Origin of the sequence: Oxyplasma meridianum, assembly GCF_038024865.1 — an archaeon.
Lineage (GTDB): Archaea > Thermoplasmatota > Thermoplasmata > Thermoplasmatales > Thermoplasmataceae > Oxyplasma > Oxyplasma meridianum.
Genome location: NZ_CP133772.1, coordinates 230,686 through 346,028, shown reverse-complemented (window position 1 = coordinate 346,028; position 115,343 = coordinate 230,686). Strand labels below are relative to the sequence as shown.

Here is a 115,343-nt window from a genome sequence, read left to right as displayed (position 1 = left end):
AGATTACATGCAAGGACCTGGAAATGACTAAGATTAATATGAGCGATATAAATACGGGTAAAGAGAAAAAACAATGTCATTGACAGTAGCGATTATCAACGAAATGACAGGAATCATCCAAGCCGTCGGATACCCTGGCATTTTCTTTCTTATGGTACTCGAGGGCATGCTTCTGCCAATTCCATCCGAAGTTGTTATGGTGTTTGGAGGTTATCTCTTATATGAGAATAAACTCCTAGGGATAGGCTTTTTGCCTGGTTTTGGTGTTCTTCTTCTGATTGGTACGATTGGAAATCTGGTAGGGGCACTCTTAGCATATTACCTTGGTGATAAAGGAGGAATACCCCTCATCATGAAATACGGCCGGTATGTAATGCTGGATGAAAAGTCAATAAATAAGACACAAGAATGGTTCAAAAGATATGGAGAAATCTCAGTTTTCGTTACCAGACTCATACCGATTTTTAGAACTTTCATATCAATCCCAGCCGGAATAGCAAAGATGAAATTGAGTTACTTTATCATTTTTACAGTATTGGGAATGGCCATCTGGGACACTATACTCATCTATATTGGAATCAGACTTGGACCAAGCTGGGAAGTAATGCTTTCCTATTCAGACCTTTTTACTTACTTAGCATTAGCCGCTATATTAGCACTTTTTCTATACTGGGTTTATCTGACCCTAAAAAAGAAAAAGGACCCAATGAAGATCAGTTGAAGACCTTTTTATTATCACAGTTGTTCAGCATTTATTTACTGATTTATTTTAAAAACATTTACCGTTTTCAATATTTCGATAAAGAAAGTCTATTTTTGTCTCATTCAGTTTTTAAATTTTAGGAAAGTTTAATTCTCATTGAAGAGAACAATTAGAGATCATTACTCCCTATCTTAAAAATAAATGGATTAAATAAAAGTTCAAAAATCTTAAATATTAAAGTTTACGCCAGGAATGATGAGAGAAAGATTATAAAACCAATTATTGCGAAAATCTCAACTCCATACATGGGTATTTTCAGGAAGTAAAGAAGCAGTCCTCCAAGTTCAATAAGAAATAGCCCAAGGGCAAACAGAGGATACCTGTATCTACTTTTCAATACGTGTTTCAAATCATTTCACCTCACAGCACCATGTGCAGGTTAGGTATTATTCCCGCAGCGACTGCCCTTATGTAGAGATCAACGAAAACGAACATTGCGAGACTGGTCCAGGCCAGTGCCTCGTGATGCCTGTTAAAAATGGATTGGAACCTGAATACCTTTCCACCAGTCTTGTGGCCAGTTGTGCAGCTGAAGCAATCCATTCTTCCTCCAATCAAGTGCCTTATAGAATGACATGAAAATGTGTATATTGTGACAGCAAGGGCGTTAATGAGTATTATAATGCCTCCGATTGAAAGTATTACAGAACCGGGAAGGTAGGTCATTGAAACATAGAAATCATAAAAGAAGAAGGGCAGAATAGCTACAGCTATGTACATGAAATATCTGTGGTAGTTTTCCACCCTGAAAAATCTGGTTTCACCAGTATATGCCCTTCCTAATTTATCCTGCCTTGTATTCAGCGCACATGCAACAGGATGATCAAAAAGATGCCTGTGATAATCTTTCCTGTAAGCATAGCAGGTAAGCCTGAACAGACCAACGAATGGTATTATAAGAACTGTGGGGGAATACCATGGGTCTGTAAGGCCATATTTTGTCACTGCACCGGCAACTGACCCCTGGAAAAGACCAAGAAGGTAAATTCCAAGTACGAGGATTAGGATAAAAGACCAGAACCTCCAGTTCAGTTCAGTAAATTCCACGGGCAGGAATCTGGTTTTGGCTGGGTTAGGGTGCCCATTATTCGTATTGTTTTCCATCAATTTAATTACCTCTCTTTTTACTTTTTCTTCCGATTATTAGCCTTGCTATTGGATCATAAGTGATATCTACTGCTCTCTCTTTTTCTGGGATTATTGCGTCATCTGTTATGGGGATATGCTCTGGGCAGGTTTCCTGGCAACATTTTGTTATATTGCAGTATCCAATACCCGCCTCCTCGTTGAGAAACCTGGATCTGCTAAGGTCATCCAGTGGATGCATATCCAATGACGCAGCCCTTACCATGTGTCTTGGACCAAAGTAATCTGTCTCCTCATAATGTTCACGCATTACGTGGCATACGTCCTGACAGAGGAAGCATTCAATGCAGCGCTTGAATTCTTTAGACCTTTCTATATCCACCTGCTGCATTCTCCATGGATCCTTAAGTCCCTCTTTGGGTTTAAAAGCAGGGACTCTTCTGACACTCTTCCAGTTTGAACCAACATCTGTTACTAGATCTTTTATAAGAGGGTATGCCTTCATTGGACCAACTTTAATTCTGTCCCCCAGTGTTTCAATTCTTGTTTTGCACATGAGTGAGGGCTTATCGTTGATTTCTGCAGAGCAGGATCCACAATGGGCAGCCTTGCAGTTCCATCTAACAGCAAGTGTTGTGTCGATTTTTTCTTCCACGTATCGCACAGCATCTAGTACAACCATTCCTTCAACATATGGAATGGTATATTCTACAAATCTTCCTTCTTTTTCCGTCTCAGGATCTTGCCTGAAGATAGATAATTTTACATCCTTCATGAATACACCTCTGGTTTGTAATACTGGGCTAGTTCAGGAGGGGTTGGCTGAACTGGGATATAGTCAAACTTCATGTTCTCTCCATCTTTGTTTATAATAATATTTTTTAACCATTCTTTGCTCTTTTTTGGATAGTCGGTCCTTGCGTGTGCCCCTCTGCTTTCCTTCCTGAGAAGGGCCGATCGCACAATTGCTTCGGAAACTATCAGCATGCTCTTTAATTCCATGCATGCCAGCAGCCCGTGATTATACCTTCTCCCACCTGGAACTCCAAGAGATGCATACTGCTTTTTGAGTTCCAGAATTTTTTCAAGACCTTTGTTCAGATGATCCTCATCACGCAATATTCCCACATTATCACTCATTGCAGTTGTAAGCTGGTCCATGATTGAATATGGATTGGTCCCTTTCTCCTTCAGGAATGAAAGCACCGAAGAGATCTGATCCTGAACTTCATCTTCAGGTATCTCCACAAGGCTCTCTTTTTTCGCAAATTCTGCTGCACTGTTCCCGGCTCTCCTGCCGAATACCAGTATATCCGCCAGCGAATTACCTCCAAGCCTGTTTGCACCGTGTAATCCGCAAGCCACTTCCCCTGCTGCGAACAGACCATTAACAGAACTCATACAGGTTTCTGGATCAAACCTGATGCCCCCCATCTGATAGTGAATTGTTGGTGCTACCTCCATTTTCTCCTTAGTTATATCAACACCTGCAAATTCAAGGTACTGCATGTACATATGAGGAAGTTTTTCTTTTATATATTGAGGACTCTTATGTGTTATGTCCAAATAAACCCCGCCATGTTCAGTCCCCCTTCCTGCCTGGATTTCTGCGTAGTTTGCCCTTGCAACCACATCCCTGGCATCAAGCTCCTTTTTTTCTGGGGAATACTTTAGCATGTACCTTTCCATTTTATTGTTGAGGAGAATCCCTCCCTCCCCTCTGACGCCCTCCGTCACCAGTAAACCTCTCACACCAGGAGGATAAACCATTCCGGTGGGATGAAACTGGAACATCTCCATGTCCATAAGTGTAGCCCCTATTTCATATGCAAGTTTTATGCCATCTCCGGTGGACTCCCACGAATTGGAAGTGACTTTGTATACTTTTCCTGCACCTCCCGTAGCTATAACTACTGCTTTTGCACTTAAGGCATAAAATTCACCTGTGTTCATCTTTATACCGATGGCTCCAGTAACCCTATCTCCATCCTTCACAAGCTTTGTTATATAGAGTTCGTCTAATATGTCTATATCTCTGTGGAGGGCCTGGTCCTGAAGAGTCCTTATGAGTTCGAGACCCGTCCTGTCTCCCACGTGGCACAACCTTCTATATGTATGCCCGCCAAATGCCCTCTGGAGTATCCTTCCATCAGGTGTTCTATCGAAAAGAGCGCCCCACTTTTCCAGTTCAAAAACCCTTTCAGGAACTTCCTTGGCCAAAATCTCGGCGATCCGCCAGTTTGAGAGATATACCCCCTCCTCCATAATATCTCCAAAATGAACCTGCCAGTTGTCTTTCGGATCCACATTGCCAAGTGATGCTGCAATTCCACCTTCAGCCATAACTGTATGTGCTTTTCCAATAAGTGACTTTGACACCACGGTTGTTTTCAGACCTGCGTCAGCAGCCGAAATTGCAGCCCTTAGCCCAGCACCTCCAGCACCAATGACAAGCACGTCTGTTTTAACTTTATTATAAGGTTCGTTCATGTTAACCACACTATCTTTGAGATTTCAGACTGTTTTGAGTTAATCGCTTACTCAGTTATAAATTTTTTACAATTATGCTCTGTCTATGATAATAAGGACAGCGCGACAATCTGTAAAAATAGAGATTAGCTATCCTAATACTTCTTCTAAGAATAAAAAGATAGGAATTTTTTAATTTTATTTGAATCATGAGACCTGTAAGATAAACAGGATTGTCTTGTAAAACAATTAAAAAAATTTTTATACTAAATTGTACTATACAGTTGTCAACTATTGGTTGATAACTGAGGTGATATATATGGTGAATAGAAGAAGGAGAGACATCGATGAATACAGAGACAGTTGGAGAGATGAATTAGACGATTTCTTTGATGATTTCGGATTCGATTTCGACAGGTTTAATGAGAGAATGATGAGAACATGGAACAGGTTTCTGAAAGATCCTGATGTGAGTTCCTACGGGCCATATGTGTATGGTTTCACTTACAAGATAGGACCAGATGGAAGACCTGTGTTTGAGGAGTTTGGAAATGTTCCTGGAGTTCAGAATCCACTTGGATCGGCAAAACCTATAGATAAGAATGTAAGGGAGCCAATAACAGACATGAATGAAGATCAGAAAAAAGTATACATAACTTACGAGCTTCCAGGGATTTCAAAGGAAAACATAGAGCTAAACGTGTCCCAAAAAAATGTTACCATTAGTGTAAAGGAAGATACAAGGAAATACTACAAGAGCATAGATCTACAATATAGGATCAAACCTGAAACCGCCCAGGCCAAGTTCAAGAACGGTATACTTGACCTCATAATTGAGAAGGCTGCCGATGAAACAACAGGTGGAAGAAAAGTCCAGGTAGAGTAAGCAACTATGTTTGATGATGGCATAGAGGACTTTTTTGAAGCCATTGAAAACAATACCCGGAGGGAAATCCTCCGGAGACTTATTCTTGACAATACTTATGCTTTTGAAATGAGCAGGAAGATAGGGATATCACAGCAGGCAATAAATAAGCAGCTTGAAATGCTTCTTAGGGCTAATCTCGTAACAGTTGTTGGAGTAATTCCCAGCAGTAGTGGGGCCTCTCGTAAAATTTACCGTCCTACAGGCTTTTCAACAATGGTTGTGGACTATTCAAGTAATTTCTTAGAAGTAAGACGTTACCCCATTGAAACGGAAGAGAACGTGGAAGTAGATGCTGAAACAGATAGCGAATTTGACCTCATTACTCATCTTAAAAATATAAACCATAGGATCGAAGAACTTATGTTACAGCGTGCAAGACTAGTAAAGTCAAAAGATGCTATTCTTGGAAAATTAAAACAGAAGGTGGCTGAATTTTCACCTGATCCTTTGACATATGAAATCCTTACAACATTCATAGAAAATCTTAGCGTTAAGGAAACCGCCCAGAAATTTGGGCTCCCTGAAGATTTTGTAAATGAGAAGATAAAGAAATTGCTTAACTAAATAGGGAGTCTTTTACAGAATGTGGACAAAAAACGCACCTCGTCTTCAGTCGGGCTCTCGGGGATAATTAAGCAGTTGATCCTCCCTCCATTATAGGAGATCATACTTCCAAATGATCCGGAAACAATTTTTTCATCCATATGCCCAAGATCTGAAATTGCAATCAATTCTCTGAACTCTGTTAAAAGTCCATTTCCGAAATTTTTTTCCATTTCAAGTAGATATTTCACTGCCTCACTCACCTTCATCCCTCTCCCTGGATTCAGGTCCAGAAGAATGAGGCTGTGCATCCTATTTTCGATATTTTTAGATATTTTGTCATATACGCTTCTTGGAAAGAATTTCTCATGCGGAAATGGAAGGGAAATAGGAGGGGCCATTTTATAGGTAAAAAGACCGGTATAGCCGAAAGCCGCAGTTATTATGGATGCATTTTCGTAGCATTTAACAACCACGCCGTATTTCTCAGCTTCGAATCTCAACTGGTTATGGGTTGTTGCAGTAAGAGGGTCTCCCACGATGATCAGTGATACTGTTTCCTCAAGGCTTTCCTTGATTATTTTTTCCGGATTCTCCACCTCAGATCTTGTCAGAGGTTTAACAGGTTTTGAATATCTGCTTTCCAGATCATTTATTGTATTTTCCGGTGCAATTGAAGTGTATGCCTCGAAGTATATTTTCTGGGACCTCTTCAAAATTTCATCCTCCTGAAGAGTAAGGCTATGTACCCCTCTAATCCCCATACCAATGAGGTTAAGCATTTTAGAGAACCAGGAGATCTTCCTCTATTCTTGCCAGTTCATTAAGTTTAGCCAGCCTCTCCCCTCCTATTGTACCGGATTTTATGAAAGTTGAAGAAAACGCAACTGCAAGATGTGCAATGAAGTTATCTGTTGTTTCACCGCTCCTGTGTGAAATCGTGTTTTTCATTCCGGATCTGGTGGCAACCTTCACCGCTTCATATGTTGCAGTAAGCGTACCGATCTGATTCACCTTAATCAGAATCCCATTTGAGGATTTCATCTCTATCCCCTTTTTTACTCTTTCAACATTTGTTGTGTAAAGATCATCACCAACTACAATGGCCTTATCCCTTATTGCGGCCGTAACCTTTGCGAATCCATCGAAATCAGTATCAACCATAGGGTCCTCCACAAAATAGAATCCATGATCCTTTGCCATGCTGATAGCGTAGTCTATCTGCTCATCCTTGTTAAGTTTCCTGTCCCTGTATACATATTTACCGTTTTCAAAGAAAGATGTTGCAGCAAAATCCAGGCCAAGTTTAATTTCCATTTTCCGTTCTGATGAAACTTCCTTAACTGCGGCCTTCAATAATTCTATGGCATCCTCGTCAGATATGTTGGCTGTCCACGCCCTTTCATCACCAACACCTACACTCTGGTCTTTGAATCTGTCAGATAGCATCTCCCCTATTCTTCTGTGCACCATAGCGTTGGTGTATGCAGAATCCAGGAAGGTTTTACCCTGGCTTGAGACCAGAAACTCCTGTATAGTTGTGCCGTTTCTTGTGTGTTTGCCACCGCCTATAACATTACCCATGGGCCTTGGAATTGAGTTGGCCAGATTCCCTCCTACATATCTGTAAAGAGGTATTTTAAGGGCGTTGGCAACAGCCTTTGCATTGGCCATTGAAATTGCTGTTGCTAAATTACCACCCAGATTCGAGAAGTTGTCTGATCCATCCAGGTCTTTGAGCATAGAATCCAGTTGAACCTGATTAATTGCGTGAAACCCCATAAGTGATGATTTTACATTTCTATTGAAAAATTCAATTCCGGAATCTACCCCTCCTTTTGGGAATGCCAGAACTTCTGTGGCCCCTGTGCTTGCACCGGCCGGTGCTGATGAAACTCCACAGAACCCATCTAGAATTACTGTGGCCTCAACGGTGTAATTTCCCCTTGAGTCAATTACTTTCCTCATCTTTACATCCTGTATTTCAAACATAGCTAATCCCTATGTTAATTATGATATAACTTATATAATGTATTGTTTCGCTTCAAGAGGTTTCAGATTTTCCTTATAGCGGTTTGCGAATGAGTTGTAATTCTCCTTGTATTTTGTCCATAATTCAATGTAATCCTGGTTTATATCTCCAACAACCTTTGCAGGCACGCCCGCTGCTATTTTTCTTTCCGGAATTTCAGACCTGTTCTTTACAACTGCCCCTTCTGCTATTGCTGCCCATTCCCCTATTCTTGCAAAGTCAGAAATTACAGAACCCATCCCGACCACCGCCCAATCGCCTACTGTTCCAGTATGCACCAGTGATAGATGGCCAAGGGTCACATGTTTCCCTATAACTGTTTTCTCTCCTGGCCTTGCATGTATCACGCAGTTGTCCTCCACTGCAGTGTAGTCCCCTATTTCTATTTCACCATAATCTCCTCTAAGGACAGCACCTGGACCGATCCAGACGTTTTTTCCCACTGTAACTTTTCCTATGATTGATGCGCTGGGCGATACATAAGATGTTACATCTATTCTTGGGATTCTTCCCTCAAATGAATATATGTTCATAGACACTAAATTAGTGCAGGATTAATAATGATTGGTGATTGCCCACCTTAATATCTTTCCATATCCCCAGATTAACCCAGCATGCTTTCGCGGTTCTTTTCAAAACAATCCTTGAGTTGATCTGGTGTCATACTGAATTCTGTTATTGGTCTCCTGACAGATTCTGCGGCCACTATATTTCCAAAAATAACGGAATCTGTGAGGTCGTAATGATGATAAAGCCCAAAATAAAGTCCGGCCCTGAAGGCATCTCCGGCTCCCACTGTATCATATATTCCGGACACCTCAAGATTTCGTATTCTGGTTATTTTATTATTGCTGTAGAGTTCCGATCCTTCAGATCCCTTTGTCACAATAAAATTTTCCAGAATATTTTCCGGAGATTCCCCAAAATCTTCCAGTCTTTTTTTCAATATCTGGAATTCATCAGAATTCACTATAAACATACTGCTATGTTTTACCATGAATCTTGTGGTTTCCTTGTCATATCTGTATGATAATTCCTGGCCGGGATCGAATACAATTTTTTTTCTTTCAGTTTTATCCACAATTTTCATGTATTCCTGAACTGGCCCGGTTCCTATATTTATAAATTTATAATTACTTCCTTTGAAACCATAGGCAGCTTTCCAAGTCTCTATAGGACCCTGATGCATAAACGCCCTCTGGTTGCTTCCATCAGTTATAATGTAACATACAGGTCCTGATACTCTATCTTCAGTATCAATATGAGAAGTATCAACCCCTTCCGAACGCAGATAATTCAGGTATCCTTGGTGAGTCTTTGAGGAAACTGAAGAATAGAGATCGAATGGTACCTTTAACTTTGCGGCAACCATGGCAAAATTTCCGGCTGTACCGCCAAATATTTCTTCAACGTTTTCAGCCATCTGGGAACCTGGGAGATTCACATCGGTAACCCTGATTTTGAAATCTATGTTTATGTGTCCGAAAAAGGCAAGGAATTTTTCCATGTGCAGGTATTGGGATAAATGTGATATAATTTTCCGGATATTGATCTTCAGGACTGAAAATCTGACATTGCAATTCTGGGAAAAACAATTCTGTCAAGTTGCCTGACATCATGAGGAATAAAAGGCTGGTTTGATATTTCAGCCTTTTTAAGATCTAGCAGAAAATTTTCAAAAACAGAACTGTTTTCATAAACCAGAATAGCCTTTTTCATACCGTTCCTGAACCCAACCTTATCCTTTGCTTTCTTGATCTGTTTTTCGCCTGCAATGTGAATCATCAGGCGTAAGGATCTGTCCTTAACCCTTTTTGCCATATCATTCTCTCTATCAAGGTGGGAATAAGCGACAAGTATCTGGATCTCTGACACTATGGCATCTGGATTGAGAACGCAAATAAATCCATTAAGTTTGGAAATGATTGAAATAAGTTCTTGACTATCTATTGGTTCTTTAAAAAAAATATAGGAGATTTCAGGCCACATTTTTTCCGGTTATCCCTTGCTGGCTGCTGAATCCTTTTGGTGTTATGAGACTCTTGATCCGTGAGAAGAATTTCTGCCTCTCCGGAGTTTCTACAAGTGCGTTTTCTAGAACATCTTCTATAGTATCCACCGGTATTATCTGTATCCTGTTCTGATGATTTGAATCAAGCACTATATCATCGTAGTTGGACCTCGGTACGATGACTCTCTTAAGCCCGGCCTCTATGGCAGCTTCTACTTTGGCGGTCACACCCCCCACCGGAAGAACTGCTCCCCTTACACTCAGTGATCCTGTCATTGCAAGACTCTGATCAATTGGTATGTTTTCTATTGAGGAAATGACTGCTGTTGCTATTGAAACGCTTGCTGAATCTCCCTCCACACCGTCATACGAACCCACAAACTGTATGTGTATATCCATATCGGAAATTTCTATATCACTGAGTTTTTTGAATACTGCAGAGACATTCTGCACAGCTTCCTTTGCTATTTCACCCAGTTTTCCTGTGGCTACAACTGAACCGTTTCCCTTATGTTGCGATGGGGTGACTTCAGCCACTATTGGCATAACTATACCGGTAAAATCAGCCATACCTGAATTTGCTCCAAGGACAGCCAGACCGTTCACCATTCCAACCTTGGACCCTTCGCTTATGAATGTCTTGTATGATTTCCTTATCTCTATAGATCTGTCTGCTACTTGCTGTTCAAGTGGTTTGCTAAGATTCTTGGCTTTCATAACCTCATCTGCGGTTACTATGTCTGATTTCTCGCTAATAGCTATGTCACCGGCTACTCTTACCAGACCTCCCAGTTCTCTAAGCCTGAGGGTAAGTTTACCCTTTCTCCCTGACCTTTTCTGTGCTTCCTTAACAATTTCCGTAATTGCACCTAAGTCGAAATGTGGTATTTTCTTGTCTTTGATTACTTCCTGTGCGATAAATTGAACTATCTTGTTTCTGTTCTCCTCGTTATCATCCATTGTACTGTTGACGTAAACTTCGTAACCATAACCCCTTATCCTGGATCTTAACGCTGGGTGTATACCCTGTATAGCATCCAGATTCCCCGCAGCTACCAGCACAAAATCGCATGGAATAGGTTCTGTCTGAACCATTGCACCAGCACTTCTTTCACTCTGTCCTGATATTGAAAATTTTTTCTCCTGCATTGCTGTTAGAAGTGCTTGCTGGCTCTCCGGCCTGAGAAGATTCATTTCATCAATGAACAGCACCCCTCTGTGGGCTTTGTGAATGTTTCCAGCTTCAACCCGATCGTGTGCCGGTGTTTCCAGACCGCCTGACTGAAAGGGATCGTGCCTCACATCACCAAGCAGAGCCCCAGAATGTGCACCGGTTGAGTCTACGAAAGGTGGTTTGTCGTTTGGAGAATGCGACACCAGCAATTTAGGAACCATAGCCCTTTCTGCCCTCATAGCAGGGTTTATTGCCATAGCCATATAAACGAATGCAGCTGCCATTATTGCGAAGAAAACGATTATCCAATCTGAAAGAATAAAGGCAAAAACAACCCCAAGGAATACAATTGAAAGTATAATGAAAAGTATGCTTCTTGATCTATCTTTCTTTTCACGTTCCGCCTTTATCTGGTACTGTCTAATGATCTCTTTGCCTTTACCGGCTGGAAGCGTTTTGACCTTGGGTCTGTTGTTGTCCTCAGGATTTGGGAAAACTATGATATCCTCCAGATCTTCCTTAGGCAGGAAATCTACCATAGACTGCGCAAGCATTGATTTACCTGTCCCTGGATCCCCTATGAGGAGGACATGTCTTTTCTGGAGTGCTGCTTTTTTAACAACATCTCCCGCTTCTTCCTGTCCTATGACCTGATCAAAGAGAATTTTGGGAACCTGCACGTCTTTTGTGCTGGAAACGTTTAATTTCTTTACCCATTCTTCTACAGATTCCATTGAATTTTCCACACCTCTTTATTAAAATTTAATAAATAAGCCTTTCCTATTTTAAATAGTTATCAATACTTCGTATCAATCGAGGTTACCGTTCTTAAAACCTTGCGCATTGTTATGCACTAGTTTCATTCCCAGCTTAAGCAGTCTCAGTCCAACCTGCTTCAGGCATGGCGGGTGCATGCCTGAGGTACAGATATTCATTCTTCACAAACTGCCAAGATGCTGACCCACTCACGGGCAACTGGTCTCCGCAAAGATCAAGACCACGCAGGGTTATTGCAAGAAATGCAAGTTTGTTCCTGTCGCAGTCCAGATCACAGTTATCGCATCTGGATATCTTTCATGCAGGGTGCCTTAATTTGCCACTGCATGCATGAAATTGGGATGGAGTTCCTCTCTTTTTCAATTATATTGTTTTTCTTTCCCACTTGTATTCAATTATTTTCTAAAATCCACTATATGGACCTCTGTTCATGTATTCCGGAATTTCTTTCCTCTATTATTGCCTTTTTTATTATTTTCAGATCCTTAAATACAAAATATATATGGAGGTTATTGCTAACCAGTTTTTCCCATGCCATGTGCATTGCATCCTCCATACTGTTTCTCTCCCTTTTTTTTGCCTTTTTGAGTTTTCTGTATCTCTTCTCAGGATTTCTCAGGTGTTTCTGCAATTTCTCTCTCCTGTGAAAGAAGTCTTTCTGTATCCTTGCAACGGATGATCTGCATACAGGATTGACGTGATCCTTTGCATAGTCATGTTAAGAATTTACTGCCTCAAGTATGATCTTCATCTTATGCCATCCTAGGCCGTATAGACTTGCGAAGAGGGATTTGATTATGGATATGAGATGTTTCGTGAGGATCTCATTGGCTGATAATATCTCCTGGTTGTCAATCTCCACAATTTCAGTGATTTCTGACCCGGGTGATGATTGTGCCAGCTTTTCTATTTGCCTTTAAAGGTCTTCCTTCTGCCCATTGGATGAAACTCTTGCATATATACAGCTGATCCTACCCTTCTTAATGCCAAGTATTCTGTTGATCTCACTTTCGGGTATCCTGAGAAAATTGTTCTGCATTCTAACACACCTGATCTTTCCTTCTCTGTCCCATGTTCTCAGTGTTGTAAGATGGATCTGCAATATCATGCATCTCTCATGGTGTAGAGTTTCTCCACAGACAATAATAGGGTATTATGGTATTACTTAACAGTAATATCCTTTAACAATTCAAGCTTCATTCCTTCAGGAATGAAGCTTTGCCATAGCCCATAAAGCCAATTAAATTCCGTACCCGGATTCATTTGCTTGAAACTATTTTTAGATCCCATCAGATTTATTGAATGCGCTGTTCCAGATAAATCAGAGATTTAATATTTATTTAAGAATGGATTAAATTATCCTATCTCCACTGCAAAAACTTTCTTGTGGTTAAACATTGACTTCAGGGACTTCACATCTTCTATATATTCCTGATTCACCTTGAAATATCTGAATCCATTTTTAGTCTGTTCTACTGAAACGAGACCAAGTCCGACAAGTGACTCCTCACCTGTGTACCTAACCCCCAGACCTTCAAGACAACCTTTAACATTGGAAGGGTCAGACTTTATTGCTCTAGATATCTCCGAAAGATAGGATCTGTAAGGATATATTGAAAGCAAATAAAAAAGAACTTTCCTTCTCAATTCGCTTCTATTGAGTGATCTTATAATGTTTCCATCTGCTATTAGTTCCATGGCATAGCATCTCTTATGCTGTATATAAACATTTGCCACCACTATCCGATATGTACGTCTACATACAATGGACTCCACCGAACTACCTACATATGTCATTTTTGTCCTACAAAATACTGACAAATTAATCATCACTGGAATACTCTTATTCCATGACAAGTATTTTTATACAGCAGCATTATCATTTGTATAAATGTCCTTTACAACCGGATCATCACTGAAATTTTCAATATTTGGATCCTCCCATGGTAATGGAATTGGAGGTTCGCTTGAAGGCTTTCCTGCTGGCTTCAGACTTGACAAAGAACGCATAAAATTGTGGGCCGATAGGCGTAAACCAGGGTCCAGCGTGTATACATCACAGAGAAAAGAAGATGATACAATAAGAATTGTTTCCGGTTTTACAGGGGATTATACAGATGGGTCACCAATAACCATCTTTATAGAGAATAAAGACAGCATTTCAAAGCATTACGATTACCTGAGAGATAATCCAAGACCTGGTCATGGAGATATCACTCTTTTTTACAAATATGGAAAATACAGGAATTACCAAGGTGGAGGTTTTCTTTCGGGCCGAATGACTGCACCACTTGTAGCATTAGGTTCAATAGCTCTCGACCTCCTAAAGGAAAAATTCGGAATAGAGATTATATCGTGGATAGACAATATGGGTGGATTGTATTTTGGAGAGAAAATACCAGAAGGTTCAGAAGAACCATATAAGTTTGAAACAAGATGCGAAAATCCTGAATCTGAAAGGCTATCAAAGGATATTCTAAAAGAGGTACTTTCAAGAGGAGATAGCGTTGGAGCAGGCATACGAACAGTTGTTAGGGATGTGCCTAAGGGACTGGGGGAACCGTTTTTCGATTCTGTTGAAAGTTCACTCTCAAAGATGCTTTTCTCTATACCTGGTCTTAAAGGTGTTGAATTCGGATCGGGTTTTCGATTCCAGGGAATGAGAGGATCAGAAGCAAATGACCTGTTCTATATAGATGGGGGGATTATCAAGACCAGAACAAATAACAATGGTGGCGTTCTGGGAGGAATCACCAACGGCATGCCTCTGGATTTTAGAGTGGTCATGAAGCCCACATCCTCCATACACATAGAACAGAAAACAGTCAATATTGAAAAAATGGAGGAAAGCACCTTGAAAGTTACAGGGAGGCATGACCCATGCATAGCCATAAGGTCAGTACCGGTTGTTCAGTGCTCTACTGCAATTACATTGCTGGATCTTATGATTCAGGCACAGAAGGTAGGTAGAGTTTTAAAAAATTGATATCTGTTAACTTTTATTTTAGACAAATGTCACCAAAAATCTGAACATTAACACGGAAAGAGCTACTGATGATGAAATTGTAATTATAATTGAGTACTTTGCAGTCTTAAGTGACGCAAACACACTTCCAATAAGCTTCTGAAAGGCGTTTTCATCACCCATTCTCACTTGGGCTTCTTCAGTAGCCATTCCAACTGATACTTCCTCTGTATTCTGTATTGCCTTGTTGACTGCCGCGTATACGTAATCAGATATTTCACTTAGATTCCCGGCGATTCCCAAAGGATTTATATTCAGAGTGCCTGCATTTACATAATGATTGTCAGTGGTATATATCTCAACAGAAGACACCAATTCCTTCAATTTCTCCTCACATGCCTTTATTGCCTCCCGAGTTATGTTGTTTGAATCGGTTAAAACAATGGTATTCAATTTATCCCCTGTGTCAAATACCAGAGCCTGGATTCCTACAGATGCCAGGTCAGGCATAGAAGGGGCTACATGGCCATATCCTATCTTTGCCGGATATTTGGATGGGAGCTTTGAAAATTCCCTTATAAAAGCATTTGAAAGAGTGGAGCAGTCATGCAGTTCAGGTGCACGTTCGTGAAAATAATTCTGGGCATCAATGGGGGCGAAGTTTTTTAGGGTACTTTTTTCCACTGAATGTATGAGCTTCAACCCTTCCTTCAGTGACACGTCGTCAAAAGAAATCTTTTCCGGAATAATGGACCCAATTCCGAAATCACCGAACTTCAATATTCCTATTGCTATTTTCCCCACACTGAGCTTCTTAAATCTCGACATAGTGGTAACATATTCCATATGATCAAGGGAACGTCTCACTGCATTTGATATAGAATCTATATCAGATTCTCCTGAACAGTTGTTGCTGTTCGTAGTTGTTGTGTGAAATACCATCAAATCTGAACCCAGATCATTAAGTCTGGACTGAAGCCTTGCAGGAAGATCGCTGGAACCCAGAGTACCGAATGGACCTGGGTGTATGTATGGGAAAACCAGAAGCACTTTTCTCGTTCCATTGGATCTTCTTATATCAATAACTTTTACTGGAACGGTCCTCTTGCTACGGTACATCCTCTTAAAGAATCTTTCCCCTATCTTGTTTTCACTTGATTCGTTCTGATAGTTAAGGAAGAATTTAATGAGTTTTGTCGGGCTCTCTCCATATTCACGTGCAAACCCTTTTGTGGTACTCTTAATGAATATAAAACCCGCAATCACATAAACTATAGAAGAAAGAATAAATGGCACAAGAACGTAATAGTCCCTGAATATGACAGTTAAGGCAACAATTGAGGAAAATGTATAATTCAGTGCAGGTATTGTAGATTTAATTATATTGTCAGAATAATAAATAAAGAAGATCAGTATACGGAGCAATGCAGTTGAAGAAATAGAGATCATTATTGCGATCTCGTAGCTCTGAAACACATGAAGGAAGTAGATAACCCAGAAAAATAAATTCCAGATCAGTAGCGATGTAAAATCAAGGAATATTATGCGCCTGAAGGGAAAACTGAAACGTGTTATTACAAAAAAAAGAGAGTCGAGAGCTATTACAAGCAAATACGATCCTAAAATTCCAAAAATGACAACATACAAGCTACCAATGAGAAAATAGTCAACTGTGAGTAGAGCCAGAATTGGAAGAATATAGGCCCACCAGGGGGGCGACTTTCTCACATATTTTGCCAAATCTGAAAACTTTCTATGTTCTCCCCGCTCATCCATTTATGCACACTACCCCTTTGTATGCTCTTCTTTATTTTATATATTTTGGCTTTATTTCGCAATCAGACTTGAATAAATATCAATCAGCGACTGCACATGACTTTTCATGCTAAATTTTTCCACGCTGAATTTTCTTGCGGCCTCTGAAAGTTTATTGAAATATTCAATGTCCTGCTTCAGTTTTCTGATCTCATCGCATGCCTCTCCAATATTGGAGAAATCTGTTGTTAAGATACCGTTTGCCTCATTTCCACTGTAGTTATTAAGAGGAAAATCCTTTGATACCATGGCTGGAAGTCCGGATGAAAGCGCTTCCAAAACAGATATTCCGAAGGTGTCTGACTTGGATGGGTGTATAAAAAGTGTAGAAGTCCCGAGGATCTTTATTTTTTCCTCCTCGTCCACGTATCCCTTGAGTTCAACAATATTTCCCAGGTTTCTTTCTCTGACCATATCGCCAATCAATTTCTCATCCGGCCCGATTCCTGCAATTATGAATTTTATACCGTCTAGATCTCTGAGATTATCTGCTATTTTTATGATGGACCTCACTCCCTTGTCCTCAGCAATCCTGCCGATATAAGTTATTGTGAAGTTTTCATGGTTTTTAGAGCAGACAGTCTGAACAAATCTATCTGTATCGACAAAAAGGGGCAATTCCTTCACGTGATTTAATCCACCATTCTTCAGGGTTGTATAGGCAGACCTGCTGGGGCACAATACCATCCTGCATTTTCTGTAAAGATAAATGTTGTATCTCCATGACAGTTTGAATGCCATTGTACTGAAAGGGAATCTGATGGTATTTTTCATCCTGGAAAAATCTGTGTGAAAAGTTGCCACAATTGGTATTTTGAAATTCACAGATGCACGATAACCTATTGAACCCATAAAAAACGAATCCTGTATATGAATTATATCAAGTTTAAGCTTTTTAATCCTAGTGAAAAGTCTGAAAGGTATGAAATTGATGGGGACCCTATACTGGGGGTACATAACCAAAGGGACTGTCATTGGTAAAAACACATTTTTTTCACTTCTGTCACCGGTAAGAGAAAATATGAAAACTTCATGACCCATGGATTCAAGTTCCATTTTTACATCCCTTAGATAGTGAGAGACACCATCCGGAGTTGGATAGTATGTTTCAGTAAAATACCCGATCCTCATGGTCCTCAGCTTATCACAGGCATGACCTTATAGTTTCCGTATCCTGTGAGCACTTTCATGTACTTTGGCCATTTCCCCCTAAACCCCTCGAGATCAACGAATATCTTTGAAATTCCCTGAATTTTCTCAGGTGCAGATATGATGACAATGTTGTTCAAACCTAATCCATCCATAACATCAGCGGTTATCTGCCTGTTACCCCTTCCTATCAAGAACCCCTGGCCACCTATTGGAGACAGAAACATTACCGCCTTTCCACTTTCTGTTGCCTTAATAATAGAATTGCTGTCGGCATCCTCTACCATCAGTTTTCCCCCCTTTATGATGTCAAACCCCAGATCATTGGTAATAATGGAAAAATGCCTGCATATTGCCTTGCAGGTGCTGCCGGGCCCTATTATATAAGTTGTTTCGGCATCCATCTTTTCAACTATGTAGTCTACTATACCTTCAAGATCGCCCGTAGAATACTCTGCCTTTCCAATTCCTATTATTTCAGGAGATTCAGGTATTAAAACCGTGCCGAATATCTTCAGGTTAAGTTTTCCTCTCCTGTAGTCTGATTCGTCAATATCAACAATTTCACCAGACTTGGTGTTTATAATTCCCTGATGAGATAATTTTCTTAGAAGATCTGATCCATGCTGAACAGACAGAGCAAAAACAGAGCTGTACATCTTCACACCTGCTGGTATGCCCATCAACGGTATTTCATGCTTCAGTACACTGGAAATATCTCTGGCTGTTCCATCTCCCCCTACAAAGACAACCATATCTGGATTCATGGAGTTGATCTTTTCAATAAATTGAACGGTATCTGCCTTCTTACTTATTCCCAAAGGGCCTGGAAGAATTTCTGCATCCCCGATTGAAAGCTTTGAAAAAATGTCGCCACCCATGCAACCACCTGCAGTTATAAAATGGATATCAAAGCCCTTAATCATAGCAACAAATTTTTCAGCCAAGGGTATGGAAACTGAACTCCTGCAATCTGCAAGCCTGAGATGGTCTGAACCTTTTTCATTAGTTCGCGTTCCTAGCCCGGCTAGTGGGTTTAGCATAAAAGCCACTCTAATTGTCATAAGCAAAGCCCAATCCAACATATAGTCAACTTTGCCGTATTAATGTTATCGAGTCCACGCTAATAGCATACCTTATGCCTATGAAATTTATTCTACATAAGAAGCTGTTATTTATGGAAGCAAGTTTCCATGTATAACTGCATAGATCCATTAGAGAGTGTTGCATAGATACTCTGAACAAAAAAAGGACTCCTCTGCAGGGTGAGTTCTGATGTGTATATTGGGTTTTAAAACTTCAGTAAAACAGACGCAAACCAGATCAGGCCTGAAAAACAATTTTGAAAACAAAAGAGGATGTGATAGAAGATAAGGGGTTGTGTCCATGAATTTTAAGACTTATAGGGATAAAAACTTTTAAAAAAATTTGTTAACTTGGTTAATGGATTTTTAGTTTTCACGTCTTACTTTCCCTAAGAACAGCAATTGCAGCCTGAAAGTTATCATTATATCCCACTATTGTCCATGTTGTAAAGTTTGTTCTTGCTTCCAGGTCAAGGCTGTAGGATTCTCCTTCAGGAAGTGTTATCTTTCCAAGTGTCAACTGGTGCGTCCCTCTCATCGTTATATTTGCCTGCATACTATCGGTATATAGGGTATAAGAGAAGTTTTTTTCTCCTATTGACAGTATTGTGAATGTAGAATTGTTTTCTGAGAAACCGGTGTTTGTAAAATCTATTTTAAATATTTTTCCAACAGAAACATTTTTATCGAATGGATTTGAGGTATTGAAATTGAGGGAAGAGGATATATTGACCATGATCATCTCCAGCTCAGCAGTTTGACTGAATGTTCCACTTGTAGCCGAAAGATTGTAATCGTAAATGCCATCCTTCCTTAGGCTGCTTGTATTGAATTCCATGTCATACTTCATTGACATCCCGGGAGATATTGATCTGTTTACGCTTTCAACACTGAAGGATATTGTAGGCAAAACCTTAAATGCAGGAGAAATAACTGATGAACCCAAGTTTGTAAGTGACATATTGAAATTTGCCATGTTTCCAGTTCCATTGACTATTACCACCTGATTCTGTGCCATGTCCATTTGGAACTGCGTATTAGGTGCATGATAGGGCAAAGGCACAAGCCCGATAATGAGAATTGCAAAACCCGCTGCTGCAATTGTTTTTGATTTCTTCCCCAATATTGAGGCATTATTCAATGGTTCAGGACCTCTAAGACCGAACAGGAGGACAAAAACAGCCAGGACAATCCAGGCAGGATAGGCGATCCCAAGCAAGATGATTGCAATTATAGAAATATAAGAAAGAATTATTGCCTTCTTTCCAAACAGTGCTGATGCCAGTATCCCTCCGTCCATGTAACCAAGGGGGAGAGCACTGAATGAGTTTACGATTAACCCAACCCATCCCGCAAATGCAAGTGGATCCAGAATTCCGTTGGACGGAATAAACAGGTATATGAGTATCTGAAAGATGACCGGAGTCCCGGAACCCCCCAATACTGAACTGACGACTGGATTCGCTGGAGGTGAAATGATTGTCTGAAGGCTGCCTGCCATCAGGAATATTGCAGAGATTGCAAAACCAATAAGTAAAGGGATTCCTGAGAACGCAACCATTGACCTTTTAGAGGTGAAATTGTGCCTGTTTGTGTTGATGAGCCCCATGGTCCCCATGCCTATGGGGTCTGGGATAAATATTGGAAAAGAATAGGTCTGCCTGTTCCTGGCAAGTATAATGAATTTTGAGAATTCCTTTGAGATGAGAATTGTCCAAACGGGGAGGACATAGAACATGGCTGAATTTTCAATGGTCCAGAGAAAGCTGGTGTTTCCATAATATGAACTTACATATTCATAACCGAAATAAAATATTGCAATGAAAGTCAGTATAAAAAGTATGAGGCGATAGTGGAACATATCCTTAACTTGCGTCAACTTTGGCAGGATTACTATTTCACTACCATCTCTGTCAGAAGTGAAGGCTACCAGACCCTGACTGGAAATTGCGTTAAGTAGATCATTGAAGGTGCTTTCACTGAATAGTTCATTGTTTTCAACTTTAAAAGTTATTGAATCACTGTCGCTGCTTTCTTCAATAACCTTGTAAAAATGAGTCACTGCATCTCTTGCCGCAGCTTTCTGTTTTTCCTTTAGCATTTCCTCACTGGTTTTTTACAGTAGCCAAAACCTTCCTTATTAATGTTTCATCTATTCTCACAGTTGAGTTGAATCGGGCATATCTCTGTGATCCTGAGGAATAGCTTGCTGCAGGCTGGGAAAGTGCTTTCACGATGGAATCTGATCCCTTAAGGGATGTTGAGATCACAGTAACCTCGATAAAAGAACCTCTGTGATTGTTTATCAGGAACAGTGAATTTTTGCTGGAGTTTGCCATTCTCGTGAATTCCGTTATCTGATCCTGGCTGAATGTCCCGTCCAGCAAATGGACTGAAATTCCATCTACGATGAATCTCATAGATGTATCCATCATATTCTTTACAGTTTCCTTCATGGCTTTATCCCATTTCTTCCTTAGTGAAATATACTCCTCCCATGATGCTTTGAATTTAGAATCCAGATGATCAAGGTCAACGTTCAGTTCATTCCGGATATTCTCCATTCTGGACTGCATTTCCTGAACGAACCCTAGGGCTGAATATCCAGCAGCAAAAATTATTCTCTGGATGCCTTCTTGCAAAGGTTCAGCAGAGATTATCTTTATGAAGCCTATCTGTCCAGTGTAGTCCAGGTGTGTACCCCCGCAACCCTCCGCATCAATGCCTTCTATTTCAACCACTCTCAGTTTGCTGCTTTCTGGTATTCCACCTTCAAAAAGCCTGAAACCATACTTTTCCAGGGCACTGTTCCAGTCGAGAACCGCGGCCTTAATTCTCCGGTTCTCTATAATAACCTGGAGGCATTTTTCCTCTATCTCCCTTATCTCATTTTCGCTTATCTTCCTGTAATGGGTTATGTCAATTCTTGATCTTTCAACCTCTTTCTGCACCCCATTCTGCCAGACATGTTGGCCCAGAGTTTGCCTGGCCACACCTAACAGAAGGTGAGTTGCGGAATGATGGATCATAAGCTGCTTTCTTCTTTTCATGTCAACATGGCCGCTTATTTTTGCCTTCACAGGGATATTTTCAGCCAGATAGTGCACTATGGATTTCCCAACCCGGCGTACATTTATAACTGCTATTTTTTTATTGCCGTATGTAAAGTAACCAAGATCGAAAGGCTGACCTCCGCCTTCCGGGTAGAAAGCTGTCTGGTTTGTAATGATGGTTTTATCGCCGGAGTACATGACAAGTGCATTAAACTCACCAATGTTGGCATCGTCATAGTAAAGAGGGCGTGTTTCTATCTGTGGAAATTCCTCTGTTTTAATCTTCCTGGCCCTGGATTTTTCAAGTTTTTCGTGCCTAAGTATAACCTGACTCTGAAAATCCTCCGGTATATCTACTTTATAGCCGCGATCCTTCAGCAGAACCTCCTCGACGAATGAAGGGACAAGACCGTTTGAATCATACAATGTGACAAGGTCTTCAACATCGATTGATTTTTTTCTGTCAAAAGTTCTTAGTATGAGATTTTTCCCTTTTTCAGACATTTCCTTATATTTTTCGTATTCTGAGTGAATCATCTCGCTTATGAATTTTTCAGGGTATTCTCTCACCACACCACCAAGGAGTTCATAGTGCATTTTTATAAGCGTCTCCACGCTCCCTGTGAATTTTAGATCTTCTATGTACCTGAATGATCTCCTGAGGAGAGTTCTTGCGAGATACCCCACTTTTACATTTGAGGGTATGACATAATCGGAGAAAAGGAGAAGGAGGGTCTTCGTATGATCTGCCAGTGCAAAAACCGATCTGCTGTTCTCAAATGAAACCGCAATATCAGATTGCTTTTCTGTTGTTTCTATGCCCTCTTTCTTGAAAAATTCTTTTAGAACTATAGCCTTTTTGAAAGGGTCAATTTTGGCGGCTATGGATGACATTTCACCTTGGACCTTTTCATCCAGCACTCCTCTGCTGCTGTGCTGAATAATATAATCGATCACAAGCCTGAACGTTGAATCATAGACTGTAGAGGTGCCCTGTGAAAGCCAGGTGAGTCTCTCTAGGCCGTATCCGGTATCAACTACAGAAAGTTCCATTTTGCTGTATTTTGTCCCCTCTATATCCACATCTCCATTATTATCCTCTTTTAGGTCCATGAATACAAGAGTTGCAACCTCAAGCCCCATAACAAAAACTTCGAAAGCATTTCCAGCATTTCCTCCTCCGAACCAAGGTTTCTCCTTGAATGTTATGAGAATTGGATTAATTCTGAGTCTCTCGGTCAGAAAGGCAAAGCAGTACTCGATAGTCTCCTCCTTCCAGTAAACAACCTTATCGCCATAGTTAAAAGCATCATGGCAAAGCATTTCGAAGCTGGTAAGATGCCTTCCTGTTGAACCTACAAGATCAGTATCGGTCATCCTTATGCTTGGCTGCGACATTACTAGAGGATTGCCTGGAGGTTTTACCCTTCCAGAGGTCACGTGGGGCTGAAAATCATAAATTGATGCATTTACTAGCAGGACATCGTCTCTCCATCTGGGAACAACTGGATATGGCATGATCACTTTGTGTGTGTTTTTGAAGAACCCGACGAATTCATCCCTCATTTCATTGAGTGAGAAAGGTTTATAGACAGGCGAATTGCCTATAAATGTATAGGAATCACATGGCGGGTCCCCGCAAGTTGTACGTTCACCATCAAGTGTCCAGAATGCTTTTCCGCATGATGCGCATATCTTTCTTGTAAATCCGGATTTATGAAAATAGTTCAGATCTAGGTCAGGATTATCTATCATGATGAACAAACCCAGAGTTGATTTCAATATTATAGATTTACCGTGGTTTCTGTAATATGGCAATTACCCTTGTTTTTGTGAATGTATTGCCAAATGGATCATAGTTGATGAGTTTAGTCATTTCGGGAGGAGATTGTTCAAGATACTCTCGACAATTTATACCCTCCCTGCTGTTTTCCTCAACGGGATACAGCCATTTAATGAAATGTACTTTTTCTTCCCGTGTCTCCATTGCAATTAATAAAAATCCTTTTTCCTTTGAAAGTCTCTTTATATCCGAAACTTTCAAGGCATACACGTGTGTGTTGTCTCTGATTCTCTCCAGCTTATTGAAAAAGTCAGAATTGTCTTCTTCAGGAGTTGTAAAGTCCACAAACCCAAATTTTCCACCGGGATTCAAGAGAGAATATATCTTTGAAAAAAAACTGGCTATATCGTGAAAATGATGCGCTGCCCTTCTGCAGGTTATTATGTCATACCTTCCATTCTCAGGTTCAAGGTTTTCCCATGAAGAGTTGAGAAATTTTATATTCTTTATACCTGACTCTTCGGCGATTTTCCTGGCCTGATTAAGCATCCCTATAGTAGGGTCTGAGGCCGTTACCCAACTGACCAGGGGTGCCATTCTGACAGCAGTAAACCCAGTGCCTGTGCCTATGTCAAGCAAGATCTCATCTCCTGCCGGTTTTAAAAGATGTTCAAGTATGTCAAGATCCTCTCCTTTCTTGTGTGAATGGCTCGCCGCATACTTTTCGGCATTCTTTTCAAAAAAAGGATTCCCTTCCATAGCCTTTAATGGTATCTGGGAATATAATTGTACTTTCTTATGGCCTTTCAAGATAAACCAGATAGTTCGACTTATCAAATGGTTTGAGATCAATTATCTCAAGCACCTTGAATCCATTGATCCCTTTAATTGAATTCCTGACTATGTCTTTTTCATTCTGCCTTGCATTTATTGCTCTTACTTTAATTATAAGGACTGCTTTCTTCACAGATTTGAATGTTGCTGCAGCAAGATTGAAAATTTGCACCTGATGTCTTTGCGATATGTCCTGGTATATCACTTCAGGGTTGTTTATGAATCCTGCAATATTTTCAATGTTCATGGCATCTTCGAGGAATGGAAAAAGGTTTTTCCTCTCTCCCGATATATTAAGGAGCTTTGTAAATGATTCAAATGAATACTCAACCGCAAATACCTCACCTTCAGGGCAAAGGTCCACTATATGGCTCACTGTTGTGCCTGTGGATGCCCCCAGATAAAGAACCCTGCTGTCCTTCTCAAAGGGTATATATCTCAAGCCTTTTTTAAGTGCTGCAGAAAGCTTGCTTCTTTTAGGATCCCAGTAACGTTTGTAAAAACCGTTCTCTTTCTTTACTTTTTCCCCGTATACGGGTCTTGGATAAGAGGAAATAGTATAGTAGTTTCCGCCCTCCCTTCTTAGCATGGTGTTCCATCCAGAATCCATGCCAGACTAATTGCTTTGGATTATAAACAGTTGTGTTTTGGATCTATCATAGATCTTTTAAATAGAAAGCTTAAACTAACTAATTTGAATTAATAGATTATGAATTATGAGGAAGGAGGGTTGATTTATGGAGTGTGAAATGTGCGGAAAAAAAAGCGAAAGGTTGACCAAGGTGAGAGTTGATGGTGCAATCCTCAATGTTTGTGATTCATGCAGCAAATTTGGTGTTCCTGTAGATAAACTTAGATCATCGGGTTATTCCAATCCAGTAAAATTGCAACCTGAACCTATAAAAATACCTCAGCGTGAATACCGTACTCCAATGCCCCGTAAGATCAAACCTGTCAGAAAAAAAGAGAACATTGAGAATCTTCTTGTTGTACCGGAATATGCTAAGCTTATTCATGACGCCAGATCAAAAATGGAGATGACTCAGGATGATTTGGCTGCAAAGATACTGGAAAGAAAGAATGTTCTTGCGAATATTGAGAGAGGGAGCCTTACCCCAGATATCAGGATTGCCAGGAAGCTGGAAAAAGTTCTGGGAGTTACTTTAATTGAGGAGGAATGATCTTTGACCTTTGCTTCTCGACGAAGAGACAATAAATCACGAGAAAGTTCCGACTTTGATCACGCATCCATTATACTTGACAAAAGTCTGTTAATATAATCAGGATCTTCAGTATCTCCACATCTTTTTACCTTATCTAATGATTTTAAGGCAAAAAATGATCATGATATCTATAAATCAATGCAATATGATTTCCGATGGCATCATACAATTTCTACTACTTTAATAATGTTAGATATCTGTCAAATATTTCATTAAATTTGAGGTAGCCATAGGAAACTGAATATATCTGCTTAGCTGTCAATTACATTTACTAATTCAATGTTATCTTTTTAAAAGACATAGGTTAATATGATTTCGATTATATCACGTAGAGAAAAAGCTTAAATAACTTGGTTTTTTCTATTAGATAAGGTACAAAAATTGAAAATAGAAGTAGGACAAAGGTTTGACTTTGAGGTGGATAGAGAAGATGTGGAGCTGATAGAAGAGGGTTCCATAATTGCCACTTGGTACCATATGGGGAATCCTATATATGTGGAACTCAGCGTGAATAAAACTCTGATGGGTGAAATCAGGAGGGTATTTAGAGACAACAATAAGAAAAATATCCTGGTGTCTATTTTCAGAATTTCGCAAAAGAAATATATCATAACGCCAACTGTTGTTCTTGTGAACAGGCAGATGGGGGGAATAAACCAGATAAAATGATCTTTTTTAATGATAGCTGTAAAAGCCTTCTCCATTTTTAATTCCAAGTTTATTGGAATCAACCATTCTTTTCAATAAGAGTGATGGCCTATATTTCTGGTCTGCGTACTCCTCATAGAGTATTCGTATTACGTCAAATGTGACATCAATTCCAACCATATCTGCAAGTTCGAGTGGTCCCATGGGAAATCCCGCTCCCAGCTTCATTGCAGTGTCTATATCTCCGGCTTCCGCAACTCCCTCATCAAGCATTATTGCCGCTTCATTTAGAACTGGAACGAGTATCCTGTTTACCAGGAACCCCGGGACTTCCTTGACCTTAATGGGCTTCATAAAACCCCGGTGATTCTTAAGTTTTGAATAGAACTCCATCATCTCTCTAACCGTTGCATCTGCAGTCCTCATTCCAGGTACTATCTCCACCAGTGGCAGGGTATATGGAGGATTGAAGAAATGAGTCACAATGGATCTTTCCGGGTTGCTGATAAAGGAAGAGATCTTTGTGATGCTCAGTGAAGAGGTATTAGTGCTGATAATTGCGTTTTCCCGGCAGTGATCTGAAAGGTCTTTCATAACCGCCTTCTTAACATCCATATTCTCAAAAACAGCCTCAACAACATAATCGACGTTCTCGAATTGTGAATAGTCCACCACTGGTTTAATTCTGCCCATAATCTCTTCCACTTTTCTCTCTGTAAGATGGGATTTCAATTTTGTTCTGATTGCCTCTTTCTGTTCTTCAGAAAGCACCACGCCGAGAGTTTCAATCCTTGCTATTTCCTTTGATGATCTGCCTTCTTGAAAAAGAAGCTGTCCCTGAAGAATTTTCTTTATTCTTTTGATTCCGGAATTTACCAGATCAATGTTCTGATCCTTGAGCAGCACCTCAAACCCGTTGAATGCGAAAATTTCTGCAATTGCGGAACCCATGCTTCCTGACCCAACAACTGCGATTTTTTTTATTTCCATAAATGAGTATATTATCCAATTATAAGTTATCTTTTATGAAAAACATTTGAAGGCACCAAATAGGTAAGAAACTTTGCTGAAAAATTGAATTGTCTGGTTTGTTCTTATCGCTCAACATAACGTTTATTCTGGCAGGTTTTCCTTTATTCAGTCTAAATCCCTGAATGTAAGAAATTCCTAGTAAATGTGCTTTAAAATATATATAGTAAAATTGCGTTAATGTTTTGGTCACAGATGTCTAAGAAGAAATTTTCGGTAGACGACCTGGAAGAAGCCAGCTTTGAAGAGCTAGAAAAGACTGTTTTTGGTGAGGAGGAAAAAAGGAAGAATAGTTCAAGGAACAATTCTGGTCCTGTCACGCGGAAATAGTGTGCCTTCCCTTATGTTGGGCAGGTCTAGGAGTATCATCAGAAGTCTCTCAAGGCCCAATCCCCATCCAGCGTGGGGCGGCATTCCGTACTTGAAAGCCTTTATGTAAAATTCAAAGTTTTCGGCCTTAAGGCCCTTTTCAATAAATCTTTTTTTGAGAATATCCGGATTATGTACTCTCTGGGCTCCAGAGGTGATCTCTTTTTCCCTGTATTGCAGGTCGTAGGAATTAGTATATCTGGGGTCTTTCTCATTTGGCATAGTGTAGAAAGGCCTCAAAGAAGATGGCCAGTCTACTATGAAGTAAAAATCATGGAATTTTTCGCCGATGAACTTAAGTGCCTCAACCGAAAGATCTTCTCCGAATGGAATTTCTACACCGTTGGCACTGGCGATATTCCTGCATTCCTCATAACTTATGCGTGGGAATGGGACTTTTGGTATCTCTATTTTTAGACCAAGTGTTTCGAGGTCCTTTGAACTTGCTTTCAGGACACTTTCTATTCCATTTTTCACTGAATTTTCAAGCATTGTCATTGCTCCGTTGTGGTCGGAAAATGCCATTTCAATATCTACTGATGTGAATTCGTTGAGATGCCGTACCGTATTGTGCTCTTCTGCCCTGAATGCCGGACCCACTTCGAAGACTCGGTCGATTCCTGAAGATATTAGAATTTCTTTGTAAAGCTGTGGAGACTGATTCAGATAAGCTTCCTTCTCAAAGTATTTGACTGGAAATAGATCGGATCCACCTTCGGTAGCTGCTGCAACTATTTTTGGTGTCTGTACCTCAACAAAATTCTGCCGGTGGAGATACTCACGTATTCCCCAAATCAATGAGCTCTTAATCCTGAAAATACTTGCCTTTGCTGGCTTCCTCAGGTCCAGGAATCTATTGTTGAGTCTGGTCTCAAAGTCGGCCTCTACGGGGTCGATTATTCCAAGTGGGAGAGGGGATTCGGATACATTCAGCACGGTGAAGCCAGTAGCTTCAATCTCAACTCCCGTTTTACTTTTTGATTTGAGGTTCAATTTACCTTCAACGTTTATGACAGATTCCCTGGAAAGGTTTGAAAGCATATCCATATCTGGAAAGTTATCACGCTTAAAGGTGGCCTGTACCATTCCTGTGCTATCCCTCAATACAACGAAAACAAGATTCTTAAGAGATCTTATCTCCTGTGCCCACCCTTTTACAACAACACTGTTTCCATCCGGCAGACTCTTAAGGTCCCCTACGAGACTTCTTTCCATGTTGGGTAATTACTACAGTATATTAAAAATCAGTTTTTCAGGATTGAACAAATTAGATACTGACGACGGGCCCATGTAACTCTTGAAGAGTTAATCAAAGATGCAATAATATTTGGGCCAGGGTTTTCTTTGCAAAACTGAAGCTATTAGACATTGCAATCAAGTTATACCTTAGAATATTATTTGAATATATTATATGGATAATATGAGAGATGTGGACTCCTGTTGAGACTTGATAAAATATAATAAGTCTAATTCCATATTTGGTTGTTGAACAAATTCAGACTAGTGTCCATAGTTCTTATAATTACAGTTGTATTTTTACTTGTGGGCAGTATGGCAACGCCAGTATCTGCAACATCTCCCCCTTCAGTTGTAGTTATACATCTGGACCAGCGGATAGATGAGGGTTCTCAAAGCATGGTAAATTCGGCGCTGTCCGGTCTTACCCCTGCGAATACAAAAGCAGTGATTATCGAATTGAACACACCGGGAGGAATCCTGCAGAACATGATCCAGATAGTTAATGCCATAAACAATACAGAAGCTACTGGAATTCCAGTTTATACATATATTCCAGCCAATGGATCTGGGTCTTCCGCGGGAAGTTATATTGCAATGGCTACAGATTATATAGGTATGGGAGCGGGTTCATACATAGGATCATCCCTTCCCTCGGTTGAGGGTGGAACCGCCAGCCAGCAGGCTTCTGCAGTAAAGCAAATGGCTAATCTCATGGAATCTATGGCCTTTGATCATGACAGGAACGTTTCAGCAGCAAAATCTATGGTTTTAAATGATACCTTATACACAGAGGCACAGGCAGTATCAATTGGAGTTGCAAACGGATACGCACTTAACCTTACAACATTCATTAAAGATCAGGGTCTACAAAGCTTTCCTGTAAACAATGTTACACCATCTTTTTATGACAGTTTCATATCTTTCCTCAGCGACCAGTTTGTAATAGGTGTCCTGATAATACTTGGGGCCATAGCAATTCTAGTTGACTTTTATCATGGCAGTGTACTTCTCAGCATTGTGGGAGTGATACTCATTGCGTTGGGTCTTATTGGCGCAGAAGTCATTGAAGCTTCAATTATAGGTATTGTTTTCATACTCGTAGGCGTCGTTCTTATATTCCTGGAGATGAAAATAGGCCATGGGTTCGCACTGATTGCAGGGGTTATTATAGCAGTTGTTGGAACATTTCTTCTTGGATCACCCCAATATTCTTCCAATCTGGGCTATTCACCTTCACCTGTGACCTCTGGAAGTGTAGTAAGTGCCATAATAATAGTCATTCTGGCAATAGCAGCAGCCCTTTACCTCAGAAAGATAGCACTCTCTATAAAAACCAAAAAAACAACTGGCAGTGAGGCCATTATAGAAAAGAAAGGTGTTGTAAAAGTTGAAATTAACCCAGTAGGCTGGATTTCAGTGGAAGGGGTTCAGTGGAAGGCCAGATCTGTTGACGGATCAAAAATCGATAGTGGAAAAATAGTGAGAGTAATAGGAAGGGAAGGGCTCACACTGGTAGTAATGCCAGTTACTGGCTGAGTATTTTTGAATCAATTTTCGCATGAAAGGGGATCATTAACCTGTTGGTTTTTTCCAAGAGGAGTGAATAAGAGTTTATAAGATTCCAGAAAATTACATATCATGACAAAGCATATTCTGGGCTTTGACGTTGGCGGTACAAAAATCTCAGCAGTAATAGGGAATGACAGGGGGGAAATACTTTCAAATGTGAGAAAACCAACTGTAAAACATCTGGGGAAAAAAAGGCTCCTGGATGAGTTCTACAGCATGGGAACAAAAGCGATGGAATTAGCTGAATTAGATAATATTGATAGCATTGGAATAGATTTCGCAGGCCTGGTGGACCGGGAGAAGGGAGTTGTAGTTTCATCACCTAATATACTGGGACTGGATAACTTCAAGGTGGTGGAGGAAGTTGAAAAACATTTTGGAGTCCCGACTGTGCTGGAGAATGATGCCACTGCAGCCACAATAGCTGAGAGAATTTTTGGTTCAGGCAGAGGAGTTGATAATTTTGTATACTTAACATTAAGCACTGGAATTGGGGGAGGGGCCTTTCTTAACGGAAAACTTTACAGAGGAGTCCATGGCATGGCGGGAGAATTCGGGCATATGGTGGTAATGTCCAACGGACCTAACTGTGGTTGTGGCAGAAAAGGGTGCCTTGAAGCAATTGCAGGTGGAAAGGGTATTGCCAGGAGAGTATCAGAGAACATAAGTGCTGTTAGGGATTCGGCTCTGTTTTCAAAAATAACTCCAGACAAAATAGATGCTGAAATGGTTTTTAAGTACATGGAGGAAGGGGATATGTTTGCCCAGCTAATAGTTGAGGAGACAATATATTATCTGGCAGTTGGGATAGTTAATGTAATAAACATTCTGGACCCGGAGGTTATGATAATAGGTGGAGGAATATCCAGAGCAGGGAAACTGCTCTTTGATCCTTTGAGGGCAGCAGTTAATGAAGAGTTTAAGAGCATGAAGAGGCCTGTAAAAATACTCCAGGGACTTGACAACGGCCCAGACCTTGCACCGATTTCCATACCCCTTTACAACTTCTAATTTATCTGGACAGAGGATTGGAATAGCAGTGATTTCCTGTTGCGGGATATCAGTTATTTCCCTGCTTCCCCATAAGCCCAAACAGTTTGTCCTGCCACAGGTTGTATTCCTCCTTCACCTCCTGTGCCTTCACCACTTTAAAACTACCTGATTCCATTGCAGTTTTATATTTCTGAGAAAGGTTATTTAGATCCATCCTGGCATATTTGTCGAAAACTGATCTTATTTCCTGTTCTGTTTCCCTGGAAACCTTCTTAGTGCCTTCCAAAGTATACTCAGTACGGTAGAATACATGTTCTCCCAGAGTTACATGGCTTATTTGCCAGTGGACTTTTATCTTCTTCAAAATTTCATTTCCAGCCAGATTGGAAATTGACTCGGCAACTTCATTATTCTCATCACCATTGGTTTGAAATGATATTTTTACAACATTTTTTACCATATTTGCGCCTTGAGTAGCAAGTAAGTATCAAAATTCCATATAAAAACACAATCTTTACCCAGAGTTCTCTTTCCCATGATGGATTTATTATTTTTTCCTCACGCATTTCAGGATTTCAAATATGGTATAAAAATCAATAACCATTAAATAAAATGCTTCTTATGACACTGTGATTGAAAATATGTGATTTCTATGGTTTCCAAAAAAATTAAGATAGATGATATGGAAGAAAACGGGAGAAGATTTGCAGGCAATACAAACAGGTTTCTGAACAATGATGTTCCAAAATATAGATTTCCGCCTATGATGATGGAACCAAGATCAGCGTATCAACTGATACATGATGAGCTGAATCTTGACGGAAATCCTGGACTTAACCTTGCAACGTTCGTTACAACATGGATGGAGCCGGAGGCTGATAAACTGATTATTGAAAATCTGCACAAGAATTTCATCGATCACTTTGAGTACCCCCAGGTGGAGATTATTGAGGAAAGAATAGTGAACATATTGGCCAATCTCTACAATATTCCTGAAAGTGAAGATTTCGCCGGGACTTCAACAATTGGATCTTCAGAAGCAATAATGTTGGGCCTTCTAGCACATAAATGGAACTGGAGGGAGAAGATGGAAAAACAGGGAAAATCTGCTGCCAAACCGAATATTGTTTTCGGGGGTGACACACACATTTCTTGGGACAAATTTGCCAGATACTTCGATGTGGAACCCAGAATTATTCCAATTGCAAGGGACCGATACACAATAACTGCAGAGGATGTAAAGAAAAATATTGACGAAAATACAATAGCAGTTGGAGTTGTACTGGGCACAACTTTCACTGGTGAATTCGATCCGGTTGGAGAGATCAACGATATGCTCCTACAGATGAAAATGGAAAAAGGGCTTGATGTCCCCATACATGTGGATGCTGCAAGTGCAGGGTTTATAACACCATTTCATGAACCAGATTTTCCCTGGGATTTTAGGTTGGAACAGGTTAAATCAATAAACACATCAGGCCACAAATATGGACTGGTTTACCCAGGGCTGGGTTGGCTCATATTAAGGAATGAAAAACTGCTTCCAGAAAATCTGAAGTTTTATGTGAATTATCTTGGAGATGAGATGCCGACATATACCCTTAACTTTTCCGAAGGCAGTTCCATGATTGTTGCACAGTACTACAATATAATGAGGCTGGGGAGGGAGGGGTACCGGTCCATAGTGGAAAAGATGATGAACAATGCCCATTATCTGGCAGGTAAAATAGCCAAGCTTACCTATTTTGACATTCTGAATGATGCCGAACATATTCCAGTTGTTACCTTCAAACTGCATGGTAACCAGGACTTTGACCTCTTTGACTTATCTTACAGGCTTAGAGAGAGAGGGTGGATAGTGCCGGCATACTCACTCCCTAAAAATGCGGAAGATACAACAATTATGAGGGTGGTTGTGAGAGAGAACTTTACTGCTGATATGATTGACCTGTTTGTTAGGGATGTAGAAAATGCTTGCAAAACTTTAATGTTAAAGCGTAAAAAGATCAGTGGAAGGTCTCCCAGGAAGGGGCATTCTATTTCATGACCCTTTTTTCAATATGAAGACTTTTACAAATGATTTTGAGTGGGAGAACCAATAAGCCTTTTATATATAGGAGATTGGAATTAAAGTTAAAATCTGTAATTAATTGAGAGTATATTAAATGCTGGCAGGGAATGGAATACCTAAAATAATGTTTGCAGAAAATGCTACTGGTATACCTGATTTCTTAAGGCATTAGCTATAACGCTACTGTGCAAGATCCTCCAAACCTTGAAATTGAGAGGAATTCAGAATCCTGGATTACCTTAATTACCTGGCAATATTGGAGACTTCAATTACCAGGAAATGGAAAAGAAAGTTTTGCATTAGGCCGATCTGAAATTACCATTGATGATAGGAGAAAGGTGAATCCGCATAAACCTGGGAGTTTGCCAATCTCCCGGGATTCTTGAGATAGCTTTTAACCTCCTCTCTCATCCATGTTTCCATGTCCGTGAAAGAGAAACCTCTTTCAGAAGATTTTCTTGTTGATAGAATAAAGTCCTCGTCTCTATAGCATCTTTATTTAAGCAGATAATTTTCAGATTCAAAGGAATCTGTTTTTCCCATTGATCCTCCCATTAAGCTTAGAAAACTTCTGACATCGTAACACTGTTTTGAAGCGGTATTATATGGTCCATTCTTTTTAGTTATTCCCAACAAGGCAGGAAAACGACCTACGTCATCAACCCGGGTGTAGTTCCTCTAACCTGTTTTTACAGGGACTTAAAACCCTTCACCATCACCTGTTCCTTCGAGATGGTCGTAAAATCTAAGAGTGCTGTCACAATTTCCTGAAATAATTAGAAATCTTGCTGTTTTTAATTTAAATCCGCCACTCTGGAAAACATAAGTTTCGACGTTTCTCTTACCATCTGCATAGCTTTTTTCACTGAGTTTTTCATCAACTTTGAAATCGTATGGGTCAAATGTTTCCTCTTCTAATATCCCATTTTATCTGAATATACTGAAGCGCTGGAGGTGAATATATGCCCATGTGATTTCCCATGTAACATTCTCCCCAGCTAACGCAGTTTGTTTCCCTTATCTATGATTGAAGTTGCCCTTTTTGGCATATCTCCAATCTCCACGAACATATATTCGGAATTGTCTCTACCTATCTTTATCAATCCGGCATCCGTATGTTGATGGCTGCATTGAGATTTCCTGTCCATTAAGATAAAATACACATTGCATTGGCATGTCCAGTCTGAAAGCCTCAGGTCATGTTTTATATTTCCAAAGATTGAAGATTTTTGTTATGTTTATCTGCGATCTCTTTTGCTTTCATCTTTAGGAAATGCACAATGGAATCCTTTGTGAATACTTTCTTTACATCACGGACTATGTAAGCAAGCAGATCATAAACTAAATCAAAGTAACCAAGGTTCCCTATTTTTTCTCTTACAGATAATGGATGGAATCTGTCCTGACTTATGTAACTTATATTTCTATTGAACTCCACTTCTGTTTTCCCAGATGATCCTATTATAACCTCATGACCACCGTCAAGCAGATACTTCACCAAGATTCTACCTGTAAAGTTTGTCCCTCCACTTAACAAGAATTTTCATAATATTTGCATAAGGGTAGGCCTGTTATTAATTATCTAAATCTGGAAAAGAAAAAACATTCATTTTTTAAAGCCGCCGACGGGATTCGATCCCGCGACCTCGTGCTTACCAAGCACGCGCTCTACCATGCTGAGCTACGACGGCGACCAACAGGGATATCCAGGAAACTATTTAATTTTTATTTGATTCTTTTGTCATTATGAATTATCACAAAAAACTGGTGTTACTCAATCATTTTATTTTTCTAATTCAGGATTTTGTGATTTAAGTTTCTAATTTTGCGATATGGTAGTAACGAAAAGAATTTATCTTCTTATCAATAGGTTATAACATGATGTCCATGGCTGATCAGAGTCCAGAGGAAATAAAAGGAATCTGGGAGCAGATATTCTTCAGATATGGCTATATGGACCGGATTAACAAACTCAGCTCAGTTTATCCCGAGGAGAAATCCCTTTATGTATCTTTTAAACACATTCAGGATTATAACAAAGAGTTTGCCACTTCTCTGACAATAGTGTCTGAGTTTTATATAAGACTTGGCGAAGATGTTCTAAGAGACCTTATCCATCCACCCAGAGGAAACGTTAAGAGGGTCAACATTAGACTTACAGATATTCCTGAGAATGAATTCAGAATTGAAATAAGGGATCTGAGGAGCCCAAATGTCGGAACACTGTTAACCATTAATGGAATAATAAGGAAGAACACTGAGGTTTTACCCCGGCTGCAGACTGCTGCGTTCAGATGTGAAGATCCTGCCTGCATGCATGTGAACATGATTCCACAGGAACGTGGTAAAGTTGATGCACCTGCCGCATGTGAACTATGTGGAAAGGAGAGGAACAAGACTAAGTTCAAGCTTTTAACCGAGGAATCTGAATTTGTGGATTTTCAAAAACTAGAGATACAGGAAAATCCTGAAACACTTGACGGAGGTTCACAGCCTCAGAGAATTACAGTAATTGTAGAAGATGATCTGTCTGGGAGGATATTTCCTGGTGACAGGATAATGATAGATGGAATATTAAAAGCAGAACAGAAAAAAGCTGGAAGCATAATGCTCACAGAATTCAATATCTACGTTTACGCACTTAATTTCAGGAGAGTAAACAAAGAGATTGAAGATGTAAAGATTACCGAAGAGGATGAGAGATCTATCCAGGAGCTCTCAAAAGATCCAAACATAATCGAGAAGCTTTCAGCTTCTATTGCCCCAACAATATTCGGAATGGAAATGGTGAAGAAAACCCTGGTTCTCCAGATGTTTGGTGGAATCCGCAAAACAATGAAGGACGGCACAACAATGAGGGGGGATATCCATGTACTGATGGTTGGAGATCCGGGAACTGCAAAATCACAATTGCTGAAATATATGACAGAGCTTTCTCCCAGGGGAGTTTTTGCTTTTGGGCGTGGATCAAGTGCTGCTGGACTTACTGCCGCAGCAATAAGGGATGATTTTGGCGAGGGGAGATGGACTCTTGAAGCCGGAGCACTTGTTCTTGCCGATAATGGATTTGCTGCTATTGATGAACTAGACAAGATGGATGAAAAGGATACCGCTGCTATGCATGAAGCCATGGAACAGCAGACAGTTACCATATCAAAGGCAGGCATTATGGCCACACTGAAATCCAGATGCTCCATTCTTGGAGCTGCAAACCCCAAGTTTGGAAGATATGACCAGACCAGGACCATTGTGGACCAAATAGATTTTCCTCCGCCGCTACTTTCTAGGTTCGATGTAATTTTCAAGATCATTGACAAACCCGATAAGAGCAACGATGACAAACTTGCAATGCATGTCCTGAAAGCCCATCGTGTTGGAGAAATATATAAGAGTCTTGAAAAGAATGATCTAACTGGACTTGATATACCTGAAGAGGGAGAATTCAACCCTCCTATTGATAAGGAGATGGTGAGGAAGTATGTCTCCTATGCAAAGGGCAAAGTTTTCCCAAGACTTTCGGATGAAGCAATTGATCTTCTAAGGAATGAATATGTGAAGACAAGGATGGGAAACCCGGATTCTATTCCAATAACAGCCAGGCAACTTGAATCTACCATAAGACTTGCAGAAGCAGCTGCAAAGGCCAGACTCTCCTCAATAGTAACCGAAGCGGATGCAATGCTTGCCAAACAGATTGTGGATTTCTATCTAAAAGATGTATCAACTCATAATGGTGAGGTGGATATTGATGTTCTTTATACTGGTACAAGCTCCAAGCAAAGAAATGACCTTGAAACTGTATTTGATATAATAAAGGAGCTGAAAAAGGAGAAAAATTCAGCTGAAATTGATGAAGTTATAAGCCTCTCTCAAGCACGTGGGCTTAGTGTTGACAGGGCTGAAGAGGCAATTTCAAACCTGAAGAGAACCGGACAGATATATGAACCATCATACAAGAAATTAGATGTGATCAGATGACCGAAAAAATCAATATGAAGATTTCAAGCATTAATGGTGAAGTGTTGCTTGCTGCAGCTGATTCATCAATTGTTGGGAAAGTTATAAGAGAAGGCAAGCTCCACCTTGACATAAGGGCAGATTTCTACGGTGACATCAGAGTTAATGATGATACTTTTGTTTCATCCCTAGAGATCTGTACAATAGCCAATCTCGTTGGTAAGCACGTTGTTGAGAAGGCAATTGAAGAGGGATATATTGACCCGGATAACGTACTCTCTATCGACAATATACCACATGCTCAGTTCACAAGAATGCTAGAGAGCTGAAGGAGTGGTATATTGGGCGATAAGGAGAAAAATGTAAGGGAGATTTTCAACTCAATCCAGGAAAAATATGATTTTATTGATACTTTAATAAGCATGGGGCAGGATGAAAGATGGCGCAGATTCATGGTAAAGAATCTCAACCTAAAGGATAATCTTGAAATTCTTGACTGTGGGGCTGGCACCGGAAAGCTTACCCGTCAGATCATAGAAGCATGCAGAAAGTGCAGAACTACCTGCCTTGACGTGACAGATACCATGTTCAGACCGGAATTGTTTCCTGACACTAAGTTTATTCTAGCCAGTGCTGAGAAAATTCCCATGCCGGACGAATCTGTGGATCGGGTGGTATCCGCATTTCTAACAAGAAATCTGGAGAACGTTGATAACTATTTCAAAGAGGTACATCGCGTATTGAAAAGAGGCGGCATTTTTATAAACATGGATATTTTCCACCCCAAGATACCTGTTTACCAGCAGTTCTTCTCCATATACTTTTATAAAATCATGCCGATTATTGGCAACCACATGACTAAAAGCAGATCTTACACCTACCTTGCACAATCTGTAAGAAATTTTTACGACCATGAAACACTGGAGGAGAAGATGGTGAAATCTGGAATTTCCCTTAGAAAATCAAAACCTTTCATGCTGAGAACAGTCTATGTGCATATCGGCTTTAAGGCATAATTATGTATAGGCTTATATTCAAAACAACAATGTATTTATATTATGCATTAATGCGTTTATTATGATTTCAACACAGAATACAGACATAATACCCGAAAACTGGTACAATGTTGTTCCGGATCTTCCGGAGCCAATGCCCCCTCCAAGAGATAATGACATGCATAAATCGTCCATTGAGCTCCTTAACAGGATACTGCCAAAAAAGGTGATAGAACAGGAGTTCACCTTCAAAAAATATGAAAGGATACCTGATGAAGTGATAGAGTTATACGAGCAGATAGGTCGTCCCACGCCTCTTGTAAGAGCAAAAAATCTTGAAAGATATCTCAACTACAAGGGAAAAATATATTACAAATTTGAAGGTGCTACAGTAACAGGTTCCCATAAGATCAACACTGCAATTCCACAGGCATATTACGCTGCAAATGAAGGGATAAAAGAGGTTACCACTGAAACAGGTGCAGGACAGTGGGGCACTGCTACAGCACTGGCTTCATCCATGAACGGGATGAAATCAAAGGTATTCATGGTTAATGTAAGCTACCAGCAGAAACCTCTTAGGAAGACCGTAATGAATTTATACGGATCAGAGGTGGTTCCCAGCCCTTCCCCATTAACCCCTACAGGGAGAAAATTCCTCTCTGATTCACCTAATCACCCTGGATCACTTGGAATAGCAATATCTGAAGCCGTGGAATACGCCCTTGAAAATAATATTCGCTATCTGTTAGGTAGCGTGATGAATTCCGTTATTACACATCAGAGCATTATAGGGCTTGAGACTCAGAAGCAGCTGGAGATTGCTGGAGAAGAGGCCGAAGTACTCATAGGATGTGTAGGAGGAGGAAGCAACTTTGGAGGTTTTGTATTTCCCATAATCAGGGACGGAAAGGAGAGAACAATAATTTCATCAACTGCAAGAGAAGTCCCAAAATTCTCAAAAGGGAAGTACAAGTACGACTATGTTGACAATGCAGGGATACTTCCTTCCATAAAGATGTACTCATTGGGATCAGATTTTGTTCCGGAGAGTATTTATGCAGGAGGACTGAGGTATCATGGGGCTTCCCCTTCTCTGTCCCTTCTTGTAAAAAATGGAACAGTTAAGTCTGAAGAAATAGGTGAAAAACAGGTCATAGAGGCACTCAGAGTATTTGCCAATACACAGGGCATAGTTGCAGCACCGGAATCAGGCCATGCTCTTGCATCCGCAATAAATTACGTGAAATCAAACCAGGGTGAAAGGAAGACAATAGTGGTGAATGTAAGTGGGCATGGACTTCTTGACATGTCCATTTTCAACAGGGGATGAAACTTTTTGAAAAACAGAATAATACTCTATTTCACCATCGGCTTCCCGGACAATCAGACTCTCCAAGAGTTTTCTGAGGCTATTCCTGATAACTCTGTGGATTATGTCGAACTGGGTTATCCCTCAAGAAGAGCCTATTATGATGGCCCCAGGATAAGAGAGACCCATGAGGCAGGGCTGAAAAATTTCAACATAAATGACCTGGATCTACTGACACATACCCTTCAGAAAAAGGCAAGGAAGATATATCTTCTGGCTTATCACGATGATTTTACAGAAAATAGAGATGATATTTACAATATTCTAAAAAGATGCAAATTTTCGGGTCTCATAATTCCTGATCTGTTAACAGATTACTACGACGAAAATATTTCTCTCATTAAAGAAATACAGGGGTCAGGGTATGAGTATATCCCTTTCTTCAATCCTTCCACACCTGATAAAGTCATAATCAGCGTATCAGGAATCTCAGATTCATGGATCTATTATGGTCTGATGCCTTCAACAGGAATCAACATACCCTACAACCAGGATGCCGTTGTTTCAAGAATAAATTCCCTTATTGGAGACAGAGAAATAAACTTTGGATTCGGAATAAGGAGCATTGAAGCCGTAAAGAAGCTTCTCTCCAGCGGATCTCATGGTGTAGCGATAGGTACACTTCTCCTGGACATGCTTAATGCACATGATATTAAGGGTTTCAAGGAGTTCGTAAGCCAACTGGCGGTGATGAGAAATGCCTGAGACAGAAGAAAAAATATTCAGCCGCAATTTATCATATTTTGAATCCTTTTCCATAATGAAGAGGCTTGCATCCCCTGATGCGTCGGATCAGGAGAGAATTGCTTTTCTCAAGATGTTGCACGACAAGGGAATCACCTCAACCGAAATGGCTGGTTTTTCCGCAGCCATAAGGTCTTTTGCCAGAATATCTCCAGTTGATGGCGTCTCTGATATCGTTGGGACCGGTGGGGATCTCCTAAACACGATTAATGTCAGCACTGCCGCCGCAATCACTGCTTCAGCAATGGGGATAAAAATTGCAAAACATGGAAACAGGGCTGTAACGGGCAAAGTGGGAAGTGCAGACTTTCTTTCACGAATTGGATACAGATTCGATTTCGATTATGACGGACTGCTGGAAAGAATTAATGAACATGGTTTTGCCTTCCTTCTTGCACCTCAATTCAACGGAACTTTCAGGATATTTTCTGAGGCAAGAAAACAACTTCCTTACAAAACAGTATTCAACTATATGGGACCGGTTACAAATCCAGCGGATCCCCAGACCATAATCATCGGATCTTCTGATCCATCCATGCTTCCAGTTTATGCGGGATTGATCTATGAAACCGGGAAAACTGGGGCAGTCATAACGGCACAAAATGGAATGGATGAGATATCACCTTCCTGCAGGTCCAGGTTATTGTTTGTAAATAATAAAATATCTGAAATAGACATCGAACCTGAAAAAATAACTGGTTCATGTATAGAAAAAAATGATATTGCCAGCAGTGATCCTGACGAAAATTTTAAGATGACACTGGCGGGCATAAGAGGAGAGGATGAGAAAATATCAAAGTTCATAGCCCTTAACACTGCCCCACTTATAATTTCCAGAAAAATTTCAGAAGAGTTTGCCGAAGCATACGAAATCTCTCTTGAAGCCATATTGTCCGGTAAAGCCGGAAAGCAGCTGGAAAAGATCGGAGGCAGATTTAATGCCTAATGAGGAGATTGTAAAGATCTGTGGAATTGCAAATCTTGAAGATGCCTCTGCTGCAATAGATCTGGGATACGACATAATGGGAGTCATTCTGGATACAAAGGTAATCAGGCATGGAACAGTCAAACTTATAGAGGATATTAAAAACATTGGAGGTACAACCGCAGCGGTTTACACCTCATTTGAATCTGTAAAAGAGAATCCATCCAGTGCAGACTATATTCAGCTTCACTTCAGCCATTCCCAGAAACAGATTAGGGATATAAAAGATGAATTTGGGAAGAAAATAATATCTGTGATCACCTACGCTGGGAAAGAAAATCTGGATGCCAGTATAAAGGAAAAGATCAGTGCTGGATCAGATCTGGTACTTATTGAGAGCCGGGAAGGCATTTTCAAGTACCTACCTAATATTGTTTCACTATCTGAAAACAGCAGAGTGGGGGTAGCAGGAAAGATAGACTTATCCAATGTAAGTGAGATAAGGAGAAGAGGGTTCAGATTCATTGATGCTAGCAGATCTCTTGAAATCAGGCCTGGAAAAAAGGACTATTCCGTTATGAAAGAATTCATAAAATCGGTGAGGTGCATCCATGCCACTGTGTGATCTCATACCTTCTCTGCTGGAAGGCCATGACAATTTCGCCTATTTCTGCAAATTCGACGATGTGAACAAGACAGAGGGAAAAGAGACTCTGTTCAGTTCTAATGGAAAACCGGAAATGATGAACTCACAAGAGGAGATAAACAGATTCTTCCAGACTCTCAAAGGATTGGACGATGGAATTGATATTCCGGTAGCCATCACTTTTGACTTTGTAAGTGAAAATTTTCCAGGAGTAAAGTTCCTTAGATCTGAATGGCCATTGATAATGTCATTTATTCCAGAAAAAATTGAGAAAGGCACCTATAAGAGAATTGCAAAAAAGGAGAGAAAAATAGTTGCCAGAGAAAATCTGGAAGACAGAAAGCTTACCGAAATAATTGCCCAACTGCGTGAAAGGATAAGAAATGGCGAATTTCTGCAGGTTGTGATCTCAAGGGATTTCCAGCTTCCTGCCTTCGATCCCATAAGATGCTTGAGAGAATTTCTGGAATTTGATAGATCTGTCTATGTATATTATTACAGATTTGGGAGATTCCAAATAATTGGGAGCTCACCCGAAAATCTGGTTACAATGAAAGACGGTAGAATCACTGTGGACCCAATAGCAGGGACTGTTAGAAGAGGTGTTACCATTCAGGAGGATGAATTGCTGGGAAAAACACTGATTAACGATTCAAAGGAACTCTGTGAGCACAGAATGCTTGTTGACCTGGCGAGGAACGATCTGGCGAGAGTATCTATACCGGGAACAGTAAAAGTTGAGAAAAATATGGAAATAGGCAAGTTTGGAAACGTACAGCACCTGGTGAGTAGAGTCTCCTCAGATTCGGCTACAGATGACCTTTTAGAGGTTATCAGATCAGTATTTCCTGCTGGGACTGTAAGTGGTGCCCCAAAGCGAAGATCTCTGGAGATCATAGGAATGTTTGAGGATACTCCCAGAGGACCTTATTCCGGAAGCATTGGAATCGTAGGTAGAAACAGGATGGATCTGGCCCTACTTATCAGAAGCGTTTATTGTAGCGGTAATGAATATTATACCAGATCGGGTGCAGGGATTGTTTGTAGCTCAGTTCCTGAGAAAGAGGTCCAGGAAATTTTCACAAAGAGTCTTAATGTCATGGAGGTGGCAAGAATTGAAAGTTTTAATGATTGATAATTACGATTCCTTTGTAAATAATCTTGTGGATTATATAAGGCAGGAGGGTGCAGATGTCCATGTTGTTACAAACGACAGATTATCAGATATTGACCCTGAAAAATACCAAGCAGTGGTCATATCACCTGGACCAGGTAACCCATTGAACCCATGTGACAGAGGGGAGATAATGGAGTTTTTCCCATTGCTGAAAGGAAAGAAAGTTCTGGGAATCTGCTTCGGGCACCAGATACTTGCAATGATGCTTGGATCCAAAATAAAGATCTCACAGAAGATTTACCATGGAGAGGTTGACAGGATAAGCAATGATGGATATGGTGTATTCAGAAACTTACCCGGTCAGATTAATGTGGCAAGATACCATTCCCTTGTGGTGGAACCTTCTGAAAATATTATTGTGGATGCAGTTTCAGAGAGTGATGGAAATGTGATGGCATTCCATTCAGCCAGTGGAAACATCACAGGACTTCAGTTCCATCCTGAAAGCTACTACTCGGAGTTTGGTCATGAGATTCTTAGAAATTTTCTGGAGATGTAAATATGGGAATCGTTGATGAAATATACAGAAAAAACAGTAAGCGTGCTCTTGTAAAAAAATATAGACGGACAAGACCAATATTAAGTATGTCTAAAAGCATAATGAGATTGAACTCAAGAAAGAGACTGGCTCTGATAGCAGAGTTTAAAAGGGCTTCACCTTCAGGCTTCAGATCACCAGAAGGACTGAACCTGAGAGAATACTTTTCTGGCATCAATACTGCAGCACTGGCTGGCATAAGTATTCTTTCCGAACCGGAATATTTCTCTGGAAGCTATGCTGACATAGAGAATTCTCAGGACCTTAATTTACCAATTCTTGTGAAAGATTTTATCTCGACAGAGGAGATGGTGGACAGTTCCTTCAACGCCGGTGGAGACTGCATCCTTCTCATAAGTGATTTTCTTGAATTCAGAATACTTACAGAACTCTACGATCATGCTCTAAATCTGGGAATGGATGTTCTCATAGAATTCCATGATGTTAAATCTGCTGTTAATCTCTATTCCTTCAGTGATGCAATTATAGGCTACAACCGAAGAAATTTGAGAACACTTGAAATGGACCCCGATCAAAGGGGAATGGATGAAATATTGGGGATGAAGAACAGAATTAGAATACTTGAAAGCGGCATAAATAGCGGAAATATTGGATCAGGAATGTTGAGGGGATTCAATGGCGCCCTGATTGGATCTTCAATACTTTCCGGTGAAGACGTAACTGATAAAATTGCAAAGATGGAATATGAGGCATATGTTTGAGATAGCTATACGTGATGACCTGAAAATATCACAGGATGAAATGATATTCATAGCAGGGCCATGTGCAGTCGAATCTGAAGAACAGTTGGTTGAAACTGCAAAATTCCTCAGCCGCCTGGGAGTAAAAATACTAAGGGGAGGAGCCTACAAGCCAAGAACCTCTCCTGATAACTTTCAAGGTCTTGGTGAAGCAGGCTTGAAAATTCTTGCCTCTGCAGCAGATCAGACTGGAATGGCGATTGTGACTGAGGTTATGGATACTGAGAATATTGGAATTGTGTCCAGATATTCAGATATACTGCAGGTTGGGTCCAGGAATTCCCAGAATTTTCCTCTTCTTAAAAAACTTGGAAGGCAGAAAAAGCCCGTTCTTCTTAAACGGGGATTTGGAAACACTGTTGATGAATTCATAAATTCATCCAGATACATATCAAGGGGGGGAAACAGAAACATAATAATGGTTGAAAGAGGTATCAGGACGTTTGAAACATCAACAAGGTTCACACTTGATGTCTCTGCCGTCCCGGTAATTAAGGAAATGGTTGATTATCCTGTACTTATTGACCCCAGCCACCCCGCAGGAAAGAGACAACTGGTTCAGCCGCTTGCACTTGCCGGAATTGGATCAGGATCAGATGGACTCATGGTTGAAGTACATCCCTCGCCGGAAAGTGCACTGAGTGACAGGGAACAGCAGCTGGATTTCCAGCAGTTTGAAAAGCTTTACAGAACATCCCAGTCCATGTTCTCTTTTATGCGGGGACAGACATTCCTTGAGATGGAAAAAAGAGAGAGATGAATGTCCACTGAAGTAATAGAGATTTATAGCAATGACGTTATAACTGTTTATGCCTGAAACAAAGATTATAGCCACCATGGGACCGGCCAGTGCAGATGTGGCTGTCCTGGAAAAAATGGCAAAAAGTGGACTTTCTGCAGTCAGAATTAATACTGCTCATTCTGACCCCGGATATATTGGGAAGATAAAGGGCATGATTGACAGTGTAAACAAAAAACTGGGAACTTACGTGGGGGTACTTGTTGATCTAAAAGGACCTGAGCTGAGAACCGGTGAATTTCCTGGAGGAGGTTTTGAAGTTAAAGCCGGGTCACAGTATACTCTTTATGCGGAAGGAAAAAAAGAAGATGTTTTTACAATAAATTATCCGGCCATACTTAATACACTGGCTCCAAATGATCTTATCCTGATGAGTGACGGGAGATTCAGGTTCAGGGTAGTTAAATCCGGAGAGAATCAGGTCACGTTGAAATCGCTTGATTCTGGAACCATGAGGAACCGGTCCAGGATAAATGTTCCTGGCAAATACCTTGATCTCGGGGTACTTACCCACAGGGATATGATATTCCTGAAAGAGGGGATCAAGGAAAATGTAGAATTTTTTGCCCTTTCTTTTGTTCAGAAAAAGGAGAATGTGGAACATCTTCAGAAACAGATAATGAACAATGGCGGAGATCAGCTCATAGTTTCAAAAATAGAGACAAAAAGCGGTCTCCAGAACATAAAGGCAATAAGCAGAGTCTCTGATCTGGTAATGGTGGCCAGGGGAGATCTTGGTGTTGAACTGCCACTTGAAGAGGTTGTGGTAGCCCAGAAAAAAATTATTGAAGAGACCCATAAATACGGTGTTCCAACCATTGTTGCAACACAGATGCTGGAATCCATGGTAAACTCATCATCCCCCACAAGGGCGGAAGTTTCAGATGTTACCAATGCAATAATGGACAACACGGACTGCCTTATGCTTTCAGAAGAGACTGCAATTGGAAAGTTTCCTGCCGAGGCGGTTGAGTATCTTAACAGAATATCGACCTATGTGGAGGATAAAGTGGGGGATTTCCGTGAACCGGATGATTTTCTTGGCAACAGGGTGGCGTATTCCATCTCCAGAGCAGCCAAGGTTGTTGCAGATGAGATAGAAGCTGATGGTATAGTGGCGTTCACTCAGTCAGGCAACACAGCAAAAATGATTTCTGCTGTGAGGCCCCGCATACCCATCTACACAATGGTGACTGATTTTCACCTTGGTAGAAAACTGAATCTCTTCAGGGGTATCCGGCCGGTAAAGATTGAACCTGTAAAAAATGATGGCGGAGACCTTTATGAAACTATACTGAAAGCGGAGAAGAACATAAAAATCAGAAAAGGATCAAGGCTTGTGATCACCTCAGGAGCCCCAAACTTCCTTTTTGGCGGTACCAATGAAGTGATGGTCTCCACGTTCGGGAAATTTCTTGGGAGAGGTTACCCATCCGGCAAATCCTTCAAAGGGATAGTTGCTGGAGAAAAGAATAGTGGAGATATACTCATTGTCAAGGACGATATCAGTGAAGAAAAAAAGGATTTCTTGAAATACAAAGGGATAATTTTTACAGGAAAAGCTTCCCACGAAGTTATGGAAGCCTTAGAATCATCTGGAATTCCTGTACTCTACAATACAAAGATCAGGGAAAAAATATCAGCAGGAGACGAAATTTTCATAGATGGATATACAGGAATAATTAATTCCTGATCCCATTTAGAATATATCATCCCTTATTGTGTTTATTTTCAGATCCTTGCCGGAATAATCCACATACATATTCTTTAATTTCACGTATTCCTCTATTCCATATTTGCTACCTTCTCCGGCCTGTCCTGTCATCCTGAAACCGGTATGGTAGCCCTGTGACGATTCTGGTCCAGGCATATTCACGTACACCTCTCCGAATCTTATCTTTTCAGCAGCCAGGAATATGAAATTTGGATCCTTTGTGAAAAGATATGATGCCAACCCGTATATGGAATCGTTTGATTTCTCTATTGCCTCTTCTATGCTTGAAACAGGCGCAGCCCCAAGAATCGGGCCGAAAATCTCCTCCTGGAACAGTTTCGAATTCTGGGGTACGTTATCCAGAATAGTTGGTTCGAAGAAATAACCACCCTTGAATTTTCCTGATATATCTGCTTTTTTTCCACCTGTAAGTATTTTTATTCCACTTTCCTTGGCATCTTCAGTGAACATTTCTGCAGATTTCAGTGCACCGGCATTAATAAGAGGCCCGACATCGGATATGGTTGGGTCCCCAACTTTCAACTTTTTTGTGATTTCAACAAATTTGTTCATGAAAGATTCGTAGATCTCCTCATGAATGTAAAGTCTCTCAGCTGCAATGCAGGATTGACCCACGTTCAGGAATTTTGCCCATATTAAAGTTTTCAGTGTATTTTTTATATCAGCGTCCTTCCAGACTATGAATGGTGCTTTTCCTCCCAATTCGAGCACAAGTTTTGCCATATTGGATGATGCCTGCTTCATGATTCTCTGCCCGGTTGCTGTAGACCCTGTCATAGTGACAAGCGCAATTTTTTTGTGGGCTACAATGTAATCCCCTATCTCGCTGCCCTTTCCCGTTACAAGATTGAGAACACCTTTTGGGATACCTGCCTCAACAAATTTTTTAACTATCCACTCTGCTGTAAAAGGTGTGTCACTGCTGGGTTTCAATATGACAGTGTTACCGGTCAACAGTGCAGGAGCCAGCTTTCTGACTACCATAGCGCCCGGGAAGTTCCATGGGGTCAGTGCCAGGACTATTCCATATGGAACCTTGTACTGGAAAATCTTTCTTCTTGAGGTATCACCCTCTACCACATCTCCTGTGATCTTTCTTGCAAATTCTGCATAATACTGGATCTGATCCAGTACTCCGTTTACTTCGTCGCGAGCTTCCCTCAATATCTTGCCATTCTCACTAATAAGGAGGTTTTCCAGTTCTTCTCTCTTGGCTGCGATGAGGTCTCTGGCCTTGTAAAGTATCTTCGCCCTTTCAACCGAGGTCATGTCGGACCATGAGTTAAAGCTGTCTTCAGCAGCATCTATTGATCTGTCAACATCTTCCTTTGTGCCTGCGGGAAACATACCCAGTACTTCCCCGGTACTCGGGTTGATTTTTTTAATTTCTTCACCTGATTGCGACGAAACCCATTCGCCGTTTATCAACATCTTCATGTGCATAGTAGAGCTTTAAGAGATAAAAGATTTGTGAAAAATAGTGAATTCACGGAAAAAAGGCTGAAAACTGTGCTCCTGAACAGTGCGATATGATTATATACATTTTTAGACTTCTCGGACTTACCCTAAATTTAGGTGATAATGGATGAACGATGGCGACTTTATCAAGATTGATTTCGAAATGCGCGTAGGGGAAGACAAGAAGTTAGTTGCTACTAATTTGGAAAAACTTGCCAAGGAAAATAACATTTATGATGAGAAGAAGAAGTACAATGATGCAGTATTGATTGTTGGAACTGAAAATCTTTTCAAGGAAATTAATGAGTCCTTCAAGAACGCAGAAATTGGAAAAGAGACTGAAGTGGAAATAAAAGCCGAAGATGCTTATGGATTGAGAGATCCCAACAACATAAAGGTTCACACAGTAAGGGAGCTTCAAAAGTTAGAAATAGACCCGGCAGTTGGAAAAGAGGTTACTATAAACAAGAAGAGAGGAAGGATAATATCCGTAACCCCTGGAAGGGTACTTGTGGATTACAATAACCAGTATGCAGGGAAACCTATTTTTTACAAATACACAATAAAGAGCGTTGTGGAAGACCCGGTGGAGAAGGCCAGATCAATAGTAGAGATGAACTACACAATGGATGCGGATAAATTCGATATTTCCATTGACAACGGAACACTTACCATAAAAATACCTGAAGAGACCAAATTCGACCCTTTCTGGCTGGAAGCAAAATACAATATAGTAAGTGAAATCAGGAAACATCTTCCGGATCTTGATATAAACATAGTGGAATCCTATTCCAAACCAGAAAAGAAGGAAGAAGCCCCTGTTGAGGATAACCCTAAACAGGATGAAGGGAAAAAGGAAGAAGAGATCAAGGAAGAACAGAAATAATACCCATGACTCAGACCGAAACGGGAAGTTCGGAAAACATCTCCCTTATTTTTAAGAATCTCGCTGAAAGAGTAACTGTAATTCTTGTAGAGCCGCATATTGAAGGTAATATAGGTGCTGTGGCCAGGTCAATGAAAAATGCAGGCCTTGTCAACCTTATTTTAATAAATCCAACAGAGATAGGGAACGAGGCTTTTGCCAGGACAATGGGAGGGAGGAATATACTTGAAAATGCAAGAGTATCTGATTCCCTGGCAACCGTAGCAGGAGAGTTTTCCGTGCTGGCGGGAACCTCAAGCACAGCTACCATTAACCATAAAAAATTCAGGAGGATACCGGTAGCACCATGGGAATTTTGGAAAAATAATCTTGGCACAGATTCAAAGATTGCCCTGGTGTTTGGAAGGGAAGGGGATGGGTTAAGGAACAGTGAGCTTGAAATCTGTTCTCAGTTCCTCTTTATACCTGCAAATCCCGAATATCCTGTATATAATCTATCCCATGCAGTCACAATAGTACTTTATGAGATGATACGGCAGGCTATAGAAAAAGAATATTGGGAAAATAACAATGAGGAGCCTATAAAGCCGGAGAATTTCAACCTTTTGCTGAAAGATATTTACCAGATAATGGACATTGTTTCATATCCTTCATACAAAAGAAAAAACACTGATGTCATGATTCGAAGGATACTTGGCAGGTCTGCACTAAGTGATACGGAATTCTACAAAATAATGGGAATACTGAAATTGATAAGAAGAAACCTGACGGATGAACATGATACAAGGTTGGAAAGATAATGCCTCTGTTCAAGAAACGTTTATTAATTGTTTAACATTATGGCACTGCACTAGATGGTAAAAATGTCATTGAAAGTAGAAAGAAAGTCAAACCCTTACCTAAAGGACACAATATTAAATTTAAGCAGAATTTCAAGGGAGGCTGGCTCAGCCTTCTGGCGGGATATAGCCGAAAGACTTTCCGAAGGAAGGGAACGATATGCGTCCATTAACCTGGGAAAGATAGACAGGCTGGTTAAGGATGGTGAAACAGTGGTTGTTCCTGGATCAGTTTTGGGATCAGGTTACTTTGAGAAGAAGAAAGTGACAGTGTCTGCACTGAGTATATCTGAAAAAGCAAAGGAAAAACTGGCTTCATCCGAATCTAAATTTATAACTCTTGAAGATCTGGCAAAGGATAACCCTAAGGGGACAAATTTTAAAATACTGAGGTAAGTAAAATGATGTATATTGATGCTGATAACGCTATTTACGGCAGGCTGTCTACATTTGTTGCAAAGAAGCTTCTGGAAGGAGAGGAAGTTATAATTGTAAATGCCAATCGCGTGGCGATTACCGGAAGCAGGAAATTCCTGTTAAACAGGTTTATTGAGAGAAGGGACATTGGAAGCAACCGTAAGGGACCTTATTATCCCAGAACTTCAAATCAGATATTGAGAAGATCCATAAAGAATATGCTCCCGGTAAGTACTTCCAAAGGAAAAACTGCTCTATCGAGATGCATGGTATATGCTTCTGTTCCAAAAATAATGAAGAACAAAGAATTCAAGAAATTAGAGGAATTTCAAAATAAAAGGGTTAGTGGATACGTTACACTTCAGGAAATATCAAAAACACTTGGCTATAAGGTGAGAGAATGAAAGGTCAGAACGTTATAATAACCTCCGGCAAGAGGAAAACTGCCATTGCGAAAGCAGTAACTACTAAAGGTAAAGGCATCATTACAATTAATGGATATCCTGTTGAACTTTACCCGGTTGATATTCTCAAGGAAAAAATAATGGAACCGATAAAGCTCCTCGGAGAAAGAGTGGATCAGATAAACATCGATGTAAAGGTCAAAGGCGGAGGGACAACGGGACAGGCAGATGCATCAAGAACTGCCATAGCCAATGGAATAGTGAAGTTCTTCAAGGACGACACTGTTGAAGAGGCATACAGGCAATACGACAGGACAATGCTTGTAAACGATATAAGAAGAAAAATGCCCAAGAAACCTATGGGAAGCGGAGCCCGGGCAAAGAGACAGAAATCTTACAGGTGATTTAATGATTATACCGGTTAGATGTTTCAGTTGCGGGAAAGTTGTTGCTTCTGATTACGTGAAGTATATGGATCAAATTAAAGAGATAAGATCTTCAGGGAGAGAAGTTACCCCTGAGGAGACCTCGAATATACTTGACGATTTGCACGTTGAGAGATACTGCTGCAGAAGGATGATACTCTCCCACACTGACCTCATTGACGAGATATTACCCTTCTCGTAAGGGGACCGTGGGGTAGTTTGGTATCCTACCAGCTTGGGGTGTTGGTAACTTGAGTTCAAATCTCAACGGTCCCATATACAAATAGGGGATATAGATAACAACTTCTTATTTTGTGATTTTTACTATCAATATAATAATAGAAAGATATAGTTCATTCTAGGTTATTACTTTTCTTTATATATCTTAAATAATTCTCTATAAGTCCTTGACAATCTTTGTCTATTTTTATTGTCTTGAATTTGTTTTTTAATATTGTATAAGGTTCGTTGAGATATCCCATGTTCTTTAACATCTCGTGGTCTCAAGGATAATATCCATTCCATAAATTTCTCACTATTCTCATATTCCACATATGAATTTTCATCAATCCCGAATATCATGGATTCGGCAAGGTTATTGGATTCCTTGCCAATTTATCGTATAATACCAGTAATGATGTGTTTCCTTATAGGAAAAACAATTCTAACTTTACCTATTTTCACGCTTGGAGTAATCTCCTATTCTTATTTTCTCCTGCCTAATGGATTTCCGCTATTTTTGTTCGAATAAAATTAGGTATTGATCTAGTAGCATAGAAATTATTACTTTTATGGACAATGTCAACTTTTAGTTGATATCTGCTGATTTGTTTCCAGTGTCAGTTTCTTATTATTTATTTCCAATGTGCCACTTTATGGTTCTTTGTCAGCTTCACATATAACTTCGTTTGAAATTCCTACACTTATCAACTATTTTTTGACAATGTCAATTTTCCAAAAATATAATTAAAAGAGTCCATATTCAACAGGATGAGTAAAGTTGCAGAAAATTATAATAACTTTGAACAGGAAAGTGCCATACCAGAAAAGTCAAGTTTTTCAATAAAACATATGGATATGACTGTTGGCCCGTCTGAAGACTTTAACAGATATTCAAATGGAAAATGGATAGATTCCAATCCAGTCCCGCCAGATAAGACAAGTTGGGGGACATTTCAGGAGCTTTATGACAGAAACAATTACTTATTGCGTGAAATTGCCCAGAGATGTTCCGCATCTCAGGGGAAAGAGGTAACAAAGGAAGAGAGGCTTGTCGGTGATTTCTACAATTCCGCAATGGACACAAAAACAATTGAAGAACTGAATTCCAAACCACTCAGCAGGTTCTTGAAGGAAATAGGCGAATTAAGGAAAAATGATGATCTGTCAAAATACATTTATAAACTTCACTCTTCGGGCATTCCAGTTTTTTTCAGGACCTCCTTTCGTGGGGACAAGAAAAACAGTTCAATTTATTCGTTATATTTTATGCAGGGAGGAATCTCACTTCCCAATAGAGATTATTACATAAAAGATTCTTTCAAAGGCATAAAGGAAGAGTATCCAAAACATATTGAGAGGATTCTGAGACTTGCAGGACTGGATGAACATACTTCAGGAAGATACAGTAAAGCTGTCTTACAAATTGAGGAAAAGCTGGCACAGCAAAGCAGGAGTCAGGAGGAACTCAGGGATCAGGAAAAAAACTACAACAGAGTTGAAATATCAAAACTTGAAAAAGATTATCCATCGCTTCATCTCTTGCATTACATGGACAGACTGGGAGTTCCGGAAGTTGGATATGTTATAATAGGCCAGCCAGAGTTCTTCCAATTGCTTGATCACATTTTTTCCGATACTAATATTGATGATCTCAAGGCTTACCTTGTATGGAATGTTGTAAATTTTGCAACCCCTTTTCTAAATTCAGAAATGCAGGAGGAACACTTTGATTTTTTCAACCGAAAGATAATGGGGCAGCAGAAAATGGAGCCAAGATGGAAAAGATCAGTTAACATTGTAAATTTCTGCATAGGGGACGCTCTTGGAAAACTCTACGTACAAGAACACTTTGGTGAGGACTCGAGAAAGAAGATGGAAGTCATGATTAATGATATAAAATCAATTTTCAGGGAAAGATTGGAAAACCTGACCTGGATGGGTGATGAAACAAGGAAAAGAGCGCTTGAAAAATTTGACAGATTCAGATCAAAAATAGGATATCCTGTCAAGTTCAAGGATTACTCATCAATAGATATCAGGAGCAATGATTTTTTTGGCAATGTCTTGAGATCAATTGAATTTGAGGTGAAGAGGCAGGCAGTAAGGGTTGGGAAGCCGGTGGACAGGGACGAATGGTTCATGACTCCTCCAACAGTAAATGCTTACTTCTCGCCCACTGACAATGAGATAGTGTTCCCTGCTGGAATTCTCCAGCCTCCATTTTTTGATGTTACAATGGATGATGCAGTCAATTATGGGGGGATAGGGGCAGTAATTTCCCATGAAATAACACATGGTTATGACGATCAGGGTAGCATGTATGATAAAGAGGGAAATCTAAGGGACTGGTGGACAGAAAAGGATCGATCTGAATTCATGAAAAAAGCCCAGGCAGTTATTGATCTGTATAGTTCATGTGAGATTTTACCAGGAGTCAGGGTACATGGAGATTTGACTGTAGGGGAAAACATTGCCGACTTTGGAGGCGTTAGCATAGCATATGCAGCACTGGAGAGGAGACTGAAATTAAGTCCGGAGTTGAGGAAAGAAATTGATGGTTTCACGCCTGAACAGAGATTTTTCATTTCATGGGCCCAGTTGTGGAAGGAAAATATAAGGGAGGAGGAAGTGAAGAGGAGGGTTATCATAGATCCACATGCCCCAAATAAACTTAGAGCCAGCCTGCCGGTGTGGAATCATCCCAGTTTTGAAGCAACTTTCTCAGTTAAGAAAAGTGATAAAACTGGGAGAAGCATAGAAAAGATAGCAATCTGGTAAATCAGCTTTCTAGTGGCTGATCCTTGCTTTCCTTTCAATTCTTTCTCCCGACAGTTCCTTCATAAAAATAAAAGCTATTCCAACAATGAGAGTTGCAGTTCCTATTATTACGAAAAGTGAATTAATGGATGTCAAATCTATAATGGCCCCACCAATTGTTCCGGAGAGGAATGTGGCAGAGATTCCGAATGTGTTCAATGACCCCTCTATTCTTGCCATCATTTCCATGGGTACTTTCTTTATGAATACTGTTCCTATGACAACATTTATGACTCCAATTGCAAAACCCACGATGAATATCAGCCCGATGAGAATAAAAACGTCACGGGTTGCTATTAGTGAAATGAACGCAATCCCAATAATTGCCAGGAGAGGTGAAACAATAATTCCAAGGGTTCCCCTTATAAAGCCTCCGGGGATTGCTCCCAGGCCTATACCGGCGGATAACGCTATTAAAATTATGCTCAGGTAGAATGCGGGCAGGATGAGAACCTTCTCTATCATGAATGTAAAACCTATTCCTACCATTGCTATGACGAAATTTGCAAATATCATTATTATAATGAACTGGCTAAGGCTGCGATTTCTTCTTATGAAACGGATCCCGTCCAGGATCTCTGAACTAATATTTGTCCCACTTATTGTTTTGCCCGCATCCGTTTTCTCCTGCAAGAAAATAATGGGGATAACTGATATTATAAATATTGCGGCAAGAAGGTACACTGTATCAGAATAACCAAAGTACAAAAGGATTCCGGACAAAGCATAACCTATCCCTTCAGCTACGGAATAAAATCCTGTGGAAAGTGATATTCCCTTCTGGTACTGATCCTCCTCAAGAAATGCCTTTGTCCAGACAGATCTTATTGAATTAATAATATCAGACATCATTCCAGTCACCACAACAGCTGAATAAATAAGGGCAATTACGAGGAAAAATCCGTGAACAAGTATGGCCATCAGAATTAACAGAATTGCACTGGCCCTGACCAGCGTTGAAATTATAGCTAGGTTCTTCTTTTTTCCTAAACGGTCTATTAAAGCTCCAAAGTAGAGACTGAAAATCAGGGGAAGGGTGAAAAGGCCGTCAGCAAGTCCTGCCATAAGCGCCGAATTTGTGAGATCAAGAGTTATCCAAATTATAGATATGGAGAATGCTGTTGTTCCCATACGGGAGGCAAAACCAGATGAAACCATGAGTTTAAAATCATGTGAAAGTCTTCTCTGAGAACTTTTTACGTCATTTAATGAGTTATACATATCAGCATCGCTTATACGTAAACTTTATACTGATATATAAATTTGTCGTCCATGGTTGAGAATAGGGAAGAGATAAGGAAAAAACTGATTAAATCCTTCAAAAATGAGACAAAGCTTTCAATCATCATAATTCTATTCCAGAAAGGCAAACTTACCGCAACCCAGATGTCAAAGATCATAGGCAAATCCAGATCCAACCTCTATCAGAATCTCAAGGAGATGGTGGAGGAAGGAATCCTTGCGGAACCGGAATCAAAGGTAAGAAAAAACTTTGTTGAAAAATATTACTACCCGAATACGGAGATATTTGAGAGTTTCGATCCTGAGGACATGAAAAAGGAGTTGATAAAAGAGACTCCTGAGAATCTGAAAGGATACCTGCTCTCTTCACTCAACAGCCAGATTCTCAGGCTGAGACTAATTGCAGGAGAGATTGAAATGATGTCAGAGAAGGATGCTATTAAACTTCGAGATATATACTTCCAAGGCCATATTCTTTTTTCAAATTCATGGGTTTCAAAAGAAACATATGAAAAGGTGCTGAAGCATCTTAGGGAAGTCGTGAATAAAATGATTGATGAGGAAGATACAAAAAACTCCAGACACATGGAAGATGATACATACAACCTGATTCTGATTGCGATCCCAAGGTTGTGAGGAATTTTATCATAATATTTGAAACGTATTGGCTATTTTCTAAACTGTTTTTAAAGTTCTCGACTTTCAGTCCTTACATGATTCATAAAAATGAATATGGCGGATAAAAAAGGATCAACTACCTCTTTAAATATTAAGTTTAATTTAGGTTTTAATGGCTGATACCAAAAGTGTCGACAACTCTGGCGAGAATGAAAAGATTTTGGAAGAAATGATGGACCAGAATCAGGATGAAATTGTTGCGGATATAGTCAATTTTGTTACATTGAACCTGGATTACATGAGCCCGGATTCATATAATCTTCAGTATTTCTATAAAAAGTACTGGGAGTCAAAGGGAATAAAGGGTACTGTACAACCAGGAACTAAGTGGAGAAAATATATGGACGGAATTGAACAGAAAGCTACACAAAAATTCAGGAGCAGATCCTGAACGCGAATATACCCTTCGTAAACAGGAAAATTTTTCAGTGATTATTAAGTTTCAACTTGACTTTCAGGATTGGATTGATGATCACTTTCAATCAGGTAATTTAAAATAAAGAGAGATTGAGTGATCTATACTCAATTATGTCGGTACGAATTTCAATATTCTCTTTGGATATGGAATCCTTATCTTTTTAGGTAGATCTTTAGCGATAGACATTTTCTAAAACACCCACCCGTTTTCATGGATTCCATAATTAATTCAGAATTCACATGTTTTTAATAATCCATATAACATAGGATAAATTGCATAATTAATGACCTAATTATTCATGGGCAATTTATCACTTCTCATGTACATAATAAATTAAGGTCTCATTGAGAAATACAATCAGTTGAAGAGGTTTAAAGATAGAGTTGCTTATATGAAAAATATAATGGATTGGGATAGGATAAAACCCATATTGAATAATCTTTACAGGAATGATACAGGAAAATATGGAAGACCAAACTTTGATCCCGTATTCATAATAATATTCATGATAATCATGATCCTAAGATCATGATCCTGCAATCCCCGTATGGCCCCGTTAATGAGGCAATGGAAATGGAATCTCTATTCCAATATCATGTTCATCAACATTTGGGAATATCCTGAGACCATATCGGATGCAAGAACAATGTTTCTGTTTAAGGAGAGAATAGCCAACGACCACTTGGATAAGAAGGTGTGGAAAGAGATCTGGAAACAGTTCAATGAGAAGGGCGTAACTCTTAAGAAGATCACCCTACGGAATGCAACATTCATTCACATTCATCCAAACAGATCCAGGTCATGGCAAACACAGGAAGAATGGCGGTACAATCCCAATTGATCCTAAATTCTCGGTGAAGGATTCAAATGAAACAGATCAGCAAAAGGAAAAACAATCTGAGAAAGAACTCAAGGATGCAAGGAAACTTGACCAGAAAGAGAAAAAGAAAGCCATGGAACATGAAAGGAACAATGCAAATACAAGAAGATCAAAGGGGAGATCATGGACAGCGAAGAATAAGAGATTACACTTCCGATACAAGTTACATACAATACAGGATGCCCATAATGACATGATAATCAATTATTCAACCATAAAGGCTTAAGTGCATGATTCACAGATGGATCTATACATGCTTGGGATTGTCAACTACAAAAAAAAGAGATATTTCGGTGTTTCATGCATGGTAATAGATGCAACTATGGATGGTTCTGTAAAAGATCACAAGCTTACAATTGAAAGCATAAGGAGAAATCTCCGGATAACAAGAAAATGATCAAGGGGCGAAAGACCATATTCTGTTATCAAGGGTTAGGGTTAAGAACATGTTCATGTGCCTTGTTCACAATATCATGTGCATGATAAGAATGAAAAAGAGGAAATTGAAAATAAAAAAACAATCATTCATTGAGGATTTGGTAAGGAATTCATAACATCTTACATAAACATGAGAAGAAAGGCAAAATTAATAGGTTGTTGGAAATTGTCTATTGATGAGCCTTAAAGATTCACTGACTTTCAAGGGAACAATTGCCACCCAGCTTCTAAGGGACCAACACATATTAACAGTCGAGCTTTCCGAGGGGTTCCTTAACAACAGCATTGATGCCAAGAAATTCCTTGAGCACGTTGACTACTCTATCTATGTTCACTTTCCACTAGAGGATAATTATCTCATGCCTATTTTCAGACCGTTTCTGAGAAAATATCTTGAGTTTGAAGAGCCGATCAGGGTAATTTCTGGCGAGCATGCCACCATAAAACGTGAAAGGCAGCTGATCTACCGACCTAACATAACAGAATCCGATGAGGAGGTGGAGATTTCACCGGATGAACTTTTTGGGAAAGTTGGGGTTATTGCAAAAACACTCCTGCAACATGTTTACAAGGAGGAAAATGGTCTTTTCGAGCTCGTTGACTCCTACCTCCCAGAAAATGAAAAAAAGGAGCTTTCCATAAAACTTGAGGAGAACATGCCGATTCTTGAAAAGAATTTCCGGAAATAGATTAACTCTATGGCGCCCTGAAGATATAGTTGAATGTACTCTCGTTCAGGCATGTTGCGTTTATGTATTTTTTGACCCCAAATGATTCGATTATAGAGAGTGCATCTTTAACAGATGATTTCACTTCAGCGCTTTGTATCTTGTCCCACCTTGGTAACAGGTCAGTTTCTTCCGATGCATTGTGGTCAACCAGTAACCTGTAAAATAACGGAACTCTCTCCGCGACCAAGGATTCATTTCCCTGTTCATTCCATTTTATCATATTGGCAGCGAGAGTATCAATCAGCTTATGATCTGCTTTGATTCTTTCCACCCTCTGGTTGAATTGTTTCGAATCTGGAAAAGCATAAGCCTCCATGATCGGAAAGCAGACTTTTTCCTCAACCTCTATATGGCACTGCTTCACGTATGAGTAGAAGTTAACGAAAGCCTCATTTTCGTATGGCTTTTCCACAATCCATTTCGATTTCTTGATTGCAAGATGCTCGATCATCAGTATTTCAGCAAGATCCGCCATGTCTAAAACCTTATAGATATAGAATATAAAGCATTAATTTTTCTTACGTTTCGAGACTGCCATTTTTAGTTGATAAGAGATGTGCCATAGTGGTCAAAATAATTAGGAGAGTTTATGCAAGTTCTAAATACGCATAAATCAGAATCATGAGGTTTTCCAAACCCCCTACCGAAATTTTTTTCATGACCTCATGATTAAATGGCATGAATCTGCTACATTGGTATTTCCAAGAATGGTACAAGGAAGTTGAGGCACTTGGCCATCCTTTTTCAGGTATTGGAGATAGAATAGAGATAGAATGGACTACGAGAGGATTAAGCCAATCCTTTTAGGTCTGTATGAAAATGATACAGAAAAAGGAAAAGGGCCAAACTATGATCCGCTAATGATGATAAAGGTTCTGTTGCTTAAGCAGTGGTACAACCCTTCAAATCCACAGGTTGAGAGGGAGATCAGAAATTGCATATCATTCCTCAATTTCATTGGATATCATGATTCATTACTGGACAGGATCACCATCTGGTACTTCATGGAAAGGATTTCCAAAACAGGAGAGGGTTTTCATATCTTTAATGAGATAAGAGATCAGTTCATGGCCAAAAAGATCAGGGTAAAGAAGGGAAGGATGCAGGATGCTTCATTCATCTTGGCAGATATAGGTAATCATGGAAAGCCAATGGTAGATTCAAAGACACCAACATGGAAAGATGATGAATGGGCAACAAAAACAAAGAACCATGATCATCACTTCTGTTACAAGGCCCATGATCTTGTGGATGAGATCAAGATCATGGAGAATATGTCAGCAATGCCTGCAAATGTCCATGATTGGCAGATTGATCTCTCACTTCCAGTGTTATCTGTTATTAAGACAAGGTATAATTAGGACCAGAGGGCAAGGGCATCAATGGTACAATGGATAAAGCTGTTAGGTGTCACAAACTATCCATAAAGATCATCAATCGCAACATGGGCATCACTAGAAAAAGATCAAAATGCAAAAGACCATATTCTGTCATAAAGGCATTATTCCATGGTGGCCATGTATTTGTAATTAGAGTATCAAGGGTGATGGTTAAGAACATGTTCATGTGCTTTGTTCACAATATCATGTGCATGATAAGAATGAAAAAGAGGAAAATAATGGCACGAATCATTTATAGATGATCCGGCAAGGAATTCGTAACATTTTACCTAAACATGAAAAGAAAGGCAAAATTAATAGGTTGTTGGAAATTGCCACTGGTACAATGGCAGTTCATGAAAATCCTCTTGGAGAGGAGGCCAGTCCATCAATAAGTCTTATTGATGAGAGATACCCTCTTGAAGCACTGAAGATTATTGAAGATATCCTCAGGGCCTTCCAAATGACCCTGATTTCATAAATATAAAAGCATTTGCACTGCACGAAGCCGGAAGGAGCAACGAGGCTCTTCATATTATGGAAAAATGCCTGAAAATCAAACCAGATGACTATATGTTTCTCAGAAACAAGGGTCTTATTCTATACGATACCGATGAATACGAGGAGGCATTAAAACCACTGGAAAAGTCATACTCCATAAACAGCACCGATTCAACAAAACTTTACCTCGCGTCATCTAGCTATCTGGAATCAGACAACTATGAAAAAGCTTTGGAGTTTGCAAGGAAGGCACTGGCCATAGATCCAAAAGATGCTGAATTACACTATCTTCTTCATGAAATCTATGAATCACTGGGTGATAACAGCAGATCAGAAAAAGAAATTCAAGCTGCAATAAAGTTTGATCCAGATAATATAGACTACCGCATAGATTATGCTGAATTCCTCTTTGAGGAAGACGGAGGGGATGAAGCTCTAATAGAGCTTGATAAACTCACAATTAAGAACGGTAGTGACCCCTATTCCTATAATGAGAAAATCAGGCTTCTACATGATTATCAAGAGGATTCCCAGGCAATGAAATCATGTGATTATGCCATTAAAAAATGGCCAAATATATCCGAATTTTATTATCAGAAAGGATTAATGCTTATTGATTAGGAAAATTACAAAAAGGCACTTGAATTCATGGACCAGGCCCTGAAGATTCAAAGGGATGACGAGTATGAGCTGAAAAGGCTGATGGTGCTGGGGTTGCTTGAAAAATACATGGATGTCATTGATTCTGTAAATAAAAATTTTAGATTGATTACTGAACACTCTGAAGTTTTTCCTACATATGTAGAAGCCATGATAAATGAGGATTTGGTGGAAAAATCGGTATATATTGTAAAAGAAAATCTTAATAAAATAAAAATGGTAGACAAAATGGATCTAATCGAAGAGTACGCAGAAACAGGGAATATTGATAATGCTCTTGAAATATGCAACTACTGGTATGAAACCGCTGATGTTAAGGAACCACCATTAACAGCCAGAATTGTTGGGCTTTTTGTTGCTGGAAAATGGAATAAAGCTTTTGAGGAATCCAGATCGCTTTATGATAAAATAGGGCCGGAACTTAATGTGAATCTTAGGGGTTATGTTGCCAAAGAACTCTAAGCTATTGGAGAATACGAAAAGGCAATAGATCAAGTCAATTGGCAACTTCCAGAGAATTTTGAACAGTCGTATAAAAATCTTCTCCATATCATAAGAATAATTCTCGATATGAAAATTAATGGTAAAGACCATGGAATGCAGTATCTAAAGGAATTTACCGAAAGGGTGGGAAAGTTAGCTACTTCTAATATGATCTGGAAATTCCTTGCCCAGGGAAAATCTAAAAAAGATAAAATGCTTTATGATCTCCTGAATGAAGTTGCATCTTTTAAAGATGGGGATCAGGAGAAGATAATGATGCGTGATATGGTCATAATCCAAAGATCAGTACCCATCGGGGGAATGAGGGCATGGGCATGACCATGGATTTTGACCGCGGAACAATCCTTCTCAGAAATGTAAAAGATCCGTTAAATTGTATGATTTTTGATCCAAGGGTTAATGCCTATAGAGCCCCTGCCTACATGTACGCCAGGATAGCCAGTCAGTATCCGGATGTGGAAGACAGGGTATTCGAAAAATCCCAGAAAATAAAATTCTCTCACTCCGAAACACTAAGGGCATACCAGAAAAAAGCAATATCAAAATGGAAGGAAAATGGCTTTAGCGGAACCATTGTACTTCCCACAGCAGCAGGAAAAACACATATTGGTATTGAAGCCATCAGACTGCTTAGTAATAGCGTCCTGGTGGTGGCTCCAACTATTGAACTTATCCAGCAGTGGAGAACGAAACTGGAAAAAGTCTTTGGCATAAAGGTGGGGCAGATAGGAGGGGGAGAGAAGACATTTCTTCCTGTGACTGTTTCAACCTATGATTCAGCATTCCTCATGGCTGAAACACTGGGAAACAAATTCAAGCTTGTGATATTCGACGAAGTGCACCATCTGGCATCAGATCAGTACTTGAATATCGCAAAGATGTTCGCATCTCCTTACAGGCTTGGTCTCACAGCCACATATGAAAGGACTGACCTTCTCCATGAAAAACTGGAAGAATACATGGGGGGCAAGATTTTTGAAATGGGTTACGAGGAGCTGGAAGATTATCTTGCGGATTTCAGCATTATAAGGATTCCTGTGGAGCTAAATGATGAAGAAGAAGAGGAATACAGGACTAACAGGGAGATATTCCTGCGATACATCAGGAGGGAAAGAATAAGACTAAAAGGTCCATGGGACTTCGAGAAGTTCATAATGAGATCATGGAATCCTGAAGGCAGAGAAGCACTTCTTGCCTGGAGAAGATCCAGGGAGATAGCATTCAGTGCAAGGGTAAAAATTGATACTGTCAGGTATGTGCTCAGCAGACACAGAGGCGAAAAGACAATAATTTTTACAGAGGATACGGACACAGCATATCTCATTTCCAGGGAATTTCTTGTCCCCGCTCTGACTTACCTCACTCCAGGTCCGGAGAGGAAGGAATATCTTGATATGTTCAGGGAAGGAAAGGTAACCGTACTGGCAACATCAAGGGTGCTTGACGAAGGTGTTGATGTACCTGATGCAACAATAGGGATAGTACTGAGTGGATCAGGGAGTGCACGGCAGTACAGGCAGAGGCTTGGGCGTATACTCAGGCCCGGTTCAGAAAAAAAGGCAGTTCTCTATGAGATTGTTACGAAAAGCACTTCAGAATATGCCACTTCATCAAGGAGGAGAAAAGGTGTTCCCAACAGATCTGATGATAGTTAAAAGAACAAAGAATGGAATTGTTCGTCCAGTATTCCTCTCATCAGATTCGTCAGATCTGGCTCGGAGTGTTATTAGTTTCATGAAATCCTCCGTAAACCATAACATGGATTATATCGATAGAGGCAGAAAGGAGATAGAAGTCAGATCAAGGAATCACAAAGTCATTCGGGGACTCTTTTTGATCACTGAGAGAATGAGCAAATTCAAGCCTCCATCAGATCTTGATGCCTACACTATAAGAAAAAAGATCTTCTCCAGGACTCCGATTCCTGTACTTGACCAAACCCAGCGCATGAAAATTTTCATGGAGATAGCTGCTGAGATTGGAACAGATACATCCAGTGTGGAAAAGGCCATGTATGGCGACAAGGAAAGCGATCAGATTCTTATAGATCCTCCTGAGACTGATCCCGAGGAACTCTGCAGGTTGTTCAATCTGGAACAAGTTGAGACCATCCTGATGCACAGCGTATCCATGGATATTTTTAAAATCAAAGACTGGCACACTGTATTGAAAAGGATAAAATCTCTCGGGCTTCTCTGCACAATCAAGACAGGTGGCAATGAAATACAATCAATATCGGTTTCAGGCCCAATGTCAGTACTTGAAAGATCGGAGAGATACGGTATTAGGATGGCTAGGATCTTCAGGTCAATATGCAGGGAAAGACAGTGGGAGATTGAAGCAACCATCATGCTTAAAGAGAGAGATTCAGGGGGAAAGAAGACTTACAGTTTCAGGGCTGGAGACGAGATTTCAGATTATTTTCCTGAGTTCAGTGAGGATGAGGACAAACCTGATAGCAGATTTCCTGTAGTGTTCAATACAGATCCAGTCGCAGTTCCTGGTGGTGTTTTTGTACCTTACTGTTCATTGAACCTGGGTGAAAGAGAGATCCTCATCAACCTTTCAGTGCCTCAGTCCATTGATGAGGACAGGAAGATCAGGTCTTATCTATCTGGAAATGGCATTTTAATGGAAAACGTGTATCTTTTGTTTGGTTCGGATAAAAAGATAAAGGGTGAGATATGTTTCAGGGATTCCATAGGCTGGGAAGAGTTAATCCATGAGATAAGTGCCAGATACCCGGGATGGTCCACAGGCAATGAAATAAAAAAAGAAAAAAATGAAAATCCTGATAAAATGATTCAGATCAAACAGCATCTGGATATTACTTACCCGGATTCAGAGAAAATGTTGGATATAATCGAGGAAGCCGGATTATCACCTCTTGAGGTCCTAGAAACACTTGGATACACAGTGACCTGGAAGGGACTTTCCATGATTGTTCAAAAGAAAAACAGTAGTGGAGATGGGAAAAGGTAGGGCATTACATTCCCATCTGCAATATCAGGATTCAATAGCCATTTCACAAACAGCTTTTCTAAATCATGTACCATATTCTATTCCACTGGAATAGGTCCACTTCACTGATCTGGCAGAATGGAGAAGTAAGAATATCTGCATGTAAAAATATTAGTATTTTCCGCCCACTTTTTCATTGGCAATTCCTTTAGAAATGTTGCTTTTTCCATTCGATCTCCATTAATGAAAAAAGCTTCTTCAAAGCAATGGCAATTTCCAAAATTATAAGTCCATATAAATAATGTTGAAACCATGAAAGCGTCAGATCTTTTTGTAGAATGCCTGGAAAATGAGAAAGTGGATTATATATTTGGCATACCGGGAGAAGAGAATGTTGATCTTATCGATTCAATAGCCAAAAGTGGCATCAGGTTCATTCTTACAAGGCACGAGCAGGGGGCTGCCTTTATGGCAGATATATACGGCAGGATCACCGGCAGGCCAGGTGTTTGCCTCTCCACGCTTGGACCAGGGGCAACGAACCTTGTCACTGGGGTTGCAAATGCTCATCTGGATAAGATTCCACTGGTTGCAATTACCGCTCAGGCCAATACTGGGAGAATCCATAAAGAGTCACACCAGAACATTGATACAATTGCCCTTTTCTCCGGTATAACAAAATACAACAAAGCAGTTCTGAGGCCGGATACAATTCCGGAGATAGTGAGAAAAGGTTTCAGGATAGCATCACTTGAGGTTCAGGGTGCATCCCACATACAGCTGCCGGAAGATGTGGGTTCTGAACAGACCGATTCAAGACCTTTGAAGATTCTTGAAGCTCCTGTAGAATATGCAATAATAGATAATATAAAGAATGCGGCTGAAGTCATTAATTCTGCCAAAAATCCCATCATAATGGCCGGAAACGGTATAATCAGGTCCAACTCAATCCAGGCTGTATCTGATTTTATTCACAGGACCGGAATACCTGTTGTAAACACTTTTATGTCAAAGGGCATACTTCCATTTGAAGACGGACTGAATATGTTTTCCGTTGGTTACCGCCCTTTTCCTCATCAACTCAGGGTGTTGAACAAATCTGACCTTGTCATTGCGATAGGTTTTGATCTGGTTGAATACGATCCTGCTGTATGGAACAAAAACTCAGAAATCCCAGTTTTAAATATCCACACATACCCAACCGAATCAGATTCCCATTTTCCTGTCACAACCGAGGTTATTGGCGATATCAGCCACAGTGTGATCAACCTTGCTAAATTGGTTACACCAAGGAAAGAAATGGGAATTTTTGAAAGTATAAGGGAGGAGAGGAGGAAGGAATTCACAGATTACAGCAGAAAAGGTGAAGAATTGCCAAGGAAGATAATGAAGGTTCTCACAGATACCCTTCCTCCTGAAGCATGGGTCATTTCAGATGTTGGAATGCACAAGGTCTGGGTCTCGAGGTGGTATCAGCCCAAAATGTGTGGAAGAACCATTATATACAACGGCTTTGCCTCTATGGGTTCTTCTCTGCCGGCTGCAGTAGCCTGCAGCTTGATAAGAAGAAATGATCCGGTTGTGGCTGTATCCGGTGATGGGGGTTTTCTGATGAATATCCAGGAACTTGAGACTGCCAGGCGTCTGGGTGTCAACATAACCATTACTGTGTTCAACGACAGGACACTCACCCTGATAGCAGAGGAGCAAAAGGACAAAGGACTTAAGCCCTCCAACGTCTATTTCAATAATCCAGACTTCGGCATGCTTGCAAAGAGCTTTGGATCTTCATATTATTACTCGGACAGTGACTCTTCATATAGAGAAGCGCTAAAAGAATCTTTGAAAAACTCAGGGGTAAACATAATTGAGATCAGGATGCCATGAATGAATGGCGTTCTGATAACATATTGAATAAATCGTTTTCATGAATCATAATGGTGTCAGGAACTGAGCATTTCAAGATTCTGGCATTATAGAAAATGAAAGAATCATGGCACTGATGGATTTCATAAGAGTTATAAAGTATTTTAGCCTTAATATTTATGTCTATTAAAACAGTGAATCCTTACACCGGAAAGGAAATTCAGGAATATGAAGAGGTTTCAAAAGACAATGTAAGGGAAATGGTCAGCAAAATGAGGTTGGGTCAAAGTACATGGGGATGGAACATGGATTCAAGGGTGGATTATTTCAAAAACGTCCTGAAGCCAAACCTTCTCAAGAGAAGGGAGGAACTTGGGAAACTCATGTCCATGGAGATGGGAAAACCTATTTCACAGAGTCTTGCCGAAATAGACAAGTGCATAAAACTTGTTGATTATGCCCTGGAATCATTTAGGGAGTTTCTTGAACCTGAATTTGTTAAAACCGAGGGAAAGAAGACATATGTCAGGTTTGATCCTCTGGGTGTCATTTTTATAATAATGCCTTGGAACTTTCCATTATGGCAGGTTATGAGGGCTGCAGTGCCTGCAATGTTTGCTGGAAATGCAGTTGTTCTGAAACATGCCTCAATAGTGACAGGAACAGGTATGATGATCGAGGAAATATTTGAAAATGAAATGTTCAGGTCAATACCTGTTAGTGGATGGAAGGCACAGGAACTCATTAAATATTTTGACGGGGTATCTTTTACCGGTTCAACGCAGGCAGGTATATCTATAGCTGAAGAAGCCTCAAAAAACCTAAAAAAGACAGTACTTGAACTTGGGGGTTCTGATCCCTTTATAGTGCTTCAATCGGCCAATGTTTCCGAAGCAGCGGAAAATGCTTTATATGCAAGGCTTCAGAACAATGGTCAGAGCTGCATTGCCTCCAAGCGTTTCATAGTTCACGAAAATGTGTTTGATGAATTCAGGGAAAAACTGGCCGGGCATTTCTCAACTGTGAAAATAGGAGACCCCTTGATCAAAGACACATATCTTGGCCCTCTCTCTTCTTCAAATCAGGCAAATACAGTGAAGGAACAGATATCAGACCTCAGTAAGATGGGAAAAGTGGAGATTTTTGGCAAAGTTCAGGATAACATAATACCACCCACAATAGCAGAGTTGAGCAAGAGTTATCAGGAAGAGGTATTCGGTCCGGTGGCAATACTTATGAAATTCAGGGAAAATCAGGAGGCGTTGAGGCTTGCAAACGACGTCCCGTTTGGGCTTGGTTCCTCCATCTGGGGAAACAGCGAAGAGGCTGAGTTGCTGGCTCCAAAAATCCAAGCTGGAATGGTATTCATAAACAAGATGGTGGCATCAGATCCCAGGGTTCCCTTCGGTGGGGTCAAGAGAAGCGGTATAGGGCGGGAACTTTCAAAATATGGGTTGAAGGAATTTACAAATATAAAAACAGTCTGGGTTGACCACTGAACTAAAGAAATGTGGAATTTAAACCCGATTTAGATAACGCTGCTTCTTCCGCCATTTTTTATTATTGAATCCCTGATTTTGACCCATGCAATAATGAGTATGATTCCAGAGAGGACTCCACCAACAAAAATCTGCAGAATTCCAAGCAGAAGTGCAGGTACCTCTGCCCTGACGGCATTTCCATCGGTAAGGGGTTTATAAATGAAAACATAGTCCATAAACATAAGAATGAAGGGAAGGATTGCCAGAAATACGGTTATAAGCGCAAGAAAAAAGCCCAAAAGATTGAAAAAAAGGGCGATAAGTGCCAGTTTCCTCGCTGTGTCAAGATCAGGATCGTTTCTGTACATTTTATATAGGTGATTTTCCCAAACTAAATAAACTTGCAAGTTTGGTAATGATACATTTCTCATCCAATGATGGAATAACATACACAGGATGGTGCAGAAAAGTATCTTAAACAGGGTGGTATATGTTGACATGTGGCAAAATCACCTCTCTGGTCATTGCTGCCCAAAGGTCTGAAAATATCCGTCCTGATTTTCATATTGGTTCTCATTGCGGGAACAATAGGCTTCCATTTAATCCAGGGAAGGACACTTTTCACCTCCCTATACTGGACAGTTGAGACCGTAACCACAGTGGGCTACGGAGACATCCTTCCAACGGGTATTGCCGGAAGAGGGTTTGCCATCGGCATCATGCTGATGGGGGTCTCACTTGGACTCTATGCACTGTCCAGCATGGTGGGTTTTATGGTAAGCGGTGAATTTTCCAGAGTAAGGAAAGTGGTAAACTTGAACATTCAACTGGAGAACATAAAAGATCATGTTATAATATGTGGATATGGAAGGGTAGGAAGGAAAGCTGCGGAAAAGATGGACAGGCTGGGTTTGAAATACGTTATTGTCGACAAAAATAGAGATGTATACAACACACCAGAAAATGGGCACAGGCTTTTCGTCAGCGGGGACGCGACAATTGGAAGTGTGCTTTCCAGGGCAGGGATCGCCAGGGCATCATTCATAATTTCATGCATACCTGACGACAGTGTGAATCTTTACATAATAATGGAAGCAGTTGAAATGAATCCGAAAATAAAAACCATAGTAAGGGCATCCAGGGAAGAGAGTATAAAAAGATACAGAAAGGTGGGTGTGACTGAAGTTATCCTCCCGGAAGAGGTTGCCGCTGATCAGATGGTGAATTTCATAGTTGATGACTTAAGTTCCTGAATAATTCCTGTTATGATCTCATATTTTCCGCAAGCTGATCCTTTTAACTTCATGTGATGGCCCTTTTTCCATGATAAGGTGGGCATGATATTTTGTCGGGTTGATATTGTTTTTTAAATTGGGGCCATTGATGCTGTTCCAGATCCGGGTTGCTGTCTCCAGAGCCTCATCCTTTGAAAAATATGAATATTTGTGGAAGAAAGACCTGTTATCTTTGAACGCGGTCTCTTTAAGAACCAGAAAACGGTCAAGGTACCATTGCATTATATCTTCTTCCTTTGCGTCAACATAAATTGAGAAATCAAAGAAATCAGAAACAAAAAGTTCAGGAGCATCTCTGTATCCCGTTCCCTTGGAGGTCTGTAGCACATTAAGCCCCTCAAGGATTATTATGTTGGGTCTCTTCAAGATCTGTTCTTCTCCCTTAACAATATCATAAATCAGGTGGGAATATACAGGGGCTTTCACCTCTTCCTTTCCAGATTTTACATCGAAGAGGAATTTTAGGAGGTCACGAATATTATAGCTCTCAGGAAAGCCCTTGCGATCCATTATTCCTTTCTCCTTAAGCACTGAGTTGGGGTAGAGAAAGCCGTCAGTTGCCACTATATCCACCTCAGGTGTTCCAGGCCATCTTCTCAACAGTGCCTGAAGTATTCTTGCGGTTGTGCTCTTGCCCACTGCAACGCTTCCTGCTAGCCCTATAATGTAAGGGACTCCTCCGTCACTGTTGCCTAGGAACGTGTTCCGTGCCTCATAAAGCCTTTTGGACGCATTGAGATACAGATTCAGGAGTCTACTCAGAGGCAGATATACTTCCTCCACCTCCTTAATTGAAAGATTTTCGTTTATTCCCTTAAGTGTATCCAGATCATTCTCTGTCAGTGTCAGGGGCGTATTATCTCTTAGTTTTGTCCATTCCTGCCTGGTAAAGGTTATAAAAGGGGAAATATCATTTCTGTTCAATCAAACTAACCCCTGTAGTTAAAAACAGATAATCAACTTTAGCATTAAGAATTAGCGGCATTAAGCCCATGAATCCATGTTCACTGTTTTTCAATTTTCAACTTCTGCATTCTTTTATTTCTATTTTTAATTTTCCTGGACAGGAACTCAAACTCTTCCTGTGGTTGATAATTTCCATTCTATTCAGCCATTTTGAGATATTTCTCAGAATCTTCCACATCCCCAATTTTGGAAAAGGAACTTGAAAGCCAGATATAAGCCTTAGGAAAAAGGTTAACTGGCAGTCCCAGTTTGCCCGCCTCCAGGTAGCAGGGAATCACATCTCTTTCGTTACCACAGTTGTCAAGAGAGACAGCTTCCCAAAACCATGCCTATGAAGAGGCTGGATTTATAACTGGGACTTCATGGAAAACTTTCGCTGCAGCTTTAAACCTGTGAAGTTCTCTTAGTTCAACCCCCTGATCAAACAGCTCCTCACTTCTCATTAATCTCATCTCAACAAATAATTCATAAAATTGTAGCGCTGGGAGGGAGATTCGAACTCCCGAGCTACGAGAGCACAGGCTTTCCAGACCTGCGCCTTACCAGGCTAGGCTACCCCAGCTTCAACCATAGGATATAACTTCGATATTTAAAATTCCCTCCCCACTATCTGAAAAACAATAAAATTTGCTGGCATCTATTTTTAGAAACTATGTTATTTCATATATTCGAAAACAGGCATGGATATTGTTCTTCTGATGCCGGGCATAGTTCTAAGTTTGACAAGTACAAATTCAGAAAGGTCCTTCATGCTCTTATGAATTGAGAGCATAAGGAAATCCCATTCCCCCGAAACTATTGAACATGAGACTACATTTTCCAAGTCAGCCAGTTTCCTGCAGATATCTTTCTGTTCAACACCAGAGTTAGAATCGTAGCTTATAAATATGTATGAAAGAACAGGATACCCAATCTTTTCATAATCCACCTCAAGCGTGAACTTGGAGATATATTTCTCACGTTTTAATTTTTCCAGCCTTTCAAAGACAGTGGCCCTGGGTATCCCTGTCTTTATTGCTATCTCTGAAATCTTATCTCTTGAGTGATCTTTCAGGTAGTTTAAAATTTGCAAGTCCTTTTTGTCCAGTTTGTCCTGCATCCCTGAAACATGTGGTAAGAGGTTAAAGTAATTTTCCATGGTTTGTACCATGGGTATATCCATTCTGGCAGACTTTTGTAAATAGTACTAAAATTGATCCCAGGTAACATACTGGTATTCATAGTATGTAATCTTATGCATTTCCGTTATTCATCTAACTATATTCCAAAACATTGTCTCGTCAATGATTCGAAGGTACATTTAGAATCGCAGTCTTTTACTTCGCATTAAAAATGCAGATTTAAAGGACTTTCAAGGGCAGGGCAAAAAACATGAAACAACGCCGGGGGGGAGATTCGAACTCCCGAGCTACGAGAGCAATAGATCTCGAATCTATCGCCTTACCAGGCTAGGCTACCCCGACAGTGTTCTGGAAGCTTTACTATAAATATGAAAATTTGCATTATTTTTTTTGTTTAAGGTGTTCTTTCATAATGCAGTGGTCCATAACCACCAGAATGCCGGCATCTCTGGCCATTTTTGCTGCTTCATTATTCACCACTCCCTCCTGCATCCATATTGCTGAAGGCTTTCTCTTCAAGGCATCATTCACAATTGGGACAACTGCATCAGATTTCCTAAATATATCAACTATATCTATTTCCACATTTTCAGGAACAGCCTGGAGATCCGGGTAGGATCTTATGCCCTTCCACTCTTTCAGGCCTGGATTTATGGGAATGATATTGTAACCATGTTCTTTCAAATAGGTTGCTACTCCATAACTATCCCTGTCTGTCTTATCCGATATTCCTACGACTGCAATATTCCTTGCATTGTTCAGTATCTCCGGTATTTTATCTTCGTCATATGCCATTATTTAATATACAAATTACGTAAATAAATATGACCAATTGCGAAGGTTGAAGAAAGTGGATTATGTAAATATTTAAAAAAATGGTAAAGTAAATCTCATTATCATGCCTCTCGACCTTTAAGTTTAAATATGCAAATACACTTTGAAAACTCTATGTTTTGTCCAAAATGCGGTTCACTGATGTCCCCGTCCAAGGGTAGACAGGTATGCGGAAATTGTGGTTACGAGCAGAAAATCACCCGGAAAGATTCAGAGAATAACGAAATCGTCACTAAAAGCGGCGGGAAGGAAGTCATAATAATCAGGGAAGAAAAGTCTGCTGAACCACTTGATTCCGATGCTTCATGCCCCAAATGCCATGAAAGGGGTGCGTACTTTCTGCTTAAACAGACCAGATCGGCTGATGAGCCTGAAACAAAATTCTACACATGTGCACACTGCGGGTACAGGTGGAGAGAATACTAAATAGCATGAAACTTATTTCTTGAAATTTCTGCCCACATCATTGTTTTCAGGATTTGAAACCTGCCGCAAATTCACGTCTTCCGCTGATCAGTGCATAATCTAGGAAAAGTTATATAGAAAACATAAATCTGTTATCATATGGTATTGGATAGTCTCGCATCTTCGCTAAGGGAGACCATAAGGAAAGTAACAGGATCAAGCTATGTTGACAGTGAAACCATAAAAGAAGTTGTGAGGGATGTCCAGAGGGCGCTTCTCAAATCAGATGTTAACGTCAAGCTTGCACTCCAGCTGACAAAGAATCTGGAGACCAGGGCAAAAGAAGAAAAACCTCCTGCAGGCATGACCTCCCAAGACTTTCTAGTAAAGATTATTTACGAGGAACTTTTAAAAATTATCGGAAAAGATTCGAAACTTGTTCTAAAGCCCCAGGTGATAATGCTTGTAGGACTTTATGGGCAGGGCAAGACAACCTCGGCGGGTAAACTTGCAAAGTTCTTCAATAAGAAGGGCATGAGCTGTGGCCTCATAGCTGCAGATATACACAGGGCTGCAGCATATGAGCAGCTGGATCAGATAGCAAAACAGGTAGGCGTGCCATTCTTCGGCATAAAAGGAGAAAAGAATCCTGTTAAAATTGTGAAAGCTGGGCTGAAACAGCTTGAAAACATTCAGGTGAAGATAATTGATACAAGTGGACGGGATGCACTTGATGAAGATCTCATATCCGAGATCAAAGATCTAAAGCAGGTAGCATCTCCGGATGAGGTTCTCTATGTTCTTGATGCAACCATAGGTCAGCAGGCAGGACCCCAAGCCAGGGCAATAGATGAGGCCGTGGGGATCACAGGTGTTATAATAACCAAGATGGATGGAACTGGAAAAGGAGGAGGTGCATTAAGCGCCGTCTCTGAGATAAATTCCCCGATTTACTTCATTGGTACAGGGGAGCATATGGACGACCTTGAAATATTCAATGGAAACAAGTTTCTCTCAAGGCTCCTGGGGCTGGGTGACCTTGAAACACTCATGGAGGCATTTAAGGATACAAACATAACTGAGGAGGAGGCTGAGGAATCCCTGTCAAAGTTAATGTCAGGAAAATTCAACCTCATGGACATGTATGATGTGTGGGAAAAATTTGCCCAACCCAGCATTATGAGAAAGATGATAGACTCCTTGCCACTTGCAAAGATTCCAGGTGGAAACAAGATAAACCCCAATGATATTGAAACTGCTCAGAATAAGCTTTCAACTTACAGGGTCATAATGGATTCAATGTCTTACAAGGAGCTGGAAAACCCTGAAATCATAAACTCCAAACGTATACAGAGAGTCGCAAAGGGTTCCGGAACATCTGAAGTTCAGGTAAGGCAGCTTTTAAGGGAATATAAGGCAATGAAAGATAATCTGAAGATGATGAAGGGAAATCGCGGTTTCAAGAAACTGCTGAAGAATCAGATCAAATCCGGAAACTTTGGGCTGGATGAGTCCATGTTCAATTCCTGATCAGATTTCTCTGCCAAGAATGACTGCAAACAGTGCATATGAGGAGAGATGTGGTATCTCAATCCCGCCCTTTATGTTCTTGATCTTCTCTTCTATTTCACCATATGCGCTTCTAAACAGAAAGCATGATGATCTGTTTTGCTTTATATAATTGACAAGAAACTCATCTTTGTAAATTTCAACAGCATCTGACTGGCTGTTTTCCAGATAACTGGCTATTGCCTCTCCTGCCATATTTCCGGATTCAATGGACCTGTCGAACCCGAAAGGTATTATGGGATCTCTTAAACCTGCAGCATCTCCGGCATAAAGCATTGCTTCTCCATCGGTGAATGAGGTTTCTGGGTGCGAAGATTCCCATGTAAAACTGAATGTTGAGAAAAATCTCTCCTTTCCTGTAATTTTTTTTATAAAAAAATTCAATTCACTGTCTGGGTTATCTGAATTAACCTGATCTCCATAATATGCAATTCCCAGGTTTGCTTCAGGTTTTCTCTTTGGAATGTACCACATTATATTTTTCTTATCATACTGAATTGAAAATCTGCATTCTCTGGAATAGTCTCCGTTAAGGAACACCCGGTGACTTTTAACCTTGATTTTATCTGGAATACAAGTTTCTCTTCCAGTTTCTCCGGATGCATTCAAGAGGAATCTGCATATGAACTGAAGATTGATGTTTCCCTTTCTTGCATTTACAGTAATTTCCCCGTCAGTGTTCTTGGAATGGCTCAGGTAAAGCGTTCGTATGAATATGTCACAGCCATTTAGTGAAGCCTTTGCAGCATTCTCCTTATCAAATTTATCCCTTTCAAATACAACAAATCTATCATTTTTGATCCTCAGTGGAATCTCTTTGGTGGTCTCGTCAAAACTTAACAGCATCTCTTCAAATCTGTTGGACATAATATTTTCATGATCTGAGACCTTCAAAAAATCCATTATTGATTCCCTTGTCAGCTCTTCACATCTGATTGGATTTCCAATCTCGTTTCTTGAATCAATTATGGCAGTTTTGAAGCCTTTTGAACCCAGAATCTTTCCAGCTTCCGAACCAGCTGGCCCGGATCCTATTATCACTACATCATAACGCATATGATTCCTTACAGGTTTTGATATAACCTCTATTCATAAAATATTGCCTTTACATGTATGGAGAGGTTCCGTTAATAAAAAATGTTTGCAAAAAAGATTCTGAAAAAATTTTAAATATGAACCTATATTCAGAGCTAAGTTTGATTATTATGGATTCGAATCATTCATACGATATTGTTGTCGCAGGGGCTGGCCTCTCAGGATCGCTTGCAGCTGCAATGGCAGCAAAGCAGGGTAAAAAGGTACTTCTGCTGGACAGAAACAAGGAAAGTGAAGTTGGAAAGAAAACAGTGTGGGGGTGGCCCTGCGGCGATGCAGTTGCCGGATCTCACATAGATTTTGTTCAGAGGAAGACCGGCATAATTTTTGGTAAACCTGAACTGGACAGAAGGGTGGATGGAGTCATAGCTCTATCACCGGATATGGAGTCAAGATTTCCCTTTGATGGAGTGGGATATACATTGGACAGGCCAGATTTCGAAGCAAAACTTTTGCAATTTGCCTTAAAGAGCGGAGTCCAGTACCAGAGTGAATTTGAGGTACAGGGCCCGGTGATTGAAGACAATTTTATAACTGGAATCAAGGGAAGGAACAGCAAAGGTGAAAGCGCAGTTTATAGTGGAAAAATCATCATCGATGCACTTGGAGTCTCAACAGTATTGCGAAGAAATCTTCCGGAAAATCCCTTTGTTGACAGAACTGTAGATATAGATGATATTGAATCAACTGGCAGGTACATATATGAATTCGATCTTGATCACGAAGACCTGAATTTTTACGATCCTGACAATGCTATCATACATCTCAACAACGAGATAGCACCTGGCGGCTACGGATGGGTTTTTCCAAAGAGCGGCAACAAGGTCAACATTGGTCTTGGAGTGCAAAAGAGGAGTCTTGAAATAAGAAATTCAAAGATGAACAGGAAGGATAATCTCCAGACACTGATAGACAACTATGTAAAATGGAATCCAACGCTTAAAAACCTGAAGCTGTGGAATAAAAATGGAAATGGCAAGGGAATATGGTCTGTGCCTGTCCGGAGACAGATGGAGAGCCTTGTGTTCAACGGCTACATGGGCGCAGGGGACAGCATGGCTATGCCAAATCCCATCAGTGCCGGAGGAATTGGTCCGGCTCTTGTTTCAGGAATACTTGCAGGAGAGAACGCATCAAAGGCAATCGACAATGGAGATGTCAGCACTTCCGGCTTGTGGAACTATAACATAGACTACAATGATGCTTACGGCAAGAGAACTGCCGGAATGGAAGTTTTTAGAATATATCTTCAGTCTCTGAACAATAATATCATAAACTACGGGATGAAGAAGTTCCTAACAACAAAGGAAGCTTCTGATATAACATTGGGTCTTGTTCCCGAGCTTAGCCTGGCATCAAAATTCAAATTTGTTCTAAAGGGGATGAGCAACATAAATGCCTTTTCCAATATGCTATACGCTATAAACCGCATGAAGGAACTTAACAGCATGTATGAGGAATACCCCGAAAATCCCCAGGTGTTCATAAACTGGAGAAAGAAGGTTACTTCAATCATAGAGGATGCAAAGGAGAGATTCAAGCCCAATCCGGTTTGAAACCCTACCTCTTATTTTTGGCATAAAAATCGCAATATTTATTTATAAGGCACTGGCTGCATTTTGGGCCAATGGGCCTGCATATGGTTTTTCCGAATTCCACCATAACTGGGTTAAAACCCACCCATTCATCCTTTGGTACAATTTTCATAAGTACCTCTTCTGTCTTTTCAGGATTGTCATACTTTGACCAGCCAATTCTTTTGCTGATCCTCTGCACATGTGTATCAACAGCTATGGCGGGAATATTCATGGAATCGGAAAGAACAACATTAGCCGTTTTTCGTCCCACTCCCGGAATTGACATGAGTTCCTCCCTGCTTTCTGGCACCCTTCCACCATATCTATTCACTATTATTCCGGCTAGCTGGATGACTCTGGTCGCCTTAACCTTACAGAATCCAACCTTTAAGATCAGGGACAGGACATCATCGTATGAGGCAGATGCAAGTTTTTCAGCGGTTCCATACCTGTTGTAAAGGGATCTCGCCGCTGCATCCGTCACCTGATCTTTGGTTCTGTGTGACAGAAGTGTTGTCACCAGTACCCAAAAGGGATCCGAGAATTCGAAATGATGAGGGGGACTCATACTCTTAATGAGATCATATATGGTTCCGAAATTGCGCTTTGCATCAGTAATCTTCAATTTATCACCCTGTATTCATTCAGGTCCAGGCATCCATATTCAACATTCCTGATAAAGGATGCCACCACAAGATGAGCAAGCCTTATGTTGGTTAAAACCGGCAAACCCTTCCTTATGGCATGTCTCCTTATTTCAAAACCGTCTCTTATGGCACCGGAAAGCATTGTGGGGGTGTTGATTACCATATCCACCTCATCGTTGACTATAACATCCACAACGCTTGGTTTTCTCACATCATCCACCCTGTAAACAACAGTGCTCTCAATACCATTCTCAGAAAGAATCTTGTGGGTTCCCGGTGTGGAAAATAGTTTGCCTCCTGCTCCTGTTATGTCCCTTGCAATATCAAGTGCAGCTTCTTTGTCAAAATCATTCACTGTTATGAGAACTCTGGATATCCTCTTTACATCCAGTTTTGCCACCTTCATGGATTTCATTATGGCCTCCTCCAGGGACATTCCTATCCCTATGCCCTCGCCTGTAGACTTCATTTCAGGTCCAAGCACGCTATCCAGATCAGAGAATTTATTGAAGGGGAAAATTGGTACCTTTACAAAATAAGCGTTAATTGTGATATCAGCATATTCAATGGAACCGGTGATCATTGCATTTACAGCATCTCCAACCAGATCTTTTCCCGTTGCCCTGGAGACGAAGGGGACAGATCTGCTTGACCTTGCGTTCAGCTCTATGACATATATCTCATTATCTTTGACTGCTATCTGTAAATTTGAAAGGCCATTAAGGCTGAAATCAATGGTCATTCGATCCACAATTTCAAAGATTTTCTTCCGTATCTGTTCATTAACAGTGTCGGGACCAAGTACCATTGTTGCATCTCCGGAGTGGGTTCCAGCCTCCTCTATATGTACAGAGATTCCATATACAAGACTCTGTTTCCCGTTGGAGACAAAATCCACATCCATTTCTGTTGCACCGTCAATATAACGGCTTATGAGGACAGGAAAACCAGGTCTTTCCCTGAATACTGCCTGTAACCTCTCAGAAACATCTGCCGGTTCATAGACAATATCCATGGACCTTCCGCCTATTATGAAACTGGATCTCACGATCACAGGAAGTCCTATAGAGGGGAGTTTTTCATACATTTCATCAATGTTTCTCACAGTCACGAACCCTGGCTGCCTGATACCTATTTTTTCAAGTCTTGAAGAAAATTCAGTTCTCTCCTCTATCCTAACAATCTGGGAGGGTTTTGTTCCAAGGAACAACTCCTCACCAAAAATTTCTGCAAGATCCAGAGATATATTTTGCCCGGTCTGCCCGGAGAACTGTATTATTAGACCATCCGGTTTTTCCCTGTGTATTATGTTTGAAATATGTTCAATGGTTAGCGGCTCAAAATAGAGCTTGTCAGATATGTCAAAATCGGTTGATACAGTTTCCGGATTGCAGTTAACCATTATTGTATAATAACCAGATTTGCGAAGGTACTGAACGGCCTTCACTGCACCATAGTCGAATTCCAGACCTTGGGATATACGGTTGGGGCCAGAACCCAGCACCATGATCTTCTTTCTGTCTGTCTGAAAGAGGGATGATTCATCCTCCTCAAAATATGTTGAATAGAGGTAGGGAATCTTTACCTGGAACTCCCCTGAGCATGTGTCTATGCCTCTAAAGCATGGGGTTATACCGTTCTCAATACGGTATCTGATCAGATCCTTTTCGCTGATCCTGGAGAATGAAGAGATTATAGAATCAGGAATTCCAAGACTTTTGCATTCACTTATATTTTCCGGAATTTCTCCAATCCCGACTTTTTTCAGGGCAGAAACAATATTTGCAATTTTATAAATGAAGTAACCGTCATAACCTGTCATTCTTATTATTTTTTCCACTTCATAACTCCTGAAAATAGCTTCGAAAATTGCATATATTTTTAGATCTGAAGGTCTGGATAGCAATCTATCCAGATCATCACTACCAAGGTACATCCTCAACTTCCTGGATTCAGGGTTATCAAGGGAAGCAATGGCTTTCATAAGTGCTTCTTCAAAGGTTCTTCCAATGCCCATGACCTCTCCTATGGATTTCATCTGCACGCCAAGCGTCCTGTCAACAGAAAATTTGTCGAAAGGCCACCTTGGTATCTTTACAGTAACGTAATCCAGCGAAGGTTCGAAGGCTGCATAGGTTGTTCTGGTAATGGGGTTGAGTATCTCAGTGAGATTATAACCAAGTGCAATCTTTGTTGAGATTCTCGCTATTGGATATCCGGTTGCCTTTGATGCCAGTGCTGAAGATCTTGAAGTTCTGGGATTGACCTCAACAACATAGTATTTCCCTGATGTGCTGTCAAGTGCAAATTGTATGTTGCATGCCCCTCTAATACCTATTCCGCCTATGATCCTCAAGGCAGCATCCCTGAGCATATGATATTCAATGTCGCTGAGCGTCTGGGAAGGAGTTACAACTATGCTCTCTCCTGTGTGCACACCCATAGGATCAAGATTCTCCATGTTGCAGATAATGATGCAGTTTCCAGCATTGTCTCTTATTATCTCATATTCAATCTCTTTCAGGCCGGCTATGGATTCCTCCACGTCAATCTCATCCTGATCCGTTTCAGTGAAAAGCCGTCTGCAGAAATTAAATAATTCTTCTTTGGAGTTGAAAATTGATCCGCTTGTGCCACCAAGAGAAAATGATGTTCTTACTATAACGGCTTTGTCCGGAATAGAACCAAGGTCCTTATAATACCAGTCTCTCCTGATTGTCCATGACCTTGCAACAGGTTCACCCATGTCAAGCATGAGCTTGTGGAACAGATCCCTGTTCTCGGCAAGCATTATGCTTTCAAGTGGTGTTCCTATTATCCTTAAATTCTCATTCAATAACCCTGTTTTGCCAATAGAAACAGCCAGATTCAGGGCAGTCTGCCCTCCCATTGTGGGAAGTATTGAATCTATATTTTCCCTTGAAATGATCTCTTTTATTGTCTCAACATTCATAGGCTCCATATATATGCGGTCTGCCATGGTGTAATCTGTCTGGATGGTTGCCGGATTGGAATTAAGGAGGACAACCTGAATGTCATCCTCTTTGAGAGACATGCACGCCTGAGACCCTGCATAGTCAAATTCAGCCGCCTGCCCTATCACCACTGGCCCTGAACCAATAACCAGAACTCTCTTTATGCGTTTATCTCTTGGCATGATGATCCTCCAGGTCCTTTTTAAATCTGGTAAAAAACCATCTGGCATCGTGCGGTCCAGGAGAGGCTTCCGGGTGATACTGAATTGAAACAGCCATGCCACTCTCTGTCTCCATCATTTCAGGGGTACCGTCGTTTATATCCCACTGTGTAACCTTCAGATCTGTTTCTACAAGGCTTTTGCCATCCACTGCAAAACCGTGGTTATGTGAGGTAATCCATATATGCGTCCCATCTGTTACAGCATGGTTGGACCCTCTATGCCCAAAAGGCATCTTGAAAGTCTTACCTCCCAGTGCAAGAGCCATGATCTGATGCCCAAGGCATACCCCGTAAATTGGAACTTTACCATAACTTTCCCTAATAAACTTCCTGGTCTTTTCAAGGGAAACATGATCCGGATCTCCAGGTCCGTTTGATATGAATACTGCCTCATATTTCCCGGATTCCGAAGAAAAATCATGGTCATATGGAACAACCTTGAGGTTTCCAAGACGCCCTATATCCTCGAGGAGGCTCCTCTTAGTCCCCATGTCAATGAACAGTATTTCATGTTCCTTTCCGGAATCCAATTTAAAAGCCTCTTTACGTGAAACCTCGCCAACAAGATTTCTGTCCATTGGATCGGGCCATTCCAGATCCTGGGTAGCAGTGCCGGTAATCCAGCCCTTCATCACTCCATGTTCCCTTATCCTCCTCACCAGACTTCTGGTGTCAACGCCATCAAGAAACGGAATCTTATTTTCAGAGAGGTAGCTGTAAAATTCTTCTCTGATCTCCATGGATGGCAGGATTGCGTGAATATCTCTGGCTATTATTCCCGCCACCTGTATCCTGTCAGATTCCATCCGTCCAAGTTTCAAGGGGTAATTCCCAATGGTTGGGGAGGCAAAAACAAGTATCTGTCCCCTGTATGAAGGATCCGTAATGGATTCCATATAGCCTGTCATGGATGTTGTGAATACCACCTCACCATAGGCATCATCAAACTCTGAGTTGGTTTCCCCGGCTATTTTCGTCCCATCTTCCAGCAACAGGTATGCTTTAATTTAAATTACCCCCGAAAATTGGAAAAAAAGAGAAATATGATGGAACATTTCCAATAATATTGCTTTACTTATACTAAACTTAAAGTCTACAGTGTTTCTATTATCTCCAAGCAATTAACTCTAGGATGCTATATACTGAAGAATGATAAATTGATTTGCCTTTACATCACTGGGAATAGAGTTCTATTGAAGGCGAGAAATGCCTATTTCGCCCCTGTAAACAACTTCATTTCCATAAAGCCCGAACTTGAACACCTTAATCCTGACATTATTTTCCAGGCAAGTGTAAAATAGTCTAGCAAACTCTGGGTCAGTTTTTCTGTTGGGCCTAAACAGGATTGGTTCTGGATTGAAAAAGAGAACAATCAGGAAGGCATTGTCTGTTCTTGTCTTAAGTTCAAGAAGCGCCCTGAGGTGTTCAGAACCCCTTTTAGTCGGAGCATCTGGAAAGGTGGCAAATCCATCTTCATAAAGGGTACCGCCCTTGACTTCAACAAATATGTCTCCGCATTTAAAGTCAATTACGTGGCTGCCATATCTAACTTCTCTTTTGCATCCTGGGTCCAGAAACTTTGAAGCAATTGTGTTGTGAAATCTGGTATCGGTAAGGATCCACTGGCCATCATGAAATGCGGCAGTTATAGAATATTTTGTCTTGGATCCGACAGCTTCCCTGAATAGTACACGGTTTCCCGCATATATAAGTTCCTTCAGCCTCCCCGGGTCGTGGAGATGGCAAACCACCGTCTGGTTTCGGTAGGAAACAGATACCAAAAAACGGTTTGGCCTAGTTAAAACCATACCTTCGTATTGTTCTCCTGGAATTCTTAACATTGCAGTTCCAACCGACACATCAATCAGGGGCCATTCTGCCATTCAAGGTTATTAATCACAGGTTTAAAACAGTGACATTGATTTTTTGAAGTCAAGTTGATAAATATTAATATGCCGTCAGACTCTTAACCTATGCCCCATAACTCACCAATCATCATATCATCGGTCAGTGAAGTCCAGGGGATATCAGCAATGGGCAGGCTTCTGCCATTAATCATGAAGGTGAATAGACTTCCTTCAGAGGTGCAACCAGTTTCATTCAGGCAGAGAGAAGATCTCTACAGAGGAAAACGGGGAATTCCTCGGTGCTAAAAACAGCACATGTAAGCAACCATAATCTCTGCGACATGTTCATATATAGAAAAGAATGATAAATTACCGGAAAAGATTAAAGAATTTAGAATTGAAGCAAATAGGCCAGATCCAATTGGTGTAAGATGCATCAGGACTGGCAGGTGTTAATATTCCAGGGGAAATTGAAATGAAGTCAGAAATCATAAAATCAGGGAGATACAAGGGCAAGGAAAGCCTGTTTCTTGATATGAGAGAAATAAAAACGGGAGACAAAATAGATGAATCATTGCTTTCTTCAGTTTCGGAGAGATTTTCCAGAATAAAAGTGAGGGAAAGTGATGATAATTTTATTTTCATCTATGGGGACGATCCATTCAGATATCAGGGGATATCTGCTTTCGGAAGGTTCTTGAAAGGAATTACAGATTTCAAATTCAAGCTTCTTGTGGTTACATATGGAAACATCATGCCGCAGAAGTCATTTGCTGAAATTTTCTCACATATAGAAATTCACCCGGATTATGCGAGAGTTAAGCATTTCTATGAAAGAGGCGTTCTGGAATCATACGGTAAATTTGATTCATATGCTGTTTTTAGATTCAACCATGGAGACAGGAAGGAGATGGTAGCCAGATTCATTCATGATTTTAAGCTGAATGAGATGGAGAAGTTCATGGTTCTCAGCAGAAAATTTACCTATACCCAGATGGACATAGCAAAATATCTTGCAACGCAGGGCATAAAAAACGTCAGCTACCAGTTCGAAAGCTGATTTTGCAATAAAAATAGGGGTTTTAATCACCCCGAAGCTTTTTCCATCCGGAATTCTGGGGATTACAATATTTTAAGTTTTTTTCCGGCACTTTCAAAGGCATCAATTGCAGTCTTTATATCGCTGTTACTGTGAAGAGCTGAAGGCATAAGCCTTATCCTTGCTGTTCCCAGCTGTACAGTAGGATATACAATTGGAGACGCGAAGAGATTTTCCTCATTGTAAAGCGTTGTGCTCAGTTCAAGGGCCTTTTTCTCATTTCCCACGATAACAGGCGTGATTGGTGTTTTGCTGCTTCCTGTGTTATAACCCAGATTGCCAAGTCCATTCTTGAGATCATCTGAATTCTTCCATAATTTTTTGAGAAGGCTGTCATCCCTCTCCATAATTTCAATGGATTTCATTATGGCCGCAGCCTCACCGGGGTTCAGGGCACTGCTGAAAAGGAATGGGCGGGACCTCTGTTTTAGAAGATCAATGAGTTCATGGGATCCGGCAACAAAACCGCCCATACCTCCAAGTGCCTTTGAAAAGGTTCCCATCTCAACATCAAGTTCTGATCCAATACCAAAATAGTCAGCAATACCTCTTCCGTGATCTCCCAGAACTCCCTCCCCATGGGCATCGTCCACATAACTCATTGTATCGTATCTCTGTGCAAGCTCCACAATTTCCTTAAGAGGTGCAATATCCCCATCCATGGAGAATACTCCGTCTGTAATGACTAAAGATCTTTTTCCTTCGTTCCTATGTTCCTTTAACTGCTTTTCAAGATCAGACTTATCCATATGCTTGAATACCACTCTCTTTGCAGAACTAAGCCTGACTCCGTCTATGATGCTTGCATGATTGAGCTCCTCGCTGAAAACCACATCGTCCTTTCCAACCAGAACTGGAATTGTGCCTGAATTTGCAAGCAAGCCTCCCTGATAAACAAGTGAATCTTCCATATGCTTGAATTTTGCAACTTTCTCTTCCAGTTTGATGTGTAGTTCATCAGAACCGGCAATTGATCTCACCGCTCCAGCCCCAACACCATATTCTTCAATGGCTTCAATTGCAGCTTTTTTGACTTCTGGATTATTTGCCAGACCTAGGTAGTTATTGGAGCACATATTCAGTAATGTTCTCCCGTCTATCTTGACCCACGAGCCCTGCGGACTCTGTAAAATTCTTATAGGTATATATCTTCCATTCTCCTTCAGATTTTCTAACTCGTTTTTAATCCAGCCCATTCCAGACATATTTATGCACTGCAAAGTCATAGGAATTTTTTATATAAGGGTGATCCAGTTTAAGAGAGATAGACACAATTCCAATGCATGCCAATGTTGAAAAGATTGTCCTTACGCCAGACCACCCATTTCCAATAGATCTGCCTATGCAGTGATGGGGGTATTTTTAAAGTATTCTTTATAGGGGAATTCCAGGATCTGTTTTCAATGGAATTTAATGATGGGCTTTATGACCCCATGGATCTTTTTTGAATATCATGTTGAAGGCATTAGACACATGAGTAAATGCGAACTTTTGTTATTAGCCCTCTAGGATTCTTTCTTTTGAATATTCTTTATGGTCTGTGTTTTATGCGAACTTGTGTTATTAGCCCTCTAGGGCCAATCATTCCTTTCTTAATCAGCTTCATAAGCCTTTCCAATCTAAGTCTCCCGCCAGTGCAGAGACCAGTGTTCAGTGATTTCTCAGTTATGCGAATTCCCCCTCTCTCGGAATGGAAGCGAAATCCCCTTCTGAATGGCATCCGATGTTGGAAAAGATTCCGCCTGGCTTGGTCACAGTTACAGCTTTTCTTAACGTTATCCCAGTTCACAGTGCCTGATTAGACTGAGAAGCATACCTTATATGGGCTGTTTTGAATTCCAGTCAGGTGTTTTTGCACCAACTACAACTCTTTCCCCAATCTTAAAGTCTTAACATGGCCCCCTTCTTATATACCATTCCAACCGCTTCGTGTCCAATAGTTAGATTTTTTCTCTCACATAAGGCGCCATGAAGGGTATGTGTATCAGAGGTACATAAAAGCGCAGTTGTAGTTTCAAAATGGGCATCTTACCCATTAAATTTCGGAATTCCCTTATCACCAAAACCTGCTTCATTTATTTTTTCATCACCAAAGCTTTCATAAATAAAAACCTGACAATACTTAACTGTTTTTCCGAACATATATGGAATGCACGATTCTAAGCCCCCCTATGTTGAATAATTTGTGCCAGACGCCAGTGCTAAACGGATAATTGTCTAATATGTCAATTGTTTTCTATGCTATCCGTTTAGGTTTCTTCCCTTCCACTGAGACCAGATTTTTCTAATTCCCAATCACAGCTTACTGATCCATATTCGAAGTCTTCTTTTAGGATCTTAAGCCACGGGGTATACTAATCCAGTGACTTAAATGGATGCCGCATTAGTTTTTCTATTATTACGAATTTGCAAGAAAATGTTTTTATTTTAAAACTGCCAGAACTTTCAGGTGGCAGTGGCATTCTTCCCCAGCTAACGCAAGGGCTTCCCGTTTCCATGACCAAAGTTGCCTTTTCAAGTAGATCTTCAATCTCCATGTGCGTATATCCGAAAGTAACTCCCTATGGGAAGGAGGCTTCAAGATGGTAAGTTAAATCCGTCCTTATCAAGTTCTCTTCATTCTTCCCGTGCCTCCCATGGGATGTCCAGCTACAAAAAATGCTAATTACAAGCAATTTACATCTTTTATAAGCTTCTTTCTCAAAATATAAAAAGAATTTATGCCATACATTTTAAACATGGTTGGTTTAATCATATTTATAAATGTGATAATCAGTATAAGGGTTTTTATCATCACCATATTGCCTGTATCCGATAAACCTAATAAAGGTAAAAAACGTAAGCCAATGATGTGTGAAAAGTGCATGTCGCATCATGTGTGTGATTGTCTTTGCGAGTTTGATCCTGTAAAGATGAATAATTATGAATACACTGTAAACCGTTGTCCTTTCTGCTCACACATTGAAAGGGGAAGCATACGGGACTATACATAACCATTTCCCTGGCTAAATATAAACACAGTGGAAAGTTTCCCTGCATTTCATTAGTTTTTTATTCAGCATATCCATTCTCAACAGACCTTTATGGGGACAATTCTTATAACTGGTGGGTTGGGTCAGATAGGGACTGAACTTTCGGAACATCTTATATCGAAGTACGGCAGTGAAAAGGTTCTCGTTTCAGATATTAAGAGTGAAGCATCCGGAGACATACGCTATACAAGGCTTGATGTGGCAGATCTGGATAAAATCATGAAAGTGATTAAGGAAAATGATATTACTGACATTTTTCACCTCGCAGCTATTTTATCAGCAACCGGAGAAAAGGATCCTTTTTTGACATTCAATGTTAACCTTATGGGGACACAGAATATGTACACTGTGGTAAAAAAGTTAAATCTGAACAAGCTGTTCATTCCCAGTACAATAGGCGTTTACGGACCGACAACACCCAAGGATATGGTTCCGGAAGATACAGTGATCAGGCCTGCAACCATGTATGGAATAACAAAGATTTCCGCAGAGATGCTCGGAGAATATTATTCAAAAAAATTCGGAATGGATGTAAGGGGGCTGAGATTTCCAGGGCTTATAAGCTATAAATTCCCACCCACAGCCGGTACCACAGATTATGCTGTTGATATGATAATACACGCAGTAAAAGGAGAAGATTACACGTGCTACCTGAAGCAGGACACCGAAATGCCAATGATGTATATGCCTGATGCACTTGATGCGGTTATTGATCTTTATGAAGCACCTAGAAGTAATCTAACAAGATCCACGGATTATAATGTTGGATCATACAGTATAACCCCCGCTTCTCTGTATGAAGAAATTAAAAAGTATTACCCGGAATTCAGGGTTGAGTATAAGCCTGATTACAGGCAGGATATAGCAGATGGCTGGCCCCACTCTATCGACTTCACCAAAGCTCAGAGAGACTGGAATTTTAAACCGAAATATGACTTCCAAAGAACAGTAAAAGATATGGTACTGAATCTGAAAAGGAAATTAAAGGCCTAAACTGAAATTTCAACTACACACTTCTTTCCTCCATCGGAAAATTTTTCCTTTATGGAGAAGTTTGTGTCCAGGGAACCACTTATCATGTCAGAACCGAGAGTCCCGCAGATGATTTTTTTGTTGGTTTTTGCCAGTTCATAAAAGATGCAATTATGTCTAACAATCCTGACAGAATCTGGGGTTTTCTCAAGACGTGCATAATAACCAAGGCGGTTTAGTATGGCTACAAAATCTTCAAGCTTCTGGATTTTTTCGCTTCTTGACATTGAACTCACAATGCCCCCCTCTTTCCATCCTGCTTCACTTATGAGCCGATCTGCAACCTTTGCAAGAATAACATTGACCTTTTCCTTTCCTATCTCTTTCTCCAGTGTATCAACAAGCAGAGATGCAAACGCCACATACTTTTTAGGAAAAAGCTCAATCCCCCTGTCAGTGATCTCATAAAATTTACTTGGCCTGCCCCTTCCATCTCCTCTGAAATATGATCGGACATAACCTTTCATTTCCAGATAACCCATATGTTCCTTAACCGCAGTTTTGTTTATCTTCAGAAGTTCTGAAAGTTCAGCAGTGCTTTTCTCAGAATAGCTAAGCTCTTTCAGGATATTTTCTTTCACCTTTCCAAGCATTCCTATTATATCACTATTCTCAGATATCGATTCAACCATTATAATATAATAATCAAAAGCAGCTATAAATACTTTAGTCAATTTAGACATAAGAAAGTGTTTAAATATATAAAATGTATAAACTGCTGGTGTCAAAATCAATGTCGGAATTAATTATAAAAGATCTCAGAGCCTCTGTGGCAGACAAGGAGATACTGAAAGGTGTAAATCTAACCATCAGAGGGGGAGAAATACACGCCCTTATGGGTCCAAATGGTGCAGGTAAGACCACTCTTGGAAGTACCTTAATGGGTCATCCTAACTATACCATAACCGGCGGATCAATTAAACTGGATGGTAAGGAACTGACGAACAAGACCCCTGAGGAGAGGGCTAGGGCAGGGCTATTTCTGGCATTCCAGAATCCTGTATCAGTCACTGGCGTCAAGCTTTCTTCCTTCCTGAGGACAGCTTATAAGCAGTTGCATCCTGAAGAGAAGGTACCTTTGAGCGAGTTCCAGGGCAGAATTAAGGATCATCTGAAAAAGGTTGGACTGGACGAGGAGTTTCTCTCAAGATCAGTGAACGACGGTTTCTCTGGAGGGGAGAGAAAGAGGGCTGAGATTCTTCAGATGGTCATACTGAGACCAAAGATTGTCATCCTTGACGAGATCGATTCTGGTCTGGACGTTGATGCTCTTAAGCTTGTTGCAGATGAAATCAGGGAATATTATAGCCAGGAAGTTGGTTTTCTTATCATAACACACTACCAGAGAATACTTAAGAACATAGACCCGGAATTTGTCCATGTTCTCATAGATGGAAAAATTGCAATGAACGGTGAAAAGTCACTGGCATTGAAGATAGAAGAAGATGGTTACGATTGGATAAGGAGTGAGTGAAAATGGAAGTAGAATTAACAAAAGACGAACAGATTGAGAAATTGCTTGAAGATCTTAAATCTTCAAATATAAGGAAGGAAGATTGGGAATTTCATGACACCGACAGATCAATATATTCAACAGGTACTGGCCTGAACAGGCATGTGGTTGAGGAAATTTCCGAAATCAAGAAAGAACCGGACTGGATGAGAAGATTCCGTCTTAATGCACTGGAGATATTCATGAAGAAACCCGTACCCACCTGGGGACCGGACCTCAGCGGAATAGACTGGGATAACACACATTACTACACAAGGCCGGACGAAGTCAAAGCCAGGAACTGGGACGAAGTACCTGATGACATAAAAAACACATTCCAGAAACTTGGGGTTCCAGAGATGGAGCAGAAATATCTTGCGGGATCAGTGGCACAATACGACAGTGAAGGCGTTTACCATAACCTGAAGAAGGTGTGGGAGGACAAGGGGGTAGTTTTCATGGATCTGGATTCAGCGCTGAAGCAGCACCCAGATCTTGTGAAAGACTATTTCTGTAAGGCTGTACCAGCATCGGACAACAAGTTTGCAGCACTCAATGCTGCAGTATGGAGCGGAGGATCTTTCCTGTATGTCCCAAAAGGGGTACAGATCGATATGCCACTTCAGACTTATTTCAGGATGAACGGAGAGGCAACAGGCCAGTTCGAGCACACAATAGTTGTTGCCGACGAGGGTTCAAAGGTACATTACATAGAGGGGTGCACAGCACCCAGATACGACACTGATTCTCTTCACAGTGCAATTGTTGAGATATATGTCCAGAAAAATGCACAGGCAAGATACACAAGTGTCCAGAACTGGTCAAAGAGTGTATACAACATGCCCACCAAGAGGGCATGGGTGGAGGAGAACGGTCAGATGGAATGGGTAGGCGGATCTCTGGGTTCAAAAGTTACAATGCTCTATCCTTCATCATATCTGAGAGGCCCATATGCTTCAACGCATAACCTGAACATATCACTTGCAGGGCCTGGGACTATAAAGGACACTGGCGCAAAAGCAATTCACCTTGCACCACACACATCATCAAGGATAGTGGCAAAGAGTATCAGCATAGAGGATGGGAAGGCCATATACAGAGGTCTTCTCAGGATGAACAAGGGTGCAGTGAATTCAAAGAGCCATGTGCAGTGTGACGCACTGTTGATAAACGACGAATCAACCTCATTCACCTATCCCCATGACGAAATATATGAACCGACAGCAACATTCGGTCACGAGGCAACAGTTGGAAGGATTGACACTGAAGAACTCGCATACCTCAGGTCAAGAGGGCTGAGTGAGGAAGAGGCCAGTTCCATGATAGTACTGGGATTCATGGACGATGTGATGAAGGAGATACCCATGGAATTTGCAGTTGAGATGAATCGTCTGGTAAAACTTGAAATGAACAAAATGGGCGCGGTAGGATGATCTTTCATGGAGACGTATCCAGAAACATTAAAGACAAGGCTCAATGACGAAGCTTTTGAGTTCAGGCGGGATTCCTTTCTTGCATTTCTCAAGACTCCGATTAGAAGTTTCAAGGAAAGCCCCACAGTAAGTGAATACGTTCAGGTAACTGACAAGGACCTGGAAAGGATGCTCTATGGTGAATTCAGGCAGACTCCCAGGAACCCTCAATTTATAAAGGAAGCCAACATAAAAGTGCTGAACGGGAAGGTTGAATCTCTCGAGAATCTTCCGGAAGGTGTGGAAGTACTGGATCTGGTTGAAGCTTCCAAAGATTCGGAAATAAGATCCAGGTTTCTTGATAACAGCCATCTTGGAGATGACAGGACAGAATTTCTCATCAATTCAGCATGGCAGAGGGGTCTCTTTGTGAAAGTTGACAAGAATGTGAAGGCTGACATAACAGTACACAATCTTTCAAACGGATCAGACTCATATGCATACAAGACAGTGGTCTCATGCGGTGTGGAATCAAAACTTAACTTTACAGAAGTCAATGAGAGCCTTTCTGATGGTGATGCTGTACAGGGAAAGAATATCTATTTCTTCCAAGATGAATATTCAAAGGTACAGTTCAACTATGTTCAGGACAAGTCACTATCTGTAACTGATCTTTCATTTGTAAAATCTTACCAGTCACGGTACACGGAATTCCAGATATTCCACATAAATCATGGAGGCAGCAGGGTAATATTTGGAAATGAGTCACAACAGTTTGGGGATAGTTCAGATTACCGTGTATACGGTGTCAGCTTTTCAGACGGGAAACAGAAAATTGATATACGGGACAGCAGCTTTCAAACCGGTAAATCTTCAACAGCAGACATACATGTGAGGGGAGTCGTTAAGGGATTAAGCTCAACAATACATAGAGGGAATATAGATCTGGAGTTTGAGGCTGTAAACGCCACCGGTTTTTATGATTCAAAGATACTTCTGCTTTCAAAAGAGGGTTATGCCAACTCCAAGCCCGGGCTTATGATAAAGAACAGCAATACAAAATCAAAACATGGTTCGGCCATCAGCAATGTGAACGAGGAAGAAATTGTTTATCTGAGGTCAAGGGGAATTGATGAGCAGACAGCTAGATCAATGATTACAGAGGGCTTTGTGTCCTACGTGATTGAGAAATCAAACAGTGAGTTCATGAAAAAAAGAATACAACAATACACAGAAGGCAATATTCTTGGTACAATGGGAAAGGATTAAGCAGGATTTTCCTATTTTTCTCTCAGAAAGAAACCGTAACCTTACATATCTAGACAGCGCCGCAACATCACAGAAACCAAAAAGCGTTATAGATGCTGTAACAGATTTCTACCAGAATTATTGCAGCAATGTCCACAGAGGCATATACAGTTTAAGCGAGACTGCCACAGACATGTATGAAAAGTCAAGGGAAAACATATCAGGTTTCATAGGATCGCCCTCTTCGGATGAGATAGTTTTCCTGAGGAATACCACTGAAGCTCTGAATCTTCTCTCATATACTCTTGGAAGAAATCTTTCAGCCGGAGATGAGGTTCTTATTTCTATAATGGAGCACCATTCAAACATAGTTCCATGGCAGTTTCTTGAAGAGAAAGGAATAAAGGTAATCTACACAGATATAACAAAAGAAGGTAAGCTGGATATGGAAGATTTCAGGAGAAAGATCACTCCCAGAACCAAAATAGTTTCAATAACACATGTTTCTAACCTGCTGGGCACAATAAATCCAGTCAGGGAAATAGGGAAAATGGCTCATGATAATGGAAGTATATTTATTGTAGATGGGGCACAGAGTGTTCCTCATATGAAGGTTAACGTTCAGGATATTGGATGCGATTTCTTTGCATTTTCAGGGCACAAGATGCTTGGGCCATCTGGTATCGGTGTCCTGTACGGGAAGAGGGAAATGCTCCATCAGATGCACCCCTTCCTTGGTGGAGGGGAGATGATTAGGACAGTGTCTACTTTTGGATCAACATGGAATGATGTCCCGCTAAAATTTGAGGCAGGAACACCCAATATAGAGGGATCCATAGGCCTTTCAGCTGCGGTTGATTATTTGAATAGGGTTGGAATGGATGAGATCAGGGATCATGAGAGGGATCTTATCCAGTACACCTTGAAAATGGAAGATGAATATGATATTGAGAACCTGGTCTCTTACGGCCCCCGAGACCCGAATGCAAAAGATGGCGTTTATTCTTTTAATATTGGAGAGATACCTCCCATGGACATGGACAGCCAATTGATGAATAATGGCTTAATTATTGGATCATCAGTACATCCGCATGATGTATCATCATCTCTGGATGAAACAGATGTTGCGGTGAGATCGGGACATCACTGCGCAATGCCTCTGAACCACAGGCTTGGAGTGGTGGCCACGTCAAGGGCTTCGTATTATGTATATAACACCAGGAATGATGTGGACAGGCTTTTTGAACAACTCGAGAGAATAAGGAAGGTATATAATCATGGAAGATGAGGAGAGAATGGAATTCATAATGGAACACTACAGGCATCCTCACAATTCGGGTGTAATTGAGAACCCCACCGAAGAGATAACTGAATACAACCCGGTATGCGGGGATGCAGTTAAGGTATCATTATTGATAAAGGAACACAGGGTAAAGGAGATCAAGTTCGTCGGTAGAGGTTGCTCAATCAGCCAGGCATCAGCATCAATTCTAACCGATGAGGTGATGGGAAAGAGCCTGGAGGATCTGAAGAAGTTGACTGAAAAAGAACATCTTGATCTTATAGGCATCAGGCTTGGACCAAGCAGGGAAAAGTGTGCGCTGATCTCTTTCAATGCACTGAAAAAGATTCTAGTTAAATATGGAGATGAATAAGAATATGTCAGGATACAGAATTTCACTGGACAGGAAAGGATGCCTTAGCGATGCAATATGCACCGCACTGTGCCCTTCAAACTGGTTCATGGATTCAGACGGTAAGGCAAGCTACAGGAAAGAAGTTATCGGGGAGAAGGATCTGGAGGAAAACATGGAAGCCTCAAAATCCTGCCCAACTGGAATCATCAGGATTTCGAAGATTGAATAAATTTCTTCAAATTATCATTCCTGAATGAGTTGTCATGCATCAGGATGTCATCTATCCTCATCCTTATCTGTTTCGTGGAATCCCTTTCTCTTACGGTTACAGTATCGTCCTCAAGCGTCTGGTAATCCACGGTTATGCAGTAAGGCGTACCGATTTCATCCTGCCTGGCATATCTTCTCCCTATAGATCCAGATTCATCGTAAACGACAGAATGGTTATGCGCTGCCAGTTTCACAAGAAGATCCTTTGCCTTCTCCGATATTCCGTCTTTCTTCATGAGAGGAAGTACGCATGCGCTGTATGGAGCAACGTCACAGGCAAGTCCCAGAACCCTGTTTCCGTTATCCCTTGTATAGTATGAGTGAAACAGCACGGCAGTTAGTATCCTGTCAAAACCGGCAGCAGGTTCAACCACTCTGGGGATAAAGGTTCTTCCGTCCACAGTCACAGACATATTTTCACCTGAAAATTCCTGATGCCTTGTGAGATCGTAATCTCCTCTATCCGATATTCCCACAGCTTCGATCCAGTCCGAGTCGATGAGGACTTCAGCATCCCAGCAGTCGGAGGAGTAGTGGGCTAGCTCATTCTTTCTGTGCTGCCTGAATCTCAGTCTCTTTCCGTCAACTCCACATCTTATCAGTATCATGGCCGTGAGGTTCATGAAATATGCCAGTCCAGCGTTTTTTATCAGCCCTGATCTGTGAGCGTCCCTCACACTTGAACTGATCTCATCCCCACTGTTAGGTACAAGCGTAAACTTATCCCCCTCTGGTATTTCGTCCCATTCCTCATGATCAGGATCAAAGAAGACCTCCACCTCACCCTGGTTGAATTCCCTCATTCTTATCAGTCCCTGTCTGGGGGAAATCTCATTTCTGAATGACTTTCCCACCTGTGCAACTGCCATGGGGAATTTCCCTCTGTAAAAATTATTGAGAAGCTTGAAGTTGATCATAATTCCCTGGGCTGTCTCAGGCCTGAGGTAAAGGCCAAATGCTTCGCTGTTGTTGGTAACCCTGAACATCAAATTGAACTGGTAGGCGTCAATAAGCCTTGTTCCACACACAGCACATTTAACATTGTTCTCCTTAAGGAGATCAATATAACCCTCAGGGGTGGAGGGGGGATTTTTAATGCCCAGGCTTTCCACAAGGTTTTCAAGCTTGTACTTGGCATGGCATTTGGGACATTCAGAGGCAATATCAGCAAATTTGTCAAGGTGGCCTGAAGCCTTAAGCACGAATTCAGGGGTAACAACCGGAGTATCAATAAATATTGCCCCGGCATCCATGTAGAACCTTTTCCATACCGAAATTATGTTGTCCTTCAGCAAGGACCCTAGTGGAGCATAATCGTAGAAACCGTTCAAACCTCCATAAAGAGAAAAAGACTGCCAAAAGAAACCCCTTCTCTTTGCAAGCTCTATTATTTCTTCGAAACTGCTCATAGGAATACTCTCATAATCTCTATATCGTAAAGCATTCCGACAACTATCTTATCATCCTCAAGCACAGGGAGCTGGTTGTAATTTTTTGTAAGCATGTTTTTCACCGCTGTTTCCAGCCTATCATTGGGCGAGACCGTTACCGGTTTCTTTACCATAATCTTTTCCACAGGTATATCAGGGAGATGTATGTTGTTCTTCTCTATAACATAGGTTATGACATTTCTTATGCCACCCCAGGACCAGGGATCTTCGTCCTCTCCCATTCCAGCCTCCGAAAGTACAGTTGTGGATTTCAGATCGATCTTGTCAAAAAGATCTCTGTCAGTGAGAAGACCCAAAAATTCCCCGTTTGAATTTACGACGGGATAAGTGTATACTCCTGAAAGCCTCATAAGCGTGGGGATCATGCTTACAGGAGTTTTTCCCCATATTGGAATTGTTATTACCTTCAAAATATCTTTTACCTTGATGTTTCCGTATTTCTCCTTCACAACCTGCAGAAAATTCTGTGGAGTCAGGATTCCAGTGATCTCATTGTTTTCATTCACAACGGTGAGATGTCTTCTGTGCTGATTCAGCATCTCTAATGCTGCAGATTTTATACTTTCATCCTCTTTAACGGTTTTTGCGTTCCTCATTACAAGCGCTGCCTGGGTTTCAACAGGATTTGCAAATATGTCACGCCTGCTTATTATGCCTGCATAGTGGTTTTTCACATCCTTCATGGGAAGACCGGTAAGGTTGTTCTTGATGAGTATTTTTACGATTTCATTCAGCGGGCTGGGTACAGTACCTGTTATTGGTTCTGGAGTCATGATCTCTGAGACTTTTTCCTTCATATGCCTTTGTGATCTTAGACGACTATTAAACAATTTCATTGTTTTCAGCAAATTATATTAATCCCAGGTGGCTTAATAGAGACATATGACATTTTCTGTGGTCTGTTATGACAGGAATCAGGAGGCATGGGGAGTTGGTGTTGCAAGCAAGTATCTGGCTGTTGGATCCACTGTACCCTGGGCTAAAGCATCAATTGGAGCAGTTGCAACACAGGCATATGCCAATGTATCCTACGGCCCAAGAGGGCTTGATCTGCTAAGTAGTTATTCCGCGCAGGAGGTTCTGGATAGGTTGACTTCTGTTGATAAACTCAAGGAGAGGAGGCAGGTGGCCATTGTTGACAAAAAAGGAAATGTGGCAGCGTTTACAGGTAGACAATGCAATTTCTACGCAGGGCACATTACGGGCGATGGATTTTCAGTGCAGGGCAACATTCTGGCTGGTCCTGAGGTAATAGAAACGATGGCCTCAGTTATGGATGGTGGTGGAAAAATAGAGGACAGGATTATGGAGGCACTCATAAAGGCCGATGAGAAGGGGGGAGATAGAAGAGGGAGGCAGAGTGCAGCTATTTTCATAGTATCTGAGAAGGAAACATATGAAGAAGGTTCTGACAGGATGATTGATTTGAGGATAGACAATTCCCATAATCCCTTAGGTGAATTAAGATGGGCATTGAAAAACTGGAAGGCAACATTTTTCAACAACCCAATGGTATCTTTCACCGAGACCGGAAAGATAAGGGAGAGGCTTGAAGCCATGCATTTCAAAACCCTTGGAGAGTGGGCATCCATGAACAATTTCTCTTCAAAAATTTCAGGAAATATGGTGGACAAAGAGGTTCTCGATGTCCTGATGGAGGTTGATAAACCTTCCAATCGTTAATTATAAAATTCACAAGGTCATAGGGTGACGATTAAGATGGTTAGTTTGAAGTGGCTTGGCCATGCTGCATGGTTGATAAAATTCAGGGAAGCGACGGTTCTTATAGATCCATATCTCACAGGAAATCCCAGTGCTGCTGTGAAACAGGAAGATCTTAAGGGAATAGATTTCATTCTGGTCACACATATGCATTCTGATCACGTGGGCGACGCATTCACCATTGCAAAAAGAGAGAAACAGGCCAAAATTATCGGTATGTTCGAGATCTATGGGATGGGGAAAAAAGAGGGGGTGGACAGCGATCAGATGTCCGGAATGAACAAGGGGAACATGGTTGATTTTGGCAGGATAAAGGTTGCCCTGACTCATGCCGATCACAGTGGCGAGGAGTGCGGAATTATAGTTTCAGCTGATGGGAAAACCATCTATCATGCCGGTGATACAGCACTTTTTAGAGACATGAAAACAATACACGAGCTTTACCATCCCGATGTTGCGCTGCTTCCAATCGGTGGATATTTCACAATGGGTCCGGTCGAAGCTGCAAAGGCTGTTGAATGGATCAAACCTAAAATAGCTGTACCAATGCATTTCAACACATTCCCACCCATAAAGCAGGATCCCAATAAATTTAAGGAACTTGCGGGAAAGTTTGCAGAAGTGAAAGTTTTGGAACCCGGCCAGGAATTCACAATATAAAATCTCTGCAAATTTTACAGATCTATTTTTTTGAAAATTAACTTATATATCGCGGTGATTTAACCCAATGATCGGAGCAATACTGGCAGGGGGGTACGGAAAAAGGCTGAAGCCAATAACTGACGAGATCCCTAAGGCGCTCATCTCAATCAAAGACGGCCAGACCATTATGGACCGTCAGATTTATGATTTCAGGAATATGGGGATCAGTGACGTTTATATTCTCTCAGGGTACCTGGGGGAGAAGATCGAGGAACGGTATGGAAAGAGCAAAGATGGAATAAATTTCCACTATTTCAGGGAGGAAAAGCCAATGGGAACTCTCTATTCAATAAGGAATCTCTTCAATAATATCTGGGACCAGGATATAATTCTGAGGAATGGAGACACAATAACCGACATAAACTTCCAGAGGTTCATTGAATTTTCAAGAGATTCGCAGTACAGAATGATAATGTTTGTTTCACGGATGAGATCTCCATTTGGGATAGTTGAGATGTTTGGAGATCAAATTGTAACATTCAAAGAAAAACCTTTTCTGGACTACTTCATTAATTCAGGCCTTTACTATATTAAAAAAGAGGCGAAGGAATTTTTCTTCCTCAACTATCATGAAAAGGATATTGAAACCACAGTCTTTCCAAAGATGGCTGTTGCCAAGGCAATCGGTGCATACTCAGAGGACGCTCTATGGCTTGGAATAGATAGTGAAAAAGATCTGGAAGCCATCCGGCGGGAATATTCAAATCGCACAGATACTCCTTGGGGATACATTAAAACTCTTTATAATGACAGCGGAAAGGGGATAAATGAATATTTCATAAAGGCTGATCAGAATGCTCCAATCAGAGTGTTCAGGAAGTCTATCCTTAGAATAATACAGGGAATGGGCACACTTAACAACAAGACAGATAAAATATACAAGGAGAAGGACATAGTGGTGGTTGAGACTGACATAACCTTCCAGAGTATGGCCAACTCAAAAATTGAGTTGATCTATCTATAGATCAATCTGAATTTCAGATGCTATATTTTCAATATTTTCATCTGTTCGGCGTAGAGGTTCAACTATTTTAACATACATTTTGTTCATTGAAAATAGGGGAATTTATATATGGTCTGTAACAAAATTTAATATACAGTAGATAATAGCAAAAGGATCTTCTATGTCCGTATTAACCAGGGAAGTTCTCATAAGGGCTCTTGAAAAAACTTACGGTAAGAAGGGAATGGGGCAGGGTGATATTGAAGAGCTCTGTGATTTTGTCCTATCTTTCTTCGGTTACGATGACTATGTTCTGGACAACGTATTATCAGCTCCAGAGCGTGATGTGTTCTACAATCTGGAAGAGTACGGCTTTCTGGAGACACACAGAGAGGAGATCAATATAGTTAAGGGAAGATCATGGAGAATAAACCAGTGGACCTACAAAAAAGACAAAATAATCAGGGTTGCTGAAAGAGTTGAGGATGATGCTCCAGAAGAGGATGTATACGACGAAATCTTCCGCCAGATGGAATGATCAGTCATAGGTGAATCTTCTTTCAGAATAGCGGTATAGCCTCACCCATACCACAAAAGTTATTATTACGACCAGAACCACCATGAATATGTCTATGGCATCTGCATAAATCAGGTTTCCATTTGCTATGGCTTTTGATATAAGCAACATCAATCCATGTTTTACGGCAAATGTCTTTCCATTGAACGTAACATATTCAGCCACCAGGAGCCCACCCCAGTAACTTCCAACTGCCGACATAGATCCTGTTATGAGCCCCGGTACTATGGCGGGGAAAGAAAGATACTTTATCTTCATCCACCTGCTTAATTTGTATGTTTTTGTGACCACTTCAAGATCATTGGGTATGCTGATTGCTGACCCATAAACATTGAAGAATATATATGAGGCTGCGGAAAGATAAGCTATGATCATAACATCAGCATTGAAAGCCAGGCTTTTACCCAGAAAAATAGCCAGCTTAGGCGTAAGAAATATAACTATGAGGGGAAGGAGAACTGGGGACGGTATAGAATATAGAATCTGAAATATTCCGGTTGAAAATCTTCCGGAAACCTTTTTCCTGCCAAAGAACACTGCAAGCGGTACCATGGTTCCAAGAGATATGGCAAACACAATGCCTATTCTTGCCAGATCATAAATTGTGGCAATTCCGAATATCTTCAGATAATATGGATTAAGGATGTATTTCGTGAACGCTAAACTGAAGCCTGATTCTGCAACAAAATAAAGAGTTATAAGCAGTACTGTAAGAAGAGTTGTTCCAACAATAATGTTAACCACTCTGTCTGAAAACCTTATTTGTCTTCTTGAAACTTTATCTCTTCTTGGGATAGTTCTGTTAACAACTGCAATGGCAGATTGGGTTGAGACTATTACCTGGTTTATCCTATCTCCTATGACAGTAACAAAGGCATTCTGTTTTCTTTTTGAATCTCTGGAACTTTCGGGCATATTGCTCTCAAATTTATATTTTTCAGAGATTCTGATCAGTGGATTTATAAAAAAGTAGAAAGTAAGACCTATTGCCACTATGAGAAACATTATCACTATAACGATGCCTGTGTAATTCGAAGCATCAGCAAGTTGAACAGAAAGGGTTCCTACACCAAAAACTTCATAATTCTTGTTCCCAATGGTTATTACCTCAGTCAAAGTAATGTAAAAAAGTGCACTGGCAAAGGATGGCATAATATTTGCCACAATGGATGGAAATGCTGCCGGAGCATATAGTTTCCTAAGTTTCCCAATTACCCCAATCTTATAGGCCTTTGTAACCATTTCATATTCCTTAGGTATATGGAGAACAGACTGATACACTCCAAGTATGAGGTTCCAGAGGACAGCCGTCACAAGCAGGAACTCCACGGCAAGTTCTGTGCCAAAAGATCCACCTATGCGGACTATAAAAAAGACCAGTATAATTGGGAAGAATGATACAACTGGAAGCGCTTCCAAAACATCGGTTATGGGGATAATGATTGCTTCAGCAGCCCTGACTTTTGCTGACAGAACTCCCAGTATCAGGGCAAGAAACACTGAAATTATGAGAACAAGGCCGATTCTGCCAAAGGTAAGCAGTATTGCGTAAATTATTGTAAGATAAAAACTTCCAAAGATTATTACCACCGCCCCTTCTCATGATTTTCCTGTATCCGGGTATTCTAATGCATATTAATTTATTTTGCCATGGGTTCATGGAGGAAAGTCCATATAGTATTCCACAAAAATGTTTTAAATATATGGCATTGAAAATCATCAATATATATTTAGATTCACTACTTCTTAAAAAAACTCCCACCTAAGAATGCAGCAAGAAGTCCAAGGGTCCCCAGTAAAATAGCCGAACCCGGGCTTTCAAGCAAGAGGTGGCTTATTGGTTTTTTGGCCGGATCAAATCTATCCACATGCACTTCATAGCGATCTCTGTACTCCACTGCATGCACACCTCTGACGGATCCTGGAACTGATGCTCTCCAATCAGCAATCTGGCCTTTTGGCTCCCCAATAGATCTTACGAAGAGACCACTCTTTTCGGGTCCCGGTACATATCCATAAGGAGATTTTGGAACTGTAAGCCTGTTTTTATCAAGAACTTCAAAAATCACCTGCTCCCAAAAATCATAAGGGTTACTCATTGCATTTCAAGATTAAATTCAGGCTATTACATTTACTTTTTCCTCTCAATGAGGCCTATTGCATTTCCAAATGGGTCAATTAACTGGACCACGGACTGAGAATCTACTGACTTTATTGGCCCTCTGAAGATTGTGCAGCCCATTTCAATAAAATGTCTTATGGCAGTATCAATTTCATCGACTAACCAGTAGGCAACCTGTCCTCTAACCCCTGCTTGGGTCTTTTCGTCAGAAGGATGAAAGCCAATAGATACCCCTCCAGCTTTTATAGAATTGTAGAATTCACTTTCGAATTCACTGCTTCCTCCAAAAGACTGAAGAAACCAGTCTCTGGCTTTGTCAATATCCTTTACAAAATAAACAATCTCTTGTGGGGAAAGAATGGGTGAATCTATCATGGATCTATAATATCTTAATTACTATTATAATCTAGTTTATGTGAAAAACGGATCCTGGCATCCTTAACCAGGACATGGGTCCATTGGTCTATAAAACGGTTTACCCTACAATATTGTGGATATAATAATTCTCAATCCATATTTCTCAGCATGGCTTCATATTTCAGCTTTTCATAAACATTGATCTGGTTGGCGCTTCTCATTAGATATGAGAAAAAATAGTGGTTACGTATCCTTATTCTCATAATATGGAAGGGGATGCCATTTAATGTGTTATTAACATGCATCATCTATAATTTAAGTTGTGTTTTTAAGAATTAAGAATAAAATCTCCTTGTAACATGAAAAATATCTTAATTCATTAGGTCAGATGCATATGGTAAAGAAAGGACCTTTGAATTAGATATATAAGAGATATATAAATCCCAAAAATGTGGGAAGAACCTATAAAACAATTATAATAATATGGTTTCAATGATGTTAACATGGATGAAGACATTAAGCTTTACGAAGTAATGTCGACGCTTGCACCATTAATCAAGGGACCTGCTGTACTTGATGTTGGAACTGGTTTCGGTACGGTAATTAGATATCTTATCAAGAACATGGATTACAATATTGTCAGTATTGACCCGGAAGCATGGACATTCCAAACATTAGAAAAAGAATACAGCAGCGAAATTAAGGATCAACGCCTGAAGCTTTTGAAATCCAGGGCTGAAGATATACCTTTTCCTGATAATCATTTCAATTCATCTATAGCGCTTTTTTCCATGCATCATCTTAAAAATCCCGTGGAAGGGATGAGGGAAATGGAGAGGGTAACATGCGGACGCATCTTTGTGGCGGAATGGAGCAGAGAATCAGCAGGCAAATGGAATCCTCATTCAGAAGATCAACTTTCCCGTGTCAGGGAAAGCATAGGAGAGTTCGTAGAGAATAATGGCTATGAAACCAAAGATTATGGCTTCTGGTATCTTGTCTATAAGACTAAAGAATAAGGCTTTTGCTAAATTTATTATGTAATTTATTTAGGTCTCGAATACAAAGGATAATTTTAATAACACTTAAATTATTATAAGAAAGAAAAAAAGGTTGAGGTTTTTACATGGCTGATGAATCTGAAATTACTATGGTTACAATGAACTATGTGCCTGGAAAGAAGATCAATAAGGTAATAGGAACAATCTGGGGGATAACAGTCAGAAGTAGAGGCATCGGTGGAAATATTATGGCCGGACTGAGGTCTTTAGGGGGAGGAGAGATTAAAGAATATTCAAAAATGCTTTCGGACGCCAGGAACACTGCAATGGACAGACTGAGAGACGCAGCCAGACAGCTGGGTGCAAATGCCGTGATTGAACTGAGGTTTGATTCTTCAGATATAGGGCAGATAATGACAGAGATTGTTGCATATGGCACAGCCGTAGTCATTGAAGATGCTTCTGGAACTGCTGAAAGAGTCTCCTTATCTTAATAATTTCAAAATATTGGTGAGAAGTGCTATCAAAATTCAGTGCATCCAGATTCGCTGGTCTGAGATGGATGGGATTGGGTGTCCTGTATATGGTGGTTGCACTTATTGCTCAGGAAGTTATCCAATCACTGCCTGCCATCATCTTTCTCTTTTACCATGGATTTGATGTTACATACCTGATAGATAGGTACCCATTGATACTGAAAAGTAACTATATTCTTTATGCAATTTTCATTGGAGGTGTTGCTGGTTTATTCCAGGAAGGTGCAACATATATTGCAGTGGATACAAGAAAGAAAAAAGCTGCTTTGTTCATAGGGCTGGGATTTGCTGTTGTTGATATAGTTTTTCTTGTGGCTGAAACGCTTTTTGGGGCAGAACCGGTTTCACGATTTCAATCATTTCTGATTTTTCTAAACATTGTGTCTTCGCTGATGTTTCATCCCGGTACTGCAACATTCATGAAATGGGGGTGGCTGGTGAATAAAGGTAGAATCACTCTTCTTCTGAGCATACTTATTCATGCAGTGGATGATGGAGGGCTCGTCTATGTGGATTATTACATAGGTTTTCAACCGAATCTTTATCACGTTTTAGCATACGAATACTGGGCTATGGTTATGGTAATTTCAGTTGCGATATTTGTCATGGGTATTTCACTGTTGAGAAAGTTAGAGGATACTGAGATCCAGCAAAAACCTGTGGTATACTGACACCTCTAATGATCTCCATAGTAAGTGGTTGATGTTTTCTTTTATTCTTCACTTTCCTCTTCATCTCTCGTGTTCTGAATGTTTTGTGTTGGTGCTTTTATGAGTTTAAAGACCATCCAATCCTGAAGGTTGCCTCTTCAGGTGTATCAGTCGTCCCATTGGATACCATCCTGTCTGCTTGCAATCGAGATATATATCTATCCAATCCTCATCCTAAATTGCAGAATGGAGACGCTGCCAACCACAGAGAAAATTTCCTTCCAATCTCTATTCTGTTGGGAATTTCAATCGCACCAATTACTGATAGATGGGTAATTGTGCATAATCCTGCATGCATTGGATTATTGGATACTTTGATCACTTCATACAAATGGCAGGATCAGTTGCTTTCGTGCTTGAAATTCTATCCAATTGATGATAAGTTTGCAACAGGGATAATAAAACTAATTTTCATTATCACCATTTTGTTTTCTGTAAACATCCCCATGTCCAGAAAGTATTATATTCGCAGGAGAATCTATTATCTTTTTCCTTGATTCTTCAGCTTTCTGCATGTCTAGTGTGAATGCCTTATTCAGCCCAAGTTTACCTGATGAAACCACAACAGCATCTCCTACGAAGATAGCACCTTCTTTTTTGAAATAGTATGAAGTGCTTCCAGGTGTATGTCCCGAGGTCTCTATAACCTCAATATCTTCTATTTTAAGTTCTGAAGCTTTCTTCAGATCTTCAACGGGTAAAGATTTCATAAATCCTGCAACCATCTTGCTTGCAAGCGATTTAGCTGGTTTCATCTTTTCCCTGCCTGAGATAACACCAACCTCAGCATCTGGAACATATATTTCAGGTCCAAATGCAGTCTTTATTGCTTTGAGTCCTCCAATGTGGTCAGGATGATAATGGGTTATGAGAACAGTATCGGGTTTAGTGTTTTTCTCTTTGTAATACTTAATGATTTTCTTTGACGATCCTTTGGTTCCAGCGTCAATAAGTATATTCTTTCCTTCAAAATTTATAGAGTAGCAGTTGGCCATGGTCCCATCGATCAGATCAATGTTGTCACTTATCTTCATAGGTATAAAATACATCATCTGTATATTAATGTAAACATACACACTGTTTTCATAATATATGTTATTTCAGGAGCAGAAATGGTGAAAAAAGTTTCCTGTCTTGGTCCAGACGGTTCATGGAGTGAGATATGCTCCAAGTTGTGGTTTCCAGATTATGATATAATACACTGCGAATCATTTGAGGAGGCCCTGGAAAAGGCAGAATCAGGTGCCAGCAATGTCTGTGTTCTTCCTGTGGAAAATTCTACAGAGGGGCCTGTAACACAGGTTCTGGATATGATTGTCGATTCACCTTTGAGTATAACCGGTGAAAGGATCATGAAAATAAGGCAAAGTCTCATTTCCAATTCAAGAGAAATAAATGTTATCTATTCGCACCCACAGGCTATTGCTCAGTGCCGAAAGACCATTCATAAACTGTATCCCGGTGTGGTCGTTTTGCCTGTCTCATCCACCTCTGAAATGTGAAAGGAAGCAGCTGGAGATAATGGAATAGCTATAATAGGTTCTTCATGGATCTCCAAAAAGTATGGCATAAAAATAGTGACGAGTGATATAAGTGATTACGCAGCTAACCTTACAAGATTCATAAGTCTTGGTGATCCTCTGACCAAATCCGATGGAATGCCTAAGGCAAGCATAAGTTTCTCCCTACCAAACAATGGACCAGGATCACTTGTCTCCGCCCTTAAACCTCTCTCGGACAGGAAAATCAATCTCAGCATGATTGTTTCAAGGCCAGATAAGAATATTCCTGGTTCATATCGGTTTTTCATAGACTGTATTGAATTTTCGTCCATTGAAAATCTGGACAACGCTATTGGGGAAATGAAGAAAGCTGGCATATTGATCTCTATGAAAGGAATATACCAGCCATCAAACTGGATGGAACCTGATTACTGAATACAGAAACGGGATTTAAATTTAAAGAGAATTTCCTATAATTGCTGGTTTCCTAGCACTTGACAGGAATTAATATTTTTCTCTGTTTTTCTCAGAAATTTCCATTGATCCAGATCTCCCCTCTTTTACCACCACCATATGTTTTCCAGAGATTCGAGTGTGTCTTTCTGCTTCTTTGTTCCCTCCAGTTCTTTTAGGTTTTCATGGTGTTCCTCCATCATGTGCAGTTTCTCCAGTTCAAGGATCCTCTTCTTTAATGAGTATTTCTCATTGAGGTAGGAGGATTGCATGCCTTTTAGCAATGCAGATCTTATTATGAGCAATATGAAGAAAAGGAACATCGTACCTCGTATAGTGGATTCCTTGTGATTCCTGAGGGGAAATATCTCCAGATCTGTCTTCATCACCCTGAATGCCTTCTCCATGATATCCCTAGCCTGTAAGTTGACAGGCAATCTGAGGGTGGATAGTCTTCTCTATATGCCAATGGAAACAACCCATGTGGTTCTCAGCTGCAGATATTGCATTGTCTTTTGCTGCTGTTATGATCTTCTTATTTTCTATTCCGCATCTATTCTGTAAGTGATATGCCTGCTGTATTATACTGCAATGTTTTCTATTCCCTTTCTTTTAACTCTCCCAACCTGCAGTTTATTTATCTCATCCCCCCTTTATTCATAGCATGTGATGGAAATTGCACCCTTCTTCTGCCTCCCTCTCAGGATCATGATAGAAGTATCTGGTGAGATGGAGATCAAGGATCCTGAATGATACACGCTGGCAGAATAATATATTTTACTAGTGCAGAATAACATTTTCTCCTCTATCTATGGTCAGAGATGATCTGGAGAATACTGCCTATATATCATTCCTTGACAGAGAGGAGACGATGATATATTTCAGCATTGATATCAGGCGAAAATTAGAGAGAAAGAAGAAACCCCCATCTAAAACAATCTTTATCCCCTCCAAGATCAAGGAAGGATAATCCATTGTTGGTTTCAATGTAACAACATGGGTAATGCTTTCGGAATGCAGTTCATAATAGAGAGGTGCATTCCTGATCTTCTCAATGATTAGTGAGAAATTGGCCTGAAAAAGATCAGTGAAGTGCTCCCTTTATTCATTGGACATTTATAAGAAAGATATTATACGGTTATGGCGATATAATGGGATTTTAGGGGCAATTTTACAAGTCTCCCTCTTAACTTGAGTATATGAGCTTTTATACCACTTCATCAACAATATCTTTATCATAAGGATTGGATCATAATTCCTTCTTTACCAATTATCAGCATCATTGTCATACAGGCTGTAAATAATCAACATGATCCTTCCAAAATCCATCAAGTCCCCAATACAAGACAGGTGGATCTTCAGTGTTTCCAATTTCTTTGTCCATTTAGGATAATCCAGTTAGAAGAAGTTTCATATCATTTGATCATTAGGTCATGAAAAAAATTCTGTGGGGTTTTGAAAAACCTCAATCTGCATATTTAGTAAAAAGCTAATAATTTACAAGGTTAGACATTTTCAAAAATTAGTTGGTTTCTATCAATTTAACAAGCAACCGCAATCCAGCATGCTTAGGACCTCCATCTTTCAGTGCTTACACGAATTCCTAAACAATTCTTTGCAACATTTTTTGATTATTATCTACTGAAAATCGACGGTCTCTTTTCCCTTGTTATAAGAACTCATTCATATGAAGTACAATGATGAGCTGATTATACACATGGCACCTAAAAGAATCAACCAAAAAAATATGAAAAGTGAGGAATTCCCCAATGAGAATCAAAGGCTATGTGTAAGGTTATCTAATCTTCCACCATCTACAACTAAAATCTGTCCATTCATGTATTCAGAATCTCTAGAGGCAAGAAATAACGCTGTCCTGGCTATATGTATGGCTTCTCCTGTCATGGATAACGATGTCCTGGATTTGAAAAATTCTTCAGCATCTCTTATTTCTCTTTCTGATTTCCCAGACAATGTCATATCAGTCTTTATCCATCCGGGAGCGATAGCGTTTACTCTTATTTTCGCATCCCTGAAATCGAATGCCATCCTCTTTGTAAGCATTACTACGGCCGCTTTTGTCATAGCGTAGTAGGTAGTTCCGGAGGCAGATGTCCCAACTCCCGCATTTGATGCCAGATTTATTATTACAGGTTCTCTGCTTTTCTTTAACAGTTCAAGTGCTTCAAGCGATGCGTATATAGGTCCGTAGACATTTATGTCAAACATTCTTCTGACCCGTGCATCGTCGTATTGTTCAAATGGCATAACATCCATTATTCCGGCGTTGTTGACAAGTATGTCTATCTGACCGAATTTTTTCCTGACATCAGAAAACATACTTATCACCTGTTCTCTGCTGGACATATCTGCTTTAAAAATCTCTAAATCTGGAATTTCATCCTTGAGTTTTTTCGCATCCAGTTCGGATGAGTTATAGTTGACTGCCACCTTTGCGCCTTCCTGTGAAAATAGCTTTGAAATAGCTTTCCCTATCCCCCTGGAACCACCTGTTATCAATGCTGTTTTTCCTTCCAGTTTTTTTTCTGTCATGTTTCAATATTTATGCATCTTTCTTATTTTTAACTTTGTGACCCGGTGGTCAAATGTGATAATGAAGATCACCAAAATTACTAGATCTATTCATATTTCAAATTAAGACAAGCATTAAATGTTAAATCAGTATCATTCAAAGAGAGAACTGAAATGTCATGGGTGCCTCTAAGAAGTGCTGAAAAAAGCGCTTATTCCCTCTGCATGAAAATGGCCGAAAACCATTCATTGACAATTAAGAGTTTCAAGAAGGACAGATCTGTTGAGATAACCCGTTTACCCCAATCATATCGTATAAACGAAGAAGGTTTTGAAAAACAAATCTACGAAATTACAGAGGATAATTTGAAGCACGAGTTGAAAAAGATAATTGAAAAGGAGTTCCCAAGGAGTCACCAGGTCATGTTAACCACAAGACCCAGAATACTTTAAGCATTTTCCAAATTGACATGACCGGCATCCTGTCTATGGCTCTTTTGAGAAATTATTAAATATCCCCCAGAGATATAGGGTTGTGACGGCCATAGTGGTGGGGTCACACCCGGTCTCATTCCGAACCCGACGGTTAAGCCCATCACGTTTCGCATGTGTACTGTCTTCCGCGAGGGGACGGGAAGTGTGATTCGCTGTCACATTTTTGTTAAAAACCTATCTATGTTTTTATATGTATTTTTTTTGTAATGGCAAGATAAGTAAATGTTTATATGGAGTATTGAAATTTTTCCCTCCATGCAACTCCATTTCCCACTTCGTAATTACAGCATAGAATCCATGCATCTTTTTATATAGTGAATTTTCCAACACAGTATTTCAGCATTTCCGCAACTATTTAGTAGCTCATCAAGCAACATGATTTTACATGTTGTTGCCTTAACAACATTTCCACCCATGCATCATGTTCAATCCTCTCAATACATTGAGTAAAAGCATAAAAACACAGATATGCACTACCGGCATATTTGTCACACAATGAACTAACTCTTCATACCTTATTTTAGCTGTATACACTACAAAACAATTTTAATATCTTTCCATTTAGCCCTATAGTAAGGTGAATCCATAATGATAATGACAGAAGAGAGGGAAAAGTTTCCCGAAATAAGATTTTCAAGCGATTTCGAAATCAGTAAGAATGCTCCATTCAAGACGGTGGATGAATTCGTAAATGCAGTTGGTCATCTCATCACACAGGACATGATGGTTCTCAGGGTAACGGAGAGTCTCTGCCCAATATGCGTTGATGACGAGAAGTTCGACCAGATGAGGATACCTGCAATAGTATATGAGAATGCAGGGGAAGTGAAACTCATAAAGGAATGCCATGAGCATGGAATAACAAGGGAGAAGTATTGGGAGGACTACGAGATGTACCAGGAGGCAAAGAAGTGGCAGGATCCCGGCGTCAAGATACTCAACCCGCATGTTGCATACCTGGAATCAAAGATAGTCTGCCCCACACACTGCGGACTCTGCATAAAGCACAAGTCACATACCGGTCTGGGCAATGTTGTGGTTACAAACCGCTGCGATCTCTCATGCTGGTACTGCTTCTTCTATGCAAAGGAGAACGAGCCAATATACGAGCCCTCACAGGACCAGGTCAGGATGATGCTGAGAAGGATGAGAAACGAGAAGCCTGTGGGTGCAAACGCAGTACAGATCACAGGTGGAGAGCCTGCAATACGTGACGATATCATAGACATAATCAAGATAGCAAGGGAGGAGGGCTACGAACACATACAGCTCAACACCAACTCAATCAGATCTGCATTCGATCCTGATTTCCCAAAGAAGATAAGAGGTGCAGGATCAAATGTCATATACACAAGCTTCGACGGTCCAACACCCAGATCCAACCCCAAGAACTTCTGGGAGATCCCTGCAGCACTGGAGAACTACAAGAATGCACCACTTGGCGTTGTCCTTGTTCCAACAGTGATTGGAGGCGTCAACGATGCCTATCTCGGCGACATGATCAGGTTCGGCCTTTCCAACATAGATGTTGTCAGGGCTGTCAACTTCCAGCCTGTCAGCCTTGTGGGAAGGATGCCAGACCGCATGAGGGAGAAGCAGAGGATCACCATACCCGGTGCAATAAAGAAGATAGAGCAGCAGACTGATGGAATGATAGGAAGGGAGGACTTCTTCACAGTTCCTTCAACAGCAAAGGTCTCAGACTTCATAGAGCAGCTTAAGGGCAAGGAGATGTACAAACTCTCAATACACTTCGCCTGCGGAATGGGTACATACATATTCAAGGACGGAGACAAGGTCACGCCAATAACAAGGTTCATCGACGTCAGGGGCATGTTCGAATACATAGGGGAACTTGCAGATGAGATGAGGGGATCAAACTTCAGGTCCATAAAGAAGGTATCCACAACATCACGTCTTCTCATGAACCTGAGGAAGTTTGTCGACTACGAAAAGGCACCAACAGACTTCAAGCTCAAGGACATGGTGTACAACGCATTCACGGACGGAGATTACCATGGCCTCAAGGCATTCCACTACAAGAGCATGTTCATAGGCTTCATGCACTTCATGGACCCATACACATACGATGTGGACAGGGTTGAGAGATGCGATATACACTATGCAATGCCTGACGGAAGGGTTGTACCATTCTGTGCATTCAACGTCATACCTGAACTCTACAGGGATGCAACACAGAGGAAGTATTCAATCCCTGCAAGAACATATGAAGAGAGGACAGGAAAGGTCCTAAAGAAGGACAAGTACTTCAGGGACTACAGCAAGGAGGACAAGAAGAACATCATCGCCTTCTATGAGAGAAGCATAGGAAGAAAGCTCAGGGAAGATGAGATCGGCCTGAACCTGGACGAACCAATACCCGTGATATCATCAGAAAAGCCTGAATAAGGCTTTTAGATATATTTTTAATAGCTTATAATGTCTATCCAATATTGAGTGTTGCAGTCTAGTAATTTTATTTTAAATCGTATTACAAAATTAAATTTTTTGCCTTGTTGATGAATTCCGGCAAACAAAGCAGGATTTCTAATAATACTCCTCAGAAACCCTGACAACAGTCAAGAAATATTGTATGACCGCAATCTGGGCACGCAGGATTGTGCCTGTATTCATAACAGTATCTGCAATCACAGGATTCATCCACGCAATCTGCACACATAATTATCATATTTCAATAGTTGCAAGGTTTATAAACCTGAGCCTTTTCTCAAGTGGTGACATAAATAAATTAGAATAAACATTAAACTTCTTCTGCCAAAATTCGTCAGAGGAATCTTTCAGGGTTGAACCTATAGTCATCCATATTTTTCAATACAGCATCACGTCTGGAGTTAAGAGTTTCAAGAAATTCTGTTATCTTTTCGTAAGCTAACATTTTCATCTCCCCACTGAGAATATGTCCACTCCTGTATTCCTCATAAATTTTCGAAACTTTTGTCATATCAGGTTCCAGCATACGGTATGTATTGAAGGCGAAGTCAATATCCGGATTCGCACCAAGTCTCCTCTGTTCCTCCATTGTATCACGCCCTCCAGAAAAGGCATATTTCATTAATTTCCTCTTTATTGTCTTATTGTCATCATCCAGATATATTCCTGAGGTTTCATCAGATGAAGACATTTTGCCAGACCCCTTGAGTGAGGGAATAAACTTGGAAATTATGGAAGCGGGTTTCTCGTAACCCAGTTTTGGGAGTATATCTCTTGAAATTTTGAAATGTGGATCCTGATCTATTGCATATGGTATGAGACACGGAACGTTATGCCCGGTTATTGCACTGACAATAAATGCCGGCACAGACTGGATGCTGGTAAAGAAGAACTTTCCAATGTTGTCGCTGTCTTTAAGGCCGAACACAGATTTAACGGTGGAGGCAGTAATGTGCTTGGCAACTCTTATCCCGTAATTATACAGCAGATTGGAATTATCAGAATCTATCATAACGTGTGTCTTTTCAGGTTTAAACCCCAGACTCAGGATATCCAGGATGTTGTTTTGAGTATATTTTTTCAGGTCTGCCTCACTGGTATCCCTGAAGATGTATTTTTCGTCATCGGTGATTTGTATTATCAGATCCACATCAAACCTGTCCTGAAGCCATTTGGTAAACATGAAAGGTATAAGATGCCCAAGATGCATTTTGCCTGAAGGCCCCCTTCCGGTATAAAGGTAAAATTTTCTGCCTTTTTTATATCCGTCAAGAAGTTGGTCCAGATCTCTGTGGGCAAAAAAAATGTCATACTGGATAAACCTGTGTACCTCGCCTGCCAGGTATTTGATCTCTTCTCTGAGTCCTTCGTCTATGATCTTTGCGCCAAATTCCTTGGCAATCTTTTCGTACTGTGCTTCCTGGAAAGTATTCGAGACTTCCCAGGGCGTAATTTCATGATCATCTGCCATTTTAAAATCTCTATCCAATCAGATCTTCATAAACAAATCTTTGTTCATTGCCTGCCTCATGCTACCCAGATCACCGGGCTTGAAGATTCCATATTCTGTTATGAATGCTGTGACATATTTATTCGGAGTTACATCAAAGGCCGGATTTCTACCATTACTCCCCACCGGTCCAATGCGGTTTTCGTTTAGAAACAGAACTTCATCCTGGTTCCTCTCTTCAATAGGGATCTCATCCCCAGTCTTTATGTTGAAATCAAATGTGCTACCAGGGGCGGCAACATAAAATGGAATTCCATTCTCCTTTGCAAGTACTGCTTTCTCGTATGTACCAATCTTATTTGCGAAGTCCCCGTTTGAAGCTATTCTGTCCGCTCCAACAATTGCAAGATCTATCTCTCCCTTCTTCATGAAGTAACCTGCAGCATTGTCTGCAATGATGGCATGATCTATACCTTCCTGCCCAAGTTCCCATGCAGTGAGCTTAGATCCCTGCAATCTTGGCCTGGTTTCATCTACAAAAACAAAAATGTTCTTTCCTTCCTTGTGGGCAAATCTCATGGGTGAAAGCGCAGTTCCCCAGTCGAGAACCGCCAGTGCACCTGCGTTGCAGTGTGTCAATATCCTGGAATTCTTGCCTATGAGTTCATTGCCGTATTCACCTATTTTTTTGCTCCTTCCAAGGATCTCATTGGCATACCTCTGTGCGGCAGAAGGTTCAAAATTATTTTCCGTCATGTATTTGATAGCCTTGAAGAGATCATATGCAGTCGGTCTTGATTTGGATATTTTTTCAACCGCTTTGTTCATATCTTCATCATTCTTTTTTGCCATAGCAAGACCATAGGCAGCGGTAACGCCAATTGCAGGCGCTCCTCTTACTAGCATATCTTTTATGGAGTGAACAATATCGTCACTGGATCTGGCTGTGAATATTTCAATCTTCTCAGGAAGTTTCCTCTGGTCAATTAACTTTACACCCTCATCGGTCATCCAGACTGCGAATAACGTCTTTACTTCCCCGTCTATATTTACTTTCATAGAACCAGATTCCCTTGAGCCATATAGATATAACTCTGAAAATGCACCTTAAAGGAGGTTTTTTATATCCTCTGGAGGCACTGAATCCAAATCGGAGTAGGGTTTTCTCATGTATCCTGACGGGGACTCATTTGCAATGTATTTTCGGAAAAGATAGTTGTGGATGACCGGGTTCTCGTAATCAGAAACTACCTCCATGAGTTTTTTTACTTTTTCTGCAGATTCCTTTGAATCAGGCAAATCTTTGGCAATCTTCAGCGTATTAAGGGAGAAATTAGCTGACGAGCATATACCTCCGGCAGATCCCATCTTCATTGATTCATAAAGGAGAGTATCTTTTCCCTGAAAAACTTCCAAGCCTTTAATAGCCAAAAATTTACTGAAAGTACCTAAATCTCCGCTGCTTTCTTTTACCCCCTTTACATTGGGATACTTATCATGAAGGGTAGCTACAACCTCAGGTTTTAGATTTCTTCCAGTAAGCCCCGGGTTGTTGTAAAGATAGAAATCGGCATCTACACTTTCAAGCACATTGCTGAAATAGATCAAGAAAGTTTTATCTGAATAGCTGTGGTAATAAGGGTTTATAAGAACAATAATTCTGTATCCGTAATCAACTGCGTCCTTTCCAAGACTTGTAGTCTCATCCAGATCATTCCTTGATATTCCTGCCAGTGGAGTAACATTTCCTGTTATCTTATCAATATACGTTTTTAACACCTCTTTATGCTTTTTGTAAGAAAGTGCTGCAACTCCTCCAGTCGAACTTCCGGCAAAGAGTCCGTCAAATCGGTTTTTCATGGCATATTCCACCATTACTTCAACTGCCTCCCCATCAATCTGCTGGTTCCTAAAAGGTGTAATAGCAGGTATTATTATTTTCCCTGAATTCATTCCAGTAAATATCTAGATAAAATATACATCTTTTGAAACATATGAACCATAGATTTTTATCATCGGTTCTATTGATGGATTTTATAACTTTTCCCCACTTATAGTTGATGTAAATGATATGCCTACATGTTGATCTAACAAAGAGA

At 40.5% G+C, this 115,343-nt stretch carries 118 protein-coding genes, 4 tRNA genes, 1 rRNA gene and 1 pseudogene (1 of these 124 running past the window's edge); 72 read left to right on the top strand and 52 right to left on the bottom strand.

Annotated features, from left to right (window positions below):
- Together OXIME_RS01795 and OXIME_RS01790 are read left to right on the top strand one after the other, a co-directional pair.
- On the top strand, nt 1-31 hold the final stretch of the coding sequence (locus OXIME_RS01795) for a deoxycytidylate deaminase (RefSeq protein WP_393971776.1). 479 nt of this gene lie to the left of the window's left edge; 31 of the gene's 510 nt are visible here — the last part of the coding sequence; the start codon falls outside the window, past its left edge; it ends in the stop codon at nt 29-31.
- Between the two features lie 42 nt (nt 32-73).
- Complete coding sequence (locus tag OXIME_RS01790) at nt 74-721, top strand: DedA family protein (protein ID WP_393971775.1); 648 nt, start codon at nt 74-76, stop codon at nt 719-721.
- 223 nt (nt 722-944) lie between these two features.
- Here OXIME_RS01790 and OXIME_RS01785 read toward each other — a convergent pair whose 3' ends face one another.
- Genes OXIME_RS01785 through OXIME_RS01770 form a run of 4 tightly spaced genes read right to left on the bottom strand, consistent with a single transcriptional unit; the run spans nt 945 to nt 4,339 of the window.
- Nucleotides 945-1,112: a hypothetical protein gene (locus tag OXIME_RS01785; protein ID WP_393971774.1), complete on the bottom strand. Its 168-nt coding sequence runs from the start codon at nt 1,110-1,112 to the stop codon at nt 945-947.
- Between the two features lie 11 nt (nt 1,113-1,123).
- On the bottom strand, nt 1,124-1,867 hold the full coding sequence (locus OXIME_RS01780) for a succinate dehydrogenase (RefSeq protein ID WP_393971773.1): 744 nt from the start codon (nt 1,865-1,867) through the stop codon (nt 1,124-1,126).
- A gap of 4 nt (nt 1,868-1,871) precedes the next feature.
- The gene (locus OXIME_RS01775; RefSeq protein ID WP_393971772.1) at nt 1,872-2,624 is read right to left on the bottom strand and encodes a succinate dehydrogenase/fumarate reductase iron-sulfur subunit; all 753 of its coding nucleotides are present in this window, start codon (nt 2,622-2,624) and stop codon (nt 1,872-1,874) included.
- Nucleotides 2,621-4,339 carry an FAD-binding protein gene (locus OXIME_RS01770; RefSeq protein WP_393971771.1) on the bottom strand — a complete coding sequence of 573 codons (1,719 nt, stop codon included), beginning with the start codon at nt 4,337-4,339 and terminating at the stop codon, nt 2,621-2,623. The genes OXIME_RS01775 and OXIME_RS01770 overlap by 4 nt, the downstream gene beginning before the upstream one ends.
- A gap of 298 nt (nt 4,340-4,637) precedes the next feature.
- On the opposite strand from OXIME_RS01770, the gene hsp20 reads away from it, so the two are divergent.
- Nucleotides 4,638-5,204, top strand: a complete 567-nt coding sequence (gene hsp20 / locus OXIME_RS01765) for an archaeal heat shock protein Hsp20 (protein ID WP_393971770.1) — start codon at nt 4,638-4,640, stop codon at nt 5,202-5,204.
- Nucleotides 5,205-5,210: 6 nt separating this feature from the next.
- Complete coding sequence (locus tag OXIME_RS01760; protein WP_393971769.1) at nt 5,211-5,810, top strand: ArsR/SmtB family transcription factor; 600 nt, start codon at nt 5,211-5,213, stop codon at nt 5,808-5,810.
- On the opposite strand, the gene dph5 is transcribed toward OXIME_RS01760, so the two are convergent.
- From dph5 to OXIME_RS01715, 9 genes are all read right to left on the bottom strand, one after another.
- Nucleotides 5,807-6,571, bottom strand: coding sequence for a diphthine synthase (gene dph5, locus OXIME_RS01755; RefSeq protein WP_393971768.1), 765 nt, complete (start codon nt 6,569-6,571; stop codon nt 5,807-5,809). The two genes, OXIME_RS01760 and dph5, sit on opposite strands and share 4 nt — an antisense overlap.
- A 1-nt stretch (nt 6,572) precedes the next feature.
- Complete coding sequence (locus tag OXIME_RS01750; RefSeq protein ID WP_393971767.1) at nt 6,573-7,781, bottom strand: phosphopyruvate hydratase; 1,209 nt, start codon at nt 7,779-7,781, stop codon at nt 6,573-6,575.
- Nucleotides 7,782-7,811: 30 nt separating this feature from the next.
- Nucleotides 7,812-8,354, bottom strand: a complete 543-nt coding sequence (locus OXIME_RS01745; RefSeq protein WP_393971766.1) for a gamma carbonic anhydrase family protein — start codon at nt 8,352-8,354, stop codon at nt 7,812-7,814.
- A gap of 71 nt (nt 8,355-8,425) precedes the next feature.
- The gene (locus OXIME_RS01740; protein ID WP_393971765.1) at nt 8,426-9,328 is read right to left on the bottom strand and encodes a carbohydrate kinase family protein; all 903 of its coding nucleotides are present in this window, start codon (nt 9,326-9,328) and stop codon (nt 8,426-8,428) included.
- A gap of 47 nt (nt 9,329-9,375) precedes the next feature.
- Nucleotides 9,376-9,696: a hypothetical protein gene (locus OXIME_RS01735; protein WP_393971764.1), complete on the bottom strand. Its 321-nt coding sequence runs from the start codon at nt 9,694-9,696 to the stop codon at nt 9,376-9,378.
- A gap of 103 nt (nt 9,697-9,799) precedes the next feature.
- Nucleotides 9,800-11,740, bottom strand: coding sequence for an ATP-dependent protease LonB (gene lonB, locus OXIME_RS01730; protein ID WP_393971763.1), 1,941 nt, complete (start codon nt 11,738-11,740; stop codon nt 9,800-9,802).
- A gap of 455 nt (nt 11,741-12,195) precedes the next feature.
- Entirely contained in the window at nt 12,196-12,414 is a 219-nt protein-coding gene (locus OXIME_RS01725; protein WP_393971762.1) for a hypothetical protein, read from the bottom strand.
- A gap of 285 nt (nt 12,415-12,699) precedes the next feature.
- Nucleotides 12,700-12,885: a hypothetical protein gene (locus OXIME_RS01720; protein WP_393970744.1), complete on the bottom strand. Its 186-nt coding sequence runs from the start codon at nt 12,883-12,885 to the stop codon at nt 12,700-12,702.
- 254 nt (nt 12,886-13,139) lie between these two features.
- Nucleotides 13,140-13,481 carry a putative transcriptional regulator gene (locus OXIME_RS01715; RefSeq protein WP_393971761.1) on the bottom strand — a complete coding sequence of 114 codons (342 nt, stop codon included), beginning with the start codon at nt 13,479-13,481 and terminating at the stop codon, nt 13,140-13,142.
- A gap of 193 nt (nt 13,482-13,674) precedes the next feature.
- On the opposite strand from OXIME_RS01715, the gene aroC reads away from it, so the two are divergent.
- Nucleotides 13,675-14,769: a chorismate synthase gene (gene aroC / locus OXIME_RS01710; RefSeq protein ID WP_393971760.1), complete on the top strand. Its 1,095-nt coding sequence runs from the start codon at nt 13,675-13,677 to the stop codon at nt 14,767-14,769.
- 18 nt (nt 14,770-14,787) lie between these two features.
- On the opposite strand, the gene OXIME_RS01705 is transcribed toward aroC, so the two are convergent.
- The 7 genes from OXIME_RS01705 to OXIME_RS01675 form a co-directional block, all read right to left on the bottom strand.
- Nucleotides 14,788-16,524 carry a DUF2070 family protein gene (locus OXIME_RS01705; RefSeq protein ID WP_393971759.1) on the bottom strand — a complete coding sequence of 579 codons (1,737 nt, stop codon included), beginning with the start codon at nt 16,522-16,524 and terminating at the stop codon, nt 14,788-14,790.
- A 51-nt stretch (nt 16,525-16,575) separates the two neighbouring features.
- Nucleotides 16,576-17,694, bottom strand: a complete 1,119-nt coding sequence (locus OXIME_RS01700) for a glycosyltransferase (protein ID WP_393971758.1) — start codon at nt 17,692-17,694, stop codon at nt 16,576-16,578.
- A gap of 5 nt (nt 17,695-17,699) precedes the next feature.
- Nucleotides 17,700-18,755, bottom strand: coding sequence for an ATP-NAD kinase family protein (locus OXIME_RS01695; protein WP_393971757.1), 1,056 nt, complete (start codon nt 18,753-18,755; stop codon nt 17,700-17,702).
- 415 nt (nt 18,756-19,170) lie between these two features.
- A complete protein-coding gene (locus OXIME_RS01690; RefSeq protein WP_393971756.1) occupies nt 19,171-20,898 on the bottom strand; it encodes a hypothetical protein in 1,728 nt (575 codons plus the stop codon).
- A 4-nt stretch (nt 20,899-20,902) separates the two neighbouring features.
- Nucleotides 20,903-23,605, bottom strand: coding sequence for an alanine--tRNA ligase (gene alaS / locus OXIME_RS01685; protein ID WP_393971755.1), 2,703 nt, complete (start codon nt 23,603-23,605; stop codon nt 20,903-20,905).
- A gap of 37 nt (nt 23,606-23,642) precedes the next feature.
- The gene (locus OXIME_RS01680) at nt 23,643-24,392 is read right to left on the bottom strand and encodes a class I SAM-dependent methyltransferase (protein WP_393971754.1); all 750 of its coding nucleotides are present in this window, start codon (nt 24,390-24,392) and stop codon (nt 23,643-23,645) included.
- Nucleotides 24,393-24,429: 37 nt separating this feature from the next.
- Nucleotides 24,430-25,077, bottom strand: coding sequence for a fibrillarin-like rRNA/tRNA 2'-O-methyltransferase (locus OXIME_RS01675; protein ID WP_393971753.1), 648 nt, complete (start codon nt 25,075-25,077; stop codon nt 24,430-24,432).
- A gap of 139 nt (nt 25,078-25,216) precedes the next feature.
- On the opposite strand from OXIME_RS01675, the gene OXIME_RS01670 reads away from it, so the two are divergent.
- Nucleotides 25,217-25,648: a multiprotein bridging factor aMBF1 gene (locus OXIME_RS01670; RefSeq protein WP_393971752.1), complete on the top strand. Its 432-nt coding sequence runs from the start codon at nt 25,217-25,219 to the stop codon at nt 25,646-25,648.
- Between the two features lie 423 nt (nt 25,649-26,071).
- The gene (locus tag OXIME_RS01665) at nt 26,072-26,359 is read left to right on the top strand and encodes a hypothetical protein (protein WP_393971751.1); all 288 of its coding nucleotides are present in this window, start codon (nt 26,072-26,074) and stop codon (nt 26,357-26,359) included.
- A gap of 6 nt (nt 26,360-26,365) precedes the next feature.
- On the opposite strand, the gene OXIME_RS01660 is transcribed toward OXIME_RS01665, so the two are convergent.
- Nucleotides 26,366-27,328 carry a 3-hydroxyacyl-CoA dehydrogenase family protein gene (locus tag OXIME_RS01660; RefSeq protein WP_393971750.1) on the bottom strand — a complete coding sequence of 321 codons (963 nt, stop codon included), beginning with the start codon at nt 27,326-27,328 and terminating at the stop codon, nt 26,366-26,368.
- A 333-nt stretch (nt 27,329-27,661) separates the two neighbouring features.
- Complete coding sequence (aspS, locus tag OXIME_RS01655) at nt 27,662-28,951, bottom strand: aspartate--tRNA(Asn) ligase (protein ID WP_393971749.1); 1,290 nt, start codon at nt 28,949-28,951, stop codon at nt 27,662-27,664.
- A 270-nt stretch (nt 28,952-29,221) separates the two neighbouring features.
- Between aspS and OXIME_RS01650 the strand changes: the two genes are divergently transcribed.
- Nucleotides 29,222-30,511, top strand: a complete 1,290-nt coding sequence (locus tag OXIME_RS01650; RefSeq protein ID WP_393971748.1) for a nodulation protein NfeD — start codon at nt 29,222-29,224, stop codon at nt 30,509-30,511.
- 102 nt (nt 30,512-30,613) lie between these two features.
- Nucleotides 30,614-31,555, top strand: coding sequence for an ROK family protein (locus OXIME_RS01645; protein ID WP_393971747.1), 942 nt, complete (start codon nt 30,614-30,616; stop codon nt 31,553-31,555).
- Between the two features lie 49 nt (nt 31,556-31,604).
- Here OXIME_RS01645 and OXIME_RS01640 read toward each other — a convergent pair whose 3' ends face one another.
- The gene (locus tag OXIME_RS01640; protein ID WP_393971746.1) at nt 31,605-31,997 is read right to left on the bottom strand and encodes a DUF2004 domain-containing protein; all 393 of its coding nucleotides are present in this window, start codon (nt 31,995-31,997) and stop codon (nt 31,605-31,607) included.
- A gap of 222 nt (nt 31,998-32,219) precedes the next feature.
- Here OXIME_RS01640 and OXIME_RS01635 point away from each other — a divergent pair, with 222 nt between their 5' ends.
- The gene (locus tag OXIME_RS01635) at nt 32,220-33,584 is read left to right on the top strand and encodes a glutamate decarboxylase (RefSeq protein WP_393971745.1); all 1,365 of its coding nucleotides are present in this window, start codon (nt 32,220-32,222) and stop codon (nt 33,582-33,584) included.
- A 1,228-nt stretch (nt 33,585-34,812) separates the two neighbouring features.
- Here OXIME_RS01635 and OXIME_RS01630 read toward each other — a convergent pair.
- Nucleotides 34,813-35,109, bottom strand: coding sequence for a hypothetical protein (locus OXIME_RS01630; RefSeq protein WP_393971744.1), 297 nt, complete (start codon nt 35,107-35,109; stop codon nt 34,813-34,815).
- Nucleotides 35,110-35,225: 116 nt separating this feature from the next.
- A tRNA-Thr gene (locus tag OXIME_RS01625) sits at nt 35,226-35,299 on the bottom strand.
- Between the two features lie 187 nt (nt 35,300-35,486).
- Between OXIME_RS01625 and OXIME_RS01620 the strand changes: the two genes are divergently transcribed.
- The 12 genes from OXIME_RS01620 to pyk all read left to right on the top strand — a co-directional run bounded on the left by OXIME_RS01620 (nt 35,487) and on the right by pyk (nt 47,215).
- Nucleotides 35,487-37,586: a minichromosome maintenance protein MCM gene (locus OXIME_RS01620; RefSeq protein WP_393971743.1), complete on the top strand. Its 2,100-nt coding sequence runs from the start codon at nt 35,487-35,489 to the stop codon at nt 37,584-37,586.
- Nucleotides 37,583-37,894 (top strand): DUF424 domain-containing protein, encoded by a 312-nt coding sequence (locus OXIME_RS01615; RefSeq protein ID WP_393971742.1) that lies wholly within the window; start codon nt 37,583-37,585, stop codon nt 37,892-37,894. Before OXIME_RS01620 ends, OXIME_RS01615 begins: the two co-directional genes overlap by 4 nt.
- A 12-nt stretch (nt 37,895-37,906) precedes the next feature.
- Entirely contained in the window at nt 37,907-38,581 is a 675-nt protein-coding gene (locus tag OXIME_RS01610) for a class I SAM-dependent methyltransferase (protein WP_393971741.1), read from the top strand.
- Between the two features lie 61 nt (nt 38,582-38,642).
- The gene (locus OXIME_RS01605) at nt 38,643-39,893 is read left to right on the top strand and encodes a TrpB-like pyridoxal phosphate-dependent enzyme (protein ID WP_393971740.1); all 1,251 of its coding nucleotides are present in this window, start codon (nt 38,643-38,645) and stop codon (nt 39,891-39,893) included.
- Between the two features lie 6 nt (nt 39,894-39,899).
- The gene (locus tag OXIME_RS01600) at nt 39,900-40,637 is read left to right on the top strand and encodes a tryptophan synthase subunit alpha (protein ID WP_393971739.1); all 738 of its coding nucleotides are present in this window, start codon (nt 39,900-39,902) and stop codon (nt 40,635-40,637) included.
- Nucleotides 40,630-41,622 carry an anthranilate phosphoribosyltransferase gene (gene trpD / locus OXIME_RS01595; protein ID WP_393971738.1) on the top strand — a complete coding sequence of 331 codons (993 nt, stop codon included), beginning with the start codon at nt 40,630-40,632 and terminating at the stop codon, nt 41,620-41,622. The genes OXIME_RS01600 and trpD overlap by 8 nt, the downstream gene beginning before the upstream one ends.
- On the top strand, nt 41,615-42,226 hold the full coding sequence (locus OXIME_RS01590; protein ID WP_393971737.1) for a hypothetical protein: 612 nt from the start codon (nt 41,615-41,617) through the stop codon (nt 42,224-42,226). Before trpD ends, OXIME_RS01590 begins: the two co-directional genes overlap by 8 nt.
- On the top strand, nt 42,213-43,382 hold the full coding sequence (locus OXIME_RS01585; RefSeq protein ID WP_393971736.1) for a chorismate-binding protein: 1,170 nt from the start codon (nt 42,213-42,215) through the stop codon (nt 43,380-43,382). Before OXIME_RS01590 ends, OXIME_RS01585 begins: the two co-directional genes overlap by 14 nt.
- A complete protein-coding gene (locus tag OXIME_RS01580; protein WP_393971735.1) occupies nt 43,363-43,923 on the top strand; it encodes an anthranilate synthase component II in 561 nt (186 codons plus the stop codon). The genes OXIME_RS01585 and OXIME_RS01580 overlap by 20 nt, the downstream gene beginning before the upstream one ends.
- A gap of 2 nt (nt 43,924-43,925) precedes the next feature.
- Entirely contained in the window at nt 43,926-44,684 is a 759-nt protein-coding gene (locus OXIME_RS01575; protein WP_393971734.1) for an indole-3-glycerol-phosphate synthase, read from the top strand.
- A complete protein-coding gene (aroF, locus tag OXIME_RS01570) occupies nt 44,677-45,483 on the top strand; it encodes a 3-deoxy-7-phosphoheptulonate synthase (protein ID WP_393971733.1) in 807 nt (268 codons plus the stop codon). Before OXIME_RS01575 ends, aroF begins: the two co-directional genes overlap by 8 nt.
- A gap of 49 nt (nt 45,484-45,532) precedes the next feature.
- Nucleotides 45,533-47,215 (top strand): pyruvate kinase, encoded by a 1,683-nt coding sequence (pyk, locus tag OXIME_RS01565; protein ID WP_393971732.1) that lies wholly within the window; start codon nt 45,533-45,535, stop codon nt 47,213-47,215.
- Nucleotides 47,216-47,221: 6 nt separating this feature from the next.
- On the opposite strand, the gene OXIME_RS01560 is transcribed toward pyk, so the two are convergent.
- Nucleotides 47,222-48,694: a D-glyceraldehyde dehydrogenase gene (locus OXIME_RS01560; protein ID WP_393971731.1), complete on the bottom strand. Its 1,473-nt coding sequence runs from the start codon at nt 48,692-48,694 to the stop codon at nt 47,222-47,224.
- Between the two features lie 148 nt (nt 48,695-48,842).
- On the opposite strand from OXIME_RS01560, the gene OXIME_RS01555 reads away from it, so the two are divergent.
- From OXIME_RS01555 to OXIME_RS01520, 8 genes are all read left to right on the top strand, one after another.
- A complete protein-coding gene (locus tag OXIME_RS01555) occupies nt 48,843-49,601 on the top strand; it encodes a peptidylprolyl isomerase (RefSeq protein WP_393971730.1) in 759 nt (252 codons plus the stop codon).
- Between the two features lie 5 nt (nt 49,602-49,606).
- The gene (locus OXIME_RS01550; RefSeq protein WP_393971729.1) at nt 49,607-50,401 is read left to right on the top strand and encodes an RNA methyltransferase; all 795 of its coding nucleotides are present in this window, start codon (nt 49,607-49,609) and stop codon (nt 50,399-50,401) included.
- A 63-nt stretch (nt 50,402-50,464) separates the two neighbouring features.
- Nucleotides 50,465-50,836 (top strand): 50S ribosomal protein L18e, encoded by a 372-nt coding sequence (locus OXIME_RS01545; RefSeq protein WP_393971728.1) that lies wholly within the window; start codon nt 50,465-50,467, stop codon nt 50,834-50,836.
- A 5-nt stretch (nt 50,837-50,841) separates the two neighbouring features.
- Complete coding sequence (locus OXIME_RS01540) at nt 50,842-51,261, top strand: 50S ribosomal protein L13 (RefSeq protein WP_393971727.1); 420 nt, start codon at nt 50,842-50,844, stop codon at nt 51,259-51,261.
- Nucleotides 51,258-51,665 (top strand): 30S ribosomal protein S9, encoded by a 408-nt coding sequence (locus OXIME_RS01535; protein WP_393971726.1) that lies wholly within the window; start codon nt 51,258-51,260, stop codon nt 51,663-51,665. The genes OXIME_RS01540 and OXIME_RS01535 overlap by 4 nt, the downstream gene beginning before the upstream one ends.
- Before the next feature lie 4 nt (nt 51,666-51,669).
- Complete coding sequence (locus tag OXIME_RS01530) at nt 51,670-51,888, top strand: DNA-directed RNA polymerase subunit N (protein WP_393971725.1); 219 nt, start codon at nt 51,670-51,672, stop codon at nt 51,886-51,888.
- A gap of 1 nt (nt 51,889) precedes the next feature.
- Nucleotides 51,890-51,962: transfer RNA gene (locus tag OXIME_RS01525), tRNA-Pro, on the top strand.
- A gap of 714 nt (nt 51,963-52,676) precedes the next feature.
- Entirely contained in the window at nt 52,677-54,686 is a 2,010-nt protein-coding gene (locus OXIME_RS01520) for a M13 family metallopeptidase (protein WP_393971724.1), read from the top strand.
- A 9-nt stretch (nt 54,687-54,695) separates the two neighbouring features.
- On the opposite strand, the gene OXIME_RS01515 is transcribed toward OXIME_RS01520, so the two are convergent.
- Nucleotides 54,696-55,946, bottom strand: a complete 1,251-nt coding sequence (locus OXIME_RS01515) for an MFS transporter (protein ID WP_393971723.1) — start codon at nt 55,944-55,946, stop codon at nt 54,696-54,698.
- Between the two features lie 51 nt (nt 55,947-55,997).
- Here OXIME_RS01515 and OXIME_RS01510 point away from each other — a divergent pair, with 51 nt between their 5' ends.
- The 7 genes from OXIME_RS01510 (at nt 55,998) to OXIME_RS01480 (ending at nt 59,070) form a co-directional block, all read left to right on the top strand.
- Nucleotides 55,998-56,603, top strand: coding sequence for a winged helix-turn-helix domain-containing protein (locus OXIME_RS01510; RefSeq protein ID WP_393971722.1), 606 nt, complete (start codon nt 55,998-56,000; stop codon nt 56,601-56,603).
- A 154-nt stretch (nt 56,604-56,757) separates the two neighbouring features.
- The gene (locus OXIME_RS01505; protein WP_393971721.1) at nt 56,758-57,036 is read left to right on the top strand and encodes a hypothetical protein; all 279 of its coding nucleotides are present in this window, start codon (nt 56,758-56,760) and stop codon (nt 57,034-57,036) included.
- A gap of 388 nt (nt 57,037-57,424) precedes the next feature.
- Nucleotides 57,425-57,595, top strand: coding sequence for a hypothetical protein (locus OXIME_RS01500; RefSeq protein WP_393971720.1), 171 nt, complete (start codon nt 57,425-57,427; stop codon nt 57,593-57,595).
- Nucleotides 57,596-57,610: 15 nt separating this feature from the next.
- Complete coding sequence (locus OXIME_RS01495) at nt 57,611-57,904, top strand: hypothetical protein (protein ID WP_393971719.1); 294 nt, start codon at nt 57,611-57,613, stop codon at nt 57,902-57,904.
- Nucleotides 57,905-57,917: 13 nt separating this feature from the next.
- A complete protein-coding gene (locus OXIME_RS01490; protein WP_393971718.1) occupies nt 57,918-58,169 on the top strand; it encodes a hypothetical protein in 252 nt (83 codons plus the stop codon).
- Nucleotides 58,170-58,340, top strand: coding sequence for a hypothetical protein (locus tag OXIME_RS01485; RefSeq protein ID WP_393971717.1), 171 nt, complete (start codon nt 58,170-58,172; stop codon nt 58,338-58,340).
- A 217-nt stretch (nt 58,341-58,557) separates the two neighbouring features.
- Nucleotides 58,558-59,070 (top strand): hemerythrin domain-containing protein, encoded by a 513-nt coding sequence (locus OXIME_RS01480; protein WP_393971716.1) that lies wholly within the window; start codon nt 58,558-58,560, stop codon nt 59,068-59,070.
- A gap of 7 nt (nt 59,071-59,077) precedes the next feature.
- Here the strand turns inward: OXIME_RS01480 and OXIME_RS01475 are convergent, their stop codons facing one another.
- Nucleotides 59,078-59,587, bottom strand: a complete 510-nt coding sequence (locus tag OXIME_RS01475; RefSeq protein ID WP_393971715.1) for a hemerythrin domain-containing protein — start codon at nt 59,585-59,587, stop codon at nt 59,078-59,080.
- Nucleotides 59,588-59,885: 298 nt separating this feature from the next.
- Between OXIME_RS01475 and OXIME_RS01470 the strand changes: the two genes are divergently transcribed.
- The 9 genes from OXIME_RS01470 to OXIME_RS01430 all read left to right on the top strand — a co-directional run bounded on the left by OXIME_RS01470 (nt 59,886) and on the right by OXIME_RS01430 (nt 68,482).
- Complete coding sequence (locus OXIME_RS01470) at nt 59,886-60,473, top strand: transposase (RefSeq protein ID WP_393971714.1); 588 nt, start codon at nt 59,886-59,888, stop codon at nt 60,471-60,473.
- A gap of 364 nt (nt 60,474-60,837) precedes the next feature.
- Nucleotides 60,838-60,972, top strand: coding sequence for a hypothetical protein (locus tag OXIME_RS01465; protein ID WP_393971713.1), 135 nt, complete (start codon nt 60,838-60,840; stop codon nt 60,970-60,972).
- Nucleotides 60,969-61,613: a tetratricopeptide repeat protein gene (locus OXIME_RS01460; protein WP_393972229.1), complete on the top strand. Its 645-nt coding sequence runs from the start codon at nt 60,969-60,971 to the stop codon at nt 61,611-61,613. The genes OXIME_RS01465 and OXIME_RS01460 overlap by 4 nt, the downstream gene beginning before the upstream one ends.
- A 93-nt stretch (nt 61,614-61,706) precedes the next feature.
- Nucleotides 61,707-62,114 (top strand): hypothetical protein, encoded by a 408-nt coding sequence (locus OXIME_RS01455; protein WP_393971712.1) that lies wholly within the window; start codon nt 61,707-61,709, stop codon nt 62,112-62,114.
- A 108-nt stretch (nt 62,115-62,222) separates the two neighbouring features.
- Nucleotides 62,223-62,474 carry a hypothetical protein gene (locus OXIME_RS01450; RefSeq protein ID WP_393971711.1) on the top strand — a complete coding sequence of 84 codons (252 nt, stop codon included), beginning with the start codon at nt 62,223-62,225 and terminating at the stop codon, nt 62,472-62,474.
- The gene (locus OXIME_RS01445; RefSeq protein ID WP_393971710.1) at nt 62,465-63,811 is read left to right on the top strand and encodes a DEAD/DEAH box helicase family protein; all 1,347 of its coding nucleotides are present in this window, start codon (nt 62,465-62,467) and stop codon (nt 63,809-63,811) included. The genes OXIME_RS01450 and OXIME_RS01445 overlap by 10 nt, the downstream gene beginning before the upstream one ends.
- Entirely contained in the window at nt 63,783-65,138 is a 1,356-nt protein-coding gene (locus OXIME_RS01440) for a DUF790 family protein (protein ID WP_393971709.1), read from the top strand. The genes OXIME_RS01445 and OXIME_RS01440 overlap by 29 nt, the downstream gene beginning before the upstream one ends.
- A 291-nt stretch (nt 65,139-65,429) precedes the next feature.
- Nucleotides 65,430-67,004 (top strand): acetolactate synthase large subunit, encoded by a 1,575-nt coding sequence (locus tag OXIME_RS01435; RefSeq protein WP_393971708.1) that lies wholly within the window; start codon nt 65,430-65,432, stop codon nt 67,002-67,004.
- A 158-nt stretch (nt 67,005-67,162) separates the two neighbouring features.
- Entirely contained in the window at nt 67,163-68,482 is a 1,320-nt protein-coding gene (locus tag OXIME_RS01430; RefSeq protein ID WP_393971707.1) for an aldehyde dehydrogenase family protein, read from the top strand.
- Nucleotides 68,483-68,511: 29 nt separating this feature from the next.
- On the opposite strand, the gene OXIME_RS01425 is transcribed toward OXIME_RS01430, so the two are convergent.
- On the bottom strand, nt 68,512-68,832 hold the full coding sequence (locus OXIME_RS01425) for a hypothetical protein (RefSeq protein WP_393971706.1): 321 nt from the start codon (nt 68,830-68,832) through the stop codon (nt 68,512-68,514).
- A 132-nt stretch (nt 68,833-68,964) separates the two neighbouring features.
- On the opposite strand from OXIME_RS01425, the gene OXIME_RS01420 reads away from it, so the two are divergent.
- Nucleotides 68,965-69,717, top strand: a complete 753-nt coding sequence (locus OXIME_RS01420; protein ID WP_393971705.1) for a potassium channel family protein — start codon at nt 68,965-68,967, stop codon at nt 69,715-69,717.
- An 18-nt stretch (nt 69,718-69,735) separates the two neighbouring features.
- Here the strand turns inward: OXIME_RS01420 and coaA are convergent, their stop codons facing one another.
- From coaA to OXIME_RS01395, 5 genes are all read right to left on the bottom strand, one after another.
- Nucleotides 69,736-70,683: a type I pantothenate kinase gene (coaA, locus tag OXIME_RS01415; RefSeq protein WP_393971704.1), complete on the bottom strand. Its 948-nt coding sequence runs from the start codon at nt 70,681-70,683 to the stop codon at nt 69,736-69,738.
- 521 nt (nt 70,684-71,204) lie between these two features.
- Nucleotides 71,205-71,287: transfer RNA gene (locus OXIME_RS01410), tRNA-Ser, on the bottom strand.
- A gap of 93 nt (nt 71,288-71,380) precedes the next feature.
- A complete protein-coding gene (locus tag OXIME_RS01405) occupies nt 71,381-71,863 on the bottom strand; it encodes an Lrp/AsnC family transcriptional regulator (protein ID WP_393971703.1) in 483 nt (160 codons plus the stop codon).
- A 242-nt stretch (nt 71,864-72,105) separates the two neighbouring features.
- Nucleotides 72,106-72,188, bottom strand: a tRNA-Ser gene (locus OXIME_RS01400).
- A 39-nt stretch (nt 72,189-72,227) separates the two neighbouring features.
- Nucleotides 72,228-72,641: a CoA-binding protein gene (locus tag OXIME_RS01395; protein ID WP_393971702.1), complete on the bottom strand. Its 414-nt coding sequence runs from the start codon at nt 72,639-72,641 to the stop codon at nt 72,228-72,230.
- A gap of 153 nt (nt 72,642-72,794) precedes the next feature.
- Here OXIME_RS01395 and OXIME_RS01390 point away from each other — a divergent pair, with 153 nt between their 5' ends.
- Nucleotides 72,795-73,106 (top strand): transcription factor S, encoded by a 312-nt coding sequence (locus tag OXIME_RS01390; RefSeq protein WP_393971701.1) that lies wholly within the window; start codon nt 72,795-72,797, stop codon nt 73,104-73,106.
- 138 nt (nt 73,107-73,244) lie between these two features.
- The gene (locus OXIME_RS01385) at nt 73,245-74,615 is read left to right on the top strand and encodes a signal recognition particle protein Srp54 (protein WP_393971700.1); all 1,371 of its coding nucleotides are present in this window, start codon (nt 73,245-73,247) and stop codon (nt 74,613-74,615) included.
- Here the strand turns inward: OXIME_RS01385 and OXIME_RS01380 are convergent, their stop codons facing one another.
- Nucleotides 74,616-75,710, bottom strand: a complete 1,095-nt coding sequence (locus OXIME_RS01380) for an FAD-dependent monooxygenase (protein WP_393971699.1) — start codon at nt 75,708-75,710, stop codon at nt 74,616-74,618. It lies immediately after the preceding gene.
- Between the two features lie 149 nt (nt 75,711-75,859).
- On the opposite strand from OXIME_RS01380, the gene OXIME_RS01375 reads away from it, so the two are divergent.
- Nucleotides 75,860-77,305 carry an NAD(P)/FAD-dependent oxidoreductase gene (locus OXIME_RS01375; protein ID WP_393971698.1) on the top strand — a complete coding sequence of 482 codons (1,446 nt, stop codon included), beginning with the start codon at nt 75,860-75,862 and terminating at the stop codon, nt 77,303-77,305.
- Nucleotides 77,306-77,309: 4 nt separating this feature from the next.
- Here the strand turns inward: OXIME_RS01375 and nth are convergent, their stop codons facing one another.
- From nth to sfsA, 4 genes are all read right to left on the bottom strand, one after another.
- Nucleotides 77,310-77,951, bottom strand: coding sequence for an endonuclease III domain-containing protein (gene nth, locus OXIME_RS01370; protein ID WP_393971697.1), 642 nt, complete (start codon nt 77,949-77,951; stop codon nt 77,310-77,312).
- On the bottom strand, nt 77,948-81,130 hold the full coding sequence (gene carB / locus OXIME_RS01365) for a carbamoyl-phosphate synthase (glutamine-hydrolyzing) large subunit (RefSeq protein ID WP_393971696.1): 3,183 nt from the start codon (nt 81,128-81,130) through the stop codon (nt 77,948-77,950). The genes nth and carB overlap by 4 nt, the downstream gene beginning before the upstream one ends.
- On the bottom strand, nt 81,117-82,163 hold the full coding sequence (gene carA, locus OXIME_RS01360) for a glutamine-hydrolyzing carbamoyl-phosphate synthase small subunit (protein ID WP_393971695.1): 1,047 nt from the start codon (nt 82,161-82,163) through the stop codon (nt 81,117-81,119). The genes carB and carA overlap by 14 nt, the downstream gene beginning before the upstream one ends.
- Before the next feature lie 198 nt (nt 82,164-82,361).
- On the bottom strand, nt 82,362-83,054 hold the full coding sequence (gene sfsA, locus OXIME_RS01355; protein ID WP_393971694.1) for a DNA/RNA nuclease SfsA: 693 nt from the start codon (nt 83,052-83,054) through the stop codon (nt 82,362-82,364).
- Between the two features lie 90 nt (nt 83,055-83,144).
- Between sfsA and OXIME_RS01350 the strand changes: the two genes are divergently transcribed.
- A complete protein-coding gene (locus tag OXIME_RS01350; protein ID WP_393971693.1) occupies nt 83,145-83,324 on the top strand; it encodes a hypothetical protein in 180 nt (59 codons plus the stop codon).
- A 169-nt stretch (nt 83,325-83,493) separates the two neighbouring features.
- Complete coding sequence (locus tag OXIME_RS01345; RefSeq protein WP_393971692.1) at nt 83,494-84,078, top strand: hypothetical protein; 585 nt, start codon at nt 83,494-83,496, stop codon at nt 84,076-84,078.
- Nucleotides 84,079-84,140: 62 nt separating this feature from the next.
- Here OXIME_RS01345 and OXIME_RS01340 read toward each other — a convergent pair whose 3' ends face one another.
- The gene (locus tag OXIME_RS01340; RefSeq protein WP_393971691.1) at nt 84,141-85,322 is read right to left on the bottom strand and encodes a glycine C-acetyltransferase; all 1,182 of its coding nucleotides are present in this window, start codon (nt 85,320-85,322) and stop codon (nt 84,141-84,143) included.
- A gap of 1,878 nt (nt 85,323-87,200) precedes the next feature.
- Here OXIME_RS01340 and OXIME_RS01335 point away from each other — a divergent pair.
- On the top strand, nt 87,201-88,142 hold the full coding sequence (locus tag OXIME_RS01335) for an NAD-dependent epimerase/dehydratase family protein (RefSeq protein WP_393971690.1): 942 nt from the start codon (nt 87,201-87,203) through the stop codon (nt 88,140-88,142).
- On the opposite strand, the gene OXIME_RS01330 is transcribed toward OXIME_RS01335, so the two are convergent.
- On the bottom strand, nt 88,139-88,813 hold the full coding sequence (locus tag OXIME_RS01330) for a helix-turn-helix transcriptional regulator (RefSeq protein ID WP_393971689.1): 675 nt from the start codon (nt 88,811-88,813) through the stop codon (nt 88,139-88,141). The genes OXIME_RS01335 and OXIME_RS01330 overlap by 4 nt on opposite strands.
- A gap of 101 nt (nt 88,814-88,914) precedes the next feature.
- Here OXIME_RS01330 and sufC point away from each other — a divergent pair, with 101 nt between their 5' ends.
- Genes sufC through OXIME_RS01300 form a run of 6 tightly spaced genes read left to right on the top strand, consistent with a single transcriptional unit; the run spans nt 88,915 to nt 94,199 of the window.
- Nucleotides 88,915-89,655, top strand: coding sequence for a Fe-S cluster assembly ATPase SufC (gene sufC, locus OXIME_RS01325; protein ID WP_393972228.1), 741 nt, complete (start codon nt 88,915-88,917; stop codon nt 89,653-89,655).
- Between the two features lie 2 nt (nt 89,656-89,657).
- Entirely contained in the window at nt 89,658-91,106 is a 1,449-nt protein-coding gene (gene sufB, locus OXIME_RS01320; protein WP_393971688.1) for a Fe-S cluster assembly protein SufB, read from the top strand.
- A gap of 6 nt (nt 91,107-91,112) precedes the next feature.
- Nucleotides 91,113-92,354, top strand: coding sequence for a SufD family Fe-S cluster assembly protein (locus OXIME_RS01315; RefSeq protein WP_393971687.1), 1,242 nt, complete (start codon nt 91,113-91,115; stop codon nt 92,352-92,354).
- Nucleotides 92,332-93,621, top strand: coding sequence for an aminotransferase class V-fold PLP-dependent enzyme (locus OXIME_RS01310; protein ID WP_393971686.1), 1,290 nt, complete (start codon nt 92,332-92,334; stop codon nt 93,619-93,621). The genes OXIME_RS01315 and OXIME_RS01310 overlap by 23 nt, the downstream gene beginning before the upstream one ends.
- The gene (locus OXIME_RS01305; protein ID WP_393971685.1) at nt 93,611-93,988 is read left to right on the top strand and encodes an iron-sulfur cluster assembly scaffold protein; all 378 of its coding nucleotides are present in this window, start codon (nt 93,611-93,613) and stop codon (nt 93,986-93,988) included. Before OXIME_RS01310 ends, OXIME_RS01305 begins: the two co-directional genes overlap by 11 nt.
- A 4-nt stretch (nt 93,989-93,992) precedes the next feature.
- Nucleotides 93,993-94,199 carry a ferredoxin gene (locus tag OXIME_RS01300; RefSeq protein ID WP_393971684.1) on the top strand — a complete coding sequence of 69 codons (207 nt, stop codon included), beginning with the start codon at nt 93,993-93,995 and terminating at the stop codon, nt 94,197-94,199.
- Here the strand turns inward: OXIME_RS01300 and glyS are convergent.
- A complete protein-coding gene (gene glyS / locus OXIME_RS01295; RefSeq protein ID WP_393971683.1) occupies nt 94,177-95,649 on the bottom strand; it encodes a glycine--tRNA ligase in 1,473 nt (490 codons plus the stop codon). The two genes, OXIME_RS01300 and glyS, sit on opposite strands and share 23 nt — an antisense overlap.
- Complete coding sequence (locus OXIME_RS01290; protein WP_393971682.1) at nt 95,646-96,488, bottom strand: CBS domain-containing protein; 843 nt, start codon at nt 96,486-96,488, stop codon at nt 95,646-95,648. Before OXIME_RS01290 ends, glyS begins: the two co-directional genes overlap by 4 nt.
- A gap of 85 nt (nt 96,489-96,573) precedes the next feature.
- On the opposite strand from OXIME_RS01290, the gene OXIME_RS01285 reads away from it, so the two are divergent.
- From OXIME_RS01285 to OXIME_RS01270, 4 genes are all read left to right on the top strand, one after another.
- A complete protein-coding gene (locus OXIME_RS01285) occupies nt 96,574-97,374 on the top strand; it encodes a DUF1028 domain-containing protein (RefSeq protein WP_393971681.1) in 801 nt (266 codons plus the stop codon).
- Nucleotides 97,375-97,410: 36 nt separating this feature from the next.
- A complete protein-coding gene (locus OXIME_RS01280) occupies nt 97,411-98,073 on the top strand; it encodes a metal-dependent hydrolase (protein ID WP_393971680.1) in 663 nt (220 codons plus the stop codon).
- A gap of 67 nt (nt 98,074-98,140) precedes the next feature.
- A complete protein-coding gene (locus tag OXIME_RS01275; protein WP_393971679.1) occupies nt 98,141-99,079 on the top strand; it encodes a nucleotidyltransferase family protein in 939 nt (312 codons plus the stop codon).
- 160 nt (nt 99,080-99,239) lie between these two features.
- Nucleotides 99,240-99,596, top strand: coding sequence for a DUF6015 family protein (locus tag OXIME_RS01270; protein WP_393971678.1), 357 nt, complete (start codon nt 99,240-99,242; stop codon nt 99,594-99,596).
- Here OXIME_RS01270 and OXIME_RS01265 read toward each other — a convergent pair whose 3' ends face one another.
- The 3 genes from OXIME_RS01265 to OXIME_RS01255 form a co-directional block, all read right to left on the bottom strand.
- The gene (locus OXIME_RS01265; protein WP_393971677.1) at nt 99,597-101,225 is read right to left on the bottom strand and encodes an ABC transporter permease subunit; all 1,629 of its coding nucleotides are present in this window, start codon (nt 101,223-101,225) and stop codon (nt 99,597-99,599) included.
- 149 nt (nt 101,226-101,374) lie between these two features.
- Nucleotides 101,375-101,734: a hypothetical protein gene (locus OXIME_RS01260; protein WP_393971676.1), complete on the bottom strand. Its 360-nt coding sequence runs from the start codon at nt 101,732-101,734 to the stop codon at nt 101,375-101,377.
- A 32-nt stretch (nt 101,735-101,766) separates the two neighbouring features.
- A complete protein-coding gene (locus OXIME_RS01255; protein ID WP_393971675.1) occupies nt 101,767-102,132 on the bottom strand; it encodes a VOC family protein in 366 nt (121 codons plus the stop codon).
- Nucleotides 102,133-102,617: 485 nt separating this feature from the next.
- Here OXIME_RS01255 and OXIME_RS01250 point away from each other — a divergent pair, with 485 nt between their 5' ends.
- The 3 genes from OXIME_RS01250 (at nt 102,618) to OXIME_RS01240 (ending at nt 104,322) form a co-directional block, all read left to right on the top strand.
- On the top strand, nt 102,618-103,133 hold the full coding sequence (locus OXIME_RS01250) for a class I SAM-dependent methyltransferase (RefSeq protein ID WP_393971674.1): 516 nt from the start codon (nt 102,618-102,620) through the stop codon (nt 103,131-103,133).
- 107 nt (nt 103,134-103,240) lie between these two features.
- A complete protein-coding gene (locus OXIME_RS01245) occupies nt 103,241-103,609 on the top strand; it encodes a heavy metal-binding domain-containing protein (RefSeq protein ID WP_393971673.1) in 369 nt (122 codons plus the stop codon).
- A gap of 23 nt (nt 103,610-103,632) precedes the next feature.
- Nucleotides 103,633-104,322 carry a hypothetical protein gene (locus OXIME_RS01240; protein ID WP_393971672.1) on the top strand — a complete coding sequence of 230 codons (690 nt, stop codon included), beginning with the start codon at nt 103,633-103,635 and terminating at the stop codon, nt 104,320-104,322.
- Between the two features lie 443 nt (nt 104,323-104,765).
- Here OXIME_RS01240 and OXIME_RS01235 read toward each other — a convergent pair whose 3' ends face one another.
- A complete protein-coding gene (locus tag OXIME_RS01235; protein WP_393971671.1) occupies nt 104,766-105,395 on the bottom strand; it encodes an MBL fold metallo-hydrolase in 630 nt (209 codons plus the stop codon).
- 78 nt (nt 105,396-105,473) lie between these two features.
- On the opposite strand from OXIME_RS01235, the pseudogene OXIME_RS01230 reads away from it, so the two are divergent.
- Both OXIME_RS01230 and OXIME_RS01225 read left to right on the top strand, forming a co-directional pair.
- Nucleotides 105,474-105,983, top strand: a pseudogene (locus OXIME_RS01230) (prephenate dehydratase); the annotation flags it as partial.
- Between the two features lie 36 nt (nt 105,984-106,019).
- Complete coding sequence (locus OXIME_RS01225; protein ID WP_393972227.1) at nt 106,020-106,298, top strand: ACT domain-containing protein; 279 nt, start codon at nt 106,020-106,022, stop codon at nt 106,296-106,298.
- Nucleotides 106,299-106,423: 125 nt separating this feature from the next.
- On the opposite strand, the gene OXIME_RS01220 is transcribed toward OXIME_RS01225, so the two are convergent.
- The gene (locus OXIME_RS01220) at nt 106,424-106,753 is read right to left on the bottom strand and encodes a hypothetical protein (protein WP_393971670.1); all 330 of its coding nucleotides are present in this window, start codon (nt 106,751-106,753) and stop codon (nt 106,424-106,426) included.
- A 374-nt stretch (nt 106,754-107,127) separates the two neighbouring features.
- Here OXIME_RS01220 and OXIME_RS01215 point away from each other — a divergent pair, with 374 nt between their 5' ends.
- Nucleotides 107,128-107,286: a hypothetical protein gene (locus OXIME_RS01215; RefSeq protein ID WP_393971669.1), complete on the top strand. Its 159-nt coding sequence runs from the start codon at nt 107,128-107,130 to the stop codon at nt 107,284-107,286.
- 806 nt (nt 107,287-108,092) lie between these two features.
- Here OXIME_RS01215 and OXIME_RS01210 read toward each other — a convergent pair.
- A complete protein-coding gene (locus OXIME_RS01210) occupies nt 108,093-108,869 on the bottom strand; it encodes an SDR family oxidoreductase (RefSeq protein WP_393971668.1) in 777 nt (258 codons plus the stop codon).
- A 153-nt stretch (nt 108,870-109,022) separates the two neighbouring features.
- Between OXIME_RS01210 and OXIME_RS01205 the strand changes: the two genes are divergently transcribed.
- From OXIME_RS01205 to tes, 3 genes are all read left to right on the top strand, one after another.
- The gene (locus tag OXIME_RS01205; protein WP_393971667.1) at nt 109,023-109,301 is read left to right on the top strand and encodes a hypothetical protein; all 279 of its coding nucleotides are present in this window, start codon (nt 109,023-109,025) and stop codon (nt 109,299-109,301) included.
- An 81-nt stretch (nt 109,302-109,382) separates the two neighbouring features.
- Nucleotides 109,383-109,504, top strand: a 5S ribosomal RNA gene (gene rrf, locus OXIME_RS01200).
- Nucleotides 109,505-109,931: 427 nt separating this feature from the next.
- Nucleotides 109,932-111,752, top strand: coding sequence for a tetraether lipid synthase Tes (gene tes, locus OXIME_RS01195; protein WP_393971666.1), 1,821 nt, complete (start codon nt 109,932-109,934; stop codon nt 111,750-111,752).
- 376 nt (nt 111,753-112,128) lie between these two features.
- Here the strand turns inward: tes and trpS are convergent, their stop codons facing one another.
- Genes trpS through OXIME_RS01180 form a run of 3 tightly spaced genes read right to left on the bottom strand, consistent with a single transcriptional unit; the run spans nt 112,129 to nt 115,197 of the window.
- Entirely contained in the window at nt 112,129-113,265 is a 1,137-nt protein-coding gene (gene trpS / locus OXIME_RS01190; RefSeq protein WP_393971665.1) for a tryptophan--tRNA ligase, read from the bottom strand.
- Between the two features lie 18 nt (nt 113,266-113,283).
- Nucleotides 113,284-114,303, bottom strand: a complete 1,020-nt coding sequence (gene mtnA, locus OXIME_RS01185) for an S-methyl-5-thioribose-1-phosphate isomerase (protein ID WP_393971664.1) — start codon at nt 114,301-114,303, stop codon at nt 113,284-113,286.
- 48 nt (nt 114,304-114,351) lie between these two features.
- The gene (locus OXIME_RS01180; protein ID WP_393971663.1) at nt 114,352-115,197 is read right to left on the bottom strand and encodes a dihydrodipicolinate synthase family protein; all 846 of its coding nucleotides are present in this window, start codon (nt 115,195-115,197) and stop codon (nt 114,352-114,354) included.
- Between the last annotated feature and the right edge of the window lie 146 nt (nt 115,198-115,343).

Coding starts and splice junctions, on each gene's coding strand:
- alaS (WP_393971755.1), bottom strand. CDS start 23,605: ATGATAGATAATCCTGACCTAGATCTGAACTATTTTCATAAATCCGGA.
- sufB (WP_393971688.1), top strand. CDS start 89,658: ATGGAAGTAGAATTAACAAAAGACGAACAGATTGAGAAATTGCTTGAA.
- OXIME_RS01745 (WP_393971766.1), bottom strand. CDS start 8,354: ATGAACATATATTCATTTGAGGGAAGAATCCCAAGAATAGATGTAACA.
- OXIME_RS01205 (WP_393971667.1), top strand. CDS start 109,023: ATGTCATGGGTGCCTCTAAGAAGTGCTGAAAAAAGCGCTTATTCCCTC.
- OXIME_RS01680 (WP_393971754.1), bottom strand. CDS start 24,392: ATGGAAGGGAATCCTTTTTTTGAAAAGAATGCCGAAAAGTATGCGGCG.
- OXIME_RS01615 (WP_393971742.1), top strand. CDS start 37,583: ATGACCGAAAAAATCAATATGAAGATTTCAAGCATTAATGGTGAAGTG.
- OXIME_RS01770 (WP_393971771.1), bottom strand. CDS start 4,339: ATGAACGAACCTTATAATAAAGTTAAAACAGACGTGCTTGTCATTGGT.
- OXIME_RS01585 (WP_393971736.1), top strand. CDS start 42,213: ATGCCACTGTGTGATCTCATACCTTCTCTGCTGGAAGGCCATGACAAT.
- OXIME_RS01340 (WP_393971691.1), bottom strand. CDS start 85,322: ATGTCTGGAATGGGCTGGATTAAAAACGAGTTAGAAAATCTGAAGGAG.
- OXIME_RS01430 (WP_393971707.1), top strand. CDS start 67,163: ATGTCTATTAAAACAGTGAATCCTTACACCGGAAAGGAAATTCAGGAA.
- OXIME_RS01250 (WP_393971674.1), top strand. CDS start 102,618: ATGGATGAAGACATTAAGCTTTACGAAGTAATGTCGACGCTTGCACCA.
- tes (WP_393971666.1), top strand. CDS start 109,932: ATGATAATGACAGAAGAGAGGGAAAAGTTTCCCGAAATAAGATTTTCA.
- OXIME_RS01705 (WP_393971759.1), bottom strand. CDS start 16,524: ATGGATGAGCGGGGAGAACATAGAAAGTTTTCAGATTTGGCAAAATAT.
- trpD (WP_393971738.1), top strand. CDS start 40,630: ATGCCTGAGACAGAAGAAAAAATATTCAGCCGCAATTTATCATATTTT.
- OXIME_RS01280 (WP_393971680.1), top strand. CDS start 97,411: ATGGTTAGTTTGAAGTGGCTTGGCCATGCTGCATGGTTGATAAAATTC.
- OXIME_RS01385 (WP_393971700.1), top strand. CDS start 73,245: ATGGTATTGGATAGTCTCGCATCTTCGCTAAGGGAGACCATAAGGAAA.
- OXIME_RS01390 (WP_393971701.1), top strand. CDS start 72,795: ATGTTTTGTCCAAAATGCGGTTCACTGATGTCCCCGTCCAAGGGTAGA.
- OXIME_RS01790 (WP_393971775.1), top strand. CDS start 74: ATGTCATTGACAGTAGCGATTATCAACGAAATGACAGGAATCATCCAA.
- sufC (WP_393972228.1), top strand. CDS start 88,915: ATGTCGGAATTAATTATAAAAGATCTCAGAGCCTCTGTGGCAGACAAG.
- OXIME_RS01445 (WP_393971710.1), top strand. CDS start 62,465: ATGGGCATGACCATGGATTTTGACCGCGGAACAATCCTTCTCAGAAAT.
- OXIME_RS01760 (WP_393971769.1), top strand. CDS start 5,211: ATGTTTGATGATGGCATAGAGGACTTTTTTGAAGCCATTGAAAACAAT.
- OXIME_RS01405 (WP_393971703.1), bottom strand. CDS start 71,863: ATGGAAAATTACTTTAACCTCTTACCACATGTTTCAGGGATGCAGGAC.
- OXIME_RS01575 (WP_393971734.1), top strand. CDS start 43,926: ATGGGAATCGTTGATGAAATATACAGAAAAAACAGTAAGCGTGCTCTT.
- OXIME_RS01775 (WP_393971772.1), bottom strand. CDS start 2,624: ATGAAGGATGTAAAATTATCTATCTTCAGGCAAGATCCTGAGACGGAA.
- OXIME_RS01335 (WP_393971690.1), top strand. CDS start 87,201: ATGGGGACAATTCTTATAACTGGTGGGTTGGGTCAGATAGGGACTGAA.
- OXIME_RS01305 (WP_393971685.1), top strand. CDS start 93,611: ATGGAAGATGAGGAGAGAATGGAATTCATAATGGAACACTACAGGCAT.
- OXIME_RS01740 (WP_393971765.1), bottom strand. CDS start 9,328: ATGGAAAAATTCCTTGCCTTTTTCGGACACATAAACATAGATTTCAAA.
- OXIME_RS01555 (WP_393971730.1), top strand. CDS start 48,843: ATGAACGATGGCGACTTTATCAAGATTGATTTCGAAATGCGCGTAGGG.
- OXIME_RS01215 (WP_393971669.1), top strand. CDS start 107,128: ATGGTCAGAGATGATCTGGAGAATACTGCCTATATATCATTCCTTGAC.
- OXIME_RS01590 (WP_393971737.1), top strand. CDS start 41,615: ATGCCTAATGAGGAGATTGTAAAGATCTGTGGAATTGCAAATCTTGAA.
- OXIME_RS01300 (WP_393971684.1), top strand. CDS start 93,993: ATGTCAGGATACAGAATTTCACTGGACAGGAAAGGATGCCTTAGCGAT.
- OXIME_RS01285 (WP_393971681.1), top strand. CDS start 96,574: ATGACATTTTCTGTGGTCTGTTATGACAGGAATCAGGAGGCATGGGGA.
- OXIME_RS01660 (WP_393971750.1), bottom strand. CDS start 27,328: ATGGAAATAAAAAAAATCGCAGTTGTTGGGTCAGGAAGCATGGGTTCC.
- OXIME_RS01520 (WP_393971724.1), top strand. CDS start 52,677: ATGAGTAAAGTTGCAGAAAATTATAATAACTTTGAACAGGAAAGTGCC.
- OXIME_RS01245 (WP_393971673.1), top strand. CDS start 103,241: ATGGCTGATGAATCTGAAATTACTATGGTTACAATGAACTATGTGCCT.
- OXIME_RS01560 (WP_393971731.1), bottom strand. CDS start 48,694: ATGAAGATGTTGATAAACGGCGAATGGGTTTCGTCGCAATCAGGTGAA.
- OXIME_RS01350 (WP_393971693.1), top strand. CDS start 83,145: ATGCCCCATAACTCACCAATCATCATATCATCGGTCAGTGAAGTCCAG.
- dph5 (WP_393971768.1), bottom strand. CDS start 6,571: ATGCTTAACCTCATTGGTATGGGGATTAGAGGGGTACATAGCCTTACT.
- OXIME_RS01475 (WP_393971715.1), bottom strand. CDS start 59,587: ATGGCGGATCTTGCTGAAATACTGATGATCGAGCATCTTGCAATCAAG.
- OXIME_RS01180 (WP_393971663.1), bottom strand. CDS start 115,197: ATGAATTCAGGGAAAATAATAATACCTGCTATTACACCTTTTAGGAAC.
- OXIME_RS01470 (WP_393971714.1), top strand. CDS start 59,886: ATGGACTACGAGAGGATTAAGCCAATCCTTTTAGGTCTGTATGAAAAT.
- trpS (WP_393971665.1), bottom strand. CDS start 113,265: ATGGCAGATGATCATGAAATTACGCCCTGGGAAGTCTCGAATACTTTC.
- OXIME_RS01535 (WP_393971726.1), top strand. CDS start 51,258: ATGAAAGGTCAGAACGTTATAATAACCTCCGGCAAGAGGAAAACTGCC.
- OXIME_RS01395 (WP_393971702.1), bottom strand. CDS start 72,641: ATGGCATATGACGAAGATAAAATACCGGAGATACTGAACAATGCAAGG.
- OXIME_RS01435 (WP_393971708.1), top strand. CDS start 65,430: ATGAAAGCGTCAGATCTTTTTGTAGAATGCCTGGAAAATGAGAAAGTG.
- aspS (WP_393971749.1), bottom strand. CDS start 28,951: ATGGAAAGAAGTCTCGTAGGGGACCTTAAGAGTCTGCCGGATGGAAAC.
- OXIME_RS01235 (WP_393971671.1), bottom strand. CDS start 105,395: ATGAAGATAAGTGACAACATTGATCTGATCGATGGGACCATGGCCAAC.
- aroF (WP_393971733.1), top strand. CDS start 44,677: ATGTTTGAGATAGCTATACGTGATGACCTGAAAATATCACAGGATGAA.
- OXIME_RS01690 (WP_393971756.1), bottom strand. CDS start 20,898: ATGCTAAAGGAAAAACAGAAAGCTGCGGCAAGAGATGCAGTGACTCAT.
- OXIME_RS01780 (WP_393971773.1), bottom strand. CDS start 1,867: ATGGAAAACAATACGAATAATGGGCACCCTAACCCAGCCAAAACCAGA.
- OXIME_RS01645 (WP_393971747.1), top strand. CDS start 30,614: ATGACAAAGCATATTCTGGGCTTTGACGTTGGCGGTACAAAAATCTCA.
- OXIME_RS01375 (WP_393971698.1), top strand. CDS start 75,860: ATGGATTCGAATCATTCATACGATATTGTTGTCGCAGGGGCTGGCCTC.
- aroC (WP_393971760.1), top strand. CDS start 13,675: ATGTCCTTTACAACCGGATCATCACTGAAATTTTCAATATTTGGATCC.
- OXIME_RS01700 (WP_393971758.1), bottom strand. CDS start 17,694: ATGAGGATCGGGTATTTTACTGAAACATACTATCCAACTCCGGATGGT.
- OXIME_RS01210 (WP_393971668.1), bottom strand. CDS start 108,869: ATGACAGAAAAAAAACTGGAAGGAAAAACAGCATTGATAACAGGTGGT.
- OXIME_RS01275 (WP_393971679.1), top strand. CDS start 98,141: ATGATCGGAGCAATACTGGCAGGGGGGTACGGAAAAAGGCTGAAGCCA.
- OXIME_RS01675 (WP_393971753.1), bottom strand. CDS start 25,077: ATGGATTCTGGATGGAACACCATGCTAAGAAGGGAGGGCGGAAACTAC.
- OXIME_RS01425 (WP_393971706.1), bottom strand. CDS start 68,832: ATGTACAGAAACGATCCTGATCTTGACACAGCGAGGAAACTGGCACTT.
- OXIME_RS01330 (WP_393971689.1), bottom strand. CDS start 88,813: ATGGTTGAATCGATATCTGAGAATAGTGATATAATAGGAATGCTTGGA.
- pyk (WP_393971732.1), top strand. CDS start 45,533: ATGCCTGAAACAAAGATTATAGCCACCATGGGACCGGCCAGTGCAGAT.
- OXIME_RS01315 (WP_393971687.1), top strand. CDS start 91,113: ATGGAGACGTATCCAGAAACATTAAAGACAAGGCTCAATGACGAAGCT.
- OXIME_RS01515 (WP_393971723.1), bottom strand. CDS start 55,946: ATGTATAACTCATTAAATGACGTAAAAAGTTCTCAGAGAAGACTTTCA.
- OXIME_RS01545 (WP_393971728.1), top strand. CDS start 50,465: ATGTCATTGAAAGTAGAAAGAAAGTCAAACCCTTACCTAAAGGACACA.
- OXIME_RS01635 (WP_393971745.1), top strand. CDS start 32,220: ATGGAAGAAAACGGGAGAAGATTTGCAGGCAATACAAACAGGTTTCTG.
- OXIME_RS01530 (WP_393971725.1), top strand. CDS start 51,670: ATGATTATACCGGTTAGATGTTTCAGTTGCGGGAAAGTTGTTGCTTCT.
- carB (WP_393971696.1), bottom strand. CDS start 81,130: ATGCCAAGAGATAAACGCATAAAGAGAGTTCTGGTTATTGGTTCAGGG.
- OXIME_RS01380 (WP_393971699.1), bottom strand. CDS start 75,710: ATGCGTTATGATGTAGTGATAATAGGATCCGGGCCAGCTGGTTCGGAA.
- OXIME_RS01255 (WP_393971675.1), bottom strand. CDS start 102,132: ATGATAGATTCACCCATTCTTTCCCCACAAGAGATTGTTTATTTTGTA.
- OXIME_RS01750 (WP_393971767.1), bottom strand. CDS start 7,781: ATGTTTGAAATACAGGATGTAAAGATGAGGAAAGTAATTGACTCAAGG.
- glyS (WP_393971683.1), bottom strand. CDS start 95,649: ATGAGCAGTTTCGAAGAAATAATAGAGCTTGCAAAGAGAAGGGGTTTC.
- mtnA (WP_393971664.1), bottom strand. CDS start 114,303: ATGAAAGTAAATATAGACGGGGAAGTAAAGACGTTATTCGCAGTCTGG.
- sfsA (WP_393971694.1), bottom strand. CDS start 83,054: ATGGCAGAATGGCCCCTGATTGATGTGTCGGTTGGAACTGCAATGTTA.
- OXIME_RS01715 (WP_393971761.1), bottom strand. CDS start 13,481: ATGGAACTAATAGCAGATGGAAACATTATAAGATCACTCAATAGAAGC.
- OXIME_RS01290 (WP_393971682.1), bottom strand. CDS start 96,488: ATGAAGGAAAAAGTCTCAGAGATCATGACTCCAGAACCAATAACAGGT.
- OXIME_RS01450 (WP_393971711.1), top strand. CDS start 62,223: ATGAAAATTAATGGTAAAGACCATGGAATGCAGTATCTAAAGGAATTT.
- OXIME_RS01495 (WP_393971719.1), top strand. CDS start 57,611: ATGGCCCCGTTAATGAGGCAATGGAAATGGAATCTCTATTCCAATATC.
- OXIME_RS01480 (WP_393971716.1), top strand. CDS start 58,558: ATGAGCCTTAAAGATTCACTGACTTTCAAGGGAACAATTGCCACCCAG.
- OXIME_RS01695 (WP_393971757.1), bottom strand. CDS start 18,755: ATGCTAAACCCACTAGCCGGGCTAGGAACGCGAACTAATGAAAAAGGT.
- OXIME_RS01505 (WP_393971721.1), top strand. CDS start 56,758: ATGGCTGATACCAAAAGTGTCGACAACTCTGGCGAGAATGAAAAGATT.
- OXIME_RS01540 (WP_393971727.1), top strand. CDS start 50,842: ATGATGTATATTGATGCTGATAACGCTATTTACGGCAGGCTGTCTACA.
- OXIME_RS01225 (WP_393972227.1), top strand. CDS start 106,020: ATGCCTAAGGCAAGCATAAGTTTCTCCCTACCAAACAATGGACCAGGA.
- hsp20 (WP_393971770.1), top strand. CDS start 4,638: ATGGTGAATAGAAGAAGGAGAGACATCGATGAATACAGAGACAGTTGG.
- OXIME_RS01640 (WP_393971746.1), bottom strand. CDS start 31,997: ATGGTAAAAAATGTTGTAAAAATATCATTTCAAACCAATGGTGATGAG.
- OXIME_RS01605 (WP_393971740.1), top strand. CDS start 38,643: ATGATTTCAACACAGAATACAGACATAATACCCGAAAACTGGTACAAT.
- lonB (WP_393971763.1), bottom strand. CDS start 11,740: ATGGAATCTGTAGAAGAATGGGTAAAGAAATTAAACGTTTCCAGCACA.
- OXIME_RS01510 (WP_393971722.1), top strand. CDS start 55,998: ATGGTTGAGAATAGGGAAGAGATAAGGAAAAAACTGATTAAATCCTTC.
- OXIME_RS01550 (WP_393971729.1), top strand. CDS start 49,607: ATGACTCAGACCGAAACGGGAAGTTCGGAAAACATCTCCCTTATTTTT.
- OXIME_RS01270 (WP_393971678.1), top strand. CDS start 99,240: ATGTCCGTATTAACCAGGGAAGTTCTCATAAGGGCTCTTGAAAAAACT.
- OXIME_RS01345 (WP_393971692.1), top strand. CDS start 83,494: ATGAAGTCAGAAATCATAAAATCAGGGAGATACAAGGGCAAGGAAAGC.
- OXIME_RS01620 (WP_393971743.1), top strand. CDS start 35,487: ATGATGTCCATGGCTGATCAGAGTCCAGAGGAAATAAAAGGAATCTGG.
- OXIME_RS01465 (WP_393971713.1), top strand. CDS start 60,838: ATGGCAGTTCATGAAAATCCTCTTGGAGAGGAGGCCAGTCCATCAATA.
- OXIME_RS01260 (WP_393971676.1), bottom strand. CDS start 101,734: ATGAGTAACCCTTATGATTTTTGGGAGCAGGTGATTTTTGAAGTTCTT.
- OXIME_RS01670 (WP_393971752.1), top strand. CDS start 25,217: ATGTGCGGAAAAAAAAGCGAAAGGTTGACCAAGGTGAGAGTTGATGGT.